96 protein-coding genes and 2 tRNA genes (2 of these 98 only partly in view) are annotated in these 115,343 nt (G+C 63.4%); 42 read left to right on the forward strand and 56 right to left on the reverse strand.

The genetic code is table 11. The annotated features are described in order from the left end of the window. The 5 genes in view from PTT45_RS05230 to PTT45_RS05250 are tightly spaced (at most 5 nt apart) and all read right to left on the reverse strand, a layout consistent with a single transcriptional unit that may run on beyond the window. On the reverse strand, positions 1-48 hold the beginning of the coding sequence (locus tag PTT45_RS05230; protein ID WP_273811905.1) for a secretin N-terminal domain-containing protein. 1,557 nt of this gene lie to the left of the window's left edge; only the first 48 of its 1,605 coding nucleotides appear in the window; the start codon lies at positions 46-48; the stop codon falls past the left edge of the window. A gap of 5 nt (positions 49-53) precedes the next feature. Further along, positions 54-365 (reverse strand): Type II secretory pathway component, encoded by a 312-nt coding sequence (locus PTT45_RS05235; RefSeq protein WP_273811906.1) that lies wholly within the window; start codon positions 363-365, stop codon positions 54-56. Continuing rightward, positions 358-1,035 (reverse strand): type II secretion system protein GspM, encoded by a 678-nt coding sequence (gene gspM / locus PTT45_RS05240; protein ID WP_273811907.1) that lies wholly within the window; start codon positions 1,033-1,035, stop codon positions 358-360. Before gspM ends, PTT45_RS05235 begins: the two co-directional genes overlap by 8 nt. Beyond that, positions 1,028-1,639 (reverse strand): PilN domain-containing protein, encoded by a 612-nt coding sequence (locus PTT45_RS05245; protein WP_273811908.1) that lies wholly within the window; start codon positions 1,637-1,639, stop codon positions 1,028-1,030. Before PTT45_RS05245 ends, gspM begins: the two co-directional genes overlap by 8 nt. Further along, complete coding sequence (locus PTT45_RS05250; protein ID WP_273811909.1) at positions 1,639-2,514, reverse strand: MSHA biogenesis protein MshI; 876 nt, start codon at positions 2,512-2,514, stop codon at positions 1,639-1,641. The genes PTT45_RS05245 and PTT45_RS05250 overlap by 1 nt, the downstream gene beginning before the upstream one ends. Positions 2,515-2,658: 144 nt before the next feature. On the opposite strand from PTT45_RS05250, the gene trmL reads away from it, so the two are divergent. Beyond that, positions 2,659-3,120, forward strand: coding sequence for a tRNA (uridine(34)/cytosine(34)/5-carboxymethylaminomethyluridine(34)-2'-O)-methyltransferase TrmL (gene trmL, locus PTT45_RS05255; protein WP_273811910.1), 462 nt, complete (start codon positions 2,659-2,661; stop codon positions 3,118-3,120). 44 nt (positions 3,121-3,164) lie between these two features. On the opposite strand, the gene secB is transcribed toward trmL, so the two are convergent. The 3 genes from secB to PTT45_RS05270 are packed head-to-tail and all read right to left on the reverse strand — an operon-like array spanning position 3,165 to position 4,342. Beyond that, a complete protein-coding gene (secB, locus tag PTT45_RS05260) occupies positions 3,165-3,638 on the reverse strand; it encodes a protein-export chaperone SecB (RefSeq protein ID WP_043308077.1) in 474 nt (157 codons plus the stop codon). Positions 3,639-3,672: 34 nt separating this feature from the next. Then, positions 3,673-3,927: a glutaredoxin 3 gene (grxC, locus tag PTT45_RS05265; protein WP_273811911.1), complete on the reverse strand. Its 255-nt coding sequence runs from the start codon at positions 3,925-3,927 to the stop codon at positions 3,673-3,675. Position 3,928: 1 nt separating this feature from the next. Further along, positions 3,929-4,342: a rhodanese-like domain-containing protein gene (locus PTT45_RS05270; RefSeq protein ID WP_273811912.1), complete on the reverse strand. Its 414-nt coding sequence runs from the start codon at positions 4,340-4,342 to the stop codon at positions 3,929-3,931. 141 nt (positions 4,343-4,483) lie between these two features. Between PTT45_RS05270 and gpmI the strand changes: the two genes are divergently transcribed. From gpmI to PTT45_RS05285, 3 genes are all read left to right on the forward strand, one after another. Beyond that, entirely contained in the window at positions 4,484-6,019 is a 1,536-nt protein-coding gene (gpmI, locus tag PTT45_RS05275) for a 2,3-bisphosphoglycerate-independent phosphoglycerate mutase (protein ID WP_273811913.1), read from the forward strand. 107 nt (positions 6,020-6,126) lie between these two features. Next, on the forward strand, positions 6,127-7,374 hold the full coding sequence (locus tag PTT45_RS05280; protein ID WP_273811915.1) for a murein hydrolase activator EnvC family protein: 1,248 nt from the start codon (positions 6,127-6,129) through the stop codon (positions 7,372-7,374). Between the two features lie 29 nt (positions 7,375-7,403). After that, entirely contained in the window at positions 7,404-8,720 is a 1,317-nt protein-coding gene (locus PTT45_RS05285) for a S41 family peptidase (RefSeq protein WP_273811917.1), read from the forward strand. A gap of 58 nt (positions 8,721-8,778) precedes the next feature. On the opposite strand, the gene PTT45_RS05290 is transcribed toward PTT45_RS05285, so the two are convergent. Together PTT45_RS05290 and PTT45_RS05295 are read right to left on the reverse strand one after the other, a co-directional pair. Next, positions 8,779-9,537, reverse strand: coding sequence for a substrate-binding periplasmic protein (locus tag PTT45_RS05290; protein WP_273812266.1), 759 nt, complete (start codon positions 9,535-9,537; stop codon positions 8,779-8,781). Between the two features lie 141 nt (positions 9,538-9,678). Continuing rightward, complete coding sequence (locus PTT45_RS05295) at positions 9,679-10,434, reverse strand: substrate-binding periplasmic protein (protein ID WP_273811918.1); 756 nt, start codon at positions 10,432-10,434, stop codon at positions 9,679-9,681. A gap of 384 nt (positions 10,435-10,818) precedes the next feature. Here PTT45_RS05295 and PTT45_RS05300 point away from each other — a divergent pair, with 384 nt between their 5' ends. The 3 genes from PTT45_RS05300 to PTT45_RS05310 are packed head-to-tail and all read left to right on the forward strand — an operon-like array spanning position 10,819 to position 15,188. Beyond that, on the forward strand, positions 10,819-12,540 hold the full coding sequence (locus PTT45_RS05300; protein ID WP_273811919.1) for a type I secretion system permease/ATPase: 1,722 nt from the start codon (positions 10,819-10,821) through the stop codon (positions 12,538-12,540). Between the two features lie 3 nt (positions 12,541-12,543). After that, the gene (locus tag PTT45_RS05305; protein ID WP_273811920.1) at positions 12,544-13,863 is read left to right on the forward strand and encodes an HlyD family type I secretion periplasmic adaptor subunit; all 1,320 of its coding nucleotides are present in this window, start codon (positions 12,544-12,546) and stop codon (positions 13,861-13,863) included. Positions 13,864-13,865: 2 nt separating this feature from the next. Continuing rightward, the gene (locus PTT45_RS05310; RefSeq protein ID WP_273811922.1) at positions 13,866-15,188 is read left to right on the forward strand and encodes a TolC family outer membrane protein; all 1,323 of its coding nucleotides are present in this window, start codon (positions 13,866-13,868) and stop codon (positions 15,186-15,188) included. 12 nt (positions 15,189-15,200) lie between these two features. On the opposite strand, the gene PTT45_RS05315 is transcribed toward PTT45_RS05310, so the two are convergent. From PTT45_RS05315 to hisB, 8 genes are all read right to left on the reverse strand, one after another. After that, positions 15,201-16,034, reverse strand: coding sequence for a hypothetical protein (locus PTT45_RS05315; protein WP_273811923.1), 834 nt, complete (start codon positions 16,032-16,034; stop codon positions 15,201-15,203). Continuing rightward, positions 16,031-17,863: an O-linked N-acetylglucosamine transferase, SPINDLY family protein gene (locus PTT45_RS05320; RefSeq protein ID WP_273811925.1), complete on the reverse strand. Its 1,833-nt coding sequence runs from the start codon at positions 17,861-17,863 to the stop codon at positions 16,031-16,033. The genes PTT45_RS05315 and PTT45_RS05320 overlap by 4 nt, the downstream gene beginning before the upstream one ends. 87 nt (positions 17,864-17,950) lie before the next feature. After that, a complete protein-coding gene (locus PTT45_RS05325; protein ID WP_273811926.1) occupies positions 17,951-34,159 on the reverse strand; it encodes a beta strand repeat-containing protein in 16,209 nt (5,402 codons plus the stop codon). Positions 34,160-34,522: 363 nt separating this feature from the next. Beyond that, on the reverse strand, positions 34,523-35,281 hold the full coding sequence (hisF, locus tag PTT45_RS05330; protein ID WP_273811927.1) for an imidazole glycerol phosphate synthase subunit HisF: 759 nt from the start codon (positions 35,279-35,281) through the stop codon (positions 34,523-34,525). A 10-nt stretch (positions 35,282-35,291) separates the two neighbouring features. Next, complete coding sequence (gene hisA, locus PTT45_RS05335) at positions 35,292-36,029, reverse strand: 1-(5-phosphoribosyl)-5-[(5-phosphoribosylamino)methylideneamino]imidazole-4-carboxamide isomerase (RefSeq protein WP_273811929.1); 738 nt, start codon at positions 36,027-36,029, stop codon at positions 35,292-35,294. A gap of 37 nt (positions 36,030-36,066) precedes the next feature. Continuing rightward, positions 36,067-36,324: a DUF2164 domain-containing protein gene (locus PTT45_RS05340; RefSeq protein WP_273811931.1), complete on the reverse strand. Its 258-nt coding sequence runs from the start codon at positions 36,322-36,324 to the stop codon at positions 36,067-36,069. Further along, entirely contained in the window at positions 36,325-36,963 is a 639-nt protein-coding gene (hisH, locus tag PTT45_RS05345) for an imidazole glycerol phosphate synthase subunit HisH (RefSeq protein WP_273811932.1), read from the reverse strand. Then, entirely contained in the window at positions 36,963-37,556 is a 594-nt protein-coding gene (hisB, locus tag PTT45_RS05350; protein ID WP_273811933.1) for an imidazoleglycerol-phosphate dehydratase HisB, read from the reverse strand. Before hisB ends, hisH begins: the two co-directional genes overlap by 1 nt. A gap of 148 nt (positions 37,557-37,704) precedes the next feature. Between hisB and PTT45_RS05355 the strand changes: the two genes are divergently transcribed. After that, positions 37,705-38,103, forward strand: coding sequence for an acetyl-CoA sensor PanZ family protein (locus tag PTT45_RS05355; RefSeq protein ID WP_273811934.1), 399 nt, complete (start codon positions 37,705-37,707; stop codon positions 38,101-38,103). A 3-nt stretch (positions 38,104-38,106) separates the two neighbouring features. Here the strand turns inward: PTT45_RS05355 and PTT45_RS05360 are convergent, their stop codons facing one another. Continuing rightward, the gene (locus PTT45_RS05360) at positions 38,107-39,324 is read right to left on the reverse strand and encodes a sterol desaturase family protein (protein WP_273811935.1); all 1,218 of its coding nucleotides are present in this window, start codon (positions 39,322-39,324) and stop codon (positions 38,107-38,109) included. Positions 39,325-39,598: 274 nt separating this feature from the next. Here PTT45_RS05360 and PTT45_RS05365 point away from each other — a divergent pair, with 274 nt between their 5' ends. The 6 genes from PTT45_RS05365 (at position 39,599) to PTT45_RS05390 (ending at position 46,148) form a co-directional block, all read left to right on the forward strand. Continuing rightward, positions 39,599-41,821, forward strand: a complete 2,223-nt coding sequence (locus tag PTT45_RS05365) for an AsmA family protein (RefSeq protein WP_273811938.1) — start codon at positions 39,599-39,601, stop codon at positions 41,819-41,821. Further along, positions 41,818-42,885, forward strand: a complete 1,068-nt coding sequence (gene mutY, locus PTT45_RS05370; protein WP_273811939.1) for an A/G-specific adenine glycosylase — start codon at positions 41,818-41,820, stop codon at positions 42,883-42,885. Before PTT45_RS05365 ends, mutY begins: the two co-directional genes overlap by 4 nt. Beyond that, positions 42,882-43,154, forward strand: coding sequence for an oxidative damage protection protein (locus tag PTT45_RS05375; protein WP_192399957.1), 273 nt, complete (start codon positions 42,882-42,884; stop codon positions 43,152-43,154). The genes mutY and PTT45_RS05375 overlap by 4 nt, the downstream gene beginning before the upstream one ends. A 123-nt stretch (positions 43,155-43,277) precedes the next feature. Continuing rightward, positions 43,278-43,353, forward strand: a tRNA-Phe gene (locus tag PTT45_RS05380). An 80-nt stretch (positions 43,354-43,433) separates the two neighbouring features. Continuing rightward, a complete protein-coding gene (locus tag PTT45_RS05385) occupies positions 43,434-44,084 on the forward strand; it encodes a DedA family protein (protein ID WP_273811941.1) in 651 nt (216 codons plus the stop codon). Positions 44,085-44,198: 114 nt separating this feature from the next. Beyond that, entirely contained in the window at positions 44,199-46,148 is a 1,950-nt protein-coding gene (locus PTT45_RS05390) for an HD domain-containing phosphohydrolase (protein ID WP_273811943.1), read from the forward strand. A gap of 32 nt (positions 46,149-46,180) precedes the next feature. Here PTT45_RS05390 and PTT45_RS05395 read toward each other — a convergent pair whose 3' ends face one another. The 3 genes from PTT45_RS05395 to PTT45_RS05405 are packed head-to-tail and all read right to left on the reverse strand — an operon-like array spanning position 46,181 to position 49,434. Continuing rightward, complete coding sequence (locus PTT45_RS05395; protein ID WP_273811944.1) at positions 46,181-47,080, reverse strand: M48 family metalloprotease; 900 nt, start codon at positions 47,078-47,080, stop codon at positions 46,181-46,183. 15 nt (positions 47,081-47,095) lie between these two features. Beyond that, on the reverse strand, positions 47,096-47,596 hold the full coding sequence (locus PTT45_RS05400; RefSeq protein ID WP_273811945.1) for an SH3 domain-containing protein: 501 nt from the start codon (positions 47,594-47,596) through the stop codon (positions 47,096-47,098). After that, complete coding sequence (locus PTT45_RS05405; protein WP_273811946.1) at positions 47,593-49,434, reverse strand: CHASE2 domain-containing protein; 1,842 nt, start codon at positions 49,432-49,434, stop codon at positions 47,593-47,595. Before PTT45_RS05405 ends, PTT45_RS05400 begins: the two co-directional genes overlap by 4 nt. Positions 49,435-49,883: 449 nt before the next feature. On the opposite strand from PTT45_RS05405, the gene PTT45_RS05410 reads away from it, so the two are divergent. The 6 genes from PTT45_RS05410 (at position 49,884) to PTT45_RS05435 (ending at position 54,566) form a co-directional block, all read left to right on the forward strand. Continuing rightward, positions 49,884-50,657, forward strand: a complete 774-nt coding sequence (locus PTT45_RS05410) for an ABC transporter ATP-binding protein (RefSeq protein WP_273811948.1) — start codon at positions 49,884-49,886, stop codon at positions 50,655-50,657. A gap of 11 nt (positions 50,658-50,668) precedes the next feature. Further along, complete coding sequence (locus PTT45_RS05415) at positions 50,669-51,421, forward strand: ABC transporter substrate-binding protein (protein WP_273811950.1); 753 nt, start codon at positions 50,669-50,671, stop codon at positions 51,419-51,421. A 55-nt stretch (positions 51,422-51,476) separates the two neighbouring features. Next, positions 51,477-52,169: an ABC transporter permease gene (locus PTT45_RS05420; RefSeq protein WP_273811951.1), complete on the forward strand. Its 693-nt coding sequence runs from the start codon at positions 51,477-51,479 to the stop codon at positions 52,167-52,169. Next, complete coding sequence (locus PTT45_RS05425) at positions 52,169-52,858, forward strand: ABC transporter permease (protein WP_273811952.1); 690 nt, start codon at positions 52,169-52,171, stop codon at positions 52,856-52,858. Before PTT45_RS05420 ends, PTT45_RS05425 begins: the two co-directional genes overlap by 1 nt. A gap of 71 nt (positions 52,859-52,929) precedes the next feature. Next, positions 52,930-54,135, forward strand: coding sequence for a methyltransferase (locus tag PTT45_RS05430; protein ID WP_273811954.1), 1,206 nt, complete (start codon positions 52,930-52,932; stop codon positions 54,133-54,135). A 355-nt stretch (positions 54,136-54,490) separates the two neighbouring features. Further along, positions 54,491-54,566, forward strand: a tRNA-Thr gene (locus PTT45_RS05435). 62 nt (positions 54,567-54,628) lie between these two features. Here PTT45_RS05435 and PTT45_RS05440 read toward each other — a convergent pair. The 19 genes from PTT45_RS05440 to wecB form a co-directional block, all read right to left on the reverse strand. Beyond that, positions 54,629-55,822: a glycosyltransferase family 4 protein gene (locus tag PTT45_RS05440; RefSeq protein ID WP_273811955.1), complete on the reverse strand. Its 1,194-nt coding sequence runs from the start codon at positions 55,820-55,822 to the stop codon at positions 54,629-54,631. Positions 55,823-55,871: 49 nt separating this feature from the next. Further along, positions 55,872-58,418, reverse strand: coding sequence for an acyltransferase family protein (locus tag PTT45_RS05445; RefSeq protein WP_273811956.1), 2,547 nt, complete (start codon positions 58,416-58,418; stop codon positions 55,872-55,874). Positions 58,419-58,424: 6 nt separating this feature from the next. Beyond that, positions 58,425-59,642, reverse strand: a complete 1,218-nt coding sequence (locus PTT45_RS05450) for a glycosyltransferase family 4 protein (protein ID WP_273811957.1) — start codon at positions 59,640-59,642, stop codon at positions 58,425-58,427. An 86-nt stretch (positions 59,643-59,728) separates the two neighbouring features. Continuing rightward, the gene (locus tag PTT45_RS05455) at positions 59,729-61,558 is read right to left on the reverse strand and encodes a hypothetical protein (RefSeq protein WP_273811958.1); all 1,830 of its coding nucleotides are present in this window, start codon (positions 61,556-61,558) and stop codon (positions 59,729-59,731) included. Next, entirely contained in the window at positions 61,555-62,184 is a 630-nt protein-coding gene (gene cysC, locus PTT45_RS05460) for an adenylyl-sulfate kinase (protein WP_273811959.1), read from the reverse strand. The genes PTT45_RS05455 and cysC overlap by 4 nt, the downstream gene beginning before the upstream one ends. A gap of 426 nt (positions 62,185-62,610) precedes the next feature. Continuing rightward, positions 62,611-63,750 carry a hypothetical protein gene (locus PTT45_RS05465; protein WP_273811960.1) on the reverse strand — a complete coding sequence of 380 codons (1,140 nt, stop codon included), beginning with the start codon at positions 63,748-63,750 and terminating at the stop codon, positions 62,611-62,613. Further along, positions 63,743-65,017: a hypothetical protein gene (locus tag PTT45_RS05470; RefSeq protein WP_273811961.1), complete on the reverse strand. Its 1,275-nt coding sequence runs from the start codon at positions 65,015-65,017 to the stop codon at positions 63,743-63,745. Before PTT45_RS05470 ends, PTT45_RS05465 begins: the two co-directional genes overlap by 8 nt. Next, entirely contained in the window at positions 65,014-66,597 is a 1,584-nt protein-coding gene (locus tag PTT45_RS05475) for a hypothetical protein (RefSeq protein ID WP_273811962.1), read from the reverse strand. The genes PTT45_RS05470 and PTT45_RS05475 overlap by 4 nt, the downstream gene beginning before the upstream one ends. 106 nt (positions 66,598-66,703) lie before the next feature. Continuing rightward, positions 66,704-67,750: a pseudaminic acid synthase gene (gene pseI, locus PTT45_RS05480; protein ID WP_273811963.1), complete on the reverse strand. Its 1,047-nt coding sequence runs from the start codon at positions 67,748-67,750 to the stop codon at positions 66,704-66,706. Between the two features lie 209 nt (positions 67,751-67,959). Then, on the reverse strand, positions 67,960-68,913 hold the full coding sequence (locus PTT45_RS05485; RefSeq protein WP_273811964.1) for a hypothetical protein: 954 nt from the start codon (positions 68,911-68,913) through the stop codon (positions 67,960-67,962). A gap of 53 nt (positions 68,914-68,966) precedes the next feature. Further along, entirely contained in the window at positions 68,967-69,506 is a 540-nt protein-coding gene (pseH, locus tag PTT45_RS05490; RefSeq protein ID WP_273811966.1) for a UDP-4-amino-4,6-dideoxy-N-acetyl-beta-L-altrosamine N-acetyltransferase, read from the reverse strand. Next, on the reverse strand, positions 69,503-70,588 hold the full coding sequence (gene pseG / locus PTT45_RS05495; RefSeq protein WP_273811968.1) for a UDP-2,4-diacetamido-2,4,6-trideoxy-beta-L-altropyranose hydrolase: 1,086 nt from the start codon (positions 70,586-70,588) through the stop codon (positions 69,503-69,505). The genes pseH and pseG overlap by 4 nt, the downstream gene beginning before the upstream one ends. A 4-nt stretch (positions 70,589-70,592) precedes the next feature. Next, positions 70,593-71,393, reverse strand: a complete 801-nt coding sequence (locus PTT45_RS05500; RefSeq protein WP_273811969.1) for an SDR family NAD(P)-dependent oxidoreductase — start codon at positions 71,391-71,393, stop codon at positions 70,593-70,595. A 2-nt stretch (positions 71,394-71,395) separates the two neighbouring features. Next, a complete protein-coding gene (locus PTT45_RS05505) occupies positions 71,396-73,009 on the reverse strand; it encodes an aldo/keto reductase (protein ID WP_273811971.1) in 1,614 nt (537 codons plus the stop codon). Positions 73,010-73,014: 5 nt separating this feature from the next. Continuing rightward, positions 73,015-74,172, reverse strand: coding sequence for a UDP-4-amino-4,6-dideoxy-N-acetyl-beta-L-altrosamine transaminase (gene pseC, locus PTT45_RS05510; protein ID WP_273811972.1), 1,158 nt, complete (start codon positions 74,170-74,172; stop codon positions 73,015-73,017). 3 nt (positions 74,173-74,175) lie between these two features. Further along, positions 74,176-75,174, reverse strand: coding sequence for a UDP-N-acetylglucosamine 4,6-dehydratase (inverting) (gene pseB / locus PTT45_RS05515; protein ID WP_273811973.1), 999 nt, complete (start codon positions 75,172-75,174; stop codon positions 74,176-74,178). 20 nt (positions 75,175-75,194) lie between these two features. Next, positions 75,195-76,499, reverse strand: coding sequence for a nucleotide sugar dehydrogenase (locus PTT45_RS05520; RefSeq protein ID WP_273811974.1), 1,305 nt, complete (start codon positions 76,497-76,499; stop codon positions 75,195-75,197). Positions 76,500-76,534: 35 nt separating this feature from the next. Then, positions 76,535-77,812 carry a UDP-N-acetyl-D-mannosamine dehydrogenase gene (wecC, locus tag PTT45_RS05525; protein WP_273811976.1) on the reverse strand — a complete coding sequence of 426 codons (1,278 nt, stop codon included), beginning with the start codon at positions 77,810-77,812 and terminating at the stop codon, positions 76,535-76,537. After that, the gene (wecB, locus tag PTT45_RS05530; RefSeq protein ID WP_273811978.1) at positions 77,812-78,948 is read right to left on the reverse strand and encodes a non-hydrolyzing UDP-N-acetylglucosamine 2-epimerase; all 1,137 of its coding nucleotides are present in this window, start codon (positions 78,946-78,948) and stop codon (positions 77,812-77,814) included. Before wecB ends, wecC begins: the two co-directional genes overlap by 1 nt. A gap of 384 nt (positions 78,949-79,332) precedes the next feature. Here wecB and rfbB point away from each other — a divergent pair, with 384 nt between their 5' ends. From rfbB to PTT45_RS05585, 11 genes are all read left to right on the forward strand, one after another. Further along, entirely contained in the window at positions 79,333-80,397 is a 1,065-nt protein-coding gene (gene rfbB / locus PTT45_RS05535) for a dTDP-glucose 4,6-dehydratase (protein WP_273811980.1), read from the forward strand. Further along, entirely contained in the window at positions 80,394-81,266 is an 873-nt protein-coding gene (gene rfbA / locus PTT45_RS05540) for a glucose-1-phosphate thymidylyltransferase RfbA (protein WP_273811982.1), read from the forward strand. Before rfbB ends, rfbA begins: the two co-directional genes overlap by 4 nt. Then, positions 81,263-81,808, forward strand: a complete 546-nt coding sequence (rfbC, locus tag PTT45_RS05545; protein ID WP_273811983.1) for a dTDP-4-dehydrorhamnose 3,5-epimerase — start codon at positions 81,263-81,265, stop codon at positions 81,806-81,808. Before rfbA ends, rfbC begins: the two co-directional genes overlap by 4 nt. After that, entirely contained in the window at positions 81,805-82,671 is an 867-nt protein-coding gene (gene rfbD / locus PTT45_RS05550) for a dTDP-4-dehydrorhamnose reductase (RefSeq protein ID WP_273811985.1), read from the forward strand. Before rfbC ends, rfbD begins: the two co-directional genes overlap by 4 nt. A gap of 43 nt (positions 82,672-82,714) precedes the next feature. Beyond that, positions 82,715-84,523: a sensor histidine kinase gene (locus PTT45_RS05555; protein ID WP_273811986.1), complete on the forward strand. Its 1,809-nt coding sequence runs from the start codon at positions 82,715-82,717 to the stop codon at positions 84,521-84,523. Beyond that, positions 84,520-85,884 (forward strand): sigma-54-dependent transcriptional regulator, encoded by a 1,365-nt coding sequence (locus PTT45_RS05560; RefSeq protein WP_273811988.1) that lies wholly within the window; start codon positions 84,520-84,522, stop codon positions 85,882-85,884. Before PTT45_RS05555 ends, PTT45_RS05560 begins: the two co-directional genes overlap by 4 nt. 715 nt (positions 85,885-86,599) lie before the next feature. Continuing rightward, complete coding sequence (arcD, locus tag PTT45_RS05565; RefSeq protein WP_443218151.1) at positions 86,600-88,027, forward strand: arginine-ornithine antiporter; 1,428 nt, start codon at positions 86,600-86,602, stop codon at positions 88,025-88,027. A 15-nt stretch (positions 88,028-88,042) separates the two neighbouring features. Beyond that, the gene (gene arcA, locus PTT45_RS05570; RefSeq protein WP_273811990.1) at positions 88,043-89,293 is read left to right on the forward strand and encodes an arginine deiminase; all 1,251 of its coding nucleotides are present in this window, start codon (positions 88,043-88,045) and stop codon (positions 89,291-89,293) included. Between the two features lie 63 nt (positions 89,294-89,356). Next, positions 89,357-90,367, forward strand: a complete 1,011-nt coding sequence (locus PTT45_RS05575; RefSeq protein ID WP_273811991.1) for an ornithine carbamoyltransferase — start codon at positions 89,357-89,359, stop codon at positions 90,365-90,367. A 54-nt stretch (positions 90,368-90,421) separates the two neighbouring features. After that, positions 90,422-91,348, forward strand: coding sequence for a carbamate kinase (arcC, locus tag PTT45_RS05580; protein ID WP_273811993.1), 927 nt, complete (start codon positions 90,422-90,424; stop codon positions 91,346-91,348). Between the two features lie 255 nt (positions 91,349-91,603). Then, positions 91,604-93,487 carry a beta-ketoacyl synthase gene (locus tag PTT45_RS05585; protein WP_273811994.1) on the forward strand — a complete coding sequence of 628 codons (1,884 nt, stop codon included), beginning with the start codon at positions 91,604-91,606 and terminating at the stop codon, positions 93,485-93,487. A 10-nt stretch (positions 93,488-93,497) separates the two neighbouring features. On the opposite strand, the gene PTT45_RS05590 is transcribed toward PTT45_RS05585, so the two are convergent. From PTT45_RS05590 to nudE, 3 genes are read right to left on the reverse strand one after another with little or no spacing between them, the layout of a single operon-like run. Beyond that, positions 93,498-93,947, reverse strand: coding sequence for a YiiD C-terminal domain-containing protein (locus PTT45_RS05590; protein ID WP_273811995.1), 450 nt, complete (start codon positions 93,945-93,947; stop codon positions 93,498-93,500). A gap of 12 nt (positions 93,948-93,959) precedes the next feature. Continuing rightward, positions 93,960-94,781 carry a 3'(2'),5'-bisphosphate nucleotidase CysQ gene (gene cysQ / locus PTT45_RS05595; RefSeq protein ID WP_273811996.1) on the reverse strand — a complete coding sequence of 274 codons (822 nt, stop codon included), beginning with the start codon at positions 94,779-94,781 and terminating at the stop codon, positions 93,960-93,962. Further along, a complete protein-coding gene (gene nudE, locus PTT45_RS05600) occupies positions 94,778-95,344 on the reverse strand; it encodes an ADP compounds hydrolase NudE (protein ID WP_273811997.1) in 567 nt (188 codons plus the stop codon). The genes cysQ and nudE overlap by 4 nt, the downstream gene beginning before the upstream one ends. 92 nt (positions 95,345-95,436) lie before the next feature. Between nudE and yrfG the strand changes: the two genes are divergently transcribed. Together yrfG and PTT45_RS05610 are read left to right on the forward strand one after the other, a co-directional pair. Further along, positions 95,437-96,111 (forward strand): GMP/IMP nucleotidase, encoded by a 675-nt coding sequence (gene yrfG, locus PTT45_RS05605; RefSeq protein ID WP_273811998.1) that lies wholly within the window; start codon positions 95,437-95,439, stop codon positions 96,109-96,111. Between the two features lie 148 nt (positions 96,112-96,259). Beyond that, a complete protein-coding gene (locus PTT45_RS05610; protein WP_273811999.1) occupies positions 96,260-96,706 on the forward strand; it encodes a hypothetical protein in 447 nt (148 codons plus the stop codon). Positions 96,707-96,772: 66 nt separating this feature from the next. Here the strand turns inward: PTT45_RS05610 and PTT45_RS05615 are convergent, their stop codons facing one another. The 5 genes from PTT45_RS05615 to PTT45_RS05635 form a co-directional block, all read right to left on the reverse strand. Further along, positions 96,773-98,119, reverse strand: coding sequence for a DUF1329 domain-containing protein (locus PTT45_RS05615; RefSeq protein ID WP_273812000.1), 1,347 nt, complete (start codon positions 98,117-98,119; stop codon positions 96,773-96,775). Between the two features lie 155 nt (positions 98,120-98,274). Continuing rightward, a complete protein-coding gene (trmB, locus tag PTT45_RS05620; protein WP_273812267.1) occupies positions 98,275-98,946 on the reverse strand; it encodes a tRNA (guanosine(46)-N7)-methyltransferase TrmB in 672 nt (223 codons plus the stop codon). 57 nt (positions 98,947-99,003) lie between these two features. Next, positions 99,004-99,795 (reverse strand): thiazole synthase, encoded by a 792-nt coding sequence (locus PTT45_RS05625; protein ID WP_273812001.1) that lies wholly within the window; start codon positions 99,793-99,795, stop codon positions 99,004-99,006. Positions 99,796-99,812: 17 nt separating this feature from the next. Next, positions 99,813-100,013 (reverse strand): sulfur carrier protein ThiS, encoded by a 201-nt coding sequence (gene thiS / locus PTT45_RS05630; RefSeq protein ID WP_273812002.1) that lies wholly within the window; start codon positions 100,011-100,013, stop codon positions 99,813-99,815. An 80-nt stretch (positions 100,014-100,093) separates the two neighbouring features. Beyond that, entirely contained in the window at positions 100,094-100,471 is a 378-nt protein-coding gene (locus PTT45_RS05635) for a DUF423 domain-containing protein (protein ID WP_273812004.1), read from the reverse strand. A 65-nt stretch (positions 100,472-100,536) separates the two neighbouring features. On the opposite strand from PTT45_RS05635, the gene mtgA reads away from it, so the two are divergent. Next, positions 100,537-101,274 carry a monofunctional biosynthetic peptidoglycan transglycosylase gene (mtgA, locus tag PTT45_RS05640; RefSeq protein WP_273812005.1) on the forward strand — a complete coding sequence of 246 codons (738 nt, stop codon included), beginning with the start codon at positions 100,537-100,539 and terminating at the stop codon, positions 101,272-101,274. On the opposite strand, the gene PTT45_RS05645 is transcribed toward mtgA, so the two are convergent. The 6 genes from PTT45_RS05645 to ftsY all read right to left on the reverse strand — a co-directional run bounded on the left by PTT45_RS05645 (position 101,216) and on the right by ftsY (position 106,698). Next, positions 101,216-101,902 carry a lysoplasmalogenase gene (locus PTT45_RS05645; RefSeq protein ID WP_273812006.1) on the reverse strand — a complete coding sequence of 229 codons (687 nt, stop codon included), beginning with the start codon at positions 101,900-101,902 and terminating at the stop codon, positions 101,216-101,218. The two genes, mtgA and PTT45_RS05645, sit on opposite strands and share 59 nt — an antisense overlap. Positions 101,903-101,990: 88 nt before the next feature. Continuing rightward, positions 101,991-102,581: a hypothetical protein gene (locus PTT45_RS05650; RefSeq protein ID WP_273812007.1), complete on the reverse strand. Its 591-nt coding sequence runs from the start codon at positions 102,579-102,581 to the stop codon at positions 101,991-101,993. A 59-nt stretch (positions 102,582-102,640) separates the two neighbouring features. Continuing rightward, positions 102,641-103,495 (reverse strand): RNA polymerase sigma factor RpoH, encoded by an 855-nt coding sequence (rpoH, locus tag PTT45_RS05655; RefSeq protein WP_043308027.1) that lies wholly within the window; start codon positions 103,493-103,495, stop codon positions 102,641-102,643. Positions 103,496-103,610: 115 nt separating this feature from the next. Further along, positions 103,611-104,621 (reverse strand): permease-like cell division protein FtsX, encoded by a 1,011-nt coding sequence (ftsX, locus tag PTT45_RS05660; RefSeq protein ID WP_273812010.1) that lies wholly within the window; start codon positions 104,619-104,621, stop codon positions 103,611-103,613. After that, positions 104,621-105,289 carry a cell division ATP-binding protein FtsE gene (gene ftsE, locus PTT45_RS05665; RefSeq protein ID WP_273812011.1) on the reverse strand — a complete coding sequence of 223 codons (669 nt, stop codon included), beginning with the start codon at positions 105,287-105,289 and terminating at the stop codon, positions 104,621-104,623. The genes ftsX and ftsE overlap by 1 nt, the downstream gene beginning before the upstream one ends. Next, positions 105,286-106,698, reverse strand: coding sequence for a signal recognition particle-docking protein FtsY (gene ftsY, locus PTT45_RS05670; protein ID WP_273812013.1), 1,413 nt, complete (start codon positions 106,696-106,698; stop codon positions 105,286-105,288). The genes ftsE and ftsY overlap by 4 nt, the downstream gene beginning before the upstream one ends. A 127-nt stretch (positions 106,699-106,825) precedes the next feature. Here ftsY and PTT45_RS05675 point away from each other — a divergent pair, with 127 nt between their 5' ends. From PTT45_RS05675 to PTT45_RS05700, 6 genes are all read left to right on the forward strand, one after another. Further along, the gene (locus PTT45_RS05675; RefSeq protein WP_273812014.1) at positions 106,826-108,190 is read left to right on the forward strand and encodes a M16 family metallopeptidase; all 1,365 of its coding nucleotides are present in this window, start codon (positions 106,826-106,828) and stop codon (positions 108,188-108,190) included. Then, entirely contained in the window at positions 108,187-109,665 is a 1,479-nt protein-coding gene (locus PTT45_RS05680) for a M16 family metallopeptidase (protein WP_273812015.1), read from the forward strand. Before PTT45_RS05675 ends, PTT45_RS05680 begins: the two co-directional genes overlap by 4 nt. Next, complete coding sequence (gene rsmD / locus PTT45_RS05685) at positions 109,665-110,258, forward strand: 16S rRNA (guanine(966)-N(2))-methyltransferase RsmD (RefSeq protein WP_273812016.1); 594 nt, start codon at positions 109,665-109,667, stop codon at positions 110,256-110,258. Before PTT45_RS05680 ends, rsmD begins: the two co-directional genes overlap by 1 nt. A 7-nt stretch (positions 110,259-110,265) precedes the next feature. Continuing rightward, a complete protein-coding gene (locus tag PTT45_RS05690; RefSeq protein WP_273812017.1) occupies positions 110,266-110,478 on the forward strand; it encodes a hypothetical protein in 213 nt (70 codons plus the stop codon). Between the two features lie 223 nt (positions 110,479-110,701). Continuing rightward, complete coding sequence (locus PTT45_RS05695) at positions 110,702-111,865, forward strand: nucleotide sugar dehydrogenase (protein WP_273812018.1); 1,164 nt, start codon at positions 110,702-110,704, stop codon at positions 111,863-111,865. Between the two features lie 62 nt (positions 111,866-111,927). After that, positions 111,928-112,914, forward strand: coding sequence for a hydrolase (locus PTT45_RS05700; protein ID WP_273812019.1), 987 nt, complete (start codon positions 111,928-111,930; stop codon positions 112,912-112,914). Here PTT45_RS05700 and PTT45_RS05705 read toward each other — a convergent pair. Further along, the gene (locus tag PTT45_RS05705; protein WP_273812020.1) at positions 112,911-113,573 is read right to left on the reverse strand and encodes a TetR/AcrR family transcriptional regulator; all 663 of its coding nucleotides are present in this window, start codon (positions 113,571-113,573) and stop codon (positions 112,911-112,913) included. The genes PTT45_RS05700 and PTT45_RS05705 overlap by 4 nt on opposite strands. 140 nt (positions 113,574-113,713) lie before the next feature. On the opposite strand from PTT45_RS05705, the gene PTT45_RS05710 reads away from it, so the two are divergent. Both PTT45_RS05710 and PTT45_RS05715 read left to right on the forward strand, forming a co-directional pair. After that, positions 113,714-115,144, forward strand: coding sequence for a coniferyl aldehyde dehydrogenase (locus tag PTT45_RS05710; RefSeq protein ID WP_273812021.1), 1,431 nt, complete (start codon positions 113,714-113,716; stop codon positions 115,142-115,144). A 9-nt stretch (positions 115,145-115,153) separates the two neighbouring features. After that, a protein-coding gene (locus PTT45_RS05715) for a twin-arginine translocation pathway signal protein (protein ID WP_273812023.1) crosses the window boundary here: on the forward strand, positions 115,154-115,343 show its start. It continues 356 nt past the right edge of the window; only the first 190 of its 546 coding nucleotides appear in the window; the start codon lies at positions 115,154-115,156; the stop codon falls past the right edge of the window.

The raw sequence follows: 115,343 nt of genomic DNA on the forward strand, positions 1-115,343 counted from the left end.
GCAGGTCACGCCCAGCAGCAGACAGCGTTTCGACAGGTTCTGAGTCATGGGCATCATCGGCTCGGCTTCATAACGGGTTCAGCCAGGCGCAGCAGCTCTCGCTGGCCCTGACGCTCGATCAATACGGATTGCGGGTGGATGGCCAGCACACGCAGGCCGGCGTATTCCTCGCCGACGCGCAGGGTCTGGCCATCGATCACCGCACGGCTGCCATGAGCTCCACGCAGTATGGCCTGCAGCGCTAGGGCAGCAGGAGCATGGTCTGCCGTGGCCGGACGCAGGTTGGCCGGCGGCTGCGTCGGATCGACAGCCGCCTGGGCCAGGCCACAGCCCAGCAGCAGGCCAAGGAGCAAGGTTCTAGACACCGACCCATCCTGCCTTGCGGCTCAAGGTGAAGAGTTTCAGGCTGATCTTGGCGCGACTCGGACCGGCCTCGCCGACCTCGTAGTCGAGGCTGTCCCAGTTCAGTTTCCAGCCACTGAGTTGCACCGCGGCCAGGTACTGCAGCAGGTCGAAGTAACCGCCTTCCAGCTCCAGCACCAGGCCGTGGCGATATAGAGTCACATCGGTCGGCACTTGGGCCTCGACGGCCGGGACGGCAGCCGGCTTGCTCTCCTGCGGCAGTTGCACCGGCTCGCTGAAGCTCTGCATGCCCATCAGGCTCAGGCCCTGCTGGGCCTTGAGCAGGCTCTCCAGCACAGCCTTCATCTTCTCCGGGGTAACCAGCTCGGCAGTACCGGTGTCGACCTGGCGGATCAGATCCTCACGGGTAGCGGAGGCCACGAGCAGGGCACTGCGATAAGGGATATTGGGATCGGCCTTCAGCTTGGCATCGAGCTCTGCGAGGCCGTTAGCGGCTTCGAGGGCACGCCCTTCGGCCAGCTTGGCAGCGGCCTCGCGACTAGCGACGGCGGTGCTCAGCGGATCACCGATCAGCAGCAGATAGCACACGCCCAGCAGGGCCAGGCCCACGCAGTAGGTCAGCCACTGCTCACGGGCGGCCATGCCCTGCCAGCGCTGCAGCCACTTATTCATCGGCCTTCTTCTCCTGATCGGCGGGACGCGAGGACAGGTCGAAATCCAGCAATTGATCCTCGCCGCGCTTGACATCCAGGCGGGCGAACTCACGTCCCTTGAATACCGGGCTGGCGCCCAGCGCATCGAGATACGCCGGCAACAGCTCCTGATTCTGACTGCGCCCCTGCAGGCGCAGTTGCGTGCCACCGTCGCTCAGATGGATGCCGTTCAGCCAGAGGCCACCTTGAGGATGCTGATCGGCCAGGGCCTGCAACGGGGCGGTGAAACCGGCGCGATGCTGCTGGGCAAGGGTCTGCAGGTAGGTCATGAGCCGCTGCAGCTCGCGATTGCGCGCCTCCTGGGTGGCCAGTTCGGCAGGGAGTTGCTCGTCCAGATGAGGCTCGATGAAGCTGGCCCGAGCAGCAGCCAGACTGTTCTCCTGCTGCTGCGCCTTGGATTCAGCCTCGACCTGCAACTGTCCGGCGGACCGCCACTGCCAACCCTGCCAGGCGGCATGGAGCAGACAGAGCAGACCCAGCAGGACCAGGCCGAGCAGCATCTGCGCCTTCTCCGGCCCATCCCGACGCTGGCGCTCGACCTGGTAAAGGTTGATGTTCTGCATCAGGAAACCTCCTGACGCAGGGCGCCACCGACGGCAGCCATGCAGTAGGCCTGCTCGACGCTGTCGATCTCGGCACTGGCCTGGCCGGGGAACAGCTCGCGCAGGTCGAGCCCCTGCAGCTTGACCGCCAGCCCGGTGGAGAGCGCCTGCAACGCCGCCGCGCCATCACGCTTGGTCGGCAACAGCAGCAGGCGGTTGATATAGCCCTTGCCCAACTGGCTCTCGAAATAGTCGAGCGAGCGCTGGATCTCAAGGGTCACGGCGCCGTAGTCGTCGCCGGCACGATCCAGCCCCTGCTCGATGCGGCGCACCATGTACAGGTCGGCACCGCTCTGCACGCAGATCACGCCCTCGCTGGAGCGCAGCCGCAGCAGGGCGACGTTCATGTTCTCGGCACCGGCCAGCAGGCCAAGGTTACGGAAGGCCAGCGCAGTGATATCGATGCTGTGCAGGTGCAGCCCGGCCTGTTCGACCAGATCGCCCAGCGCCTGCATGCGCGCCTTGGCCAGCACCGCGCAATAGGCCATGCGCGAACGGCCACGGTAGGCGTCCTCGGGCAGGCGGAAGGCATCCACCACCATCTGCTCCAGCGGCTCGGCGATCTGGTCCTTGACCCGCCAGCGCATGGCGTCGCGCAGCTCCTCGGCGGCCACATCGGGCGCATCGAGCAGAAGCATCTGATAGGTAGCGGGGTGTAAAACCAGATTGACCGGCATCCCGGTCAGGCCACGCTCGACGACCACGGCCTTGAGCGCAGCGGGTTGCTCGGCCGGAACGGCCTTGCGGAACAGGCAGTCAAGCAGACGCGGCGCTTCGCCGGGCACGCGCTGTACACGCGCCAGGGCAATGCCTTCGGGCCCGGTCTCGATGCCCAACAACCCGTCCGCTGTCGTTCTTTTTTTCGCGAACCACACCAACGGCGAAATCCCCCCTGCTCCTTGCTCCGCTCACCCTTGTTCAGGCGAGTCGCGCCAAGTGCATTGTAGAATGGCGACTACAGACCTACCTGAGCCTGATCAATGTTCCATGTCGTCCTGTTCCAGCCGGAGATTCCTCCGAACACCGGCAACATCATCCGCCTCTGCGCCAATACCGGCTGCCATCTGCATCTGATCGAGCCGCTCGGCTTCGACTTGGACGACAAGCGTCTACGCCGGGCCGGACTGGACTATCACGAATACGCGACATTGAAACGCCACTATTCCTTGGAGGACTGTATCACGTCCATTCGCCCCGACAGAATATTGGCATTCACCACCAAGGCTAGTCATAGCTACGCGCATATGGAATTCCGTGCCGGCGATATGTTGCTTTTCGGACCGGAGAGTCGCGGTCTGCCGACCGAGGTTCTGGCGCAATTCCCCGACGAAAACCGCCTGCGCATGCCGATGCGCCCGGAGTGCCGCAGCCTCAATCTGTCCAACGCAGTGGCCGTGGTGGTCTACGAGGGCTGGCGCCAGCTCGGCTTCGCCGGCTCCTGAAACGAAAAAAGCCGCCCGAGGGCGGCTTTTTCTTGGCGACGCAATCAGGCCTGAGCGGCGGCCTGCTGGCGTTGCAGCTCCTGGGCGTACAGAGCGTCGAAGTTCACCGGCGACAGCATCAGGGCCGGGAAGGAACCACGGATTACCAGGCTGTCCAGCGCTTCACGGGCATACGGGAACAGGATGTTCGGGCAGAAAGCGCCGAGGGTGTGGCTCATCGAGGCGGCGTCCAGGCCCTTGATCAGGAAGATACCGGCCTGCTGCACTTCGGCGATGAAGGCGATTTCTTCGCCGGTCTTCACGGTCACGGACAGGGTCAGCACCACCTCTTGGAAGTCGCCATCCAGCTGCTTCTGCTTGGTGTTCAGATCCAGCGCCACGCTCGGCGCCCACTCCTGGCGGAAGATTTCCGGGCTCTTCGGCGCTTCGAAGGACAGGTCCTTCACGTAGATGCGCTGCAGGGAGAATTGTGGGCCTTCTTGCTCGGCGGCTGCGCCGTTGTTCGCTTGTTCAGTCATGACGGTTCTTCTTGTTTCGGGTTTCTGAAAGGATTCAGGCCTGCAGCAGCGCGTCGAGCTTGCCCGCGCGCTCCAGGGCGTAGAGGTCGTCGCAACCACCGACATGGGTGGCGCCAATCCAGATCTGCGGCACCGAGGTGCGGCCCGCCTTGCGGGTCATCTCGGCGCGCACATCAGGCTTGCCGTCCACGCTGACCTCGCGAAAGGCTACGCCCTTGCTGGCCAGCAACTGCTTGGCGCGAATGCAGTAAGGGCACCAGGCGCTGGAATAGACGACCACCTCGGACATGTCACTTGACCACAGGCAGGTTGTCACCACGCCAGCTGGCGATACCGCCGCCCAGCTTGGCCGCGGTGTAGCCGGCCTTCTTCAGGTCGCGAGCGACGGTGCCAGCATGCTGGCCCATAGCGTCGACCACGATGACGGTCTTGGCCTTGTACTTTTCCAGTTCGACCATGCGGCCGACCAGTTTGTCGAAGGGAATGTTGATCGCGTCGACGATATGGCCGGCGGAGAAGTCCTTCTGATTGCGGATATCCAGCACAACGCCCTGGTCGCTGTTGACCAGCGCGGTCAGCTCGCGGCTGGACAGGCTCTGGCCGCCCTTGCGCAGCTCGGTGACGATGAGCAGCACCAGCAGGAAGGCGAAGCATCCACTCAATGCATAGTGGTTAGTGGCAAATTCAATCAGGTGGGCCAACATCGCGGGGTTCCATAGCCTTAAAATGGCGGCCAGTATACACAGCCCCACAGGTCGGCCAAGCCCCGCCCGGCGGTGACGCCGCAGGCGTTACACCGCTAAAATGCGCGACCTTTTTTGATCACCTCGAACAAGCGAGCCGCCATGAGCGCCATGCCCAAACCTCTGGTCCTGATCATCCTCGATGGCTTCGGCCACAGCGATAATCCCGAGTACAACGCCATCCACGCCGCCAGCACGCCGGTCTACGACCGCCTGCGTGCCACCTTCCCGCATGGCCTGATCTCCGGCAGCGGCATGGATGTGGGCCTGCCGGACGGGCAGATGGGCAACTCCGAGGTCGGCCACATGAACCTCGGCGCCGGCCGAGTGGTGTACCAGGACTTCACCCGGGTGACCAAGGCGATCCGCGACGGCGAGTTCTTCGAGAACACCGAGATCAATGCCACAGTGGACAAGGCGGTCGGCGCCGGCAAGGCCGTACACATCCTCGGCCTGCTCTCCGATGGCGGCGTGCACAGCCACCAGGACCACCTCGTGGCCATGGCCGAACTGGCCGCCCAGCGCGGCGCCGAGAAGATCTACCTGCATGCCTTCCTCGACGGCCGCGACACCCCGCCGAAGAGCGCCCAGCCGTCCATCGAGCTGCTCGACGCCACCTTCGCCAAGCTCGGCAAGGGCCGCATCGCCAGCCTCACCGGCCGCTACTTCGCCATGGACCGCGACAACCGCTGGGACCGCGTCGAGCAGGCCTACCACCTGATCGTCGAAGGCCAGGGGCAATTCAATGCCGCCAGCGCCGTGGAAGGCCTGGCCGCCGCCTACGAGCGCGGTGAGAGCGACGAATTCGTCAAGGCCACCACCATCGGTGAGCCGGTGAAAGTCGAAGACGGCGACGCCATCGTCTTCATGAACTTCCGCGCCGACCGCGCCCGCGAACTGACCCGCACCTTCGTCGAGGCCGACTTCAAGGAGTTCGAGCGCAAGCGCGTACCGCAACTGGCCGGCTTCGTCATGCTCACCCAGTACGCAGCGAGCATCCCGGCGCCCAGCGCCTACAAGCCGGAACCGCTGACCAACGTGCTCGGCGAGTACCTGGCCAACAATGGCAAGACCCAGCTGCGCATCGCCGAGACCGAGAAGTACGCCCACGTCACCTTCTTCTTCTCCGGCGGCCGTGAAGAGCCCTTCGCCGGCGAAGAGCGTATCCTGATCCCGTCGCCCAACGTCGCCACCTACGACCTCAAGCCGGAAATGAGCGCGCCGGAAGTCACCGACAAGATCGTCGACGCCATCGAGAATCAGCGCTTCGACGTGATCATCGTCAACTACGCCAACGGCGACATGGTCGGTCACACCGGCGTGTTCGCCGCCGCCGTCGCCGCCGTCGAGACCCTGGACACCTGCGTCGGCCGCATCGTCACCGCGCTGGACAAGGTCGGCGGCGAAGCCCTGATCACCGCCGACCACGGCAACGTCGAGCAGATGGAAGACGAGTGCACCGGCCAGGCGCACACCGCGCACACCTGCGAGCCGGTGCCCTTCATCTATGTCGGCAAGCGCCCGGCGACCATCCGCGCCGGCGGCGTGCTGGCCGACGTGGCACCGACCCTGCTGACCCTGATGGGCATGCCGGTGCCGACGGAGATGACCGGCAAGACCATCGTCCAGCTGCAATAACGCGGAGCAATCCGCGAAACGCTCGCCGGCTGCCGCCTGCGGGCGTTTTTTTTGCCCGGCGCCACGGGCATACTAGGCCCGTCCCTCCCCCTGGTGCCGATTCCCTCATGCTCCGCGCCCTCGCCCTCGCCGCCCTCCTGCCCTGCCTGATCGCCCCGGCCTTTGCCGACGACAAGGCGCAAACCCAGAAGCAGCTGGAAGCCGCCCGCACCGACGTGGCCGAGCTGAAGAAGCTGCTGGAGAAGCTGCAGCAGGAGAAATCCGGCGTGCAGAAGGAGCTGCAGCGCACCGAGAAGGAAATGGGCGGCCTGGAGAAGCAGGTCAAAGGCCTCGAGGGCGAGCTGCAAAAGAGCGAGGAAGAGCTCAAGCGCCTCGACCAGGAGAAAAAAAAACTCCAGCAATCGCGCCTTGAGCAGCAGCGACTGATCGCCATCCAGGCCCGCGCCGCCTACCAGAGCGGCCAGCAGGAGCCGCTGCGCCTGCTGCTCAACCAGCAGCAGCCGGAACAGTTCGCGCGCACCCTCACCTACTACGACTACCTCGGCAAGGCCCGCCTGGAACAGCTCTCGGCCTTCAACGAGACCCTGCGCCAGCTGGCCAACGTGGAAACCGACATCGCCACCCAGCAGAACCAGCTGCTGGAGCAGAAGAGTGCCCTCGACAGCCGCCGCAGCGAGCTGGCCGCCGCACGCAAGGAGCGCCAGGCCGCGCTGGCCAAGCTGAACAAGGAGTACGGCGCCGGCGATCGCAAGCTCAAGGCACGCGAGCAGGAACAGATCGAGCTGACCCGCGTTCTCAAGACCATCGAGGAAACCCTGGCCCGCCAGGCGCGCGAGGCCGAGGAGGCACGCCGCTTGGCTGCCCTGGAGGCCGAACAGGCGCGCAATCCCAACAGTCGTCCGCTACCGCTCGGCCCCGCCGTGTCCAGCGATGGCGCCAGCTTCGGCGGCCCCTTCGCCAAGGCCAAGGGCAAACTGCCCTGGCCGGTCAACGGTCGCCTGCTGGCGCGCTTCGGTTCCACCCGCGATGGCGATTCCCGGGCCAAATGGGACGGCGTCATGATTGGCGCCTCCGCCGGCAGCCAAGTGCATGCTGTACATGGCGGGCGCGTGGTGTTCGCCGACTGGTTGCGCGGCGCCGGCCTTCTGGTCATCCTCGACCACGGTAACGGCTACCTGAGCCTGTACGGCCACAATCAGAGCCTGTTGAAGGACGCCGGTGACATCGTCAAAGCCGGGGAAGCCATCGCCACGGTAGGCACCAGCGGCGGCCAGGACACTCCGGCGCTGTATTTCGCCATCCGTCAGCAGGGTCGCCCGAGCGACCCGGCGCAATGGTGCCGCGCACAGGGATGACCGCGCGCCTCATCACATTGGGAGTTCACATGCAGCAATTCCGTCGCCTCACCCCCATCGCCCTGGCCCTCGGCCTGCTGCTCGGCAGCCCCACGCTGCTGGCCGCCGAAGCCACGGAGGCCGAAGCCCCCGCCGCCGCGGTCAACGGCAAGGCGCCGCTGCCGCTGGACGAGCTGCGCACCTTCGCCGAGGTGATGGACCGCATCAAGGCCGCCTACGTCGAGCCGGTGGACGACAAGACCCTGCTGGAGAACGCCATCAAGGGCATGCTCAGCAACCTCGACCCGCACTCCGCCTACCTGGAGCCGGAGGCCTTCGCCGAGCTGCAGGAAAGCACCAGCGGCGAGTTCGGTGGCCTCGGTATCGAGGTCGGCACCGAGGACGGCTTCGTCAAGGTGGTCTCGCCGATCGACGACACCCCCGCCTCCAAGGCCGGCATCCAGCCGGGCGACCTGATCGTCAAGATCGATGGCCAGCCGACCAAGGGCCTGTCGCTGATGGAAGCGGTGGACAAGATGCGCGGCAAGGCTGGCAGCAAGATCAACCTGACCCTGGTGCGCGAGGGCGGCAAGCCGTTCGACGTCGAGCTGACCCGCGCGGTGATCAAGGTCAAGAGCGTGAAGAGCCAACTGCTGGAAGACGGCTACGGCCTGATCCGCATCAGCCAATTCCAGGTCAACACCGGCGAGGAAGTCGGCAAGGCCCTGGCCAAGCTGCGCAAGGACAACGGCAAGAAGCTCAGCGGCCTGGTGCTGGACCTGCGCAACAACCCCGGCGGCGTGCTGCAGGCCGCGGTGGAGGTCGCCGACCACTTCCTCAAGAAGGGCCTGATCGTCTACACCGAGGGCCGCATCGCCAACTCCGAGCTGCGCTTCAACGCCGACCCGGCCGACGCCAGCGAAGGCGTACCGCTGGTGGTGCTGATCAATGGCGGCAGCGCCTCGGCCTCGGAGATCGTCGCCGGTGCCCTGCAGGACCACAAGCGTGGTGTGCTGATGGGCACCGACAGCTTCGGCAAGGGCTCGGTGCAGACCGTGCTGCCGCTGAACAACGACCGCGCCCTGAAGCTCACCACCGCGCTGTACTTCACCCCCAATGGCCGCTCCATCCAGGCCCAGGGCATCGTGCCGGACATCGAAGTGGCGCGCGCCAAGCTAACTCGCGAGGAAGGCGGCGAGCTGATCAAGGAAGCCGACCTGGCCGGCCACCTGGGCAACGGCAATGGCGGAGCGGACAAGCCGAGTGGCAGCAAGAAGCAGCAGACGGCGCGCCCACAGGACGACGACTACCAGCTGAGCCAGGCGCTGAACCTGCTCAAGGGCCTGAACGTCACCCGCAGCAACTGAGCGATTGCTGCAACGAAAAAGCCCGGGCATGCCCGGGCTTTTTCATGACCGCCAGAAGTTAGTCGACGTACTTCTGGAAGATCTTGTCCACTTCGCCAGCGGAGCGCAGCTCGTCCAGGGCCTTCTGCAGGCGCTCGACCACTTCGTCCGGGGTCTCAGGGTTCAGGGCCAGGAACAGCTGGGCGCTGTCGAAGCGCAGCACGGTCTTCAGGCCGGAGATACCTTCCTGCTTGGCCAGGTAGCGGCCGGCAGGGTCGCCGGTGGCCCACAGGTCGATCTCGCCGCTCTGCAGCTTGTGGGCATTCTCCTGGTCGCGCAGCGAGCTGATCGGCTGCAGGCCCTGCTTGATCAGGTGCTCCTCGATGGCGTCGCCACTGTAGGCGCCGACGCGATAGGACTTGGCCTGTTCCAGGCTGATCAGGTTGATGGTGCTGTCGGCCTTGGCCAGCATCACCCAGTCATCCGGACCGATGGGGCCGACCCACTTGAACAGCTTCTCGCGCTCCGGCAGCTTGGCCATCACGAACGCGCCGTTGTTCGGCGTTTCCAGGGCCATCTTGTAGACCCGGGCCCAGGGGAAGCGCAGGGTCATGCTGTAGGGGATGCCGGCCTTCTTGAAGGTCTCGCGCACCACGTCCACGGCGATACCGGCGAGGTTTTCCTCGCGGGCGAAGTTCTTGCCGTTGGTTGCCATGTTGTAGGGCGGGAAGTTCTCGGTCTGCAGCACCACCTTGTAGTCGGCCGGCAGTTCAGCACGGGCCAGAGTGGAGAACAGCAGTCCGGCGCCCAGCAGCACCATGGTCAGTCGCTTCAACAACATATCCATATCCTTGATTGTCGGAGGAGCCCACGCCACGGCCATAGCGACCCGCGGGGCGGCTGAAGGGTAGCAGAAGCGCAACGGGAAACGCAGTACCGGCGGTAAGCCGCCGGCACCGGGCGGCCCGCCGCCACTGGCTTACAGGTAGTTGTTGGTGATCTCGTCGACGAAGCCTTCGCCGCGCAGTTCATCCAGGGCTTTCTGCAGGCGCTCGACCACCTCGTCCGGGGTCTCCTTGTTCAACGCCAGGTAGAGCTCCGCACTGTTGAAGCGCAGCACCACCTGCAGGCCGCTGGCGCCTTCCTGCTTGGCGATGTAGCGGCCGACCGGGTCGGTGGTGGCCCACAGGTCGATCTGGCCGCTCATCAGCTTGGCCACGTTCTCCTGGTCGCGCAGCGAGTTGTCCGGCTTCATGCCCTTGGACTCCAGGTGCTGGCTGACGGCGTCGTTCTTGTAGGCACCGATCTTGTACTTGCCCGCCTCGGCCAAGCTGCCGACCTTGATGGTGCTGCCGGGCGCGGCGAGCAGTACCCACTCGCTCTTGGCCAGCGGGCCGACCCACTTGAACAGCGGCTTGCGCTCCTCGGTGTAGGTGGTGGAGAACAGGCCGTAGTTGGGCTTGTCCAGGGTCAGGCGATAGATGCGATCCCAGGGGAAGCGCAGGCTCAGGTTGTAGCCTATCCCGGCGCGCTTGAAGACCTCACGCACCAGATCGGCGCTGATGCCGTCGATATTGTCGTCGCGGGCGAAGTTCTTCTCGTCGATGGCCATGTTGAATGGCGGGAAGTTCTCCGTCAGCAGGATCACCTTGTAGTCTTCGGAAACCTCGGCGCGCGCGCCACCGGCCAGAAGCAGCAGGCCGAACAGCAGACCTTTGTGCAGATACTTCAACATTGCAGTACAGCTCCAGAATTGTGGTTGTTTGGGCGACTTCAGCTGCAAATGGACGCCACGAGAGCTTGCTCGCGGGGCAGTCGACCGGAGCAGTGGCATGCCAGGCATGGTGCCACGCGCTCGGCCAGCTGCATTGAACTGCGTCACGTCGGCGCTCTCGCGGTGGAGAGCCTGAGACGAAAGGGTCAGCAAGAAACGAACCAAGGCGCGTGCGGTAGCCCGAAGACAGGATGCTTTTGCACTGGCAGGCAGGATGGCGGCGAAGACAGCGTGCTTCGCCCGAGTAGGCGGTGAGAAACCCGCCGATGAAGGAGCCTCCAGCATGCCCAATCTCGGCCGATAATGGCATCATGCCGCGAACTGCCGAATTTACGCCCCTGCCTTATGCGCCTACGCCTCGACCCAAGCCGTGACATCGACGCCGCCCTGCTGCGCTACCGCAGCCTGTTCTGGGTGATTGCGCTGTTCAGCGGCGTGATCAACCTGCTCACCGTGGTACCCGCGATCTACATGATGCAGGTGTTCGACCGGGTGATGGCCAGCCGCAACGAGATGACCCTGCTGCTGCTCACCCTGCTGGCCCTGGGGCTGTTCCTGCTCAGCTCGCTGGTGGAGTGGATACGCGGCCAGGTGATGATCAAGATGAGCGTCGGTATCGACCTCGACCTCGGCGAGCGCCTGTTCGGCGTGGCCTTCCAGAAGAGTCTGAAGGAGCACAACGCCAACCCCGCGCAGGTGCTCAGCGATCTCAACGTGCTGCGCCAGTTCCTCACCGGCTCGGCCCTGATCGCCCTGCTCGACCTGCCGTGGATGCCGATCTTCCTCATCGTCACCGGCCTGCTGCACCCCTGGTTGGGGCTGTTCACCCTGCTCGGCGCATTGATCCTGTTCGGCCTGGCGATCTGGAACGAGCACGCCACACGCAAGGGTCTGGATGAGGCCAACCAGATTTCCGTGCAGTCCTCCAAGTACGTCAACAGCACCCTGCAGAACGCCGAAGTGATCCAGGCCATGGGCATGCTTGGAAACCTGCAGAAGCGCTGGGCCGGCATGCAGCAGCGCCTGATCGGCGCGCAGAGCGGAGCCAGCGACCAGGCCGCACGCATCTCCACCATCACCCGCCTGGTACGTACCGCCTGGCAGTCGCTGGCCATGGGCGTGGCCATGCTGCTGATCCTCGAGGGCCAGATCACCGGCGGAGTCATGATGGCCGCCGGCTTCCTGATCAGCAAAGCCATGCTGCCGGCCGAGCAGGCCATCAGTTCCTGGAAGCAGCTGGACAGCGCCAAGGCCAGCTACCGGCGCCTGACCCAGCTGCTCGAGGAGTTCCCACGCAAGGTCGAACGCATGAGCCTGCCGGCACCGACCGGCGCCATCCGCATCGAACGCCTGGTGGTCAATCCGCCGGGCAGCAAGCGCCCCGCCGTCAATGGCATCGACCTGGCTCTGGGCAAGGGCGAAGTGCTCGCGGTGATCGGCCCGAGCGCTTCCGGCAAGTCGTCCCTGGCTCGCGCCATGGTTGGCGTCTGGCCGGCCGGCTATGGCTCGGTACGCCTCGATGGCGCCGAGGTTGGCCAGTGGGCCAGCGAAGACCTGGGCCCGCACATCGGCTACCTGCCACAGGATATCGAGCTGTTCGACGGCACAGTGGCGGAGAACATCGCCCGCTTCGGCGATACCGACTCGGCCAAGGTGATCGAGGCCGCTACGCTGGCCGGCATCCACCAGATGATCCTGCGCTTCCCACAGGGCTACGACACGCCGCTGGGCCCGGGTGGCCTCGGCCTGTCCGGCGGGCAGAAGCAGCGCATCGGCCTGGCCCGCGCGCTGTATGGCAAGCCGGCGCTGATCGTGCTGGACGAACCCAACTCCAACCTCGACGACGCCGGCGAGAGCGCCCTGGTCGCCGCCATCGACGCCCTGCGAAAGCATGGCTCCACCGTGGTACTGGTGACCCATCGCCCCAACGTGCTGGCCGTGGTCGACAAGCTGCTGGTCCTGCAGGACGGCACGCAGAAGATGTTCGGCCCGCGCGACCAGGTGCTCAAGGCCCTGCTGCCGGCCAACGCGCCCTCCGGCACCAATCCCAGCGCCCAGACGAGCTGATCCATGACCGTTCCGCAGAAGCTTCCCGCCGACATCCGCGATGCCAACCGCACCGCCCGCCTCGGCCTGTGGATCATTGCCATCGGCCTCGGCGGGTTCGTCCTCTGGGCCGCCCTCGCCCCGCTAGCCCAGGGTGTGGCCGGCCAGGGCACGGTGGTGGTGGCCGGCGAGCGCAAGACCGTACAGGCCCTGGCGGGTGGCGCAGTGGATGACATCCTGGTGCGCGAAGGCGATCGGGTACAGGCAGGGCAGTTGCTGGTGCAGCTCAATACGGTACAGGCCCAGTCACAGCTGGAGGTCGCCCTCGGCCAGTGGTTCAGCGCCCACGCCAGCGAGGCGCGGCTGAGTGCCGAGCGCCACGGGCTGGAGGCGATTGCCTGGCCCGACGACCTGCTGGCCCGCGCCGACGACCCGCGCGCCAAGCGCAACATGGAGTTGCAGGGCACGTTGTTCGAAACCCGCCGCGCCGAGCTGACCAGCCGCCAGCAGATCCTCGCCAACCAGGCCGCCTCGCTGCAGGAGCAGCTGCACGCCTACGAGCAGATCAAGAATCACCTGGACACCCAGCTGAGCTACCAGCGCCAGGAGCTCGAGGGCCTGCGCCAGCTGGCCGCCGAAGGCTATGTGCCGCGCAACCGCCTGTTCGAGGCCGAGCGCAACTCCTCCCAGCTCAGCGCCCAACTCACCTCTGGCGTCGCTGATATCGGCAAGACGCGGCAGAGCATCGCCGAGAGCAAGCTGCAGGCCCTGCAGCTGCAGCAGAGTTTCCGCATCGAGGCGGAATCGCAGCTGGCCAGCGTAGCGGCCGAGGCGTCCAGCCTGGGCGAGCGGATCAAGGCCCTGGAGTTCGAGGTGAACAACGCCGCCATCCGCGCGCCGGTGGCTGGCCAGGTGATCGGCCTGTCGGTGCACACCGAAGGCGGGGTGATTCCCGCCGCACAACCGCTGATGGACATCGTGCCGCTGAGTTCGGCGTGGATCGTCAAAGCCAAGTTCGAGCCGCTGGTGGCGGACCGCCTGAAGACCGGCCTGCCGGTCAACCTGCGCTTCTCCTCGCTGAACAGCGCCACCCTGCCGGTGGTCGAGGGCCAGGTGCTGACCGTGTCCGGCGACCAGTTGCTGGATGAGCAGACCGGCCTGCCCTACTTCTCCGTCGAGGTGGAAGTCGGCGCCGAATCCGTGGCCCGGCTGCTCGCCCACGGCCTGGAGGTCAAACCCGGGATGCAGGCCGAGGTGATGGTGCAGACCGGCGAACGCACCTTCCTCAACTACCTGCTCAGCCCGCTGGAAAAACGCATCCGCGGCGCCCTCAAGGAAGAATGAGCATGCGCCTGGCCATCGCCCTGTGCACCCTGCTGAGCCTGCCGGCCCTGGCCCAGGAGGCGCCGCCTCTGTCGCTGCTGGATGCGTACGACAACGCGCTGTACAACGACCCTACGTTCCAGGTGGCGACCTTCGACTTCGAAGCCAGCCAGCAGGAAGAGGCCATCGGCCTGGCGCCCCTGCTGCCGCAGCTCAATACCAGCGGGCGCTATGGCAGCACCCGCCAGCTCAGCGGCCGCGACCTCGACGGCAGCAACGACGATCCACGCTACACCAGCAGCGGCCTGACCCTGAGTGCCCGGCAGATCCTCTACGACCGCGCCAGGGCCGCCTACTACACCCAAGCCAAGGCCCGCGGCCGGCTGGGCGAGTCGATCTACGATGATGCCTTCCAGGAGCTGTTCCCACGGGTCGTCGAGGTGTACTTCGAGGTGGCGCGCCAGGAGAACGAGCTGAGCCTGAGCCAGCAGCAGAAGATCGCCATCGAGGGCCTGGTCAAGCAGACCCGGCGCCTGTTCGAGGTCGGCGATGGCACCATCACCGATACCGAAGAAGCCCAGGCTCGCCTGGACCTGGTCAAGGCCCAGGAGATCGAGGCCCAGGCCCGGCTGCAGGCTGCCCTGCATGCCCTCGGCGGGCGCACCGGAACACCGGTCGCCGGTATCGCCGAGATGCGCGACGCCCTACCCGCGGCGGCGCCGCTGCGCCCCGAGGAAGACCTGGCGTTCTGGCAGCAACAGGCCCGCACGGCGGCGCCGCGGCTCGACGCACGCCGTGACTCGGTGGCGGTCGCCGAGGCCGAGCTGCGTGCGCAGAAGGCCGGGCACTACCCGAGGCTCTCGCTGGTCGGCGAGCTCAATCATTCCGATCGCGACGACCTTGCCGATGACTACCGACGCCAGTCCAGCTCCTATGTCGGGCTGTCACTGGACGTGCCGCTGTATGCCGGCGGCGGCATCAATGCGGCCTCGCGCAAGTCGCAACACGCGCTGTCCAGCGCCCAGGCGCAGTTCGACGACGAGGCACGCCAGCTGTCCGAGGATATCGAGCGCAACTACCTTGGTGTGGTCAGCGGCTACGCCAAGTGCAAGGCCCTGCAAACTGCAGTGCACTCCAACCAGCGCGCCCTGGAGTCCGCAGAGAAGGGTTACCAGGCCGGTGTGCGCTCGACCGTGGACATCCTCAACGCCCAGCAGACCCTGTTCATGGCCCGCCGCGACCTGCTCAACAGCAAGCTGCTGATGCTGCAGAGCCTGGTCACCCTGCACGCGCGCAGCGGCCTGATGCACCGTGGCGTGCTGCAGCAGGTAGAGGCGCTGTTCTAGTCGGGCGCGGGCTCAGACGCCCGGTACGTAGCTGCGTTCGCCGCTCTTCACCAGCAGGTTGAGCTGCCCGGTGTGGCGGCTCAGCCAGTCCCCACCGGCACTCGGCAGGCGGCGCAGCTGACGCAGCAGGTAGTAGCTGCCCAGACGTTCGGCGCAGAACGCCCAGACCCGTGCCTGCACGTCCGGCCGCTGGGTCGGATGCAGCTCCACGCAGCGCCGCACCACCGCCTCGACGGCGGAGATGTGCGGCAGCCAGAAGTCCGCCGGCAGCACGCCCAGCTCGATACCACCGGGGAAGAAGATCTTCTCGTCGAAGAAGGGAATCACTTCCTGGCGATCCAGCACGCCGAGCTCCACTGCCACCGCGGTGAAGCGCAGCAGGTCTTCGATGTGGTGCACGTCCTTGTACTGGTACAGGTAGCCGTGATTGACCCCGTTGAGGGTGAACTGGCCAGGTTTGCCGATCAGGTAGTCGGAAGCCTGCGGCAGCATCTGCTCGCTGAGCACCTGGCGATCGATCTGCTCGGTCGAGAGCACGTCCATCACCTGGTAGTTGTCGGCCTGCACGCCGATGCGCTCGCGGGTCATGAACTTGCGGTACTGGCAGATGCCCACGTGCGTCACGCCGGGCCGTTGCAGCAGCAGGTTCTTCAGGGCGAAGGCGCCGGCGATCGAGCCGAGCACCGGATGATGCGGCTCCCACTCCGGCGCCAGATCACGCAGGTTGATTCGTCCCGGCCCCTGGGCCTCGCCCATGTAGATGGGCGTGACGTAGTCCGGATAGTCCACTTCCAGCGGTACGTGGGTCAGGCAGGCGTAGAGCACCGACGATGGGCTGCCACTCACGACCGGGCTCCCTTGGCGCCCAACAGCGCCTCCTCGAAGCTGCGCACGAAGCGCGGCATGTCGAACAGCAGGGAGCTTTCACGCCCCTGCTGCAGGCGCTGGCGCAGGCCACGCAGCTGCTCCGGATCGCTTGCCAGTTCGATGGCGCGACGCTCGTAGTCGGCCAGGTTTTCGGTGATCAGCTCCGGCAGCTCAAGGGCGGTGAGCAGGCTGCCGGCCATGCGCGAGGCGAAGGTGCGCCCGGAGCGGGTCAGCACCGGCAGGCCCATCCACAGCGCGTCGTTGGCCGTGGTGCCGCCGTTGAACGGGTAGGCATCAAGGAACAGGTCGGCCGTGGTGTAGCGCGCCAGGTACAGCTCTGGCGCCACCCGCGGGGCGAACACCAGGCGCTCGGCACTCACGCCATGACGCTCGGCGCAGGCGATCAGGTTGGCCTGCGACCACTGGTTGTCGGCCAATAGCCAGAACAGGCTGTCCGGTACGGCGGCGAGGATGCGCATCCAGCAGGAGAACATTTCCTCGTTGAACTTGTAGTTGTTGTTGAAGCAGCAGAACACGAAGCGGTCATCCGGCAGGCCGCATTCGGCGCGGCTCGGCAGTGGCGCCACCGGGCGCTGGCGGTCGCTGCACTGGAACACCGGCAGGTACAGCGGCTTCTCGCTGTAGAAGGGCTTCTCGTCTTCCGGGATCAGGTAGCGGTCGGCAATCACGTGATCGACGCAAGGCAGACCGGTCGGCCCGGGGAAGCCCAGATAAGTGAGCTGCAGCGGCGCTGGGCGGAAGGCCAGGATGTTCGGTCGCGCCCCCGAGGTCAGACCCTGCAGGTCGACCAGGATGTCGATCTCGTGCTGGCGAATCAGCTGGGCCGCGTTGGCATCGTCCAGGCCGCCAATGGGAATGAAGTGATCCATGGCAGCCTTCACCCGCGCGCGCAGGGCCGAGCCGTCCTCGCGGCTCCAGCAGAAGCCATAGACCTCGAAGCGCTCGCGGTCGAGCAGCTCGAACAGCTCCACCGTCAGCAGCGATACCGCGTGCAGGCAGAAGTCGGAGGACAGGAAGGCGATCCGCGTGCGCGTGTGGGCATAGCCACCGGCCTGCGCCAGCTGCGGCACGCGCTGGTCGACACGTTCGGCGACGAAGTGCATGGCGGTCGCCAGCTGCAGGCCCGGATCGTCGCTGGCCGAGAGCATTGCCAGTGGCGAAGTGGCCTTGAGCAGGTCGCCACGGGAAAGGCCTGGCAACGGAGTCAGCACCGGCCACTCGCACTGCTTCTGCCGCAGGTGCACCCAGTGCTGGATCACCTTGGGCTGCTCGGGGTCGGCCTGCAGGCTGGCCAGCAGCTTCCCCTCGGCCGAGTGCAGCTGGCGGACCTCCTCCATCAGCCGGCCCATGGCATTGAGCACCATGACGTACAGCTCATGATTGAGTTCAGGCCCCACCAGCGGATGGTCGAGCATCGACTGCCAGATGGTCAGGGCATTTTCCGGGCGCCCCTGGCGCTCGATTACCGCGCCGAGGTTGAACCAGGCCTGGGTGAAGTCCGGCTTGCGCTGGATGGCCGCACGATAGGCCTGTTCGGCCGCAGGCAGCTGCTCCAGCTGTGACAGGGTCACGCCCAGGTTGAACTGCACGATGTAGTCGGCGCTGGAGCTGCAGTGGCCCAGCCAGGTCTGGTACAGCCGCACCACGTCGGCGGGGCGCCGGGCCTGGCCGAGGCGCTCGGCCACGGCGATCAGCTGCATGGGTTCGAGGGCCGCTTGCTCGGCAAACTGCAGGGCAGTCAGCAGGGCAACGTCCAGGTTGGGGCTTTCAAGCGGATTGGCGGACATGCAGACGCCTTATCGAGGATCGGATTGCACAACGACCTCCCCCGGCGGCGCCTAGGCACCGCCGGGGGAAGCTGCTCCAGCCACTACTCAGGAGTAGAAGCTGGTGTGCACGTTGCTGGCTACCAGCAGCTGGATATCGCCGTCGTTGTACACGTCGTAGCTGGTGCCGTCGACCTCGACGCTGCCCGCAGCCTGCCACTGATCCGCCGAACCGGCGATCTGCACGCTGTCATTGGCATCGCCGCTGACGACCAGTTGCACCGGCTGCGAAGCGCCCAGGCCAGCGGTATCCACCAGGCCAACCTGGCCGAAGTGGCTGACGCTTTCCGCATCCAGCTTCAGCGTGCTGGCGTGGCCGGCGTCGGCGCCCAGGTCGATGCGGCTCAGGCTGTGCAGGCTGATCGACTGGTAGTCGAGCTGGGTCAGGTCGATGGCCTGGCCGGCCTCGCCACTGCGGAACCAGGCATCGACGATGCTGTGCACCTCACCGTCGGTGGTCTGGTAGCTGCCGTGCAGGCCGATCCAGTTACCGTTGTTCAGCTCGCTGGTCTGCTGCGCTTCGAGGTTGATGCTGGCGATACCCAGGCTGGACAGGCTGTACAGCTCGCCGCCCTGGCTCACGCCATCCTTGTTGGCATCCATCCACACGCGCAGCGAGGAGAAGGCCTCGTCGTTAGCGTCGATGCGGCCATCGTGGTTGCTGTCGAGCTCGGCCAGCGCGGCGAAGCCGTCGCGGGCCTTGCTGCCATCAGCCAGCGTGGTCGCGGTACCGAACAGCTCGCTACCGTCGTTGATGGTGCCATCGCCATTGCGATCCAGCGCCAGCAGACCATCGCCCTCGCTGACCCAGCCGGTGACATCCAGATCGCCATCGCCATCGATGTCGAAGTGGGTGTTGGCGGCCCAGTGCAGGGTCTGCACACCGTCACCGTTCAGATCGAGGATCAGCGGCGAAGTGGTCAGCACGGCCAGTTGGTCGGTGCTCATGGCCGCCAGCTGCGACGCGGTGAAGGCGTCGGCCTGGGACATGCTCAGCGCCTGCAGCTGGTCGGTAGTCAGCGCGGCGATATCCGCCACGTCGATGGCCACCAGCTGCGCGGTGTTGAGGTGGGCGAAGTCAGAGGCCTGGATAGCACCGATCTGCGCCGAGGTCAGCGCCACTACATCGGCGGTTTCCAGGGCGGCGATCTGGTCGCTGGTCATGGCCACGATCTGATCGGTAGTCAGCGCCTTGATCTGCGAAGTGGTCAGGGCCTGGATCTGCGCGGTAGTCAGCGCCGGGATCTGATCGGTGGTCAGGGACGCCAGGTCGGAGTTCTGCATGGCCTGGATCTGCGCGGTGGTCAGCGCCGCCAGGTCCGCAGTCTCCAGTGCGGCCACCTGAGCGGTGGTCAGACCGTAGACCTGCGAAGCCGTCAGTGCCTGCACCTGTGCGGTGGTCAGCGCCTGGATCTGCGCGGTGGTCATCGAGGCCAGGTCGGAGATCTGCATAGCCTGGATCTGCGCAGTGGTCAGCGCCGTCACCTGAGCCAGAGTCAGGGACTCGACCTGGGCAGTGGTCAGCGAAACGATCTGCGAGGTGGTCAATGCCTGCACCTGGCCGACGGTCAGGGCCGCGATCTGCGCGGAGCTCAGCGCCGCCAGGTCGGTACCCTGGATGGCCTGGATCTGCGCAGTGCTCAGGGAAGCCAGATCACCGATTTCCATGGCCGCGAACTGATCGCTGGTCAGCGCCACGATCTGCGCGGTGGTGAGTGCTTGCACCTGGGCAACCGTCAGTGCGACGACCTGCGCGGTGGTCAGCACCGCCACGTCGGCACCCTGCATGGCCGCCACCTGCTCGGTGGTCAGCGCCTGCAGCTGAGCGGTAGTCAGCGCCTGCACCTGTTCGGTGGTCAGCTTGACGACCTGGTCGGTGGTCAGCGCACCGACCTGGGCGACGGTCAGTTCGACCAGCTGAGTGGTGCTGAGCAGGGCCAGGTCGGTCGCGTCCAACGCACGAATCTGGTCGGTGCTCAGGGCCGCCAGATCGACGGTCTCCATTGCCTCGACCTGGGCACTGGTGAGGCCCTTGATCTGCGCGGTGGTCAGCGCCTGGAACTGGTCGCTGGTGAGGTTGCGGATCTGCGCCGTGGTCAGCGCCGCGATATCGCGGGTTTCCATGGCCTGCAGCTGGTCGGTGGTCAGCGCCTGGATCTGCGCACTGGTCAACGCAGCAGCTTGCGCGGTGGTCAGGCCGACGATGGCCGCCGTGGACAGCGCGGCCAGGTCACCTACTTCCATCTGCACCAGCTGCGCGGTGCTCAGCGCCGCCACTTGTGCGGAACCGAGCGCAGCCGCCTGGGCATTGGTCAGCGCCACCACCTGGGCGGTGGTAAGCGCAGCCACGTCGGCAGTCTCCAGCGCGGCGATCTGCGCGGTGGTCAGCTCGGCGAAGTCGGCGACTTCCAGCGCGGCCACCTGGGCAGTGGTCAGCGCCACGACCTGTGCGGTGGTCAGCGCGGCGACCTGATCGCTGCCGAGGGCAACAACCTGTGCGGTGGTCAGCGCGGCCACATCGGAAGTCTTGATGGAGACCAGCTGAGCGGTAGTCAGTGCCGCGATCTGTGCGGTGGTGAACGCGGCCGCCTGCTCGGCACTCAGGCCCTGCAGGGTCGCCGTGGTGATCGCCACCAGGTCGGCAGTCTCGATACGGGTCAGCTGCGCGGTGGTCAGGGCCGCCAGTTGCGCCGAGGTCAGCGCCTCGGCCTGGGCGGTGGTCAGAGCCACGATCTGCGCAGAGGTCAGCACGGCCACATCGCGGGTCTGCATCGCGACGATCTGCGCCGTGCTGAGCAGGGCGAAGTCGGCGGCATCCAGAGCCGGAATCTGGTCGGTGGTCAGCGCCACGATCTGCGCAGTAGTCAGCGCCTGCACCTGATCGCTGGTCAGCGCCGCAATCTGCGCGGTGCTGAGTACTGCCAGGTCACGGGTTTCCATGGCGCGAATCTGCGCGGTGGTCAGCGCCGCCAGGTCCGCGGTTTCCAGAGCCTGGAACTGAGCGGTGGTCAACGCCACGACCTGAGCGGTGGTCAGCGCGGCGACCTGCTCGGTGGTCAGGGCGACGATCTGTGCGGTGGTCAGGCCGCTGATATCGGCCGTCTCGATAGCGCGGATCTGCACGGTGTTGAGCAACGCCAGGTCGGCCGTCTCCAGCTGCGACAGCTGGGTCTTGGTCATGGCCTGGATCTGTTCGGCGGTCAGCACCTTCACCTGATCGCTGGTCAGGGCAACCAGCTGGGCACTGGTCAGCGCGGCGACGTCCTGCGCTTCCATGCCAGCCACCTGGGCAGTGGTCAGAGCCTGGATGTCGGCAGTCTCCAGCGCAGCGACCTGGGCCTGGGTCAGCGCCTGAATCTGGTCGTTGCTCAGCGCCCGCACCTGGGCGGTAGTAAGGGCGACGATCTGCGCAGTGGTCAGCGACGACATCTGGTTCAGCTGCAGGCCCGCCAGCTGGGTGCTGCTCAGCAGCGCCAGGTCAGCGGTTTCCAGGGCACGCACCTGCGCGGTTGTCAGCGCGCCGATCTGGTCTTGAGTCAGCGCCTGGACCTGAGCCGAGGTCAGTTGCGGGATCACCGTGGTGGACATGGCCGCCAGGTCCTGCGGTTCCAAGGCCGCGATCTGTGCGGTGGTCAGGTTGATCACTTGGGTCGCGGTCAGCGCGGCGACCTGGGCACTGGACAGCAGCTGGATCTGGTCTGCGGTCAGCGCGGCGATGTCCGCGGTTTCCATGAGCACGATCTGGTCGGTGGTCAGAGCTGCCAGTTGCTCGAACACCAGGGCCTGCACCTGCGCGGTGGTCAGCGCCACCAACTGGGCAGCACTCAGCGCCTTGACGCTGGCAGTGCTCAGTGCGGCGACCTGCGAGGCCGACAGGCTGGCGAACTGGGCAGTGCTCAGCGCCACGGTCTGCAGCGTGGTCAGGGCCGCCACCTGTTCCTCGGTCAGGGCCGCGATATCCGCGGTGGCCAGAGCCTCGATCTGGGTGGTGGTGAGCTTGCTGATCTGCGCCGCCGAGAAGCCATTGGCGAACTGCGCCGGGGTCAGCGCGACGATCTGCGCGGTGGTCAGCGCCTGGATCTGCGCGCTGCTCAGGGCATCGAGCTGATTGACCGTCAGAGCAGCCACGTCCTCGGTGCTCAGGGCCTTGATCTGGGCGGTGCCCAGGGCGGCAACCTGAGTATTGGTCAGCGCCATGACCTGGGTACTGGTCAGGGCGGTGATCTGCTCGTTGGTCAGGGCGTGCAGGTCCTCGGTCTCGATGGCGCTTACCTGATCCGCCGTCAGGGCGGCGAGGTCTGCGGTTTCCATCGCGCGAATCTGCGCGGTGCTCAGTGCCTTGATCTGCTCACCGCTCAACGCGGCGACCTGGGCCGTGGTCAGACCCTGGATCTGTGCACCACTGAGGGCCGCGATCTGCTCTGTGCTCAGGCCGGCGATACGACCTGCGCTGAGAGCGGCCAGATCGGCCACCTCGAGTGCACGGATCTGCGCAGTGCTCAGCGCATCGATCTGGCTGTCGGTCAGTGCGGCCGCCTGGGCGGTCGTCAGGGCCACCAGTTGGGAGTTGCTCAGTACCGCAACATCCTGGCTTTCCAGCGCGGCGATCTGGGCGGTCTTCATCCCGGCGATCTGTGCAGTGGTCAGCGCCTGGATCTGCGCGGTGGTCAGCGCCTGCACCTGGACACTGGTCATCGCAGCGATGTCCTCGGTCTCCATGATGCGGATCTGCCGGGTGGTCAGCGCCTCGATCTGAGCGGTGGTCAGAGCCGGCACGTTGTCGGTGGTGAGCGAGTTGATGAACTCGATCTCGGCAGCGGTCAGGGCATCCGGATCCAGAGCAGCCAGTTGTTCCTCGTTCAGCGCAGCCAGTTGCGCGCTGCTCAGCGCGGCAGCCTGGGTGGTAGTGAGTTCGGCCAGTTGCTCCGGCGTCATGGCGGCCAGGTCAGCAATTTCCAGCGCCGCGATCTGCGCACTGGTCAGCGCAGCTACTTGTGCCAGCGTCAGGTTCGCAGCCTGGGCGGTGGTCAGACCGACGATAGCTGCCGTGGACAGGGCGGCGAAATCGACGGCCTGCAGGGCTGCAATCTGGTCGACACTGAGCGCGGCGATCTGCGCACCGGTCAGCGCAGCTGCCTGGGCGGTGGTCAGGGCAACCAGCTGCACGTCACTGAAGGCGGCGAGATCGGCCGTCTGCAGCGCCGCCACCTGGGCAGTGGTCAGGGCAGCAACCTGGGCCAGGGACAATTGCTCGACCTGGGCGGTGGTCAGCGCCACGATCTGAGCGGTGCTCAGCGCAGCGACCTGAGCCGTGGTCAGCGCTACCACCTGATCGGCACTGAGTACCGCGATATCGGCGGTTTCCAGTGCACGCACCTGGGCGGTGGTCAGTGCAGCCAGGTCGGCCACCTCGAGGGCGGCTACCTGAGCGGTAGTCAGGGCAACGATCTGAGCAGTGCTCAGGGCGGCGCTCTGCGTCGGGGTCAGCGCGATCACCTGCTCGGTGCTCAGCGCCGCGATATCGGCGGTTTCCAGCGCTCGGACCTGGGCAGTGGTCAGCGCAGCGACCTGCTCACCCGTGAGGGCTCGTACCTGGTCAGTGCTCAACGCCACGATCTGGGCGGTGCTCATGACCGCCAGATCACCGCTCTGCAGTGCCGCCACCTGGACGGTGGTCAGCGCGGCAACCTGAGCGGTGGAGAGCGCAGCGGTCTGGGCAGAAGTCAGCGCCGCGATCTGTGCCGGACTGAGGGCGACGACGTCGGCAGTCTCCATCGCGCGAATCTGCACGGTACTCAGGGCGGCCAGGTCTGCGGTTTCCAGTGCCGCGACCTGGGCAGTGCTCAGGCCGACAATCTGGGCGGTGCTCAGGGCAGCCACCTGGGCGGTGGTCAGCGCCACCACCTGGGAGGTGCTCAGGGCCTGGATCTGCGCAGTCGACAGCGCAGCCACCTGGCCGGCACCGAGTGCGGCGATCTGATCGGCCCCCAGGGCACGCACCTGGGCAGTGCTCAGGGCCTGCAGCTGGGCGTTGCTCAGCGATGCCAGGTCATTGGTTTCCACGGCGGCCACCTGGGCGGTGGTCAAGGCCACCACCTGGGCAGTCGTCAGCTTGGCCAGTTGGGCACCACTGAGCGCGGCGATCTGCTCGACCGTCAGCGCGGCCAGATCGGCCGTTTCCATGGCGACCAGTTGTGCAGTGGTCAGTGCCGCCACATCGGCAACTTCCAGAGCCGAGACCTGAGCAGTGGTCAGCGCGACGATCTGCGCGGTGCTCAGAGCCTGGATCTGCGCGGTGGTCAGCGCGGCCAGCTGATCGCTGGTCAGAACCGCCACATCGGCATTCTCCAGCGCACGCACCTGAGCGGTACTCAGCGCGGCGATCTGCGCCTGGCTGAGCGCACGCACCTGATCGGTCGTCAGCGCGACTACCTGGGCGGTACTCAGGGCACGAACATCGGCAGTTTCGAGCGCCTCGATCTGTGCAGTGGTCAGCTTGGACAGCTGAGCAGTACTCAGCGAGGCCACCTGGGCGCTGGTCAGCGCCACGATCTGGTCGGCGGTCAGCGCGGCCAGATCGGCCGTTTCCATCACGGCGATCTGCGCGGTGGTCAGGGCGGCGATCTGCGCATCGCTCAGCGCGCCAATCTGGGCCACGGTCAGGCTCGGGATAACCAGAGTGCTTATCGCAGCCAGATCAGCCAGTTCGAGGGCGGATATCTGGTCGGCAGTCAACGCAGCCAGTTGCGCGCCGGTCAGGGCGGCAGCCTGGGCAGTGCTCAGCGCGACGATCTGCGCCGCGGTCAGCGCCGCCACATCGTCGGTCTGCAGCGCCTGGATCTGCGCGGTGGTCAGCGCAGCGATCTGCGCAGTGGTCAGGGACTCAACCTGGGCAGTGGTCAGCGCGACCAGTTGCGCAGAAGTCAGCGCCTGGACCTGGGCAACGGTCAGCTTGTTCACCTGCGTACCACTGAGTGCCGCCAGATCGGCGGTCTCGATGGCCTTGACCTGAGCTGGCGTCAGCGCTTGCAGTTGAACACTGGTCAGGGCAGCCAGCTGAGCCGAGCTCATGGCCACGATCTGCGCGGTACCCAGTGCCGCCAGGTCGACGGCCTCCAGAGCACTCACTTGGCTCGGCGCCAGGGCGGCGACCTGAGCAGTGGTCAGGGCGGCGGCCTGGGCGGTGGTCAGCGCCACCAGTTGGCTGCTGCTAAGGGCAACCAGATCGGCCGCATCGATGGCGCGGATCTGGGCGGTGGTCAGAACATGCAGATCGGCAGTACTCAGGGCAGCCAGCTGGTCGCTGGTCAGTGCCTGGATCTGCGCCGTGGTCAGCGCCACCGCCTGAGCGGTGGTCAGCACGGCAATCTGCGCCGCCTGCAGGGCAGCAATGTCCGCGGTTTCCATCTTGGAAATCTGGCTCGGGCTCAGGGCCACCACATCGGCGGTCTCGAGCGCAGCCACCTGCGCGGTGGTCAGCGCCTGCAGCTGGGCACTGGTCAGAGCAGCGACCTGGGCGGTGGTCAGCGCCTCGATCTGATCGGTACGCAGCGCAGCCAGGTCGGCGGTTTCCATCGCGACCAGCTGTGCAGTGGTCAGCGCCTGCAGGTCAACCAGCTCAAGCGCCTGAACCTGGGCAGTGGTCAGGGCCACAATCTGCGCCGTAGTCAGAGCCACTGCCTGAGCGGTGGTCAGCGCGGCCAGTTGCTCGGCACTCAGTACCGCCACGTCGGCGGTCTCGATGGCACGCACCTGGGCAGTAGTCAGCGCGGCAATCTGCGCCACGCCAAGGGCCTGGATCTGGACGGACGTGAGCGCCACGATCTGATCGGTGCTCAGGGCACGCAGATCGGTGGTCTCCATCGCCGCGATCTGGCCAGCGGTGAGCTTGCTGATCTGGGCAGTGGTCAGTGCAGCGAACTGAGCAGTGGTCATGGCTGCGATCTGAACATCGGTCAGAGCCGCCAGGTCGGCGGTTTCCAGAGCACGGATCTGCACGGTGCTCAGGGCACGCAGGTCGACCGTTTCCAGAGCCGCCACTTGAGCGGTGGTCAGCGCCACGATTTGCGCAGTAGTCAGTGCAACGACCTGGGCGGTCGTCAGATTGGCCACCTGCTCGGCGGTCAGCGACGCCAGGTCGGCGGTTTCCATCGCACGAATCTGCGCGGTGGTCAGGGCCGGTACCTGTTCCAGGGTCAGCGCCTGCACCTGGGCGGTAGTCAGGGCCACGATCTGCGCGGTGGTCAGGTTGGCCAAGTCGGCAGTCTGCCAGGCAGCGATTTGCGCGGTCGGCAGGTTGGCGATCTGCGCAGTGGTCAGCGCGGTCGGCTGCGAGCCGGCCAGGGCGAACACCTGCTCCTGACTGAGAGCGGCCAGGTCGGCAGTTTCCAGCGCGGCGATCTGGGTACTGGTCAGCTGGGTGATCTGCGTAGTGGTCAGGGCCTGGATCTGCGCGGTGGTCAGGGCAACGATCTGTGCAGTAGTCAGGGCACGCAGATCACTGCTTTCGAGGGCGGCAACCTGGGTCTGGGTCAGGCTGGCGACCTGGGCAGTGCTCAATGCCACCACCTGGGCGGTGGTCAGCGCCTGCACCTGAGCGGTAGTCAGCGCCGCCAGATCAACGGTCTCCAGAGCACGAATCTGGCTGGTGGACAGAGACTGCACCTGACTATTGGTCAGGGCAGCAACCTGCTGACTGGTCAGCGCGACGATCTGCGCAGAACTCAGGGCGGACAGCTGAGCGGTGCTCAGGGCCGCGATCTGGGCAGTAGTCAGCGCCGCCAGATCCTCGGTCTGCATGGCCTGCAGCTGTGCGTTGCTGAGGCCAGCCAGATCGGCGACCTCAATGGCAGCGACTTGCGCGGTGGTCAGGGCAATTACCTGGGCATTGCTCAGCGCAGCGACCTGATCCTGAGACAGGGCAGCGATCTGACCGGTCGTCAGGGCAGCCAGGTCATCGGTAGCCAAGGCACGTACCTGGGCGGTAGTCAGACCAGATAGCTGGTCGGCGCTCAGGGCACGTACCTGATCGGTAGTCAGCGCCACGATCTGCGCGGTGGTCAGCGCCTCCAGCTGCACGGTCGACAGCGCCGCGATGCGATCGGTTGCCAGGGCCGCAAGGTCGGCGGTTTCCAGCGCACGAACCTGGGTAGCACTCAGGGCCGAGATCTGGTCGATAGTCAGCGCTGCCGCCTGCGCGGTGGTCAGCGCCACCAGTTGGGCGGCGCTCAGGCCGGCGATATCGCCAGCTTCCAGGGCTGCTACCTGGGCGGTGGTCAGGGCAGCGATCTGCGCGGTCTTCAGCGCAGCGATCTGCGCCGTGGTCAGCGCTTGCAGCTGTTCGGTGCTGAGGGCAACCAGGTCCTCGGTCTCGATGGCCGCAACCTGAGCGCCGCTCAGCGCTTCGAGTTGCTCGGCAGAAAGTGCCTGTACCTGAACACTGGTCAACGCGGCAATTTGTGCAGAGCTGAAGGCAGCGATCTGCGCGGTATCGAGGCTGGCAATCTGAACACTGGTCAGAGCGGCCACATCTTCGGTTTCCAGCGCGCGCACCTGTGCCGTGCTCAGTGCCTCCAGTTGACCCTGGGTCAGTGCAGCCACCTGGACACTGGTCAGCGCGGCAATACGGGTGTTACTCAGAGCAGCTACGTCTACGGCATCCAGCGCCACGATCTGCGCCGTGCTCAGTGCAGCCACCTGGCTCACACTCAGGGCCGCCACCTGGCTGGAGGACAAGGCGGCAACCTGGGCAGTGCTCAGGCCAGCCAGACTGGCCGAGCCCAGAGCCCCTATCTGGGCAACGGTGAGGGATACAACCTGATCGATGGTAAGGGCAGAGAGCTGAGCCGAGGACAGCGCGGACACGCTGATGGTGGTCAGCCTGGACAGATCGGCAGTCTCCATCGCAGCCAGTTGCTCGGTACTCAGCGCCGCCACCTGAGCGGAAGTGAGGCCGCGCACCTGGGTCTGGGTCAGGGCAACTATCTGTTCGGTCGTCAACGAGGCCAGATCGGAGGCATCCAGAGCGGCGATCTGATCGGAGGTCAGAGCTGCAATCTGCGCGGTGCTCAGCGCAGCCATTTGCACAGAACTGAAACCGGAGATGGTCGATGGAGCCAGTGCAGCCAGGTCAGACGGCTCGAACGCCGCAACCTGCTCGGTACTGAGTGCAGCCATCTGCGCACTAGTCAGGGCCGGGACCTGGTTCTCGGTCAGCGCGGCAATCTGTTCGGTGGTGAATGCCTGCACCTGGGCAACGCTCAGGCCAGCGATAGCGGAACTGCTCAGCGCAGCAAGATCCTGCGCTTCAAGTGCGCGGATCTGGTCCGTGGTCAGTGCAGCCAGTTGCGCGGAGCGCAGAGCAATGACTTGATCTTCGGTCAGGGCAGCGATCTGGGCGGTCCCCAGAGCGCGGATATCGGCAGTTTCGAGAGCGCCCAACTGCTCGGAAGCCAGGTTGGCTACCTGTTCGACGGTCAATGCGCCGATCTGAGCCGAGGTGAGCGCCACGATCTGCACCGTGCTGAGCAACGACAGATCCTCAGCATCCAGAGCCACGATCTGGTCAGTGCTCAGATTGACCAATTGGGATGTGCTCAGGGCCGTCACCTGCGCCCCGGTCAACGCCTGGACCTGATCAGCGCTCAGGGCCTGAATCTGCGCAGTGGTGAAGTTACGAATGACGGCAGTGGATAGCTGCTGCAGATCGGAAGTTTCGATGGCGGCGATCTGCACGCTGCTCAGTGCTGCGAGTTGGCCGGAGCTGAATGCGGCCATCTGCTCATTGGTCAGGGCAACAATTTGCGCGGTACCCAAGGCAGCAACATCCTGGCTATCCAGGGCCACCACCTGAGCAGTACTGAGCGCAGCCACCTGGTCGGTGGTCAGCGCAGCTACTTGGTCACTACCCAGAGCCTTGATGCTCGCTGTGGACAGAACGATCAGATCATCGATCTCCAGCGCAGCTACTTGGTCGCTGGTCAGAGCGGCGATCTGGGCCGTGGACAGGGCGGTTACCTGGGCCGTGGTAAGCACCTGGATCTGCTCGGCACTGAGCGCGCGCAGATCAGTGGTTTCCAGTGCCCGAACCTGTGCAGTAGTCAAAGCTTCGATCTGCTCGGTACCGAGAGAGGCCACTTGATCGGAACCAAGCGCAGCAACCTGGGCAGTGCTCAGCGCACGCAGTTGAGCACTGCTCAAGGCCAGCAACTGCTCCTGGCTCAGCACGGCGACATCCACCGTATCCAGGGCGGCGACCTGAGCGGTCGACAGAGCCGCGACCTGATCGCTGCTCAGGGCACTCACCTGAGCCGAGCTCAGAGCCTTGATGGCCGCAGAACTGAGCCGCGCCAGATCGGCAGTCTCGATAGCCGCTACCTGTTCAGCACTGAGCAGGCCGATCTGCAGAGTACTCAGGGCGGCCAATTGAGCACTGGTCATGGCGACAATCTGCTCGGAGGTCAGCCCCTGTACCTGAGCGTTCCGCAGGGCGGCGATGCTAGCGGTGGTCAGTACCACCAGATCGGCTGTTTCCATGGCGGCCAGCTGATCGACGGTGAGCGCACGGATCTGTGCAGTGGTAAGCGAAGCAGCCTGAGCGGTAGTCAGTGCAGCCATCTGCTCTTCGCCAAGAGCACGCAGCTGATCGGTGGTCAGCGCCTTGAAGGCAGCCAGCCCCATGCCAGCAATATCCTCGGCATCCAGAGCTGCGACCTGACCGGTAGTCAACGCTACGACCTGGGCGGTGCTGAGTGCCGCGACCTGAGCACTGCTCAGCGCAGCGATCTGGTCTTCGCTCAGCGCGCGCAGGTCCGCCGTTTCCAGAGCTGCCACCTGTGCAGTTCCGAGAGCGGCCAGTTGCTCGGTAGTAAGCTCAACCACCTGGCTAGAAGTCAGGGCCTTGATCTGCAAAGCGGAAAGTCGAGCCAGATCCTCTGTCGCCAGGGCAGCAATCTGCTCTGGCGTCATGCTTGCCACTTGCGCAGTGGTCAGCGCCACCACCTGGGCGGTGGTCAACGCGCCTATTTGCGCGCTGTCCAGCATGGCCAGGTCGTTGGTCTGCAACGCAGCGATCTGGATCGGAGTCAGTGCCGCTATCTGAGCAGTTGTCAGTGCCGCTACCTGAGCCTGTGTCAGGCTGACGATGGCAGCACTATTGAGGGCCGCCAGGTCTTGGGTTTCCAGCGCAACAATCTGGCTGGTGAGCAGCTTGGATATCTGCGCGGTGGTCAACGCTGCTATCTGGCTGGAGCTCAAGCTGGCGACTTGCGCCGTGCCGAGCTGACGCAGGTCAGCAGTTTCAATAGCGCGGACCTGAGCAGTGGTCATTGCAGCCAATTGAGTACTGCTCAGGGCGGCAAAGTGGGCAGTGGTGAGCGCGGCAACATCAGCGGTCTGCAGCGCACGAATCTGAGCAGAGTCGAGTACCGCTATCTGAGCGGTAGTCATCGCCTTGAAGTCTTCGCTGCCCAAGGCAACGATCTGTGCCGTATTGAGCGCATCGACCTGATCACTGGTCAGGGCAGCGACCTGCTTGCTGGTCAGCGCGACCACTTGAGCCGTGCTGAGCGCAGCAACCTGAGCAGTGCTCAATGCAGCGACCTGTGCGGTGCTCAGGGCAACTACGTCGGCGGTTTCCATCGCAGCGATCTGGGCCGATCCCAGAGCGGCGAATTGCGCCGAGCTCAATGCCTGCATCTGAGTGGTACTCAGAGCCTTGATTTGCGCCGCGGTAAGCGACTGGATCTGCGAGGTGGTCAAGCCGGCAACCTGCGCCGGACTAAGAACGGAGATCTGGGCTGCACTCAGCTTGCTGATCACCGCGTCATTGAGGGCCGCCAAATCGGCAACCTCCAGCGCGCGAACCTGAGCCGTGGTCAGCACAGCCACCTGGGCAGAATCCAGAGCAGCGGCTTGAGTGGTTCTCAGTGCGACGATCTGCGCAGTGGTAAGCGCCAGAATGTCAGCAGTCTCAATGGCGTCTATCTGGGTAGTGGTAAGCGCAGCCACCTGAGCATTGGTCAGCTTGGAAATCTGGGCAGTGCTGAGCCCCTTGATCACGCTGACCGACAGCGCCTGCAGGTCTGTCGTTTCGAAGGCGCGAATCTGCGCAGTGGACATGGCGGCCACCTGCGTAGAGGTCAGCGCCGCCGCATGCGCAGTAGTCCAGGCCGCAATCTGTGCCGTGGTAAGAGACTTGATGTTGGCAGTCGTCAACGCACCGATCTCTCGGGCAACCAACTGCTCGGCACTCAGCGGAGCACTGAGGGCATCGATTTGCGCGGTGGTCATCGCCACCAGTTGCGGAATGGTCAGCGCATCGACCTGCGGCGCAGTAAGCGCAGCCATCTGCGCAGTGGTCATTGCACGGATATCGCCCGTTTCGATTGCCTTGATCTGAGCAATCGTCAGGTCATCAACCTGTGTCGCGTCCAGGCTAGCAATCTGGCTGCTGCTCATACCGGCAATGGCAGAGGTGGAAAGCGCGGCCAAATCACTGGCCTCGAGCGCGTTGAGCTGTGCGGTCTTGAGTGCAGCGACCTGGGCCGACGTCAGAGAGGCCGCCTGAGCGACCGTCAACGCCTCGATCTGGTCGGTGGTCAGCGCCGCGATCTGCCCGCTGGTCAGACCACGTACTGCCAGCGTCGTAAGAGCAGCGAAATCGGCGACCTCCAGAGCGGCCAGCTTGGCCGTCGGCAGGGCAGCAAGCTGCGCAGACGTCAGTGCTGCAGCCTGTGTCGGACTCAAGGCCACGAGCTGCGCAGTCCCCAGAGCGGCAAGATCCGCCGGCTCAAGTCCAGCAACCTGCGCAGTAGTCAATGCCGCAACCTGATCACTGGTCAGGGCCGCAGCCTGAGCGGTGGTCAGTGCCTTGACCGCCGCGATCGACAGGCTCGGAATGTCACCGACTTCGATCGCCTGGATCTGCGCGGTACTCAGCACAGCAATCTGGGCCGCGGTCACCGCGCCAATTTGTGCGGCGCTGAGCAGGGTGATGTCTGCTGCACTGAGAGCCTTGAAGTCACCGGCCTCCATGGCAGCGACCTGCGCCGTGGTCAATGCCTGCAGCTGGGCATCGGTCAGGGCAACCACCTGCGCACTGGTCAGGCCGATAATCGCCGCAGTCGAAAGCTTGGCAAGATCAGCAACCTCCAACGAGGAGATCTGATCGGTCGTCATGGCCCCCACTTGGGCACCAGTCAGCGCAGCTGCTTGCGCCGTCGTCAGCGCCAGCAGCTGATCGCTGGTAAGGGCACGCACCTGAGCGGTGGTCAAACCGGCAATGGTCGCCGGAGGAAGCGCAATCAGATCGGTATCATCGATCGCCTGAATCTGCGCAGTGGTGAGCACGCCAATCTGCGCCGCGGTCAGCGCACCAATTTGCGCCGAACTAAGGGCAGCAATACTTGCTGTACTCAGCGCAGCCACATCAACAGGATCCATGGCGCGAATCTGCGCGGAAGTCAGCGCCGCAACCTGAGGAGCAGTCAGCGCCTGCACCTGAGCAGTGGTCAGCCCCTTGATGGCCGCGGTATTGATCGCGACAAAATCAACGACCTCTATGGCAGCGATACTAGCCGTGCTCAGCGCAGTGACCTGGGCAGCAGTCAGCGCGGCAGCTTGAGCAGGAGTCAGTGCTTCAATCTGATCGGTGCTCAGCGCACGCACCTGTGTCGTCGTCATTGCCGCGACGGTAGACGGGGCGAGGCCAACGATATCTGCGTCAAGAGCGGCAATCTGGGCCGTCGAGAGCACCAGCACCTGGGCCGCGGTCAATGCACCTACCTGAGCAGAGTCCAAAGCACCGATCTGGCTGACGGTCAACGCCTTCACATCGGCAGAGTCCAGTGCCGCGACCTGAGCGGTAGTCAACGCAGCGACCTGATCACTGGTCAGGGCAACAATCTGGGCGGTGCTGAAGCCGGCGATGCTGGTCGGAGCCAGTGCCGCGATGTCGACCTCTTCCAAAGCACGCACTTGCGCAGTGGTGAGCGCAGCCAACTGCGCAGCCTTCAGCGCCTTGACCTGGGCAGTGGTCAGAGCCTCAATCTGGTCGGTGGTCAGCTTGGCCACTTGAGCGGTGGTCAGCATGGCAATTGCCGCAGTCCCTACCGCCGCAAGATCACCAGCATCAATGGCAATGATCTGCTCGGTGGTCAGGGCTGGCATCTGCGCCGATGTCAGAGCACCGATCTGATTGCTCTCCATGGCGGTGATCTGCGCTGCCGACAATGCCCGTACATCGGCCGTTTCCAACCTGGCAATCTGAGCGGTAGTCAGCGCCTGAATCTGATCGGTAGTAAGAGCAACAACCTGAGCCGTAGTGAGGCCGATGATGGCCGCGGTAGACAGCACAGCCAGATCAGCCTCGTCCATGGCCCGCACTTGGGCCGTGGTCAGAGCTCCCAACTGGGCAGCCGAGAGCTTGCTGACCTGCAGCGTGGTCAGAGCCTCCACCTGCGCAGTCGTCAGACCGGCCATCTGGTTAGTTTTCAGAGCAGCCACGACAGCAGTACTGAGATAGGCAATGTCAGCCGCGTCCAGAGCAGCCAGCTTGGCCGGCGTTAGCGAGCCGACCTGGATGGAATTCAATGCTGCAACCTGGTGCGACTCCAGCGCAGCAAGCTGGGCATTGGTCATTGCGCCGACATCAGTATCCAGCGCAGCAATTTGTAGCGTGCTGAGCGCGCCTACCTGCCCAACGGTCAGCGCGGCAACCTGGGCTGAAGTCAGGGCCTTGATGGATGCAGCGCTCAGAGCTGCAAGGTCTTCGGTATCAAGCGCTGCGATCTGCGCGGTCCGCAGGGCAGCCAGTTGAACAGTGCTGAGGCTGAGCACCTGAGTGCTGGAAAGCGCCTCGATCTGAGCGGTACCGATAGCAGCGAGGTCAGCAGTCTCCATCTTCTGCAGTTGGGCAGTGGTCAACGCGGCGGCCTGGGTGGCATTCAACGCCGCGGCCTGAGCAGTAGTCAGGGCCACAATCTGTGCAGTAGTCAGCGCTGCGGTTTGCGCAGCATCCAGTGCGGGAATCTGGTCAGAGGTGAGAACGGCGAAGTCTGCCGTCTCCATGGCGCGCAATTGGGCGGTGCTAAGCGCCTCAATGCTTTCGGTAGTCAACGCTCGGATCTGTGCAGTGGTGAAAGCCACCATCTGCGCCGTACTCATGCCGGCAATATCTTCGGTGGTCAGCGCCGCAATTTCGGCAGTAGTCATTGCGGCCACCTGGGCGGTGGTCTTGCCGGTGAAGATGCTGCTCATTGTTTTTGTACCTGCACAGAGAGAAGAGCCGCCTCAGCCGTGCCACCCAGGCATGCCGTCGCGGAGATAGAGAAACCCGTTTGTAGATTGACGGCAGAATCCCTCAAACCTTGAGGGATAGAGAAAGAACCTTTCGGAATTGAAAATAAGCCATGTCAGATTCTTGACAACACTTTTCCGCCACCATGCCTAGAATGCTGGCAGAAAGCCATTCTGACTATAGCCGTTCAGCAGAAGGAGTGCCTAACGAAGAGATGAGGATTCGCGCACCAGAAAATGGCCGAATCACCCTAGAAGCCTCTCATCAGAGAGTCGAACACGGGGCGCATTGCACGCCCCGGCTACCTATATAAAGGATAAGGCTCAGCGCACCACGATGCCGCGACTGGCCAGGTAGGCCTTGGCCTCCGGCACGCTGTACTCGCCGAAGTGGAAGATGCTGGCAGCCAGCACCGCATCGGCCTTGCCTTCGAGGATGCCGGCGGCGAGGTGCTCCAGGTTGCCGACGCCGCCGGAGGCGATCACCGGAATGCTCAGACTCTCGCTGATGGCGCGAGTGACGCCGAGGTCGTAGCCGCTCTTCACGCCGTCCTGGTCCATGCTGGTCAGCAGGATTTCGCCAGCACCGAGGTCTTCCATCTTCTTCGCCCAGGCCACGGCATCCAGGCCGGTCGGCTTGCGCCCGCCGTGGGTGAAGATTTCCCAGCGGCCCGGGGCGACCTTCTTGGCATCGATGGCAACGACGATGCACTGCGAGCCGAATCGATCGGCGGCTTCGCCGACGAACTCAGGATTGAACACCGCGGCGGTGTTGATCGAGACCTTGTCGGCGCCGGCATTGAGCAGGTTGCGAATGTCCTGCACGGTGCGCACGCCACCACCGACGGTGAGCGGGATGAACACCTGGCTGGCCATGCGCTCCACCGTGTGCAGGGTGGTATCGCGACCGTCGACGCTGGCGGTGATGTCGAGGAAGGTGATCTCGTCGGCGCCCTGCTCGTCGTAACGGCGGGCGATTTCCACCGGATCACCGGCGTCGCGGATGTTCTCGAACTTGACGCCCTTGACCACGCGGCCGTTGTCCACGTCCAAACACGGGATGATGCGTTTCGCCAGCGCCATGTCGGAGTCCTCAGCCTTTATAGGAGTCGCAGAAGGCCTGAGCCTCGGCGACGTCCAGGGTGCCTTCGTAGATTGCGCGGCCGGTGATTGCGCCGATGATGCCGGGCGAACGGGCCAGCAGCAGCTTCTCGATATCGCCGAGATTGTGGATGCCGCCGGAGGCGATCACCGGGATCTTGCTGGCGGCGGCCAGGGCCGCGGTGGCCTCGACGTTGCAGCCCTGCATCATGCCGTCTTTGGCGATGTCGGTATAAACGATGGCGGACACGCCGTCAGCCTCGAAGCGCTTGGCCAGGTCGGTGGCCTGCACGCTGGAAACCTCGGCCCAGCCGTCGGTGGCGACGAAGCCATCTTTAGCGTCCAGACCGACGATGACCTTGCCCGGGAAGGCCTTGCACGCCTCGGTGACGAACTCCGGCTCTTTAACGGCCTTGGTGCCGATGATCACGTAGCTGACGCCGGCGCGCACGTAGTGCTCGATGGTCTCCAGGGTACGGATACCGCCACCGATCTGGATCGGCAGGGTCGGGTAGCGCTTGGCGATGGCGGTGACTACTTCGCCGTTGACCGGCTGGCCTTCGAAGGCGCCGTTCAGGTCAACCAGGTGCAGACGACGGCAGCCGCCCTCGACCCACTTGGCGGCCATGCTCACCGGGTCATCGGAGAACACGGTGGAGTCTTCCATGCGGCCCTGGCGCAGACGTACGCAGGCGCCGTCCTTGAGATCGATAGCGGGGATAATCAGCATCGCGTGAACCTGCTCAAATCGTGAATTCGTGGATGGGTCAGCTCTTCTCGAGCGCCCACAAATCGCTTTCCAGGCTGGCGAAACGCTCGGCCAGCAGGGTCTGCGTATCGGCAATCGCCTTGTTGTAGTAGTGCGGGGCGATCTCGCGGCCGATCAGGTCGAGCACTTCCTGCACCTCGAACGAGCCCAGCTCGAGCTCGAAGCGGTCTTCCAGGAAGCTCTTCAGCACCTGCAGAGCGGCCTGTTGCTGACCGCCCTCCAGCTCCAGCAGCGCGACCTTCTTGCCCCGGCTCATTTACCGGCGGCCATCCCAGCCGACGAAGTTCTGCAGCAGCTGCAGGCCATGGGTATGGCTCTTCTCCGGGTGGAACTGCACGGCGAAGCGCGAACCCTCGGCCAGCGCCGCGGCGAAATCCTTGCCGTAGTGCCCGCCGCCGACCACCTGGGCCGGGTTGCCAGATTCGATGTAGTAGCTGTGCACGAAGTAGAAGCGGCCGTTGTCCGGAATCTCGTGCCACAGCGGGTGGTCGACCACCTGCGCCACTTCGTTCCAGCCCATGTGCGGCACCTTCAGGTGCTCGCCGTCTTCATGCAGATCCTTGCCGAAGAAGCGCACCTGGCCGGGGAACAGGCCGATGCAATCGACACCGCCGTTCTCCTCGCTGCGCTCCAGCAGGGCCTGCATGCCGACGCAGATACCGAGGAACGGGCGATCCTGGCTGACTTCGCGCACCAGGGCGTCGAAGCCCAGGCGCTTGATCTCGGCCATGCAGTCGCGGATCGCGCCGACGCCGGGGAACACCACGCGGTCGGCCTCGCGGATCACATTGGCGTCACTGGTGACGATCACTCGCCCGGCGCCAACGTGCTCCAGAGCCTTGGCCACCGAGTGCAGGTTGCCCATGCCATAGTCGATGACGGCAACCGTCTGCATCAGAGCACGCCCTTAGTCGACGGCATCTGCCCGGCCATGCGCGGGTCCAGCTCGACGGCCATGCGCAGGGCGCGGCCGAAGGCCTTGAACACGGTCTCGATCTGGTGGTGGGTGTTAGTACCACGCAGGTTGTCGATGTGCAGGCTGACCAGGGCATGGTTGACGAAGCCCTGGAAGAACTCCTGGAACAGATCCACGTCGAAGCCGCCAACTACCGCGCGGGTGAACGGCACATGCATCTGCAGGCCTGGGCGACCGGAGAAGTCGATCACCACGCGCGACAGCGCCTCGTCCAGCGGGACGTAGGAGTGGCCGTAGCGGGTCATGCCCTTCTTGTCGCCGACGGCCTTGGCAAAGGCCTGGCCGAGGGTGATGCCGACGTCTTCCACGGTGTGGTGGTCGTCGATGTGCAGGTCGCCCTTGCAGTAGATATCCAGGTCGATCAGGCCATGACGGGCGATCTGGTCGAGCATGTGCTCAAGGAACGGCACGCCAATATCGAACTTGGCCTTGCCAGTACCATCCAGGTTGATCGAGACCTTGATCTGGGTCTCCAGGGTGTTGCGCTCGACGGACGCCGTACGTTCGGCCATCTCTCCAGCTCCACGGCTGCTCACGGAAAAGGCCGCCATTATAGGCGTGGCGGGGCTTGGGCGGCTACCGGCGGCGGTCGGGGTCTTGGCTATCGGTGCAATCGACCTGGCCTTACACTGCGCAGCCTGCTCTTGCGAGGAAGTCGTCATGCCCGTTCTGGTCGAAATCGTCAGCCGCCCGTCCACCCAGGACCACACCGACCTGGGCAAGGTCTACGCCGACGCGCCGGACTGGCTGCTTGAGCCCTACGCCAGCGTCGACGCCCTGCTCGCCGACGGCATCGGCAGCGGCAAGCTGATCGCCGGGCGCTTCAACGACCGCCTACTCGGCGCCGCCCTGCTGCAGCGCGGCGAGACGCACTGGCGCCTGTCGCACCTGTGCGTGCGCAAGCTCACCCGCAAGCGCGGCGTGGCCCGGCGCATTCTCGACGAGGCCAGGCGCCTGGCGACCGAGGCCGGCAAACCGCTGCACCTCGCCGCACCCAAGGATCACCTGGAGAGCCAGGCCCTGGCCGCGCGCACCGGCCTGCCGCTGGACCACCTGTAAGCCCTAGGACGCCTGCGCCATCTGCGGCCGCGCCGCCAGCCAAACCAGCCACAGCAGGCTGGCCAGGCAGATTCCGGCCAGGCCGAGTCCCAACGCCAGCTGCTGCGGCGCCAGCCACAACACCCAGGCCAGTGCCGCGCCCGCCATCAGCACCTGACGCCCCGCCTCCACCTTCCACAAGGTGCGCTTGCCCTCGAACAGTAGGCCCAGGCCAACGCAGCCGGCCAGCACCAGCGGCACCAGCAGCAACGCGTGCCACAGCTCGGCGCGCTTGACCGCCGCCAGGTAGCTCAGGGCCATGGCGTTGATCGCCACGAACTGGACGAAGGCGTACCACTTCAGGCCCGCCGGATAGGCGCAGTCGAACTTGTCCGCACCCATCTTCGGCCAGGGCCGCTCGGCCACATCCGCCGGGCGCCAGCCGGTGGGCATCCACCACAGGCGCAGCTTGTCCCACCAGGAGCGGGTCGCCACGGCGTCGGCCCACAGCAGGCGCCACCAGGAGAACTGCAGGCGGATCGGGTCGAAGGTGCGCACCGGGGTGGTCACGCCGTAGCGCACCGGCTCGTCCTCATCGGCATAGGTGCCGAACAGGCGATCCCAGACGATGAACACGCCGCCGTGGTTCTTGTCGATGTAGCGATCGTTCTGCCCGTGATGCACGCGGTGGTTGGTCGGCGTGACCATGAACCACTCCAGCACGCCCAGGCGGCCGATGTGCTGCGAATGAATCCAGAACTGGTAGACCAGCTGTGCGCCGAGCAGGATCAGGAACAGCGGCAACGGCAGGCCGAGCAGCGCCAACGGCAGGTAGAAGGGCCAGTCGAAGCCGGTCTGGAAGGCGCCCTTGCGCAGCGCGGTGGACAGGTTGAAGTCCTCGCTGGAGTGGTGCGGCTGGTGCGCGCCCCACAGCAGGTTGTAGCGGTGCAGGCTGCGATGCGCCCAGTAGAAGCAGAAGTCCACGGCGATGAAGCCGAGCAGCCAGGTCCAGGGCGAGGTCGGATCGAGCGTCCACAGCCGCGCATGCTCGTACAGCCAGGCGTAGGGAATGACCAGCAGCAGGCGCAGCGGCCCCTCCAGCAGCACACGCAGCACGGCGGTGTTGATGCTGGTGGTGGCGTCGGCCAGGCGATAGGTGTGGCGACCGCTCCAGCGCTCATAGGCGAGCTCCAGCAGCATCAGCAGGATGTACAGCGGCACGGCCATCACGACTACGTTCATCGGCACCTCATGGGCGAATCGTTCTTCTTGTGCTGCCAGCCTAACCCCGGATCGACGCAGGCGGATGGGCTTGCGCCGCCATTCCCCCTTTCCGCAGGCGCCACCCGCCACGCCAGGGGAACCGCGCGCGACCTCAGCCATCCAAAGCCTGCCGACCACGGCACCGACCGGGCGCCTGCCAGCCCGGAGATCGCGGCGCGGGTCGCCGCCTCGCTGCGAGGCGGCGTTATACTCCCGCCCCTATATATAAGAACTCCCCCACAAGGACTGGTCCATGAAAGCCTTTGGCAAAATCCTGGGTCTGGTAGTGCTTGGCCTGCTGCTGATCATCGTCGCGCTCGGCTTCGCCCTGACCCATCTGTTCGACCCCAACGACTACAAGGACGAGATCCAGCAACTGGCCCGCGACAAGGCCAACCTCGAGCTGAAACTCAACGGCGATATCGGCTGGAGCCTGTTCCCCTGGCTCGGCCTGGAGCTGACCGACGCCACCCTGGCCAGCGCCGACACCCCGGAAAAACCCTTCGCCAACCTGCGTCTGCTCGGCCTGTCGGTACGCGTGCTACCGCTGCTGTACAAAGAAGTGCAGATGAGCGACATCCGCGTCGACGGCCTCGACCTGACCCTGCAGCGCGACGACAAGGGCCGCGGCAACTGGGAAGGCGTCGGCCAGCCGGCCAAGCCTGCGCCGAGCGAACCGGCGCCAGCAGCACCGGGCGAGCCGAGCGAAACCACCGCGCAGACCACTGACGAGAGCGGCAAGCCGGTCAAGCTGGACATCGACAGCCTGACCATCAGCAACTCGCGCGTGGACTACCACGACGCCAAGAGCGGCAAGCAATTCAGTGCCGAGGGCATCGAGCTGTCCACTGGCGCCATCCGCGAAGGCGCCGACATCCCGGTCAAACTGCTGGCCTTCCTCGGCACCAACCAGCCGGTGCTGCGTGCCAAGACCGAGCTGCAGGGCCTGCTGCGCTTCGACCGCGCCCTCAAGCGCTACCAGCTGCAGGACATCAAGCTGGCCGGCGAGGCCTCTGGTGAGCCGCTCAACGGCAAGACTCTGACCTTCGCCAGCCAGGGCCAGTTGCTGCTCGACCAATCCGCCCAGGTGGCCGAGTGGACCGGCATCAAGCTCTCCGCCAACCAGCTGCGCGCCCTCGGCGAGCTGAAACTGCGCAACCTGGACAAGACCGCCCAGCTGGAAGGCAACCTGTCGCTGGCCCAGTTCAACCTGCGCGAATTCCTCGACGGCCTCGGCGTCGCCCTGCCCGCCATGAGCGACAAGGGCACGCTGAGCAGCCTCGAACTCTCCACCCGCCTGGCCGGCACGCCGAACAGCGTGCAGTTCAATGACCTGTCGCTGAAGCTCGACGACAGCACCTTCAGCGGCAGCCTGGCGGTCAACGACTTCGCCAAGCAGGCCCTGCGCGCGCAGCTCAAGGGCGACAAGCTCGACCTCGACCGCTACCTACCGCCGCAGAACAAGGATGCCGATGCCGGCGCGGCGCGCAAGAACGAGGTCAAGGATGCCGTGGCCGCCGCCGGCAAGAGCGGCACCTCGCAACTGCCCAGCGCGCCGACCCAGCAGGCCTGGAGCAGCACGCCATTGCTGCCGCTGGAGACCCTGCGCAAGCTCGACATCGAGGCCGCCATCAGCCTCGGCCAGCTGACCCTGAGCAAGCTGCCGGTCGAGGACGCACGCATCGGTCTGACCGCCAAGGGCGGCGTGATCGACCTCAAGGAACTGCGCGGCGACCTGTACGGCGGCGAATTCGCTGTGCGTTCGCAGCTCGATGCCCGCCAGGCCATCCCGCTGCTGACCGCCAACAAGCAGCTCAAGCGCATCCCGGTGGAGAAGCTGATCGAGGCCCGCGGCGAGAAGGCGCCGGTACGCGGCCAACTGGACCTGAGCGCCGACGTGCGCACCCAGGGCAACAGCGAGAAGGCCTGGATCGACGCCCTCAACGGCACCGCCAGCTTCAGCCTGAGCGACGGCGTGCTGGTCGACGCCAACCTCGAACAGCAGCTGTGCCAGGGCATCGCCACCCTCAACCGCAAGTCGCTGTCCGGCGAGCCACGCGGCAAGGACACCCCCTTCGAGGAGCTGCACGGCAACCTGAAATTCACCAACGGTGTGGCCAGCAACCCCGACCTCAAGGCGCGCATCCCCGGCCTGACCGTCAACGGCGACGGCGACCTCGATCTGCGCGTGCTGGGCATGGACTACCGCGTCGGCATCGTCATCGAGGGCGACAAGGGCGCGATGCCGGACCCGGCCTGCCAGGTCAACGAGCGCTATGTCGGCCTGGAATGGCCACTGCGCTGCCGCGGCCCGCTGGAACTGGGCGCCAAGGCCTGCCGCCTGGACAAGGACGGTCTCGGCAAGATCGCCGCCAAACTGGCCGGCGACAAGCTCAACCAGAAGCTGGAAGAGAAGCTCGGCGACAAGGTCAGCCCGGAACTCAAGGACGCACTGAAGGGCCTGTTCAACCGATGAGCCCCGAGCAGTTCAATGGCGCCGTGCTGGCCTGGTATGACATACACGGCCGCAAGGACCTGCCCTGGCAACAGGGCATCACCCCCTACCGGGTGTGGGTCTCCGAGATCATGTTGCAGCAGACCCAGGTCAGCACCGTGCTCGGCTACTTCGACCGCTTCATGGAGGCCCTACCCACGGTAGAGGCGTTGGCCGCGGCACCGGAAGACGAAGTGCTGCACCTGTGGACCGGCCTCGGCTACTACACCCGTGCGCGCAACCTGCACAAGGCGGCGAAGACGGTGGTGGAGCAGCATGGCGGCGAGTTCCCGCGCTCGGTCGAGCAGCTCGCCGAACTACCCGGCATCGGCCGCTCCACCGCTGGCGCCATCGCCAGCCTGAGCATGAACCTCCGCGCGCCGATTCTCGACGGCAACGTCAAACGCGTGCTGGCCCGCTACAAGGCCCAGCACGGTTACCCGGGCGAGCCCAAGGTGGCCGACCAGCTGTGGCAGCTGGCCGAACAGCTGACCCCGCATGAGCGGGTCAACAACTACACCCAGGCGATGATGGACCTGGGCGCCACCCTGTGCACCCGCAGCAAGCCGAGCTGCCTGCTGTGCCCGGTGCGTAATGGCTGCCGTGCGCACCTGCTCGGCCGCGAGACCGACTTCCCGGAATCCAAGCCGCGCAAGGCCCTGCCGCAGAAGCGCACGCTGATGCCGCTGCTGGCCAACCACGAAGGCGCCATCCTGCTCTACCGCCGCCCCTCCAGCGGCCTGTGGGGCGGCCTGTGGAGCCTGCCGGAGCTGGACGACCTGGCCGGCCTCGCGCCACTGGCCAGCCAGCACTCGCTGCGCCTCGGCGACCCGCGCGAACTGGCCGGGCTGACCCATACTTTCAGCCACTTCCAGCTGGCCATCGAGCCCTGGCTGGTGCCCGCCGAGCAGGCCAGCCCCGCCGTGGCCGAGGGCGACTGGCTCTGGTATAACCTCGCCAGCCCGCCGCGCCTGGGCCTGGCCGCCCCGGTGAAGAAGCTCCTCAAGCGAGCCGCGGAAGCACTGAATGCAGGAGAAATCTCATGAGCCGTACCATCCATTGCCGCAAGTTCAACGAAGACCTGCCCGGCCTCGATCGCCCGCCCTACCCTGGCGCCAAGGGTGAGGACATCTACAACAACGTGTCGAAGAAAGCTTGGGACGAGTGGCAGGCGCACCAGACCATGCTGATCAACGAGCGTCGGCTGAACATGATGAACGCCGAGGACCGCAAGTTCCTCCAGGCCGAGATGGACAAGTTCCTCTCCGGCGAGGACTACGCCAAAGCCGACGGCTACGTGCCACCGAGCGCCTGATGCGGATGCGGGCCGGAAACGGCCCGCGCCACCCCGAAAACTCGTAACCGCCCGTCTGCACTGAAATTTTTTTCATTTCCTCGCTTGACACTACCCGTTCAAATCCGTTTAATGCGCCCCGTTGCCCAGATAGCTCAGTTGGTAGAGCAGGGGATTGAAAATCCCCGTGTCGGCGGTTCGACTCCGTCTCTGGGCACCAAAATATAGAAACCCCTGATTCCGCAAGGTCTCAGGGGTTTTTGCTATCTACGGTGTAGGAAGGCACCCGCAGGAGCCCAAATGGAATTCATCCAGCTTGTCATCGACTTCATCCTGCACATCGACCGCCACCTGGCGGAGCTGACCGCCGCCTACGGGCCGTGGATCTACGGCATCCTGTTCCTGATCATCTTCTGCGAGACCGGCCTGGTAGTGACGCCCTTCCTGCCCGGCGACTCGCTGCTGTTCGTCGCCGGCGCCATCGCCACCCAGGACGCGATGAACGTGCACATCATGGTCGCGCTGCTGATCATCGCCGCCATCCTCGGCGACGCAGTCAACTACAGCATCGGCCGTTTCTTCGGCGCCAAGCTGTTCGCCAACCCGGACTCGAAGATCTTCCGCCGCCGCTACCTAGAAGTGACCGAGGCCTTCTACGAGAAGCACGGCGGCAAAACCATCATCCTCGCCCGCTTCGTGCCCATCGTGCGCACCTTCGCTCCCTTCGTCGCCGGCATGGGCCACATGCCTTACCGCCGCTTCGCCACCTACAACGTGATCGGCGCAGTCATCTGGGTCACCCTGTTCAGCTACGCCGGCTACTTCTTCGGCAACCTGCCGGTGGTGCAGAGCAACCTGCACTACCTGATCGTGGCGATCATCTTTGTCTCGATCCTGCCGGGCGTGATCGAAATCCTCCGCCACCGCAGGGCTGCAGCCCGCGCCGAGTGAGGCGCACGGCGCGACGAACGCCCCTCCGCTGATCTGGCCGCCCCCAGCGACCGGTGCAATACTCTGGCGAGCGCTCCTCGCCCAGAGTCGGCGCGCCGCCGAGGGTAATCAGTGATGACAGCCAGCTTTACGGTGGGGCACAGCCCACTCTTCGCCGAGACCAGCCTGCACACCCGTCTCACCCGCGCCGGCATCGAGCTGCGCGGCGTGGAGCGCGCCAGTGACATCGAGCCGGGCAGCCTGGAAGTGCTGCTGCTCGACAACAGCCTGCTGCGTGCCAGCGAGCTGGGCGAATGGCAGACCCGTGGCGCCAGCCTGGTAGCCTTCGATGCACCGCCCGGCGTCCTGCCCCTGCCCGAGGCGGCCAGCGAGGACGAGTTGCTCGCCCTGCTCGGCTTCGCCGCCGAACAGTTCCACCTGAAGCAGAAGACCGATCAGCTGGCCACCGCCCTGCAGAACAAGGACGGCGACCTGCAGAAGCTGGTCGATGTCGGCCTGGCGCTGTCCGCCGAGAAGGACCTGGAGCGCCTGCTGAGCAAAATCCTCACCGAGGGCCGGCGCCTGTCCAACAGCGACGCCGCCTCGCTGTTCCTGGTCGACAAGAAGGGCGAGCTGCCGCAGCTGCTGTTCAAGCTGACGCAGAACAGCTCGATGCCGACGCGTTTCCAGGAGCAGCGCATGCCGCTGACCAAGGCCTCGATCGCCGGCTACGTGGCGCTGACCAGCACCGAGCTGAACATCGCCGACGCCTACGCCATCCCGCCCGACGCGCCCTATCGCTTCAACCGCTCGTTCGATATGCAGGTCGGCTACCGCACCATGTCGCTGCTGGCCATTCCCATGCTCAACCACCGCCACGAGGTGGTCGGCGTGCTGGAGTTCATCAACTGCCAGAATGCTGCGGGCGAGGCGATCGCCTTCGCCGAAGTGGTGGCCGCCTCGCTGCGCGCGCTGGCCAGCCAGGCCGCGGTGGCCATCGAGAACCGCCAGTTGCTGGACGACATCAGCCAGCTGTTCGACGGTTTCGTGCAGGCCTCGGTGTTCGCCATCGAGCAGCGCGACCCGACCTCCGCCGGCCATTCGTTCCGCGTCGCCGACCTGTGCATCGCCCTCGCCCGCCAGCTGCCTCTGGCGCCCCACGCGCACCTGCGCAACCAGGCGCTCGGCGACGAGGGCATGCGCGAGCTGCGCTACGCCGCCCTGCTGCATGACTTCGGCAAGGTCGGCGTGCGCGAGCACGTGCTGACCAAGGCCAAGAAGCTGCCCGATCCGGTGGTCGACAACCTGCGCTACCGCGTGGCGCTGGCCAAGGAGAGCCTGCAGAACCAGACCCTGCGCCGCATGCTGCAGGCCTACCGGCAGTACGGCACGCTGGACGAGCAGCTGCGCCTGCAATGGGAGGCCGAGCTGGCGGTCGAGTGCGAGCGCCTCGATCAGTACCTACGCGACATCCTCAAGGCCAACGAGCCGAGCGTGCTGACCGAGGGCGACTTCCACCACCTGCAGGACATCCAGGGCCACGTAGTGAAGAGCCACGACGACAGCTTGATCGGCCTGCTCTCGGACAGCGAGTTCGGCGCCCTGGCCATCCGCCGCGGCAGCCTGACCCAGGACGAGCGCGCGGAGATCGAGCGTCACGTGGTGCACACCCGCGAATTTCTCAGCCTGATTCCCTGGACCCCGGCGCTGCAGGGCATCCCGGAAATCGCCGCCGCGCACCACGAGAAGCTCGATGGCAGCGGCTACCCCAAGGGCCTGGCTGGCGAGCAGATTCCCTGCGGTTCACGGATCATGACCATCTGCGACATCTACGACGCGCTGACCGCCTCGGACCGTCCCTACAAGCCGGCGGTGCCGGTGGACAAGGCCCTGGACATCCTGCAGTCGGAAGTGAAGAGCGGCCTGCTGGATGGCGACCTGGTGCAGGTGTTCATCGACTCGCGCTGCTACCTCAACCCAGCCCAGGGTGTGGCGCTGCCGGCAGCGCCGACACCGCCCGCTGGCGCACCCGTGTATGCGCACCACGTCTGCGACTACGAGCCCTGCGACAAGCACCAGCACTGATGAAAAGGGCGGCTCATGGCCGCCCTTCTCTCTCACTTGGCCGATAACGCCTTCTGGTAGCGCTGCTCCAGAGTCTGCTGGCTGCCGCCGGCAGCGGCCTTGTCCAGGTACTGGTAGGTGGGCTCCAAGCGGGTCAGGCGATCATTGATGTTCGGGTGCACCTTGAGGAAGGTCACCAGGGTGGCATCGTCCTGCTTCATGGTGCCCAGGTCCTGCAGCACGTTGGCCAGCCCGTATGGGTCGTAGCCGGCGCGTGCGGCGATAACCGCGCCCATCTGGTCGGCCTCGTACTCGTCACCACGGTCCAAGCCGCGGGTATAGAGGTTGGTCACCAGTTGGTCGAATTTCTGCGTGGCCGCCGGATCGCTGCTACTGACACTCCCGGAGTTGGCCTGGCTGGCCTGCAGGGCGAAGCGCGAGACGCTGGCAAGCAGGCCGGCGCCGGCCTTCTGCTTGATCGCATCGAGATGGTGCTTCTGCACCACGTGCGCCACCTCGTGGGCCAGCACGCCGGCCAACTCGGCCTCGCTGTTCATCTGCGCCAGCATGCCGCTGGTGACGAACACATAGCCGCCAGGTGCGGCATAGGCGCCGACCACGCGACTGTCGAGCACGCCGAAGCGCCAGGGCAGATCGGGCCGCTCGCTGTTCAGGGCGACCCAGCGGCCGACCTCGTTGACGTAGGACTGCACGGCCGCGTTATCCAGCAGCGGCGCCTGCTTGAGCAGCAGCTCGGCGGTGCTGGCGCCAATCACCAGCTCCTCGTCCTGGGTCTTCTCGCCCATGTCGCTGAGGCTGCGCCCGGCGCTGGCCAGCGGGGTGAGGTCGACGCCCTGGATCTGCACACCCTCGAGGGCCTGCAGGTTCTCGCAGGCGGGCAGCGCGGCGCAGATGGCGACGAGCAGTGCGCTACGGCAGAAGATCTTGTGCATGGCTCGGTCTCCGGCTCAGTGAGGGTAGGCAATGGACTGGCTACGCAGTGCGCCCTGCTGGGCGAACGCGCGCGCAGCGCCCGGCGTCACCGCATAGCGATCCAGATGCTGCAGCGCCAGGCTGCCGGAGCCGCCGCCACCGCCCACCTGGTCGTCACTGATGCCGCGCACGCCGGTGGCCACGCCACTGGCCGGCTCCACCGCGGTGCTGCCCTCGAGCAGCGAGCCGATATTGCCGCCGCTGGCTGCGGCGGACTTGTCGAAACGTATTGCCAGCATGGCCACCCAGCCCTGCTGGCCGGCGCCGGTCTGCACCTGGTACCAGCCGCCCTGGCGCTTGAGCACGCTCAGGCGCGTCTGCGCCGGCAGCTGCTGCAGCGCAGCGGCGCCTGCAGAGGCCGACTCGCGCAGGGCGGTAGCCTCGACGGTGATGCCGCTGCGCACTTCGGCCAGCGCCACGGCGCTGCCCAGCCAGCCTGCCAGGATCAGCAGGGCAGCGGTAAGAGTACTTCTCATAGCGTCTTTCTCCTGGGTTCGAAGAGGGTCACCGGCTCGACACGGCCTTTCACCTGGAAATCGCCGTGGGGTATGAAGTCGAAGGCATCGCCACAGGCCTGCATGGTCGCGGCCGATACCAGCAGGCGCGCACGTCCCTTGGTCAGGCCCTCGATGCGGCTGGCCAGGTTCACCGTGTCGCCAATCGCAGTGTAGTCATAGCGCTGGCTGGTCCCGACCATGCCGACCACCGCCGGTCCGGTGTGCAGGCCGATGCCGATGTCGAAGTCGGGGTGGTCGAAATCGCGCTGGTAGCGCTCGACGTTGTCGATCATCTCCAGCGCTGCGTTGACTGCATCCACCGCCTGGTTGGGGTTGTCCTGCGGCGCGCCCCAGAAGGCCATGATCGCGTCGCCGATGAACTTGTCGAGGGTCGCGCGGTGGCGGAACAGCACATCGACCTGGCCGGCGAAGTAGTTCTCCAGGATCTGCATGATCTCCTGGGCGCTGTGCCGCTCGGACATGGTGGTGAAGTTGCGGATATCGGAGAACAGCACGGTGAGCTGACACTCGCGGCTGGCCAGCAGCGCCTGCGGGTCTTCGCGCGCGACCAGTTGTGCCACCACCTGCGGATCGAGGAAGCGGCTGAACATGCTGATGGTATTGGACAGCTGCTGCCGACGCCGGCGGTAGAACACCGCCAGGGCCAGGGCCAGCAGCAGCCACAGCGCCAGCAGACTGGGCAGCACCGTGACCAGCACGCCCTGCAATATCAATAAGTAGGAGCCGAGCAGCAGTGCCAGGCTCGCGCCGAGGGTCAGCAGGCTGGCGGCGAGCAGGCGCTCGCGCAGCAACAGCAGCTGCAGGCCGAGCAGCAGGGCGACGCCCAGCAGCGCCATGGACCAGGCCGGGGCTGCCTGCAACTGCTGGCCGTTGAACAGGTTGTCGATGCCGGTGGCGAGGATGAACACCGCCGGGTAGAGATCGTCCAGCGGCGTACGGCGCAGGTCGTAGAGGCCGGCGGCGGTGGTGCCGATCACCACGATCTTGCCGGCGAAGTAGTCGGCGGGCAGCTGGCCTGACTCGCCACGCGCCTGGGCCAGGGCAGCGGCGAAAGGAATGCGCGGATAGGGCACGCGCTCGGCGCTGCGCCAGTCGAGCATGAAGCTGTCCGTGGGCGGCAGAACCACACCGCGATCCTCGGCCACCCGCGCCGGCAGCGAGGGCATGCGCCAGTCGCCGAAGCGCCGATAGATGTCGTAGCGCCGGCCAACGCCGTCGGCATCCTGGGTGAAGTTGATGGTGCCGGTCTTCCAGTGCGCGGCGGCAACCGCACGCGGCAGCAGCAATACGCCACGCTGCTGCGCATCGCTGCCCGGCAGCAGGCCCGTGGTCGGCGGGTAGCTGGTCATCAGCGGCGCCTTGGCCGGGTCGCTGGCCAGCTGCTGCAGCGCGGCCAGGTAGACCCTGCCGCTGCCGGCCAGTACTTCGCCGAAGTAGGCGTCGGCATCCGGGTGAAAGCGATCGGCCTCGCTGAACAGCACGTCGAACACTACCACCTCGGCCTTCTGCGCCAGCAGGTGCTCGAGCAGCTCGGCGTGTACCGAGCGCGGCCACGGCCACTTGCCGGCCTCGCCGACCAGGGCCTGCAGGCTGGTGTCGTCAATGTCGACGACCACGATGCGCGGGTCGGGCGCCTGTAGCGCGGCGCGCTGGCGGATCAGCCAGTCGCCGTGTGCATTGCTCCAGCGCTGCACGGGCGTCCACAGGTGCAGCAGCGGCACCAGCAGCAGAACCAGCGCGCAGACCAGCCACAGGCTGACGTGAAAGGCCCTGGACGACTGCGGTGCCTGCGACATGGCGCACTCCCTGGAGATGGGTCGAGCTCGACCCGATCCTCTGGGGAGCCTGTGGACTCTAGCAAGAAGCCTCTCGCCCTGGCCATTGGCCAGCGTGCCCTGCACTTCACCTGGCCGGGACGCTCCAGTACACTGCGCGCCGCTCCGAGCGGGCCCCATGCCCCGGCCGGAACCGTCGAAGCCCGATCCCCACACGCATCGGGCTTTTGGTCTCCACCATCCCTGGCGGAGCCCCTTCGGGCCGTCCGCGAGCGACGTCAAAAATTGCTCCTGGCAATTTTTTTGTTTGAGCGCGACACACAACTGTCACGATGCGACAACCGGCCGCAACCGCACTGCACGTGGCCGGAACCCTGCTTGGCGCTGCTGCTGGCGCTATGCTAGGTTCAGCCGCACGCTAGGAAGGCGGTCAGCAGCCGGAGCGCATCCGCATAACAAGAGGACCCCCCATGGCCGAGGCAACGCCCGCGCTGGAAATCCGCAACCTGCACAAACGCTACGGCGAGCTCGAAGTGCTCAAGGGCATCTCGCTGACCGCACGCGACGGCGACGTGATCTCCATCCTCGGCTCCTCCGGCTCCGGCAAGTCGACTTTCCTGCGCTGCATCAACCTGCTGGAGAACCCGCACCAGGGCCAGATCCTGGTGGCCGGCGAGGAACTCAAGCTGAAGGCCGCGAAGAACGGCGACCTGATCGCCGCCGACAACAAGCAGATCAATCGCCTGCGCAGCGAGATCGGCTTCGTCTTCCAGAATTTCAACCTGTGGCCGCACATGACCATCCTCGACAACATCATCGAGGCTCCCCGTCGCGTGCTGGGCCAGAGTCGCGCAGAAGCCACCGAGGTGGCCGAGGCGCTGCTGGCCAAGGTCGGCATCGCCGACAAGCGCCATGCTTATCCGAATCAGCTTTCCGGCGGCCAGCAACAGCGCGCCGCGATCGCTCGTACCCTGGCCATGCAGCCCAAGGTGATCCTGTTCGACGAGCCGACTTCGGCCCTCGACCCGGAAATGGTACAGGAAGTGCTTAACGTGATCCGCGCGCTGGCCGACGAAGGCCGCACCATGCTGCTGGTCACCCATGAGATGAACTTCGCTCGCCAGGTGTCCAGTGAAGTGGTCTTCCTCCATCAGGGTCTGGTGGAGGAACAGGGATCGCCCGAGCAGGTGTTCAACAACCCGCAGTCGGCTCGCTGTAAACAATTCATGTCCAGCAATCACTAGGAGCAACACGCATGCAGAACTATAAGAAGATCCTGCTGGCCGCCGTCGCCACTCTGGCTTTCGGTACCCAGGCCATGGCCGCTGACAAACTGAAGATCGGCACCGAAGGCGCCTACCCTCCCTTCAACCTGATCGACGCCAGCGGCAAGGTAGGCGGCTTCGACGTGGAGATCGCCCAGGCCCTGTGCGCCAAGATGGGCGCCGAGTGCGAAGTGGTCACCTCCGACTGGGACGGCATCATCCCGGCCCTGAACGCCAAGAAGTTCGACTTCCTGGCCGCCTCCATGTCGATCACCGAAGAGCGCAAGGTCGCCGTTGATTTCACCGACGCCTACTACACCAACAAGCTGCAGTTCATCGCGCCGAAGAGCTCCGACTTCAAGGCCGACAAAGCCAGCCTGAAGGGCAAGGTCATCGGTGCCCAGCGCGCCACCATCGCCGGCACCTGGCTGGAAGACAACCTGTCCGACACCGTCGAGATCAAGCTGTACGACACCCAGGAAAACGCCTACCTCGACCTGTCCTCGGGCCGCCTCGATGGCGTGCTGGCCGACAAGTTCGTCAACTGGGAATGGCTGAAGAGCGATGCCGGCAAGGACTTCGAGTTCAAGGGCGAGCCGGTTTTCGACAACGACAAGATCGCCATCGCCGTGCGCAAGGGCGACCCGCTGCGTGAGAAGCTGAATACCGCGCTGAAGGCCATCGTCGAAGACGGCACCTACAAGCAGATCAACGACAAGTACTTCCCGTTCAGCATCTACTGATGCGTCCGACCGCCGCCGCCTTCGGGCGGCGGCCGTCATTCTGCAGTAGCCTCCCATGATCCTCGACTTGCACGGCTTCGGCCCCGCCCTCGCCGCCGGCACGCTGGTGACTATCCAGCTGGCCCTGTCCGCCCTGGCCTTCGGCCTGGTGCTCGGGCTGCTCGGCGCCTTGGCCAAGACTTCCTCGCACAAGCCCCTGCAGTGGCTTGGCGGCACCTACTCGACCATAGTGCGCGGCGTACCCGAGCTGCTCTGGGTCCTGCTCATCTATTTCGGCACCGTCAGCGGCCTGGCCGCCCTCGGTGAATTCCTCGGCGTCGGCAGCCTCGAACTGAACCCCTTCGCCGCCGGCACCATCGCCCTCGGCCTGTGCTTCGGCGCCTACGCCACCGAGGTGTTCCGTGGCGCCATCCTGGCAATCCCCAAGGGCCACCGCGAGGCCGGCATGGCCCTCGGCATGTCCAAGGGCCGCATCCTGTGGAAGCTGATCCTGCCGCAGATGTGGCGCATCGCCCTGCCCGGCCTGGGTAACCTGTTCATGATCCTGATGAAGGACACCGCGCTGGTCTCGGTCATCGGCCTCGAAGAGATCATGCGCCGCTCGCAGATCGCCGTGACCGCGAGCAAGGAGCCCTTCACCTTCTATATGGTCGCCGCCTTCATCTACCTGGGCCTGACCGTCATCGCCATGATCGGCATGCACTTCCTCGAGAAGCGCGCCAGCCGCGGCTTCGTCCGGAGCGCCTGATGAACTGGGAAGTAATCTACAAGTACCTGCCCAGGCTCCTCGAAGGCGCCTGGCTGACCGTCGAGCTGGTCGCCATCGCCGTCATGGCCGGCCTGATCCTCGCCCTGCCCATGGGTATCGCCCGCGCCTCCAAGCACTGGTACGTACGCGCCCTGCCCTACGGCTACATCTTCTTCTTCCGCGGCACGCCGCTGCTGGTGCAGCTGTTCCTGGTCTACTACGGCCTGGCGCAGTTCGATGCAGTGCGCCAGGGTCCGCTGTGGCCCTACCTGCGTGATCCGTACTGGTGCACGGTGATCACCATGACCATGCACACCGCGGCCTATATCGCCGAGATCCTGCGTGGCGCCATCCAGGCCGTGCCGCCCGGCGAGGTCGAGGCAGCGCGTGCGCTGGGCATGTCGCGCGCGCAATCGATGCTCTACATCATCCTGCCGCGTGCCGCGCGCATCGGCCTGCCGGCCTACAGCAACGAAGTGATCCTGATGCTCAAGGCCAGCGCCCTGGCCAGCACCGTGACCCTGCTGGAACTGACCGGCATGTCGCGCACGATCATCGCCCGCACCTACCTGCCGGTGGAGATCTTCTTCGCCGCCGGCGTGTTCTATCTGGTCATCGCCTACGTGATGGTGCGTGCCTTCAAGCTGCTGGAGCGCAAGCTGCGCGTCGACGCCTGCCAGGGCCGCTGATTCTCCGTAGTCCCTCTCCCGCAACGGGAGAGGGATAGAATGCGCGACATCTCCGCACATCATCGCCACCCATGATCCTCACCGGCCCCGCCCTGCGCGAACGCTTCCAGGCCCTGGACGACTTCATCGTCGCCCACCAGCACCTGTGGCGCCCCAAGCCCTTCACCTTCCTCACCCAACCCTGGGCCGCCGAGCATCCTGAGCTGGCCGCCTGGCTGCGCGAGCGCAGTCTGGAGCAGGCCGAAGCCGCGCATAACCATCCCGAGCTGCTGGCGGCCCCGGCGCCATTCCCCACCATTGCCCAGCGCGCCGCCGCACTCGCGGCACTGGGCGAGCATCCGCCGCGCTCGCTGGGCGCCCTGCCACGGCGCATGGATGTCGATGTTCCGGGACGCAAGTGGCAACAGATCGAGGCCTTCGCCGAACGTCTGCAGTTCCAGCAGCAGCCCAGCCACTGGCTGGACTGGTGCTCGGGCAAAGGCCACCTCGGCCGGCTGCTGGCCCAGGGCGGCCAGCAGCTGACCTGCCTGGAATATGATCCGGCACTGGTGGAAGCCGGGCTGCGCCTCAGCGAGCGCCTGCACCTCCAGGCAAACCATCTGCAACAGGACGTGCTGGCCGCGGATGCCGGCGAACGACTGCACGCCGAACACAGCCCGGTAGCCCTGCATGCCTGTGGCGACCTGCACGTGCGCCTGCTGCAACTGGCGAGCGCGGTGGGCTGCACGCAACTGGCGGTAGCGCCCTGTTGCTACAACCGCATTGCCGAGCAGCACTACCAGGCGCTGTCGACAGCAGCACGGACATCCACCCTGCGTCTGTCCAAGGACGACCTGAGCCTGCCGCTGGCCGAGACGGTCACCGCCGGCCAGCGCCAGCGCCGCCAGCGCAACCAATCCATGGCCCGGCGCCTGGCCTTCGACCTGCTCCAACGCCAGCAGCGCGGCGTCGACGAGTACCTGCCGACGCCCTCGTTGCCAGTCAGCTGGCTGACCAAAGACTTCGCCACCTACTGCCACGACCTGGCCGCACTCAAGGGCCTAGAACTACAAGGTGTGAACGACTGGCCCGCCCTTGAGGCAGCCGGCTGGCAGCGCCTGGCCCAGGTGCGCAACCTGGAACTGGTGCGCGGTCTGTTCCGCCGGCCACTGGAACTATGGCTACTGCTCGACCGCGCATTGTTCCTCGAAGAGCACGGCTACCGGGTACGCCTGGGCACCTTCTGCCCCTACCAACTGACCCCGCGCAACTTCCTGCTCCTCGCCGAGCGAGACTGAGCGTTCATCCACAGAAGCTGTGGATAACTCTGTGCGCAGTTTCTGCAGAACTCCCTGCAAAGCCTGCTGTGCCTGAGCCTCAGGCGCTTGCATCTTTTTTGATCAAAGATAAAAAATCCATAAAAAACATATCGTTATGCGAAACACGGGCACAGCGCACAAAATCCGTGCAGCACGCCACACACCCAGCTCTTCTTTGTGCATAAACATATCGCTGCTGATATCCGGCCCAGCCCCCAGCACGCCTGCGCAATCGAAAACACTCCCCTGCTGGGACCATTCCCCACGGTCGCGCAATCGGAATGCTCTGCTTGGTTTACAGAGACGAAGCAATGGCTATAATGGCGGCCCCTTCGCCGGTATAGCTCAGCTGGTAGAGCAACTGACTTGTAATCAGTAGGTCCCGGGTTCGATTCCTGGTGCCGGCACCAAATAAAAAAGGCTCACCTCGGTGAGCCTTTTTTATTTCCTGTCCATCTCAGGCGCGCTTGCGCTAATCCTGCATACAAGCCAGAACATCCTCTGCCATGTCGTGCATGATTGTTCGTCGAGAAAACGTCCGAACAAAGTCTTTCCGCGGGGTCGGGGCCAGAGACAGTTGCTCTAAAGCCCTCACGCCACCCTCGACATCACATGGCGCAAAGACTGCGGCATTGCCTACCTCGCAAGCAATGAACTCCGCAGCGTATCCAGCTACTCCCGCCCAGACAGGTTTTCCCGTAGCCGCATACTCGAAAAGCTTCGACGGTAGGACGCGTTTGAAGGCAGGGAAATCATTGAGGTGCAGGAACAGCACATCGGCTTCCCGATATAGCTCCAGCAGCTGTTTCCGCGCCACCGGAACGAGTAGCTCGACATTGTCCAGGGTTTCACCAACTTGCAGGGCGTCGCGTAACGCGTCGAGGCGCCCTCCTGCACCCACGACGCGAAAATGCACCCGTCCCCGCAGACGCCGAGCCAGCTCAGGCAAGATCAGGTGCATACCCTGTCCATCACCGAGATTCCCGGCGTACAGCACCTGTAGCAGCTCCCCATCGGGACGCGAGACCAATACCTCGGCAGAGTCCGCAAAGGTCTCGAATGCCTCGTCCACACCATTGGAAAATACAGCGAAGTCCCGCGTCGGGTAGCGCGGCCGGAAATACCCGAGAAAGCCCTGCGAAACCAGATTGACTCGCTGCGCGCGCCCCACCGCCCAACGCTCAAGCGCACCAAACACCCAACCGAGGGGCATGGCTAACAGGGAAGGGAACAGCACCATGAGGTTCTCGACGAAGATATCTCGGAGATCCAGATAGAGCCGGGCATTTTTTCGGTAGGCAACCCAAGCCCCCAGGACAGCTGTCATCAGGCGCGAAGAGGTGGCTACCACCAAGTCATATTCGTTGTCGGCAGTCAGACGCTGCACCTTTCGCACATACCGCCAGAAAGATACTCCCTGCCCGATGAACCCCCTGCGCATTTGGGGCAAGTGGATGCGGCGCACATACAGCCCGGAAGACTCTTCGACGGAGACGGCTTCGAGGCAGTGCTCCGCGTAGCGATTGGGCTGCGTCGTCAGCACTTCGATCTGCACATCCTCACCAGCCTTCTGACGCAGCGCCTGCACCAGGGCTGCAGCGCGGAATGACCCTGCCGACAGATCAGGCGGATAGAAGAAGGTCAGCAGCAGTATTCGTTTAGGCATCAGGTCTCAGCCCACCCGCGCATCGAAAGCACCACTTAGGCATAGCCCATCAGTCCTTAGTGGGCGCAATGGCCCAAGCGATATGGTGGATAACAACGGCTCCCTGCGCGGTTGCATCGTAACGTCCCAGCACCTTCCCCACCGATGGGTAAATAGACACCTCTAATGCATCTGTCCCCCCCGGCAACGTGTACTGGGCCTGCAATTTCCACTCGCCAGCAGCGACACTCACATCAGCCTCGAAGGTACCACTCTCCCCACGCTTGGCCAGTTGAGCAGATGTACAGTCCAACATTACGTCGTATTGGCTCTCGCGCTCGCCCTGCCGGGCTTTCAGGCGCAACAGCGGCAGCGCGTCCGAGCAGGAAGTCAGCGTCAGCTGCATGCGGATCGGAGCACCTTGCTGCAGCTGCAGCAGCTCATCCTCGGCGAAGCTATAGCGCGAGACCGAGAAAGCCTCAGTGCTGAGATCGGCCAGATATATACCCTCGGCACGCTTCTCGCGCCGAGTATTGCCACGCCATTTCTCCCCTAGCATCAGTGAGCTCCAGCTCTTCACCGGAACGTTGAAGGTTGCCTTACCACGCTCAAGCAATGCCTCGTCCAAGGGACGCGCCCCCGTCGCAAGTATGCCGCCACCGAGGCGGGCAAAGAAATCAGGCACGCCTTGCTCTCGCACAACCTGCAGACCGAGCGCCCAGGAGCCTTCCATACTCAGATGGCTAGCGTCGAAATAAACCAGACGCCCATCGAGATAGGCGCTGCACCGCCCCTCTGGGCATAACTGCCCACGAGGATCGAAGAAGTGTACGTTGTCCCGCGCCGCTGCCAGCGCCGACAACCGAGCATTAATTGGTAATACACCGGGGCGCTCAGCACTACTCTCGTTGCACGTGAGCACCGGCAGCTTAAATGCCTTCTGCAAACACTTGCGATTAACCGCCAGGAAGTTCGGTACATTGGCCAGGATGATCACCTGCTTGCCCTGCCCAACCAACTCATCAACTGTAGCTTCGAGATCCTCGAAGAAACTGTCACTCCTGCGCGCATGAACGGCCCAGGCCGCCCCCAGAATCACAGTGGAGTAGCCGCCTAGGTGCTGGCGAACCACATCAATGGAGGCCAAGCAATGTTCCAGCCGCTCCGGCTTCTGAGTGGAAGCTGCTCCCTGCAGCAGAGGCGGGCAGCTACTGTGCGCCGCATTGCGGAAGGCAAAGCCACTTGCCTCGGCAAAGGCTCCCAGCATGCCGACATAGTGGGCCGCGTTGGAGTCGCCCCATAGCAGCACGGAGGGTGCCCGCTCGGCATTGACGATGCAGGCCTTACTCTGCAGCTCTGCCTCACTCAGCCGGGGACGCTGACATACATACGGATAGGAATAGGCAGCCGGCGCGGGGCTCAAACGCTTGATATCCGCCTGATACTGCGCATCAAAACCGTATAGGCCGAAACCATCGCTCCATAGGATAGCGCCGCAGAGCAGCAACAAAGCTGCAGCGTTGATCGCGACGAGCCGCCACATCACTTTGGAGAAACTCCAGCGCAGTCGCCGGCAAGGCTTCTCAACCCAACGGTAGCTCACGACCGACAGCAACAGCATCAGGCCAAACAACAGTATTCCAGCCAACGGCTCAACGCCGCCGTAGACATAGCGATAGAAGGCCAGCACCGGCCAGTGCCACAAATACAGGGAGTAGGAAATCAGCCCTACCAGCACCAGCGGGCGCAGGGCCAGCAACCGGCTCACACCCATGCCTCTGCCACTACCGGCCCAGATCAGTAGAGCTGCACCCAGGGTAGACGGCAGAGCGTTGACCCCAGGAAACCCGATGTTCTCGGTGATCCATCCCATGCTGACAGTGATCAGCCCGGCTCCCGCCAAACCGAGCAACAACCTGGCCCAGTTGTCCATTACCGCATGCCCACGGCTCAGCCAGATAGCCAGCAAGGCACCCACCATCAGCTCGCCGGCTCGGGCCGGCAGCATGTAGTAGGCAAACATAGGTTCCTTGGGGATCAGCACCTCCGCCAGCACGAAGGACGCGAACATCAGCAGCAGCGTAGCCGAGAGTAGCCAGCGCCGAGTAAACCGCGTCAGCAGCGCAAGCAGGATGACCGGCCAGAACAGGTAGAACTGCTCCTCTACCCCCAGCGACCAGAGATGCAGCAACGGCTGCAGGTTGCTGTCATCGGCGAAGTAGCTGACATCAAGAAAATAGGTGAAATAGACGTTGGCAGCAGAAAATATCGCCGCCAGGGACGAATAGCTCAACGCGCTAAGATCTTCGGGTAGCAGTACAAAATGCCCAACCAGCAGGGTGGCCAACAGCACCACAAACAGCACCGGCAGGATGCGCAGCGCACGCCGCCGGTAGAACTCGCCCCAAGAGAAACCCTGGGCCGAGCCAGCATCCTTGATGATGTTGCCGGTGATCAGGAAACCCGAGATAACGAAGAAGACATCGACTCCGGCAAAGCCTCCGGGTATGAGGTTGGCATCGATATGGAACAACACCACAGCCAGCACCGCGATAGCACGCAGGCCATCGATATCCGGGCGATAGTTGGCTTTGGTGTCGTGAGCGAGGGCCGTCATGGTCGCTTAGCTGGCAAAAGGTCTCGATTGGCCGAGAATCCGGCGATACAACTCAACCAGCTGGCTCTCCTGCACCTCCCAGCTCAAGGTGGGCGCCGCCGCACGGGCGCAACCCGCATGATGTGCGCGCAGCTGGGCGTCGCCGACCATGCGGCGCAGCGCACCAGCCAGTGCCTCGCTGTTGCCCTCCGGCACCAGCAGGCCGAGGTCATGCTGGCGCACGATGCGACGAATCTCCGGTAGGTCCGATGCAATTACTGGCAGGCCAGCCTGCACGTACTCGAACAGCTTGTTGGAGTCAGTGGTGTAGTGGTTCAGGCAGGTGTTCTCGATTGGCTGCACGCCGATATCGGCCGAGGCGGTATAGGACGGCAGCTCGGCCAACGCGACGGTCGGAATAAAACGTACCCGCTCCTCGATCTGCAGCTCTTGTGCAATTTTCCGCAGGCTGGCATCCAGACGCCCACCGCCGACAAAGACGAAGTAAGCGTCCGGAACCTGTCCTGCAATTCGTGCCAACCGCTCCAGGCCACGTCCCTGCTGCACTCCGCCCTGGTAGAGCACGATAGGCCAGGGCTCATTCAGATCGAGCTCCTGACGGATACGATTGGAAACCTGGGGCGACTGCTCTCGAGGGCGGTTCTGGAGCACCAACGGGCGCGCAATGCCGTAGGCCCTGGCAAAGAACTTGGCGCGCGCCTCGGTCGTCGTAATGGTCCCATCGGCGCGCGGCATCAGGTGCTTCTCGACGATGGCAACCAGCTTGCGAAAACTGGTATAGCCCTCACGGCTGGTGCTGATCTCATGAGCGTCATAGACCAGTCGCGCGCCCGAAAGCCGGGCTGCCAGCCAGGCTGTAGGCAAGGTATTCACATCATGCGCGTGCACCACGTCGGCGCGTAGGCGCACCATGTGGCAAAGCAGTGCCAAGTGGGTCCAGGCGCGCGCAGCGATGCGCAGCAACTGCATGGCAGGCCCCATGCGCCCAAGGCGACCGTTAGCAACCGATACCGTAGGAGCACCCGGGGACGTAGTACGACGCAGGCGCCAGAATGGGCTGCGGGCCACACGCACCACCTCAACGCCAGTGGAAACCACCTCACGCGCCTGAGTAATACCTGGCGCATGCAACGCATGCACAATGACGCGATGTCCTGCAGCAGTCAGGCTTTCCGCCTCCTTGAGAACACGAGCATCATTGCGAAACTCGTTCCAGACGATCATTGCAACACGTGCCAAACATCCCCCTAGGCCATGGCCCGATAGCCATGGTCGAAATTCACAAAATTCTGCTAGCGAAAACCGTTCCGTTAGCGATCCAAAGCGTCAAGGGTGTCAAGAAGCTCCCCGAGCAAGGCGAACGCCTCAAGGTAGGCCCAGCGAGCGCAGCGCTCTTCGAAAGCAAAGGCCAGAGCCGCTAGCCGCACCTGCAATGGAGACAAGCTCCGAAGCTCCTCGCTGCTCTCACAGGCTTGCGCAAAGACCTGATCCAACCGCGCCAGCCCAAGTTCGAGAGGCCATCCGCTGCCGATTGGTTCGAGGGCCCAACTCTCCCACCTGAGCGCCTTCTGGGTGCCCCCCAGTACATATGTGTTGTCGAGCGTGATGTCCGGATGATAGAGGCGCAGGGGAAGCTCTCCGAGCGCACTCTGCAGGCGTAATGGCACGGCCGCGAAAGTATTCACAGACTGCCGGATATCGGCATCCAGCCAGCGCGAAAAGGCCACGCAACGCGCCCACAATGCCGGATTACAGCGCTCGACCAGGCTGCCCGGCTGGCATGTGGCAAGAAGCGCCTCCGGAACCTGCCAGGTGCAAGATTCGATAAATATCTGCTCCCTGCATGCGTAAACCGCTTGAATATTCTCTGGCGGACTTACTTGCTCCGCCCAATCGTACAGATGTGCCGCGAAGCCATCGTGCTCAATAACCGTCCGCAGCCTTACCGCAGCTTCACCCGGATACAGAGCCAGCAAGGCCGCAGCGCGGTTCACCCGTCTCGCTTCCTGGCGGTTGAATAGCTTGAACAGAAAGTATTCTGCGCTCTGCCCTGCTCCAGTGCATGCCAAGTGCAGCGTCAGCTCACCTTTGCGTCCCGCATCCAACTGTTCGATGTGCGTCTCACAGGCACTCATGCCCGCCGCACTCAGCGCGTCCCTCACCCAGTTCGCACAGTGCTCAGGGGCGGCAATGCCCCAGAAGTCAGGCTGCCCTGGCTCGCTCCGACGAAGAAGCGCCTCACCTCCCCCACCATCAAGAAGCCCTACCGGCTCGGCAGCAAGTTCGTCAGCCCGCTCAAGCGGATCACGAAAGGATTCGTCCCCATCTTCCTCTTCATCGAATGCTCCTATCTGCTGCCCACCGAGCACCAGTAGGACCCGCTCACGTTGACTGTAGAGGCGCGCGATATTCTTTAGCGCCATCGCCAGACGGCTGAACATCTGCCGGCACAGCAACAGGATCAGAATACCCATCAGCAGCCCTTTGGCTTCGCCATAGAGAAAACCCATGACCAAAAAGCCGAACACCAGCAAAAAGCCACAGGCAGACAGCACATCGATCAAACGAGGGAACTGCACAACAGCCTTATCGAGCAGAGTCGGCAGCCATGTAAACACCAACGCAGAGAGCAAAGCGCATGTAGCGAAATAACCCAGTACCACAGCCAGCAACTGGCCGTTGCTCCAGCCCAGAAAGATCAATACGCCGAGAGCAAATGCCGAGCCGCCAGCTATCGTGATAATCCCTCGATAACAGCTCAGGGCAATCTTCTGCTGCTTCGCAAACGCCTCACCCTCTTGGCGCTGCACGATAAGCCGGTCGCTCCCCACTCGAGCGAAGGTCGCCCCAATGAAGTCCATCAGCAGATGCATCATGTACAAGAGCACTGCGGCTACTGACAGCAGCAAGATCAGCCGCTCTCGCTCGATACCCGCCAGGAATCGAGGAAAGTAGCCCGGCACTCCATGTGAGCCAAGCAGGATCATTACCTTCAGCGGCAATAGAAAAGCCACGATCTGAAAGACCTGCGAAGACAGCGAAACCAGAATCGAAACCAGCACTTGCAGGGGGGCTACTCGTACCAAGCGGCCAACAAAGCTCGACAGCCAAGCCAGAACGGCAGAGTAGTTAGCAATCAAGACGACCACCGCTCGGGGAAAACCTTGCTCAACAACTGCGCCACAAGCGCGTCGACGCCATGGGCTGCAGTATCCAGCCTCACCTCCGGGCTTTCAGGTTCTTCATAAGGGCTGTCGATACCTGTGAAATCGGCGATCTTGCCGCTGCGCGCCATGCGGTACAGGCCCTTCGGGTCGCGCGCCTCACATACCGCCAACGATGTCTGTAGGTGAACCTCAAAGAACTGCCCAGGCTCAAACAGCTCGCGGGCCCGAGCTCGATCTTCGCGAAAGGGAGAAATGAACGCAGCAATCACTACCAGGCCGGCATCAACCATAAGCCTGGCTGTCTCCGCCACCCGGCGAATGTTCTCATGGCGATCAGTGGCACTCATTCCTAGGTCCTTGCACAGACCATGGCGCACATTGTCGCCATCCAGCAGCATGGTATGCAGCCCCGCACGCTGCAGCTTCACCTCCAGCGCATTGGCGAGAGTTGATTTGCCTGAGCCTGACAAGCCGGTAAACCAAATACACACAGGTTGCTGCCCCAGGGTCTGCGCCCTCACAGCAGGCGCAACACTGGTGTGACTCCAGACCACAAACGATGCTCTGTCGTTGTCTCTCTCGTACGGGGTATCAGCCATGCTAAGACCTAAGAAAAAATCGCTACTTAAATTTGTATATACAAAAGAGAGCTAAGAACCAAGACCCGCCGGCACAGCGTGCCTATAGGCAAATATCTTAACAAAGCTTACGAACCGCTTACAAAATACCGAAGCACCCGGAAGAGATTTAATATTTAACCACAGAGCATAATTCAACATAAAATCAAAACATCACGACCCGAAAACCAATAAGCAACCGCAATAAACAGAGACGCAGACAGCCAGAAACTGAAAAATCAGCCAGACCGCCCCTAATTAAATAATTCGTTACAGCCAACACCCCTCCGCATAGCCGCACACAAAAATTTGCGACCTTCACAAAGACACTTCGCGCATAAAGTATCTTTCGCTCCAATAGCCCTACAAATATCAGCAACGGAGAACATCATTACCTGAAAACAATCTCTATCTAATTTCACAAAGCAATCGCGCTGCATCTTCAGCGCCATTACGCCCTTGATAACATGACTTAACATGCTCACCAAGAAAGGAATCTATCGCTAGATCTAACTGCCTGTCATTGACATCGGTTAGCACCTTATAAGGCCCAAAGTTAGTCGCCATCTCAACACGACGCAACTGGTCATCCGCCCCTGTCGACATATTGGGGACGAATAGACTCGGCAACCCAAGCATGACTGCCTCACAGACCGAGTTATAGCCTCCGGCCAGAATGGAGAAATCGAATGCCGAGAAGTAACGGCTGTTCGGATAGTCCACTATCACGCTATCAGCGTTCAGATTAGGCTCAGGCTTCAGCGCTATAGGAGACTGCCCCAAGACAACCTCGACGCCCCGGCGCTGAAGGTGCTTGATCACGGCATTTTGCATGTCCGCAATGCCGTTAATATTACCAGCGCCTAGCTGTACATAGGCACAGGGGCGGTCTTGGGAAAGGCGCAACATCCTGCGCGCGGTTGACCTCTCCAGCAGGTCCTCCTTATCCAGCAGTGCGATAGGGGCCACTCGACGAACCTTAGTATCAGCTTCCTCATTGAAAGACCTCAACTCAGAGAGCTCACCTGGCGCAATAATGTTGTCGAAAAGCTCGATATAGCCCTGAAGCTTCTCCTGATCGACTCCCACCTTATACAAGCCACGTTTGATCCAAACATAACGGATGCTGGTATACAAACGCATGATCCGCTGCAGCCCCAGATAGGGTGCCGTACCATCAAAAACCAGCATGCCGGGCCGATGAAGCTCCAGAACAGCCTCAATGCTCTTAAAGAACAATTGGTTCCACGCAGCCGGACTTTCATCAAGAAGTGCTGCCGGGGTTACATGGTGGCAAACGAAGCCTGCACGATGCACCAAGGTAACGCCTATGCTTGTGGTGAGAAAGACGATCTTGGCGTCCGGCTTCTGCTGCTGGAGACGGCGAGCGACCGCTAAACTGCGGGTCAGATGCCCTAGCCCCGCACCATTGATGGGAAGAAAAAGATAAGTATTAGAGCATCCGGTGTATTTAAGTGAACGCCAAGATGGCACCCGCAACCAAACCGACTTTATTAAGCCTCGTGCGAAATCTCCAACATTAATCACGAAGCACAGCCCCTATTGTTCTTTGGGCCTCAAGCAACACCGCGCGCCACTCCTCATCAACAGCTGGCGAATAAATTTTAAATTTCGGCAGCCAGTCTGTGCCGTAAAAACCATCATTCCAGAAGCTAGCACGCAGGTCATCAAGAATCAGCTCGCGGGTAATGCCACCCCTTACAAACCCATAGTAATCCGGCGTCACACTATCAAGAGCGAAACACTGATAGACCCTCACTCCCGCCTCTAACAACTCAATCGCCACCGAGGAATTAGGAACCACCGCTATATGCTCATATTCCGGAACAGCATCCAAAACTTCTACATCAACCACCGCGCGTATTGCTTCTACAGGAACACGAGGGTGGCGTTTAACTGAAACAGTAATAACCTTAGGATTACCCCTTAATGCCTCAACGCATGCGTGAACCTGAACCTCATCAAATACTGAGCTCAGATAAACTACAACGTGAACATTAACAGGAGCGGGCTTGGATAGCCGCCCAATACCCGACAGCTCAAAAACCCTAGGAACAACAAACACACGGCCTCTTACAGGAGAAATCGCCTCATAAGTTCTATGCGAGCGCACATTCCTCAATATAGAATAATCGAAATCCAAAGCAGGAAACTTTTCGGTCACTTCAGCATGCTGAACATAGAGCGTTTGAACACCTATAATCTGCATGACCATGCTGAATGCGACCGGAAAATCCGTATGATCGTTAGCGACCACCGCTAACTTATTAGTAGCATTAACACGACCAACCGAACTCAAGTATATCCATCCAAACAGCCGCGCATAAGAAACCAAGTACTTATACGACGTAGGGCAGATCTTAATCCGCAAGACATACAGAAGAGAAAGAACAAATATCAATGCAAAAACAAATCGCGTCTTTAAACTGTGTCTTGAGCGAATCTGCTCAACAAAGGAAATATTGCTCTCCCGGGAATATCTAAAATTCACTCCCGGAGAAGAGAAGGTCTCTGCAAAATACTGAAATTCTCGTTCATTATTCCTTGACGCCCCACAGAAAAGCACTTGAGCCGCAGGAATATCAAATCTCCGCACCGCGCCCGACAGAAGATGGCGCATTAAATTCTTCACTACAGCCCCAATGCTGCGAAAGCCTTTAGCGAAGAAATATTTCTCCGTAACTTTCTCAGTAATATAAATCTCGGGGACCTGCCCATAATTTATAATCTTGAAATTTCTCTCCAATCCCTTGTAGAAGAAAAATATGAATCTTATCGCTGCTATGACTTTCAAGACTCAACCTCAGAACCCGATACACACGAGACCAAATACTGCCCGACATCCAATGCCACAGCACCTTTCTTTGCCGCCTCGGCTATGAATGTTTTACCAATAAAGCCAGCAGAAACCAGGAATACAACTCCAGGACGGGCAAGGGCTATTATCTCTTGCTCATACCGGCGATATACAAAAGGTAAAATATCCTCTTGCGAGCTAGCAAACCCTTCGCCACGAAGCAGTCGATGAGTTGGAATATCTATAAATGAGAACTTAGCGCAAGAAAAATATCTTGCTAGCCTGGTCGAACACAACCCCGAGACAACAACCACTTTATCGGCCTGCTCACAAATTCTGCCCAAGAATTCCGCATTAAAAATAAAGAGATTGCTTTGATCCTCAACGACTAGGCGCGAACGGAGTAATGGCGCCCCCCCTTTCATCACCGCCAGAATTCGACACATGACGGAGTTCATGGGATAGGCATCAGCCTTTATTAAATTAAAATCCCTAATCAGCCTGCTAACCGTCGGCACACCAAGGATAGAAGCGACTTCAATGCTATCTCGGAATCGCAAGACCAGTTCGGCCCTCAACGCGTTATCAAGAGCGCTCCCCCACCAATGCAACTCTTGGCGGAGCAACCCTTCCTCCGTCACAAACTCCCCATCACAGCCAAAGCCATAACATTCGCCATCGCCAAGCCTGATATATGCACAGGCCTCTCGCGATCGAATTTTATCTAAAATATAGGAACGGATCTCTTCCTGCCTACTTGGAGCATAACGCGCATCAATATAATTTCTCGCACTAGGCAGACAATCAAAAGTCGGCTTAAAAGTATCCGAATAATAGCGAGATATATAAAATGGAAGCGCGCAAAATGTACGCTCAAGCTCAAGAAAACCGCCCTGGCCGCTCAATTGACGCTCGTACATACCAAGCTTCACAAGTGCAGCAGCAGACAATTCAGTGGAGAACATATCTCGCCACTTCAAAAACAAATCTTCTCGTGAGTCCTGGGCAATTCTAGCCAACACCTTCAACTTCAAATGCTCAGAGATATCTCTACCCCTGATACCTGCGGACTCTAAAACCCAGAGAAGCTCAGCAGCACTATATCGCCGCACAACAAGCCCGACCAGCAGGCCTTTAAGCTTACGCAGTTGCTGCTCAGGCCCAGCATACACACATATACCATTGATCGCGCCTGATACATCCTCCCTCGTCAAGCTCCTAAAGTCTTGAGCAAGGCAAGATCTAATGAAAAGATAAGAGCGCATTTCCTCGCACACAACACTATTGCATTCTCTAAGTAATAGCTGCCCAACCACACTAGCACTGTCAATTTCTCGATCAAAGAATCTATAACAATATACCGGCACATGATCTTTCTGGCCCAGCCATACATTCACTTCCTTCACCGGATCAGCGCTAGAAAGAAGCTTTCTCTTCCGATGTCTACTCAACAGCAACAGGCAGGCCTTAATAATCGCGCGTTTCGAAAGGTGATAAAGCCGTCGCCCCTGCCCATACCATTGTTTAGCAAGCGAATAAAGGTAGCCTTCCCTGCTGGAGCCTAATCGATGTTTCACACGCCAATTCCTACTCTCGTCAAAGCCTCGAAAGCTCCACTGATAAGGTGGGCAAGCACCCTATGCTCACTTTACCATCGCTATGCCATTTGACCTTTCAATTCACTCATTTTCCGAGAGACTCCCAAGTGACCGGAGTTCCACGAAAAATGTCTCTGATAACTTTTACACCTACCACTTGATCAAAATATTTCGGTTCCAAACCCAACCCCGGCCTGATACGTCGAATATCTCTCTCGGTTATCACATCACCAGCCTTGAGATCCCGAACAAAATAGATAGATCGGCGGAACTGCTTGTTACCGCTCTCCGCCTGCTGCCGCTCAAAACCGGGTTTACCCAATGCAGACCAAGCATCCTGGGTATCCTGACAAAGGCGTTGCAACTCGTGAGGCTCTAGGGAAAACTCACTGTCCGGCCCCTTGTCTTCCCGGCTGATGGTGAAGTGCTTTTCGATAACGCAGGCTCCCAGCGCAACCGCAGCCACCGACACGGTAGTGCCTAGCGTGTGGTCAGACAGGCCAGGAATGGTGCCGAAGCGCTCAGCCAATACCGGCATCTGCATGAGGTTGGCCTGGTCGACCGGGGCCGGATAGCTACTGATGCAGTGCAGCAGCACTAACTGCTGGCAACCCCCTTCTCGCGCAGTGGCTACAGCCTCTGCAATCTCCTCTTCGGAGCACATACCCGTGGACATGATCATTGGCTTACCCGTGCGTGCCACATACCGAATCAGTGGCAGGTCGGTCGCCTCGAAAGAAGCGATCTTGTAAGCGGGAGCCCCCAGTTCCTCCAGCAGGTCAACGGCACTCTCATCGAATGGGGTGGAGAAGAGGGTGATGCCCAAGTGCTTGGCATAATCGAATATCTGTTTATGCCATTCAAAAGGTGTTTCCGCCCACTTGTACAGGTCATACAGCTTGTAGCCGTCCCACAACCCACCGCGGATCATGAAATCTTCACGATCGCAATCGATGGTCATAGTGTCTGCGGTATAGGTCTGCATCTTGATGGCATGAGCGCCACTCTCGTATGCGGACTTGATTGTCTCGAGTGCTCGTTCCAGAGAGCCATTATGGTTTGCAGACAGTTCCGCAATCACATAGGGAGGAAAGCCTTTGCCGATCTTTCTGCCGTTGATTTCACAGATCATGATACATACCAATAATGATTAAATAAGGCCAAGAAATAGATCAAAATAAATTTTGAAAAACCACCACAGCTAACTCGCCAGCTAATGAGCCTCGAACCATGAGTGCACCCATGCACCCGGCTCTATCGCCACTGCCTCTATAAATCCAGCCTAAACATAGCTCCTAGAAAATATAAAGGATACAAAGCACTGCAATCCACACACAAAGATTACAACCAGTAACCTTTTAAAGCATCAAAATCCACCCCCGAAGATGAAACAAACTTAGAGAAATATCGACTACAAAGCTCATTGTTGCCATCTGCATTAGCTTTCTTTATTAGCGCCCTTGTGAAGCCATCAAAAAATGATGCCTTACCAAGCTTAGAGCTGTTGAACTCAGCAAAAATCAGCTTCTTCATTGCCCTTAGATTTTTTTCACTTATATGAGGCAAAATCTCTCTAGAAATATCTACCCCACGGGCAGAAAGCCCACTATTGGCACTCTCTATCAGGACAAGCTCTTCCATGTCTATTTCTTTCCCCATAAGAGAAATAAAAAACGACTTTAAAAATAGCTTAGCTCCAAGAATATTAATGGACTCGAACGGGACTACTCCGAAGTCCTCGCCAAAATCTGAGTAAAACGCATCGGCTATTTCGCACCAAGAAATCTTATGTATATCGACTCTCTCGACAAACTCTTGGAAAGACAAAGTTCTGCCTTCCTTGATTTGCTGCAAATAACAAGACTCTATAAAGCTATCTTGCTTTCTAACAACTAAAGCCACGCGGCAATTTTGATTCCTGAAAATAGCCTTAAGCGACTCAGAGACCGCATCTACATGGGTGTATATCCCTTGATAGCGATCAAGTGCTGAATGCCCCAGAACACCTTCCCACGAGATAAGAATATTTTCACAGGGAGAAAGGTCAATGATTTCGTCCATGCACTTCCTTGTCCTTTCTATACCTTCAAAGAACTTACGCTCACTCAATTCTTTTTCGGTATTAGCAATTGCTCTGAAATGCGAAATGAAAGGAGTATCCGCTATATCCTCTACCAGCAAACAATCAACATTGTACTTTTCTCTGAAAAGCGCTCTGTTCTCCCTCATATTTTGTTGTATCAGTGTGGAGGCAGACTTATGAGCGCCGACATGGACATATACTTTCTTTTTCATGATTGCATTACAGAAGAATTCATTTTATTCTCGGGATAAACGCCTATGTACGCTTATATAGCACAATCTTGCGCAGCACTTTTAGAAGCTTGCCATTCCCGCTGCAATAGACCGAAACAGTATACCGACTGATAGCTAGCGCCATCTCCGTGCTGCTCACGAAGGCAACCTTCCTCCATGAAGCCCAGCTTGCGATGCAGCGCCAGCGACCGAGGATTGCCCTGCAGCACCTGCGCAGATATCTTGTGCAATCCCAAATGGGTGAATCCATGGTTCAAAGCCAAGGCAAGCATGTGCTTGCCAGTGCCCTTGGGAGCATCCGGAGCTGCGTGAAACCCCCACTCGGCAATGCCGCCCGAGGCTGATTCGCTGAAGTTGATGAACCCCTGCAACACGCCACCCTGCTCAAATACCAGCAGATGTTTGCGCGGATTCGTAGACGCAGCTGCAAACCATGTCACGTGCTCACCCCAGGAAATTTCTCCGGAGTTGAACATGTAGCGACGCACCTCAGGATGGTTGCGCCATGAGAGAACGGGCTGGAGATCCCTTTCCGCCATTATCCGCAGAAGCCCTTCAGTATCTCTGCTCATGCTGACTCCAACATGTATGAAGCGACTCGACCCGCACCTTCGCCATCACAAACGGCGGCAGCAGCAAGATTGAATGCCCCTAGGGCCGCTGAAACCTCGGCGAGTGCCGAGGCAAGCCTCTGCGAAATATCCACCGCACTACCAAGCCAGCGAGCAGCCTTGGCGTCATGTAGGGCCTGCGCGCCGCGCAACTGATTGTCTGCCAGAGTCACCAGCAACGTGGGCAGCCCCATGCAGCAACGTTCCCACGACGAGCCACCTGCGGCACCGATGGCTAAGTCACTATTGGCCATCAGCTGCGACATGTCTCGGACGTTGACCATCACCTCGCCGGCAAAGGGGAGCTCCTGCAGCAATTCCTTCACCTGCTCGGTCCACGGAGCGGTCGCCCCCATGATCACAGTAACGCGGCAGTCGTTCGCTAGGCCGCAATCGCGAAGCGTCCTGAGAACCTGAGTCGTGGCATTCGGTAGATCTACACCGCCCATGCTGACGAGTATCTGTCGGACGCTGGAAAGTTGGCCACGGCGCCGCAGGCTGTAGTCGCGCAGCTGAGCGAACTCTGGACGTAACAGGGCGTACTGCGGCCCCGCCAAAACCACGCTGTCATCTGGAACCAATCCTCGGTACGCCTGGGTTGTACGACCAAGATTCTGGTCGAGAAGCAGGTCGCTCAGATGCGAGCGGTCAGCAAGGTCATCAATCACCAGCAGCTTGCCGCAATGCACCCGCTGAACACCCTCCCATTGGGCATCCAACGCGTAGTGATCCACCACCAGCCAGTCGGGGCAAAGCTGCTGTAGAAGCGAGGCACAATCTCTGGCGTCTTGCTCCTGGGTAACTCCCAGCCATCGGGCGTGAGTCAATACTCCGTCAACAGGTGCTTGCGCCGACACTGCGAGCGGATGCACGGAGTAGCCGCGCTCGCTTATCAGTGTCAGTAGATGGCCCGGATGCGCCCTGCAGATAAAGTGACATTCTGCGCCGCTCCGCCTCAAAGCATCGGCCAACGTCAGACAGCGCATGACATGGCCACTTCCAATTTGCAGCGAAGCGTCTGCGCGAAATGCCACCACTTTCATGAAGTCACCAGGAAGTCCAGCCGCCATCGACAACCAAGTTAGCCCCATTGACGAAGGAGGAAGCTGACGATGCCAGAAACAATACAGGGCCTTTTATTTCCAGAGCTTGCCCAATACGCCCTAGTGGTACCTTCTGAGCAAGAGCCTGAATAAATAGAGGACTCCCTGATTGAACTGCTTCAGAAGGAAATGGCCCCGGGGAGATACTGTTGACACGAATACTCTCACGACCGAACTCGCAAGCTGCATAGCGTGACCACTGAATCAGACCAGCTTTTGCTGCCCCATAGAAAGGAGGATTCACTACCTGCGGGTTGTCGTAAATTCTTTGATCCGGACTTACCAGCGCATACATCGAGGCGATATTGATAACGCTGGCATCCCCCGACTGCCGCACCGCCTTACGCAAAGCGGGCAGTGCCTGCTGCAATAAATTATGCGCAGCAAGCAAAGTGACCTCATAGCTTTTGCCATAGGATGCAGCATCGGAAACCTCTACGCTGCCAGCCCCCCCCATGTAGGCATTATTCACCAAAATATTTAGAGCTTCGCCTCTGTGAGCCTCGAAGAAACCTCTGATGCTGTCTAAGCTGCATACATCGAAAACTGCGGGCTCGGCATGTAGCCCAGCATCCCTGAGCTGGCGCACGAGTCCATTACTACGCTCCTCGGATCGAGAGTTCACCAGCACCTTCGCACCTGCCTCAGCAAGGGCGAATGCCATAGCAGTGCCTAGGTAACCAGTGGCCCCAGTTATCAGCGCAACCTTACCGGCAAGAGAGAAAACCTCAGTTCCGTGCTGCATCCTCACTTTCTCCAGAGAGCTGGATTCAAACTTTTTTCTGTAAGCATCGGGCGGCCTGCTTCAACTTCTTCGAGCTGTGCATCGGTGAGCCCCTGCTCACAAAAGATATTGATGTTCGCAGACATCTGCTCGACCGTCTCAACACCAACGACGACCCCATCCACCCAACGCTGCGAAGAGAGATAGCCTACGCACAGATCAAGAACGCTTCGCCGCCCACAATACTGCACCATATCCTTCAGCCACTTCATAACACTTGGGGCGTCCTCCACGTTTGCCGTGGCCCATACGCAAGGATCAGTACTAAGCAGAACACCCTGAAGAAATGCGCTTCGAACATGGAGAACCAACTTTCTCGATGCTTTAGCTTCCAATATGCGGGGAATACAAGAGGCCCATCGCCAATCGAGTATGTTCAGCGGCATTTGTATATACGCTACATCTTCGCAGGCCAGCGCAGATATCAATTCAACCGGAGATTGCACGGACACGCCCAGTTCACCGATGCGCCCCCTGCTTCGGTGGCCTTGAAGACTGCTCCAGACTGCGCCATCCCAGTCATGCAAATGGCTGGATCTGTGCAGCATCAGCACATCAAGCCTAGGAGAGTTCAAATTGACACAAGACTCGTAGACACTCGCATCCACAAAGGCACTAACAATACCGGGGCCAGCATCTTCAGGGCAGTTCGCAAGAGGCGATAATTTAGTAATAACCTTGGTTCGCCCCTGCCATCCCCCTTGCAGTGACCGACCAATGACTATCTCGCTATCTCCATATGCCCGCGCCGTGTCCAGATAGGAAACGCCATTGACGATAGCCATCTTCACTATCTCACGACTCAACTCAAGTGCAGGTTTTCCTGCAACGTTCGTAATACCGTAGCTAATCCCGAGTTGAGCAGTACCAAGCACGAGTTTGGTCGCAGCCTTATCAGTAACAGGCTGATATCGACCACTCGAGAGACGCTCAAGTAACTCGAATGACGACACAGAAACAGGGTCGTCGACACCTGCAAAAACCTCTTGCACTACAAGGTAATCATCCAAACAGTCCACGGTACAGCGAAGATGCCCTTTGCCAATAGATCGATACTTGTCAAAAGCCACCGAACCGCACTTGCGGATGACATAGGGGGTAACGTGTTCATGATCATAGGGATCATGAGAGTTATTGTTGGCCTCGCGTAGCAAGCCAAGGTAGGTCACTTCTGCACTCATGCCATACGGCAGTCCGGACGGAACACCGTTGCAGCACATATAGCTCAGACCGCTAGTGAGAAACGCCTCTTCCACCTCATCAAGGAGCCGTCCATCGGGGAAAACATTGTCGGCTGTCAGGCGAAAAACAATGGTTTGATCACTGTATCCAGACAGGGCATCCACCACACGACTGAGTGTGTTTTGCAAGCTACCGCGATGGCAAACAAGCCCATGTGCCGCAAGTAATGCAGCCAAACCATCATCACTGGAGTCATCCGAAGTAGCGACTACCACCTCCCGCCCTGTATTAGCAGCACGCCGAGCGGCCAATACAGCAAGCGGTATTCCATTGATCGGCAACATAACCTTTGCAGGAAGGCGTGACGAGGTAGTGCGCGCCTGTAGAACAGCCACACCTCTCAACGTAGCACCCCACCCAAAACCTTCACGACATAATCCTGCTGCTCCTCGCTCATGGTCTGGAACATAGGCAGGCTGATGGCCTCGGTGTAGTAACGTTCAGACTCAGGGAAATCGCCAGCCTGGAAACCCATGCGCTGGTAGTGCGGCTGGGTATGCACAGGAATGTAATGAAGATTCACACCAATGCCCTGCTCACGCAGCGCAGCGAAGACCTGAGCATGAGTTGTGTGCAGCTTGTCCAGCTGCAAGCGCACTACATAGAGGTGCAGGCCGGAGTATGAATCCGGATGCTGCCAGGGCGTGACCACAGGCAGATCAGCAAGCAAGGTGTCGTAACGTTCGGCCAGCTGATGGCGGCGTGCAACGTACTGATCAAGCCGCTCCATCTGGCTTACGCCCAGAGCAGCCTGTAGCTCGGTCATGCGGTAGTTGAAGCCCAATCCGATCTGCTGGTAATACCAGGGACCATCGGCCTCGTGAGTCATCTGCTGCGGGTCACGGGTAATTCCATGGCTGCGCAACAGGGCCATGCTTTCGGCCAGTGCGGCATCGTTGGTCAGGGCCATACCACCTTCCGCCGTGGTGATAATCTTCACCGGGTGGAAACTGAATACAGTTATGTCGCTGTAACGGCAGTTGCCGATGAACTCACCCTGATACTTACCGCCGATGGCGTGGGACGCATCTTCGATGACCTTGAAGCCATAGCGCTGAGCCAGTGCGGCAATGGCCTGCATATCGCAAGGCTGCCCGCAGAGGTGAACAACCACGACAACTTTCGGCAGTTTGCCTTCGCGCTCAGCTACCTCGAGCTTGGCGGCAAGCGCCGTCGGGCTCAGGTTGTAGGTGCGCGGGTCGATGTCGACAAAGTCCACCTGGGCGCCGCAGTAAAGCGCGCAGTTGGCGGACGCCACGAAGGTTACCGGGCTGGTCCACAGCCAATCCCCCTGCCCCAACCCCAGCGCCAAGCAGGCAATATGCAGGGCTGAGGTGGCACTGTTGACCGCCAGGGCATGCCTGGCGCCCACATGCCCAGCCACGGACTGCTCGAAACGCGGCACCATCGGCCCCTGCGTAAGGAAGTCCGAGCGCAGCACTTCGATCACCGCATCGATATCAGCCTGAGTGATGTCTTGCCGGCCGTAGGGGATCATGGCTCAGATGCTCCCGATCTTTTCGCGATTCACGTCAATCCAGGCCTGCAGATCCGCATCGCTCATCCACTCCGAGTTGTTATCACTCGCGTAGACGAAGCCTTCAGGCACTCTAGTGCCGTCCTTGATGCGCTTCTCACAGGTAGCCCAGTTGTTGATGGTGGGCAGAATCTTGAAATGCTCGGGATACTCGTAGGTGTAGTAGGCATCCTCGGCACTGATCATCTGCTCATGCAGCTTCTCGCCGGGGCGAATACCGATGATTTCCTGGCGCGCATCGGGGGAGACAACCCTCGCCAGATCGGTCACCTTCATCGACGGGATCTTCTTGACGTAGATCTCACCGCCTTCCATGTCCTCGAAGGCATGCCAGACCAACTCGACGCCCTCTTCGAGAGAAATCATGAAGCGAGTCATACGCGCGTCGGTGATGGGCAGAACGCCCTGATCCTTGATCGACATGAAGAACGGAATAACCGAGCCACGCGAACCCATGACATTGCCGTAGCGCACCACAGCAAAGCGGGTGTCATGCCCACCAGAGTAGGAGTTGCCGGCGACGAACAGCTTGTCGGAGGCCAGCTTGGTGGCGCCATACAGGTTGATCGGGCTGCTGGCCTTATCGGTGGAGAGTGCAACGACACGCTTGACCCCTTTATCGATACACGCATCGATCAGGTTCATAGCGCCGTTGATATTGGTCTTGACGCACTCGAAAGGGTTGTATTCGGCCGTCGGCACGATCTTGGTGGCTGCGGCATGCACGACATAGTCGACACCATCCAGCGCACGGTATAGGCGGTCCTTGTCACGCACATCGCCGATGAAGAAGCGCACACGGGAATCGCCCTGAAACTTCTTGGCCATATCCCACTGTTTCATCTCATCGCGCGAGAAGATGATGATTTTCTTGGGGTTGTACTTCGCCAGCGTCATCGGCACGAAAGTATTGCCGAATGATCCCGTACCACCGGTGACTAGAATTGTTTTATTGGTAAGCATTTGTTGGTTCTCCGGCACACTCAGGCCTTGACGATGTTGTCAGCAGGGCTGAGGTACCTGCCACGGGAGTCGACAATAAGATTGGCGCAGCGACTAATCATGTCGAAATCGAATTTGTCATGATCGGTAGCAACGAGAATGCAGTCGTAACCACGGATGACTTCCTCGCTAAGCGTCACACTGGACAGGTCGAAATGGTGCTCACGCATTTTCGGGAATACCGGAACGTGAGGATCGCTGTAATGCACTTCAGCCCCCAGATCTCGCAGCTTCTCCATCATGAACACCGACGGAGACTCACGCATATCGTCGACGTTCTTCTTGTAGGCAATGCCTAGCACCAGAACCCGGCTGCCATTGACAGACTTTTTGCGTTCATTCAGCGCGCTAGTGACCTTGGCAATCACGTAGTCAGGCATTGCCGAGTTGACCTCTCCCGCGAGCTCGATGAAGCGAGTGTGCAGCCCATACTCACGAGCCTTCCAAGTCAAATAGAAGGGGTCGATCGGGATGCAGTGTCCACCGAGCCCAGGCCCCGGGTAGTAGGGCACGAAGCCAAAGGGCTTGGTGGCCGCAGCGCGGATCACTTCATGGATATCGATGCCCATTTTGTCAGCTACGATCTTCATCTCGTTGACCAGGCCGATATTCACGGCGCGGTGGATGTTTTCCAGCAGCTTGGTCATTTCCGCAGCACGCGTGCTGGAAACCGGAACGACGCGATCAATCACCTGGCCATAGAGCGCCATACCGACCTCCTGGCAGGCCGGAGTATGGCCACCACAAACCTTGGGAATGGTGCGCGTCGTGAAGTTGGGATTGCCCGGATCTTCACGCTCGGGCGAATACACCAGGAAAATGTCGGCACCAACCTTGAAACCACGGGATTGAATACGCGGCAACAACTCTTCATCCGTGGTTCCCGGATAGGTAGTGCTCTCCAGCGAAACGACCTGGCCCGCACGAAGATGAGGTACGAGGGAGTCGGTCGTGTCCAACACGAAGCTCAGGTCCGGCTCGCGATATTTGTTGAGGGGAGTCGGGACGCAAAGGATCAACGCGTCGACATCGGCCGCTCGAGAGAAATCGGTCGTAGCCTCAAAACCCTGAGATACGGCATTGGTGATTGAGGACGCAGAAATATGCTCGATATAGCTTTCACCGCGCGCGATGCACTCGATCTTGGTTTGATCAATATCAAAACCTACAACCTTGTACCCCACCTCGGCATAGCGCAGAACCAACGGCAATCCAACATAGCCAAGGCCAACGATACCAATGCAAGCCGTACGCTCATTCAAGCGCCCCAGAAGCTGCTGCTTCATCTAAAACTCCTGACGAAACCGAAAAATAGAAAGAATTAACCGTTAACCGAAAGCGCGGCAGCCCCTCGGGTATCCAGGGCGCGCTGGTTGGCTTGCAACTCAATCGCATGCTCACTAAAAATTTTGTGGTCGACGAGGAAGACCAGTACATCCGCCTTCGCTGCCGACGCAAAGTCAACAAGCTCGACTCCTGCCTGTTCCAGCGCAGACGGCCTTGTCTCGATGTGCGGCTCAACAGCCACCACCTGACTCGGATAACGAGCCGCCAGTGCCAGGGTGATGGCTAATGCCGGGCTTTCCCGCAAATCATCGATGTTGGCTTTGAAGGCCAAGCCGAAGCAGGCAATCGTCACCTGGCCAAGCGGCTTGGCTGCGCAATCTGAGACCTCCTGGACAAGATGATCAATTCGATCACTGACCCAATGGGGCTTACTGTCATTGACCTGCCGAGCAGTGCGGATCAGCCGGGATTCTTTCGGAGCCTGGCTAACTATGAACCAAGGATCGACGGCAATGCAGTGCCCTCCGACCCCTGGGCCCGGCTGTAGGATGTCGACACGTGGGTGGCGATTGGCCAGACGAATAAGCTCCCAGACATTGACACCCAACTTGTCGCAGATGATCGATAGCTCATTCGCGAAGGCGATGTTGACGTCTCGAAAACTATTCTCGGTCAACTTGCACAGCTCGGCCGTCCGCACATCGGTAACGACGCACTCGCCTTCAACAAACGTCTTGTAGAGCTGAACGGCTTGTCGGGCACACTCTGCTGTCATACCCCCGATAACACGATCGTTCTGCACGAGTTCTCGTAAAACATGCCCCGGCAACACACGCTCGGGGCAATGAGCAATGCGCACGTCTGACTGCTCGCCCACCTGCTGTGGAAAACTGAGATCAGGGCGGGCCGCAGCAAGCCATGCAGCCATTTTCTCGGTGGTTCCGACCGGAGAAGTGGACTCCAAGATGATCAGATCACCCTTCTTCAGAACAGGAGCAATAGAGCGGCACGCCGACTCCACGTATGAGAGGTCGGGTTGGTGCTCATCGGCAAAAGGAGTAGGCACTGCCAGAAGAAACGCATCGGCAGGTTCGGGAATCGTTGTAGCGCGAAGGAAGCCTCCGCTGACAGCCGCATGAACCAGCATATCGAGGTCCGGCTCAACGATATGAATCTCGCCTCGCTGGATGGTTTCCACCGCATGCGGATTGATGTCGACACCGATGACGTTGATCTTTCGCGACGCGAAAACAGCAGCAGTTGGCAGGCCAATATAGCCAAGGCCAATCACGGATATGGTTTCAAACTTCATTATTTACTTGCGTCCCACCGGGACAACTCTTCCAGAATTCGTTGACAGGCTCGACCATCACCATAGGGATTATGCGCTCGAGCCATGATTTGGTAGGTATCTGGATCAACCAACAGCTGATTAATGGCAGCGCAGATACTTTCTGTGCTCGTGCCGACCAGACGAACGGTACCAGCCTCAACAGCTTCGGGCCGCTCGGTATTTTCCCGCATGACCAGTACAGGCTTACCCAGAGCAGGGGCCTCCTCCTGAATACCGCCTGAGTCGGTCAGGATCAGATGGGCCCGATTCATGAGGTAGACAAAAGGTAGATAGTCCAGCGGTTCAATCAGATGTACGTTGTGAATACCACTCAACATGCGCTCGACCGGCCCACTCACCTGCGGGTTGAGGTGTACGGGATACACCAGATCAACATCAGGATGACGCGCAGCCGTCCGGCGAATGGCAGCACATATGTGCTCGAAACCTTGGCCAAAGTTTTCGCGGCGATGCCCGGTTATCAACAGTAAGCGGGCATCGTCTCTCAGAAAACCGAAAATATTAGCCTGCTCCTGGCGCAATGACTCGTCAGCTTGAAGTCGCCCTGCAACCCACTGCAGCGCGTCGATGACCGTATTGCCCGTGACATGGATACGCTCGGGTAACACGCTCTCCCGCAGCAAATTGTCCTGAGCCACAACGGTGGGAGCAAAGTGAATAGTGGCCAATGAGCCGACCAGCTTCCTGTTCGCTTCTTCCGGCCAAGGCGCATAGAGATTGCCGGTACGAAGACCAGCCTCGACATGCGCAATAGGAACCTGCCGATAGTAAGCGGCCAAGCTGGCGGCAAGAGCAGTGGAGGTATCGCCATGCACCAGAACGATATCCGGCTTGAACTCGTCAAGCACAGGCCTGAGACCCGACATCACTGAGGTGGTGATGTCGGTCAGATCCTGCCCCGGCCGCATGACCTGCAAATCGTAGTCAGGGCTTATAGTAAAAAGCCTCAACACCTGATCCAGCATCTGGCGATGCTGGCCAGTTACGCATATGCGCGACTCAAAACGAGCATCAGCCTCCAAGGCTAAAACCAGAGGGGCCATTTTGATGGCCTCTGGGCGTGTACCGAATATACAAAGCGTTCTTAGCGACATCAGGGTCGAATTATCCGTTTCATGAGCCGCGCATGGCAGTCAACCATGCGCTCGCGAGGCCCAACCTAAGCTGAACAGAGGGACATACCCAAGGCTAAGCAGATGACAAGAAAGGAGCAGCACAGCACATGGGATCAACTCACTAGAGCCGAAGACCTCATTCCACACTGGCAATCTGCCATTTTACGCCATCGATATGGCGTCACAAAACCACCAAACGTCGCATCACCCTGCGCCGTGCAGGAGCAGAGTTGATCAAGTCTGACAACCAAGCCAGAAATATGCCACTTATCCGGTATTGTTGAGGCTCACCCCAACGTGCCAGTCATTGCCATTTACCACCACAACAGACACCCTTCGCATACAAAAGCAGTGGAATCTCAAATGCGCATCCTGATTACTGGTGGTGCGGGCTTCATAGGCTCCGCACTGGTTCGACACACGCTCCTGAATACGGATCACCATGTCCTGAACCTCGATAAGCTGACCTACGCCGGCAACCTGGAGTCACTTTCTCCAGTAGAGCACCTGCCTCGTTACAAGTTTTTGCAGGCCGACATCGCCGACAGCACAGCCGTCAGCCTCGCTCTTGCCGAGTTCCAGCCAGATGCCATCATGCATCTGGCCGCCGAGTCGCACGTAGATCGCTCCATCGACGGCCCGGCCGCCTTTATCCAGACCAACATCGTCGGCACCTACGCCCTGCTGGAAGCGACCCGCGCCTACTGGATGGCTCTGCCGGAGGAGCGCAAGCAGAGCTTCCGCTTCCACCACATTTCCACCGACGAGGTTTATGGCGACCTGCATGGCGTCGATGACCTGTTCACCGAGACCACTCCCTACGCCCCCAGCTCGCCCTACTCGGCGAGCAAGGCTGCGTCCGATCACCTGGTCCGCGCCTGGCATCGCACCTATGGCCTGCCGGTGCTGCTCACCAACTGCTCGAACAACTATGGGCCCTATCACTTCCCGGAAAAACTGATCCCACTGGTGATACTCAATGCCCTCGAGGGCAAACCCCTGCCAGTCTATGGCGACGGCTCCCAGGTGCGCGATTGGCTTTTCGTCGAAGACCATGCCCGCGCGCTGCTCAAGGTGGTCACCGAAGGCCAGGTCGGCGAAACCTACAACATCGGTGGCCACAACGAGCAGAAGAACATCGATGTAGTGCGCGCCATCTGCGGCCTGCTGGAAGAGCTGGCGCCAAACAAACCCAGTGGCCTGGCCCGCTACGAGGACCTGATCACCTTCGTCAAGGATCGACCAGGCCACGATCAGCGCTATGCCATCGACGCCAGCAAGATCGAGCACGAGCTCGGCTGGACCCCCGAAGAAACCTTTGCCAGTGGCCTGCGCAAGACCGTGCAGTGGTACCTGGACAACCTCGAATGGTGCCGCCACGTACAGGACGGCAGCTATCAACGTGAGCGACTGGGAGCCAGCGCATGAAAGGAATCATCCTGGCCGGCGGATCCGGCACTCGCCTGCACCCGATCACCCTGGGTGTATCCAAGCAGTTGCTGCCAATCTACGACAAACCGATGATCTACTACCCGATCTCGGTGCTGATGCTGGCCGGAATCCGCGACATCCTGATCATCTCCACCCCGCATGACCTGCCGCAGTTCGAGAAGATGCTCGGCGATGGCAGCCAGTTCGGCGTGCGCTTCCAATATGCCGAGCAGCCCTCTCCGGACGGCCTGGCCCAGGCTTTCCTGATCGGCGAGCAGTTCATCGGCACGGATTCGGTGTGCCTGATCCTCGGCGACAACATCTTCCACGGCCAGCACTTCAGCGAGATGCTCCTGCGTGCAGCCGCCGAGCCCAGCGGAGCTTCCGTGTTCGGCTATTGGGTACGCGACCCTGAGCGCTTTGGCGTGGTCGAGTTCGATGCCCAGGGCAAGGCGATCTCCATCGAGGAGAAACCCAAGCAGCCGAAGTCCAGCTATGCCGTGACCGGCCTGTACTTCTACGACAACGATGTGATCGAGATCGCCAAGGCAGTCAAACCATCACTGCGCGGCGAACTGGAGATCACCGACGTCAACAACGCCTACCTGCAACGCGGTGACCTGCGCGTGGAGCGCTTCGGCCGTGGCTTCGCCTGGCTCGACACCGGCACTCACGACAGCCTGCTGGACGCCTCGCAGTATGTGCAGACCATTGAGCATCGCCAGGGCCTGAAAGTCGCCTGCCTGGAGGAAATCGCCTTCCAGCATGGCTGGATCGACCGCGAGCAGCTGCTGGTACAGGCCAAGGCCTTCGGCAAGACCGGCTATGGCCAGTACCTCTACCAGCTGGCCGGAGAGCACGCATGAATGTGATCCGCACCGAGCTGCCGGAAGTACTGATCCTCGAACCCAAAGTCTTCGGCGACGAGCGCGGCTTCTTCTACGAGAGCTTCAATGCGCGTGCCTTCGCCGAGGCCACCGGCCTGCAGCGCGAGTTCGTCCAGGACAACCACTCGCGCTCGCAGCGCGGTGTGCTGCGTGGCCTGCACTACCAGATCGAGCAGGCCCAAGGGAAACTGGTGCGGGTCAGCCACGGCGAAGTGCTGGACGTGGCCGTGGACATCCGCCGCAGCTCGCCGAACTTCGGCAAGTCGGTCACGGTGCGCCTGTCGGCCGAGAACAAGCGCCAGCTGTGGGTACCAGAAGGCTTCGCCCATGGCTTCGTGGTGCTCAGCGAGTACGCCGAGTTCCTCTACAAGACCACCGACTACTACGCGCCGGCCTTCGAGCGCAGCATCCGCTGGGACGATCCCGAGCTGGCCATCGACTGGCAGTTCGACGGCGTTCCGCAGTTGTCGGCCAAGGACCAGGCAGGCGTTGCCCTGCGCGATGCCGAGCTGTTCCCATGAGAGTGCTGATCACCGGTCGTCACGGCCAGGTTTCCCGTGAACTGCAACTGAGCCTGGCCCAGCACGAGCTGCTGGTGCTCGGCCACGACCAGCTCGATCTAGCCGATAGCGCCGAGATCCGCCGCCAGGTTCGCGAGCTGCGACCGGATCTACTGATCAATGCCGCCGCTCATACCGCCGTGGATCAGGCCGAAAGCGAGGCCGAGCTGGCCTTCGCGATCAACGCCACTGCACCCGGCGTGCTGGCGGAGGAAGCGGCCTCGCTTAACGTACCGCTGATTCACTACTCCACCGACTACGTTTTCGACGGCTCCAAGCCTGCCCCCTATCACGAGAGCGACACCACCGCGCCGCTGGGCGTCTACGGCCAGAGCAAGCTTGCGGGTGAAGAAGCCATTCGTGCGATCGGCGGCCAGCACCTGATCCTGCGTACCAGCTGGGTCTATTCGTTGCATGGCAAGAACTTCCTGCTGACCATGCAGCGCCTGCTGCAGGAGCGCGAGGAACTGCGCGTGGTCGCCGACCAGATCGGCGCACCGACCTGGGCCGGCAGCATCGCCCAGGCGACTGCGCAGCTCGTGCAGCACTGGCAGGACGGGCGGCCTGGAAACTGGGGCACCTACCACCTCACCGGGCTGGGCGAGACCTCCTGGTTCGGCTTTGCTGAGGCCATCGCCGCGCAACTGCGTGCCCAGGGCAAACCCAGTGCACGCCTGCTGCCCATCGCCTCCAGCGAATACCCGACACCCGCGAAGCGGCCGCTCAACTCGCGCCTGGACTGCTCACGCCTGCAACAAGAGTGGGACATTCGCCTGGTCGACTGGCACGATGCGCTCCTCACGTGCCTGAGCAGCCCACGCTAGAAAGCAGCAGTGCATAATGCGCCCATTATCCAGGCGCACCGCAATGATCCTGCCGACCACTCCCCATCGCCCCCGCTGGCGCAGCCTGGCTCTGCTGGCGCTGCTCCTCGCCCCGCTGCTGTGGCCGCTGCAGTTCTTTGCCGAGCGTTACTACCGGGGCGAGCTGCTCGAGCAGAATCGCCAGACGCTCGACCTCTACAGCGAGAACCTGCTCGGCACCCTGCGCCGCTATGAGGTGTTGCCCAGCATCCTCGCCGACCTGCCGCCACTGCGCGCCCTGCTCGCCTCCCCGCAGGACGGCGCCCGCCAGGAGCAGGCCAACCGCCTGCTGGCGCGGGTGCGCAGCGAGACCGGCGCCGACGTGATTTATTTGATGAGCCCGCAGGGCATGACCCTCACCTCGTCGAACTGGGACCAGTCCGACAGCTTCGTCGGTCGCGACTTCTCCTATCGCCCCTACTTTCGCGAGGCGCTGGGCGGCAAGCAGGGGCGCTTCTTCGGCCTCGGCACCACCTCACGCAAGCGCGGCTACTTCTTCTCCAACCCGGTGCGCGAGGGCGATCGGGTGATCGGCATTCTGGTGGTCAAGGTCGACCTGGATGTCTCCGAGGCCCTGTGGGGCAATACGCCGGAACAGCTGATGGTCACCGACAGCAATGGCGTGGTGATCGTCTCCTCACGCAGTGACTGGCGCTTCCGCGCCACCCGCGAACTGGACAAGGCCGAGCGCGCCGCCATCGTCGCCAACCAGCCGTACCCGACCCCCTCACCCTCGCCCCTGCGGCTGGACGATGGCGTCTGGCTGACCCAAAGCCGTGAGCTGCAGGAGACCGGGCTGACCGCGAGCATCCTCGCTCCGCGCCAGCTGGTCGATCGTCAGGTACGCACCACGCTCGCCGTCGGCGGCGCGGCGCTGCTGGCCCTGCTGCTGCTGCTGGGCCTGATGCTGCAGCGCCGGCGCCACTATATAGAGCGTATTGCGCTAGACGCGCAGGCCCGGCGCGAGCTGGAGGTGCGCGTGCAGGAGCGCACGCGCGACCTGGAGACACTGAACAACCGCCTCAAGGATGAAGTCCTGGAACGCGAGCAGGCCCAGCAGAAGCTGCTGCGCACCCAGGACGAACTGGTCCAGGCCGGCAAGCTGAGCGCCCTGGGTACGATGAGCGCCAGCATCAGCCACGAGCTCAACCAGCCGCTGGCCGCCATTCGCAGCTACGCCGACAACGCCGGCGTGCTGCTCGATCACCAGCGCACCGACGATGCCCGCGGCAACCTCAAGCAAATCAGCGAACTGACCGGGCGCATGGCCTCGATCATCGCCCACCTGCGCGCATTCGCCCGGCGCGACCGCCACGCGCCGGAGAGCGTGGCCCTGCAGCCGGCCCTGGAAGACGCCCTGGCCCTGCTCGCCAAGCGCCGCAGGGCGCTGGACGTCGAGCTGATCCGCGACCTGCCGGACGCTACCCTGTGGGTACAGGCGGGCGAGACGCGTCTGCGCCAGGTACTGGGCAACCTGCTGGCCAACGCCCTCGATGCCCTCGCCGAGAAGGCACCGCCACGACGCCTCTGGTTGAGTACCGAAATGACCGAGCAGGGCGTCAACCTGCTGTTGCGCGACAACGGCGCGGGCTTCTCCGAACAGGCCATGGCCCACGCACGCGAACCCTTCTTCACCACCAAGACCAGCACCCAGGGCCTCGGCCTCGGCCTGGCCATCTGCGAGACGCTGATGCGCGCCTTGGGCGGCGAGCTGCTGCTGGCCAACCATCCGGACGGCGGCGCGCTGATCACCCTGCAGCTGCGTAGCGTCGCACCCGGCGCCAACCTGCAACCGCCCGAGGAGTTTTCATGAGCGCCATAGACGCCCGCACCCAGGTCCTGCTGATCGACGACGACGCGCACCTGCGCCAGGCCCTGGCCCAGACCCTCGATCTGGCCGGCCTGCGTGTCGAGACCCTGGCCGATGCCCGCGGCGTGGCCGAGCGCATCGGGCCGGACTGGCCCGGCGTGGTGGTCAGCGACATTCGCATGCCCGGCATCGACGGTCTGCAACTGCTGGAGCAACTGCACCAGCAGGACGCCGAGCTGCCGGTACTGCTGATTACCGGCCACGGTGATGTGCCGCTGGCCGTGCAGGCCATGCGCGCCGGTGCCTATGACTTCCTCGAGAAGCCCTTCGCCAGCGAGGCCCTGCTCGACGGCGTGCGCCGCGCCCTGGAGCTGCGCCGCCTGGTGCTGGACAACCGTAGCCTGCGCCTGGCCCTGGCCGACCGCAGCGAGCTCGGCGCTCGCCTGATCGGCCAGTCCGCGCCCATGCTGCGCCTGCGCGAGCAGGTCGGCGCCCTGGCAGCAATCAACACCGACGTGCTGATCCTCGGCGAAACCGGTGCCGGCAAGGAGGTGGTGGCGCGCGCGCTGCACGACCTCTCGGCACGCAAGAAAGGCCCCTTCGTGGCGATCAACGCCGGTGCCCTGGCCGAGTCGGTGGTGGAAAGCGAGCTGTTCGGCCATGAGGCAGGTGCCTTCACCGGTGCGCAGAAACGCCGCATCGGCAAATTCGAGTTCGCCAACGGCGGCACCCTGTTCCTCGACGAGATCGAGAGCATGAGCCCGGACGTGCAGGTGAAGCTGTTGCGCCTGCTGCAGGAGCGCGTGGTCGAGCGCCTCGGCGGCAATCAACTGATCCCGCTGGATATCCGGGTGATCGCCGCGACCAAGGAAGATCTGCGTGTCGCCGCCGACCAGGGGCGCTTCCGCGCCGACCTTTATTACCGCCTGAACGTCGCGCCGCTGAGTATCCCGCCGCTGCGCGAGCGCGGTGCGGACATCCTCGTGCTGTTCCAGCACCACGCCGATGCGGCAACCCAGCGCCACGGCCTGCCGAGTCGCGAGCTGCAACCGGGCCAGCGGGCTCAGCTGCTCAGCCACACCTGGCCGGGCAACGTACGCGAGCTGCAGAACGCCGCCGAACGCTTCGCCATGGGCCTCGGCCTGGGCCTGGATGTGCCGGGCGCGGCAAGCATGGCCAGCGGCGGTGAGCAGAGCCTCGGCGAGAAGGTCGAGGCCTTCGAGAAGGCGCTGATCGCGGCGGAAATGGCCAAGGAGCACAGCTCCCTGCGCAGCCTGGCCGAAGCGCTCGGCCTGCCGCGTAAGACCCTGCACGACAAGCTGCGCAAGCATGGCCTGGACGGCGGGAGCGACGAGCAGGACTGAGCCCCGAGCTAGCTCAGCGGACTCATACCCCGATCCTGCAGGTCGACTGCGTCGCTCGGCTCACCATGCAACTGCCGGCGCAGATCGGTGAACAGCGGCTCTAGCTCTTCGCGCAAGGCGAACAGGGCAGGCTTCCGCCATGCCCTGGCGCCGCAGACTGCACCCCACATAACCACAGACGACGCTAACGCACTGGCGGAAATCGTCCGTCACCGCACGCCCGGCTACCTCACCGTAGAAGCGGAAGCCACATGGAGGTCGGACTCATCCCGGTACACCCGATCATCCGGGACAGAGGTGAATACCACCCCTGCCTGCAGGTGCTCCCAACATACTTCCAGACGGCCCGGATTGCGCAGTCCTCTCCTCCTCAATACCCCGCCAAATAAATAGATCAATTAGAAATATAAAAAACGCTGCATATCCGAAATAAGCGTTGGCAATTAGCCATTACGAATAACCGACTTACTTCTGCAACTTGCAAGCGATAAAACCTGTACTAGATTTCCTTTCACGCCTCGCTTGAAGCACGGCTCGCAGCCGCTCTATCTCGGCGTTATCCGCGATCAAACGGGGACCTCCCCGATTCCGCCAGCAATACAGGGACAGTAGTATCGAGCAATGGATAGCAAGCTATTGATCGACGTCAATATCCTCGCCAGCAATAGCGCGCCCAATTTGCTCATAACTTCTCTCCGCCACTTGGAGGTGTTTGATGTCTGATTCGGCGAACAAGCTAAAACTGGGCGCGCTGATCGCACTGGTAATCGGGTCGATGGTCGGCGGCGGCATATTTTCCCTGCCGCAGAACATCGCCAACAGCGCCGGCGCCGGCGCCACACTGATCGGCTGGCTGATCACCGGCGTGGGGATGTTGACCCTGGCCTTCGTGTTCCAGACCCTGGCCAATCGCAAGCCTGAGCTCGACGGCGGGGTGTACGCCTACGCCAAGGCCGGCTTCGGCGACTACATGGGCTTTTCCTCGGCCTGGGGCTACTGGATCAGCGCCTGGATCGGCAACGTCAGCTACATGGTGTTGCTGTTCTCCACCCTCGGCTATTTCTTCCCGGTGTTCGGTGAAGGCAACACCCTGCCGGCCGTGATCTGTGCATCGGTGCTGCTCTGGCTGCTGCACTTCCTGGTCCTGCGGGGCATCAAGGAGGCAGCCTTCATCAACACCATCACCACCATCGCCAAGATGGTGCCGCTGGCGCTGTTCATCGTGATCGCCGCCATCGCCTTCAAGCTCGACGTGTTCACCAGCGACTTCTGGGGTGCCGGCAACGTCAAGCTGGGCAGCGTGATGGACCAGGTGCGCAACATGATGCTGGTCACCGTCTGGGTATTCATCGGCATCGAGGGCGCCAGCATCTTCTCCGCCCGCGCCGAGAAACGCAGTGACGTCGGCAAGGCCACCGTGATCGGCTTCATCGCCGTGCTCCTGCTGCTGGTCCTGGTCAACATCCTCAGCCAAGGCATCATGGCCCAGGCCGAACTGGCCGGGCTGAAGAACCCGTCGATGGCCGGCGTGCTCGAGCAGGTGGTCGGCCCCTGGGGCGCCCAGCTGATCTCCATCGGCCTGCTGGTCTCCCTGGCCGGGGCCCTGCTGTCCTGGACCTTGCTGTGCGCGGAGATCATCTTCTCCTCGGCCAAAGACCACACCATGCCGGAGTTCCTGCGCAAGGAAAACGCCAACCATGTGCCAGCCAATGCCCTGTGGCTGACCAACGGGTTGATCCAGCTGTTCCTCATCATCACCCTGTTCAACAGCTCCACCTACCTGAGCCTGCTGTACCTGGCCACCTCGATGATCCTGGTGCCGTACTTCTGGTCCAGCGCCTACGCCCTGCTGCTGGGCTGGCGTGGTGAGACCTACGAGGGCGCTGCCGGCGAACGCAACAAGGACATCTTCATCGCCCTGGTCTCCACCCTCTATGCGGTCTGGCTGATCTATGCCGCCGGCATTCAGTACCTGCTGCTCTCCGCCCTGCTCTACGCACCTGGCGTGATCCTCTTCGCCAAGGCCAAGCGCGAGCTGGGACAACCCGTGTTCACCAGCGTCGAGAAGATCATCTTCCTCGTCGTTCTGATCGGTGCCGCCATCGCCGCCTATGGCCTGTATGACGGCTTCCTGAGTCTGTAAGAGAAGGAGTTCGATATGTCCAAGAAACCTCTAGGCGTCCATTCCGAGGCCGGCAAACTGCACAAAGTCATGGTGTGCTCGCCGGGCCTCGCCCACCTGCGCCTCACCCCCAACAATTGCGATGAGTTGCTGTTCGACGACGTGATCTGGGTCTCCCAGGCCAAGCGCGACCACTTCGACTTCATGACCAAGATGCGCGAACGCGGCATCGAGGTCGTCGAGATGCACAACCTGCTCGAGGAGACGATCAAGAATCCGGAAGCGCTGAAGTGGATCCTCGATCGCAAGATCACCCCCAACAGCGTCGGCCTTGGCTTGCAGGGCGAAGTGCGCTCCTTTATCGAAGGGCTGGAGTCGCGCCGCATCGCCGAATTCCTCATCGGCGGCGTGGCCGGCTCCGACCTGGCCAAGCACAAGAACTCGGAAGTTTCGAAGATGTTCAACGCCTACCTGGGCGAGTCCAGCTTCATCTTCCCGCCGCTGCCCAATACCCAGTTCACCCGCGACACCACCTGCTGGATCTACGGCGGCGTCACCCTCAACCCCATGTACTGGCCGGCCCGCCGCCAGGAAACCCTGCTGGCCAGCGCCATCTACAAGTTCCACCCGGACTTCATCAACGAGGAATTCGAGGTCTGGTACGGTGATCCGGACAAGGATCACGGCGCCGCGACCCTGGAGGGCGGTGACGTGATGCCGATTGGCAACGGCACCGTGCTGATCGGCATGGGCGAGCGTTCCTCGCATCAGGCCATCGGCCAAGTAGCCCAGGCACTGTTCGCCAAGGGTGCGGCCGAGCGGGTGGTGGTCGCCGGCCTCGGCAAGTCACGCGCCGCGATGCACCTGGACACCGTGTTCAGCTTCTGCGACCGCGACCTGGTCACCGTCTTCCCGGAAGTGGCCTACCAGATCGTGCCCTTCGTGCTGCGTCCGGACGAGAGCAAGCCGGGTGGTATCGACGTGCGCCGCGAGGACAAGTCGTTCCTCGACGTGGTCGCCGAATCTCTCAACCTGAAAAAACTGCGTGTGGTGGAAACCGGCGGCGACAGCTTCGAAGCCGAACGCGAGCAGTGGGACGACGGCAACAACGTGGTCTGCCTGGAGCCTGGCGTGGTCGTCGGCTATGACCGCAACACCTACACCAACACCCTGCTGCGCAAGGCCGGCGTCGAGGTAGTGACCATCAGCGCCAGCGAACTGGGCCGCGGCCGTGGCGGCGGCCACTGCATGACCTGCCCGATCATCCGCGACCCGATCGACTACTGATAAAGCCACCCCGGCGGCCACCCGCCGCCGGGCGCGGTTTCCATACCCACAAGGAGAAGAACCATGGCTTTCAACATGCACAACCGCAACCTGCTCAGCCTGATGCACCACAGCACTCGCGAGCTGCGTTATCTCCTCGACCTGTCGCGCGACCTCAAGCGCGCCAAGTACACCGGCACCGAACAGCCGCACCTGCTGCGCAAGAACATCGCGCTGATCTTCGAGAAGACCTCCACCCGCACCCGCTGCGCCTTCGAGGTCGCAGCCTATGACCAGGGCGCCAACGTCACCTACATCGACCCGGGCTCCTCGCAGATCGGCCACAAGGAATCGATGAAGGACACCGCCCGTGTGCTCGGCCGCATGTACGACGCCATTGAGTACCGCGGCTTCAAGCAGGAGATCGTCGAGGACCTGGCCCAATACGCCGGCGTACCGGTGTTCAACGGCCTGACCGATGAATACCACCCGACCCAGATGCTCGCCGACGTGCTGACCATGCGCGAACACAGCGACAAGCCGCTGCACGAGATCAGCTACGCCTACCTGGGTGACGCCCGCAACAACATGGGCAACTCGCTGCTACTGATCGGCGCCAAGCTCGGCATGGACGTACGCATCGCCGCACCCAAGGCCCTGTGGCCGACCGATGAACACGTTGCCGCTTGCAAGAAATTCGCCGAGGAAAGCGGCGCGCGCATCACTCTCACCGAAGATGCCAAGGCCGCGGTCAAGGGCGTCGACTTTGTCCACACCGACGTCTGGGTGTCCATGGGCGAGCCGGTGGAAGCCTGGGGCGAGCGCATCAAGGAGCTGATGCCCTATCAGGTCAACGCCGAGCTGATGAAGGCAGTCGGTAACCCGCGCGTGAAGTTCATGCACTGCCTGCCGGCCTTCCACAACAGCGAGACCAAGGTCGGCAAGCAGATCGCCGAGCAGTACCCGCACCTGAAGAACGGCATCGAAGTGACCGACGACGTGTTCGAGTCGCCCTGGTGCATCGCCTTCGAGCAGGCGGAGAACCGCATGCACACCATCAAGGCGATCCTGGTCTCGACCCTGGCCGATGTCTAACCGCCGCTGCGGGCCGGGCACGCCCCGGCTCGCACTCGCTCAAGGAGAATCACCATGCGACTAGTCATCGCCCTGGGCGGCAATGCCCTGCTGCGGCGTGGCGAAGCCATGACCGCGGAAAACCAACGTATCAACGTACGCATAGCCTGCGAGCAGATCGCCAAGGTGGCGCCCGGAAACGAGCTGGTGATCGCCCACGGCAACGGCCCGCAGGTTGGCCTGCTGGCCCTGCAGGGCAACGCCTACGACCCGGCCAACCCCTACCCGCTGGACGTCCTCGGTGCCGAGACTGAAGGCATGATCGGCTACATGATCGAACAGGAGCTGGGCAACCTGCTGCCGTTCGAAGTGCCCTTCGCCACCATCCTCACCCAGGTCGAAGTGGACAGCGCCGACCCGGCCTTCCAGAAGCCGACCAAGCCGATCGGCCCGGTCTATCCCAAGGACGAGGCCGAGCGCCTGGCCAAGGAGAAAGGCTGGAGCATCGCTCCGGATGGCGACAAGTTCCGCCGCGTGGTGGCCAGCCCACGGCCGCAGCGCATCTTCGAGATCCGCCCGGTGAAGTGGCTGCTGGAAAAAGGCTCGGTGGTGATCTGCGCCGGCGGTGGCGGCATCCCGACCATGTACGACAACGGCAAGCTGCATGGCGTCGAAGCCGTGATCGACAAGGACCTGTGCTCCGCCCTGCTGGCCGAGCAGCTGGACAGCGACCTGCTGGTGATCGCCACCGACGTCGATGCCACCTATATCGACTGGGGCAAGCCGACGCAGAAGGCCATCGCCGAGGCCCATCCGGATGAGCTGGAGCGCCTGGGCTTCGCCGCCGGCTCCATGGGACCCAAGGTCCAAGCTGCCTGCGAATTTGCCCGCAACACCGGCAAGGTCGCGGTCATCGGCTCGTTGGCCGATATCGAAGCCATCGTCCAGGGCAAGGCCGGTACCCGCGTCAGCACCAGTGCGAGCACCACACAGTACCGCTGATCCCCGTCAGCCCAAGCGGCAGGCCTGCCTGCCGCTGCTTTCTCTCCTCGCACCAGCACCCTCTCCTCGATCTGTCCCGCGCCTGACCATATCGCCAGCAACGTGACTTGGCAGTCAGCCCCTGCGTCAACCCGATATCCCGATTCGTTTGAGTCGCCACCCGGCATATGCCGTCTGGCCGGGAGCGCCGTTGTCGCCTCGTCGCTGCGTGCCCTCCCGGTTTTGCGTGAAGATCGTTTGTAGGAGTTCCGAGTGATGTCTCGACTACCCGTCATTGTTGGCTTCGGCGGATACAACGCCGCGGGCAGAAGTTCCTTCCACCACGGTTTCCGCCGCATGGTCCAGGAGTCGCTGGATGCCGCCACCCGCCAGGAAACCCTGGCCGGTCTGGCCGTGATGATGAAGCTGGTGCAAGTGGTCGATGGCCAGTTCCACAGCCTCGCCGGCCAGCCACTGAGCCCGGCCGAGATCGAGGCGCAGCATGGTGCGGAAATCCTCGCCGGCACCCTGGTACGCCGCATCGAGAAGAACCACCTGGACGTGGACACCACCCACTGGCAGAAGAACATCGCCGTCAGCGCCGCCCAGTTCACCACCCTGCGCAAGCACCTGCCCGAACCGCTGCCGGCCAGCTGGCAGGTGGAGGAGCTGGACGAGCAGCAGGTGCGCGTCACCCTGCAGGAGAGCAGCGAGTTCAAGGTCGACAGCTATCGCGCCCTGCCGGTGAAGTCCGCCGGCCAGTTGCCCACCGGCTTCGAGCCGGGCGAGCTGTATCACTCGCACTTCCACCCGCGCGGCCTGCAACTGACCGTGGTGGGCGCCACCGACGCGCTGCGCTCCACCGGTCTGCCCTGGAGCGACATCCTGGCCAAGGTGCAGCCGGACCAGGTCGCCGTGTTCGCCGGCAGCGCCATGAGCCAGATGGACGATAACGGCTTCGGCGGTATGCTGCAGTCGCGCCTGCGCGGCGGTCGCGTCACCGCCAAGCAGTGCCCGCTGGGCCTCAACAGCATGCCGGCGGACTTCATCAACGCCTATGTGCTGGGCAGCGTCGGCACCACCGGCAGCGTCACCGGCGCCTGCGCCACCTTCCTCTATAACCTGCAGAAGGGCGTCGAGCAGATCGCCAATGGCCAGGCGCGCGTGGTGCTGGTTGGCAACAGCGAAGCCCCGGTCACGCCGGAGTTCATCGACGGGTACGGCGCCATGGGCGCCCTCGCCACCGAGGACGGCCTGCGCAAGATCGAGGGTCGCGACGACGTGGACTTCCGCCGCGCCAGCCGCCCGTTTGGCGACAATTGCGGCTTCACCCTGGCCGAGTCGGCGCAGTTCATCGTGCTGATGGACGACGAGTTGGCCCTGGAGCTGGGAGCCGATATCCATGGCGCCGTGCCGGATGTGTTCATCAACGCCGACGGCTTCAAGAAATCCATCTCCGCTCCCGGCCCCGGCAACTACCTGACCCTGGCCAAGGCCGTGGCCAGCGCCACCCAGCTGGTCGGCCTCGACGCCGTACGCAACCACAGCTTCGTGCATGCCCATGGCTCCAGCACCCCGGCCAACCGAGTCACCGAATCCGAACTGCTGGACCGCGTCGCCGCGGCCTTCGGCATCGAACAATGGCCGGTGACGGCGGTGAAAGCCTTCGTCGGCCACTCGCTGGCGCCAGCCAGCGGTGACCAGCTGATCGCCGCCCTCGGTACCTTCCAGCATGGCCTGCTGCCGGGGTTGAAGACCATCGACCGGGTAGCCGACGACGTGCACCGCCAGCACATCAGCCTGGAGGTGCGCGACCGCCAGGTAGACGGCATGCAAGTGTGCTTCCTCAACTCCAAGGGCTTCGGCGGCAACAACGCCACCGGCGTGCTGCTCGCCCCGCAGGTGGTCGAGCGCATGCTGCGCAAGCGTCATGGTGAAGCGGCCTTCGCCGCCTGGCAGAGCCGGCGCGAAGCGACCCGCGTTGCCGCCGAGGCCTACGACAAGCAGGCCCTGCGCGGACAGTTCGAGATCATCTACAACTTCGGCCACGACCTGATCGACGACAAGCAGCTGCAGTTCAGCGCCGAAGGCATCCAGGTGCCGGGCTTCGCCCAGCCGCTGCTGTACAAGAAGGATGAGCGCTACAGCGACATGCTGTAGCAGGCGTGGCTCAGCGGTGCAGCACGTACTGCCCGCTGAAGCGCACCGCCTCGACGTCGCCGACGAGGATGCGGCTGTGCAGTTTCAGGCGCGCCAGGCCGCGACGCCGATACAGGGCGAGGAACTTGTCCCACTCGGCCGCGGCGGGCGCCGCGCACACCGCGACCGCATCGCTCAGCACCGGCTGCGGATAATCGATCTGGCCCTGCTGGATGACGATGTGCCCGTCCGTCACGCCCGCCTCGCGCAGGCTCAGATGCAGCCAACCCCAGCCGGCCAGCACCGCGCCGCAGTACAGGCTGCCGCCGAACATGCTGCTCTTGTGGTTGAGGTTGGCCGCCAGCGGCAGGCTCAGGCGCAATTCGCCGCCCTGCCAACCCTGCACGCCCAGGCCCAGGGCCTGAGTCAGCGGGATGTCCTGGTGCAGCAGCTGCTCCAGGTAGGCGCGGTCATCGCTCATGTTGCGAGGGACTCAGTCCAGAGCGCGAGCCAGCTGGATCAGCTCGGCGCGCCACTCGGCAGCCTGCGGCAGGCCGAGGAAGGACGGATTGAGGTAGCTCTCGCGGGCCTCGTAGGTCAGTACCTCGCCCTGCAGGTCGAGCACTTCACCACCGGCACCTTCCAGCACGCCCTGCGCCGCGGCGGTATCCCACTGCGAGGTGGGCGCCAGACGCGGGTAGCAATCGGCATTGCCCTCGGCCAGCAGGCAGAACTTCAGCGAGCTGCCGATGTTGGCCAGCTGCAGGTCGCCGAAGCGCTCGGCCAGGCCGGCCAGCAGGCGCTCCTGCGCCGGGCTGGAGTGGCGCTTGCTGGCCACCAGGATGAAGGCCTCGGCCGGCGCCAGGCGCACGGCGATGGCCTCGGGCTCGCCGCCTGGCTCCTGACGCCAGGCGCCCAGGCCGGCGCCACCGAAGTAGCAGCGACCATTGGCCGGGATGCCGACCACACCGAACACCACGCGGCCACGCTCGATCAGCGCGACGTTGACGGTGAACTCCTCACTGCCGGAGATAAACTCCTTGGTGCCGTCCAGCGGGTCGACCAGCCACCAGCGCTGCCACTCGGCACGCTCGGCGAAGGCAATGCCGGCGTCCTCTTCGGACAGCACCGGAATGTCCGGTGCCAGCTCGCGCAGGCCGGCGGCGAGAATCTCGTGGGCGGCCAGGTCGGCGGCGGTGACCGGCGAGGCGTCGGCCTTCTCGATCACGGCCACATCGTTGCGCCAATGCGGCAGGGTGGCCTGACCGGCGCGTTGCACCAGGGCGATCACCGCCGGCAGGTAGGGATGACTCACGGCTTGAACTCTCCACGTTGGGTCAGCAGGTCGCGGACCAGGTACAGGGCGGCCAGGGCGCGGCCCTCGGTGAACTGGGGATGCTGGGCCAGGGCGCTGAGTTCGCGCAGGCTGACCTTGTCGACGCGCAGCGGCTCGGGCTCGTCGCCCGGCAGGCTTTCTTCGTAGAGGTCGCGGGCCAGCACCACCTGGATCTTCTGGCTCATGTAGCCGGGAGACAGGCTCAGCTCGGCGATCAGCTCCAGGCGCTCGGCGCCGAAGCCGGCTTCTTCCTTGAGTTCGCGGTTGGCGGCCACCAGCACATCCTCGCCGGGCTCGATCAGGCCCTTGGCCAGCGACAGCTGGTAGTCGTCGGTGCCGGCGCAATATTCCTCGACCAGCACCGCGTGCTCGGCGTCGAGCATCGCCACCACCATCACCGCACCGTAGCCCGAGCCCTTGCCCACCAGCCGCTCGTAGGTACGCTCGACGCCATTGGCGAAGCGCAGCTGCAGCTCTTCGACGCGGAACAGGCGGCTGCTGGCGACTATCTCGCGGGCCAGCACCTGGGGTTTCTCACGCATCATTCGCTCCTTGATTCGAACGGGTATCATACCCCGCTGCGCCGGAACATCCGCGCGGCTTCTTCGCTCTTCGTCTGTTTCCGGACTTTGCCATGCATCAGCTGCCCTGGGCCGATATCGATACCGTCCTGCTCGACATGGACGGCACTCTGCTCGACCTGCACTTCGACAACCACTTCTGGCTGCACCACCTGCCGCAGCGCTATGCCGAACTGCACGGCGTGAGCCGCGAGGCCGCCGAGGCCGAGCTGCTGCCGCTGTTCCGCGAGCATGCCGGCACCCTGCCCTGGTACTGCACGGACTTCTGGAGCCGCGAGCTGAACCTCTCGGTGCGCGACCTCAAGCGCGAAGTGGCCCACCTGATCGCCCTGCGCCCGGACGCCGATACCTTCCTCCAGGCCCTGCGCGCCGCCGGCAAGCGCGTGGTGCTGATCACCAACGCCCACCGCGACTCGCTATCGCTGAAGCTGGAGAAGGTCGAACTGGCCCCCTACTTCGACCGCCTAATCAGCTCCCACGACTATGGCTTCCCCAAGGAAGACCAGCAGTTCTGGTTCGCCCTGCAGCAGGACTTCCCGTTCGAACCGGCGCGCAGCCTGTTCATCGACGACAGCCTGCCAATCCTGCGCAGCGCTGGGCGGTATGGCGTCGCCCACCTGCTCGCGGTGCGCCAGCCGGACAGCCGCGGCCAGGCCAAGGACACCGAGGAGTTCGCTGCGGTCGAGGACTACCGCCAGCTCAGCGCCCAGCTCGCCCTCCCCGCCTGATCCGGACAGCCCCGACCTGCCCCGGTTCGCCGACTGCGCCAGTTTTTGCACAAGCCGTGATCGCCCTCGCAGCCCGGACAAGTGGCACTTGTCCAGCGAGGCGGCGCTGGCAGCATGTGCGCCATCCACCAACGAAGGTCCGTAGTTAATGAAGTATTCCTCTGTGCTCCTGCTCTCTCTCGGCCTGGCCAGCGCCAGTGCCCTGGCCGGCAACACCTCGGCCGGCGTCGGCGGCGCCCTGGGTGGCGCGCTGGGTAGCGTGGTCGGCGAGCAGATCGGCGGCAGCACTGGCGCCGCCATCGGTGCCGGTGTCGGCGGCGCGGCCGGTAGCGCGGTCGGTGCCGACAAGCGCAATCGCACCGAGGCGGCCATCGGTGGCGGCATCGGCGCAGCCGGTGGTCAGGTGATCGGCAACAAGGTCGGCGGCAGCACAGGCGGTGTGGTCGGTGCGGCGGTCGGCGGCGGTGCCGGCGGCGCGCTGGGCAACTACTACGGCAATGACCAGGACGACGATGATCACGATCGCGGCGAGCATCGCGGGCACAAGAAGCACTACAAGAAGAAGCACAAGCACCGCCACCACGATCATGACTGATCGCTGAAAACGACAAGGCCCGCAGGATGCGGGCCTTGTGTTTTGCGGCGTCTGAAAGCTATCCGATCAGATACCTTCGCGGCGCAGGGCGGCAGCAGTGAAGTCGCCCTTGTTCAGCTTCACGCCAAAGTCGTACATCGCCTCGTTGTTGTCCAGGCCGTCGACGAAGTAGCGCTGACCCTTGAAGTCGTAGATCGTCTCCAGGGTGCTGACGAATACCGGCACCTCGTAGTAGCTGATCGGGTGAGCTTCCTGCAGGCCGACCAGCTCGCCGTTCTTGTCGTACAGGTCGACGGAGAGGATCTGCCAGCTGTCCTCGTCGATGTAGAAGCGACGCGAGGCATAGGGATGGCTGAAGCCCTTGCGCAGCTTGGCGTCGACTACCCATACGCGGTGCAGCTCGTGGCGCAGCAGCTCGGGATTGACGTGCTTCTTCTGCAGGATCTTCTCGTAGGCAATGCCCTTCTGGTGCACGGCGTAGCTGTTGTACGGCACCAGCATTTCCTGCTTGCCCACCAGCGTCCACTCGTAGCGGTCCGGTGCGCCGTTGTAGGCGTCGACCACGTCGGCGGTGGCCATGCCGTTGGTGTCCGGCTGCATGGCGTCATAGGCCAGCATCGGCAGGCGGCGCACGCGACGCTCGCCACGGCTGAAGCGCCAGGCCTTGCGGATCGCCAGGACCTGGTCGAGGGTCTCCTGCACCACCAGCGAGGAACCGGCCAGCTTGCTCGGCGCGGTCACCACGTACTTGTAGAAGAACAGGGTGTTGTCCAGATCGGCCGGGGTCACGCCTTCACGCCCGTAGATGAACATGATGTCGCGCTCGCGCTTGACCAGCACGTAGTCGCCGCCCTTGAGCACGGCGGCGTGGTTGGTGGTCATGCGGGTCTGTTCGCCACGGTAGCGGGTGATGTGGTTCCAGATCGCTTCCAGACCGCTCTGCGGGATCGGGAACGGAATGCCGGCCGCGGTACCCTCGATGCCGTTACCGCCGGCGATCAGGCTGGCGTTGGTGGCGTTGTAACGAGTGGCATCGTAGATGCGCTGCGGCGAGGCGGCGCTACGGCGAGTGGGCAGCACGCGCAGGTAGTAGTCCGGGCTTTCCGCCAGCAGCTTCTGGTAGCCGGGGGTCAACAGGGCCTTGTACTGGGCCATGTTGTTCTTGTCGACGCGATACAGCTCAGCATCGGCAGCGAAGGGATCCGGATGGTGCATGCCGGGCTGATAATTGGCCGGCGGCGTGGCTACGCCACCCTCCCACGAAGGGATGGTGCCGGCGGCATTGCCAGCGCGCTCGCCGCCCAGCGGCGTCAGGTCCTGCCCGAGGCGCGCGGCCTGGGTCGCGTCGACGCGGGCGTGTGCCGGCAGACTGACGGCAGCCGCCAGTGACAGTACAGCAAGAGTTCTCAGCACAGCATTCTCCTCGCGGCGCACTCCGACGCCGCTACTTCTTATTCGTACGACCAGACACAGGTCGCGCTTGCGGATTAGCGTTGGGTGAGGCTTCGGCCATCCTGGCGCCGGGTGGGCCCGGTCATCGGCCCCGCATCCGGCAGGGCTCTGAATACTTACTCGTCGCGCTGGAACTTGAGGTCCCACACGCCGTGACCGAGGCGCTCGCCGCGCTTCTCGAACTTGGTCACCGGTCGTTCGCTGGGGCGTTCCACGTAACCTGCGGCGCCCGCCACATTATGGTAGCCCGGCGCCAGCGACATTACCTCCAACATATGCTCCGCGTATGGCTGCCAATCGGTGGCCATGTGCAGAACACCGCCGACCTTGAGCTTGCTGCGCACCAGTTCGGCGAAGCTCGCCTGGACGATACGGCGCTTGTGGTGACGCGCCTTGTGCCACGGATCGGGGAAGAACAGCAGGACGCGGTCGAGGCTGGCATCGGCCACGCAGTCGCGCAGCACTTCCAGGGCGTCGCAGCTGTACACACGGATGTTCGACAGGTTCTGCGTGAGCATGCCGTTGAGCAGGGCGCCGACGCCCGGCTTGTGCACTTCCACGCCGATGAAGTCCTGCTCCGGCGCGGCAGCGGCCATCTCCAGGGTGGCGTGGCCCATGCCGAAGCCGATCTCGAAGGTACGCGGCGCGCTGCGGCCGAACACCTGGTCGAAATCACGCAGGCCGTCTTCCAGCTGCAGGCCGAACTGCGGCCAGCCCTGGTCCAGGCCGCGCTGCTGGCCTTCGGTCATGCGCCCGGAGCGCATGACGAAACTCTTGATGGCGCGCATATGACGCTGGGCAGCGCCTTCGTCTGCCGGCTCGATGACTTCAGTCATGGGATTCTCTTACTTGATCAGGCCATCCAGCGGCGACGAGGCGCTGGCATAGAGTTTCTTCGGCATGCGCCCGGCGAGGTAGGCCATGCGCCCGGCGATGATGGCGTGCTTCATCGCTGCACCCATCAGGATCGGGTCCTGGGCGTGGGCGATGGCGCTGTTCATCAGCACCGCCTCGCAGCCCAGCTCCATGGCGATGGTGGCGTCGGACGCGGTACCCACGCCGGCGTCGACCAGCACCGGCACGGTCGCCTCTTCGAGGATGATGCGCAGGTTGTAGGGGTTGCAGATGCCCAGGCCAGTGCCGATCAGGCCGGCCAGCGGCATCACCGCGATGCAGCCCATGGCCGCCAGCTCGCGGGCGATGATCGGGTCATCGCTGGTGTAGACCATCACGTCGAAGCCTTCCTTGACCAGCACTTCGGCGGCCTTGAGGGTCTCGATCACGTTGGGGAACAGGGTCTTCTGGTCGGCCAGCACTTCCAGCTTGACCAGCTTGTGGCCGTCGAGCAGCTCGCGGGCCAGGCGGCAGGTGCGCACCGCTTCGGTGGCGTCATAGCAACCGGCGGTGTTGGGCAGGATGGTGTACTTGTCCGGCGAGATCACGTCGAGCAGGTTCGGCTCGCCCGGGTTCTGCCCGATGTTGGTCCGGCGCACCGCCACGGTGACGATCTCGGCGCCGCTGGCCTCGATGGCCAGGCGGGTTTCCTCGAGGTCCTTGTACTTGCCGGTACCCACCAGCAGGCGCGACTCGTAGGTGCGGCCGGCCAGGGTGAAGGGCTTGTCGATGATGGCGCTCATGGCAGTTCCTCGGGCGACTAGCCGCCGCCGATGGCGTGAACGACTTCCAGCTGGTCGCCGTCGCGCAGGATGGTGGAGCCGTGCTGACTGCGCGGCACGATGTCCAGATTGAGCTCGACCGCCACCCGCTTGCCGGCGGCATCGAGACGCACGAGCAGGTCGGCGACCGTGGCGCCGTCGGGCAACTCGAAGGATTCGCCGTTCAACTGGATGAGCATGGCTGGTCGGTCAGATTCTGAAAAGGGTCGGCATTCTAGCCCGATCGGCGACAGCCACCAAGGCGAGCGCACACCATCCGTCAGGCACGCCCGCCGCGCCAGGCCGCCAGGCCCAGGCACAGCCAGCCAGCGAGGAAGCACACACCGCCCAGCGGGGTGATCATGCCGAGCTTGCCCAGGCCGCTCAGGGTCAGCAGATAGAGGCTGCCGGAGAACAGCACGATGCCGACCGCGAACAGGCTGCCGGCGGCCTTGAGCAGACGCCCGGGCAGGCGCTCGGCGAGCAGCGCTACACCGAACAGGGCCAGGGCGTGGATCAGCTGGTAATGCACACCGGTCTGGAACACCGCCAGGTACTCCGCGCTGAGCTGGCCCTTGAGGCCGTGGGCGGCGAAGGCGCCGAGGGCCACGCCGGAGAAGCCGGCCACAGCCGCCAGCAGCAGAAAGACTCGTAACATGATCGGTTCCCAGACAGGTTGAATGCGGCCGCTATAATGGCCGCTCCCTCCCATCGGGCCAAGCCATGCTGCGCAACCTGTTCCGACGCCTGATCAAGCTGCTGCTGTGGTTCGCCGCCGGCTCCGCCCTACTGGTGCTGGCGCTGCGCTGGATCGACCCGCCCGGCACGGCGCTGATGGCCGAGCGCAAGGTGCAGTCCTGGGTCGATGGCGAGTCGATCGACCTGCAGCGGACCTGGCGCCCATGGAAGGAGCTGCCGGACAGCCTGAAGATCGCGGTGATCGCCGCCGAGGACCAGAAGTTCGCCGAGCACTGGGGCTTCGATGTCACGGCCATCCGCCAGGCCCTGGAGCACAACGCCGAGGGTGGCAGCCTGCGCGGCGCCAGCACCATCAGCCAGCAGGTAGCCAAGAACCTGTTCCTCTGGTCCGGCCGCAGCTGGCCACGCAAGGCGCTGGAGGCCTGGTTCACCGGACTGATCGAGCTGCTCTGGCCCAAGCAGCGCATCCTCGAGGTCTACCTCAACAGCGTGGAATGGGGCGATGGCGTATTCGGCGCCGAGGCCGCCGCACGCCACCACTTCAAGGTCGGCGCGCCCTACCTGTCGCGCACCCAGGCCAGCCTGCTCGCCGCCGTGCTGCCCAACCCGCGCGCCTGGAGTGCCAGCCGCCCCGGCCCGCACGTGCAGCGCCGCGCCGCCTGGATCCGCCAGCAGAGCTACCAGCTCGGCGGCAGCCACTACCTCAGCCAGCTGTCCTGGCAACTCCCGCCATGGTGGCCGGAGTGGGCGCCGCGTTCCTGAGGCGCAGCAGGCCCCAGGCGATCAACGCCTGACCGCTGAAGTAGCAGGTGACGATCACCAGCACCGCATACGGGAAGGGCTGCACGAACTTGTTCACGCCGATCAGCGAGTCGGCCACCACGAACAGCATGGCGCCCAGCCACAGCGGCCCCGGCCGCGATTCCAGGCGGCCGGCCAGGATCGCCATGGCCAGCAGGCAGCTCAGGTAGATCGCCACCGGAATCTTCAGCGCCCCCGCCGCCGGCAGCATCCAGGCCGCCATCACCAGCGAATAAAGTACGACCGGCAGGCTGCGCCAGAGCAGCCAGGGCCGCCCACGACCGAGCAGGGCGAAGGCCACCACGAAGGCCAGCTGATTGACCAGGAAGGCCAGCAGCGCCTGGACGAACAGGCCGTCGCGGTTGCCGAAGTCGAGGAAGAAATCACCCGCCGCCGCGCCCACGTAGCCCAGCGCCAGCCAACGCCCCGCAGCGCCGGGAAAGGCACGCCAGGCCAGCGCGGCGAAGATCAGCATGGGCAGCGGCTTGAGCAGCCAGCCCAGCGGGTATGGCTTGAGCGGCAGCAGGAGCAGATAGATGACACCCAGCCCGATGGCGAGGGTGTAGAGGCGCAGCTGGCTGGCAGACATGGCGGACTCCCGTGGATGGAGAGCCGATCCTGCCTAAGGCCACGTCGCCCGACCAGTCGTCAGGCGCCAGCGGCCATGGCCGAACGCGTCAGTGCTGCAGCAGGCGCTTGGGCACGGCGCGCAACAACTGCACGCGCTCATCCTGGATATGCGCGGTCAGCCCCTGCTGCGGGTAGACCCAGGCCTCGCCTTCCTGCAGCTGCAGGCGTAGGCGCGGCTCACCCAGGCTGGCGCTCAGCGTTGTTGCCGACACCAGTTGCTGCGGCAGCAGATTGAGCCCCTCGATATTGCGCCCGGCCAGCTGCGCCAGCATTTCCGCCGACTGCGGCTGCTCGGGATCATTCGGACGCACCCCGCTGGCGTCGGCCAGGCTGGCGCGCTGCGCATCGCTGAGCGCCAGCTCGCCCTCCACTCGCCAGCCGTCCAGCTCGCCACGCAGCAGCAGGCGCGGGCCGTCCATGCGTGGCTGCAGCCACAGTTCGGCCGCGGACAGGCGCTGGCTCAGATCGCCGACACTGAGACGATCCTCGAGCAGCGGCCGCAGTACCTCGATATCCCACTGCTGCAGCCAGGGCGCCGGCGCGACCTTGTCCTCGCGCGGGGTCAGCAGCCAGTAGCCGAGCAGACAGCTGGCCAGGGCCACGATGGTGAACAGCAGGGCAGGCGGACGACGACTCACGAATAAACTCCGGGCAGAAAAAAGCCGCACCTGGGTGCGGCTTCTCGGGGTGGTGCGACTTACGCCTGAATCGAGCCTTTCAGCTTGTTCATGGCGTTCTTCTCCAGCTGGCGGATACGCTCGGCGGAGACGTTGTACTTGGCGGCCAGGTCGTGCAGGGTCGCCTTCTCCTCGGCCAGCCAGCGCTGATAGAGGATGTCGCGGCTACGCTCGTCCAGGCCTTCCAGCGCCTCGTGCAGGCTGGCATTGGCGCTGTCGCTCCAGTCGGCCTCTTCCAGCTGGCGAGCCGGATCGTAGCGATGGTCTTCCAGATAGTGGGCCGGCGACTGGTAGGCGGTATCGTCGTCGGCATCGGCTGCCGGGTCGAAGGCCATGTCGTGCCCCGTCAGGCGGCTCTCCATCTCGCGCACTTCGCGCGGTTCCACACCCAGGCTGTCGGCCACGGCGTGCACTTCATCGTTGCTCAGCCAGGCCAGACGCTTCTTCTGGCTGCGCAGGTTGAAGAACAGCTTGCGCTGCGCCTTGGTGGTGGCGACCTTGACGATGCGCCAGTTGCGCAGGATGAACTCGTGAATCTCGGCCTTGATCCAGTGCACGGCGAAGGACACCAGGCGCACACCCATTTCCGGGTTGAAGCGCTTGACCGCCTTCATCAGGCCGACGTTGCCTTCTTGAATCAGGTCAGCCTGGGCCAGGCCATAGCCGGCATAGCTGCGGGCGATGTGCACGACGAAACGCAGGTGAGCCAGCACCATCTGGCGCGCGGCTTCCAGGTCTTGCTCGTAGTAGAGACTCTCGGCCAGCTCGCGCTCCTGCTCGACGGACAGCAACGGAATGCTGTTCACCGCATGCACATAGGCCTCCAGGTTGGCGCCTGGGACTAGGGCATGGACAGGTTGCAGGGAAGTGGTCATCAAAAACCTCCGGTATTACGGGATCGGCGCAGTCTAGCACCGTCGATCCTGAGACGGGCAAGCTGGACGAAAGTTCCCGTACAGCTAGCCGGGGATCAAGACAAAAACAAAACTGTTACTTTGGTGCGAGCTCGCTCAGATGGCGGGCTACCGCAAGCCAGGCGCCAATATAACCGAGGAAAACCGCGCCCAACAGCAGTGACAGACCATCGGCGGCCGGCACGCCGACCAGGGCGAAGTCGCTGCCGTACAGGCCGGCCAGGCGCACCACTGCATCGTTCAGCCAGTCCAGGCCGAAGGCCAGCAGGCCCCAGGACAGCAGGCCGGCGCCCAGGCCATACAGCGCGCCCATATAGAGGAAGGGCCGGCGCACGTAGCCGTCGGTACCGCCGACCAACTTGATCACCTCGATCTCGTTGCGCCGGTTCTCGATGTGCAGACGAATGGTGTTGCCGATCACCAGCAGCAGCGCCATCACCAGCAGCAGGGTCAGGCCGAAGACGAAGCGATCGCCCAGGCCGAGGATGGCGCCGAGGCGCTCCACCCACTGCAGGTCGAGCTGCGCCTGGTCGACGCCGGACATCTCCGACAGGCGCTGGCGCAGGGCCTCAAGGCGCGCCTTGTCGATTTCCTTGGGCGTGACCACCACCACTGCGGGCAGCGGGTTGTCCGGCAGGTCGCGCAGCGCCTGGCCGAGGCCGGACTGCTGCTCGAACGCCGCCAGGCCGGCCTCGCGACCGATGAACTCGGCCTCGGCCACATCGTCCATGCCGGCGACTGCGTCGCGCAGCTGCAGGCCGGCGTCGTCGCCAGCCTCCACCTTCAGGTACAGGGAAATCTGTGCGGCCTTCTGCCAGGAGCCGCCGAGGCGCTCGACGTTGTCCAGCAGCAGGGCCAGGCCCATGGGCAGCGACAGCGCCACGGCCATTACCAGGCAGGTGAAGAAGCTGCCAATCGGCTGACCAACGAGGCGGCCGAGGCTGTCGACCAGGCTGGCGCGGTGGCTCTCGACCCAGGCGGCGAACAGGGTGGAGAAGTCCGGGCCCTGCTTGATCGGCTTGTCGGCCTTGCTCTGTACGGCGCCGACACGCTCGGCGGCCTTGATATTGCGTTGGTTGTCGCTCATCAGCTGGCCTCCCCGTCGCCGATCAGTCGGCCGCGTTGCAGGGTAAGCATGCGGTGGCGCATGCGCGCGATCAGGGCCAGGTCGTGACTGGCGATCAGCACCGTGGTACCGAGGCGATTGATGTCCTCGAACACACCCATGATCTCCGCAGCCAGGCGCGGGTCGAGGTTACCGGTGGGCTCGTCCGCCAGCAGCAGGGCTGGGCGATGGACCACAGCGCGGGCAATGCCGACGCGCTGCTGCTGACCGGTGGAGAGGTCCGCCGGGAACTGCTCGGCCTTGTCGGACAGCGATACGCGCTCCAGCGCCGCGCCGACGCGCTTGGCGATGTCCGGCTTGGACAGGCCGAGGATCTGCAGCGGCAGGGCGACGTTGTCGAACACGCTGCGGTCGAACAGCAGCTGGTGGTTCTGGAACACCACGCCGATCTGCCGACGCAGGAAGGGAATCTGCGCGGTGGTGATCTGCGACAGGTCCTGGCCAGCCAGCAGCAGCTTGCCGGTGGTCGGCCGCTCCATCGCCAGCAGCAGGCGCAGCAGGGTGGACTTGCCGGCGCCGGAGTGGCCGGTGACGAAGAGGAACTCGCCGCGGCGCACGCCAAAGCTCAGTTCGTGCAACCCGACATGGCCGTTGGAATACCGCTTGCCGACCTGCTCGAATCGAATCATCCCTGTTCCTTCTCAGCAAAGAGTGCCTGGACGAAGTCCGTGGCGACGAAGGTGCGCAGATCGTCGATGCCCTCGCCGACCCCGATATAGCGGATCGGCAGGCCAAACTGCTTAGCCAGGGCGAAGATCACCCCGCCCTTGGCGGTGCCGTCCAGCTTGGTCAGCGCCAGGCCAGTAAGGGCCACGGCCTGGTTGAACTGCTTGGTCTGGTTGATCGCGTTCTGCCCGGTGCCGGCGTCCAGCACCAGCAGCACTTCGTGGGGAGCGGTCTCGTCCAGCTTGCCAATGACCCGACGGACCTTCTTCAGTTCCTCCATCAGGTTGTCCTTGGTGTGCAGACGGCCGGCGGTGTCGGCGATCAGCACATCGACGCCACGGGCCTTGGCGGCCTGCACCGCGTCGAAGATCACCGAGGCGGAGTCGGCGCCGGTGTGCTGGGCGATTACCGCGATGTTGTTGCGCTCGCCCCACACCTGCAGCTGTTCGACGGCAGCGGCACGGAAGGTGTCGCCGGCGGCGAGCATGACCTTCTTGCCCTCACCCTGCAGCTTCTTGGCCAGCTTGCCGATGGTGGTGGTCTTGCCGACGCCGTTCACGCCGACCACCAGGATCACGTAGGGCTGCTTCTCGGCGGTGATCACCAGCGGCTGCTCGACCGGCTTGAGCAGGCCACCCAGCTCTTCCTGCAGCGCCTTGTACAGCGCCTCGCTGTCGGCCAGCTCCTTGCGCGCCACACGCTTGGTCAGGCTGCCGATGATCACGCCGGTCGCCTCGACGCCAACGTCGGCGGTCAGCAGGCGGGTCTCCAGCTCTTCGAGTAGGTCGTCGTCGATGGCCTTCTTGCCGAGGAACAGGCTGGCCATGCCCTCGCCCAGGCTGGCGCTGGTCTTCGACAGGCTCTGCTTGAGGCGGGCGAACCAGCCGCCCTGGTTGTCGCCAGGCTTGCTCTGCTCGACCTGGACGGGAGCGGCCTCGACTACCAGCTGCGGCTGCGGCTCGGGCTGGATCTCGACCTGCACCGGCTGCTCGTGCACCGGGTGGCTGACCTCGTCGCCAGCGTTGATGCGGAAACGCGAGAAGGCCGGCTTCGGCTCTTCCGCCGGCGGCTGGGCTTCGGCCACGGGCTCGACAGCAGGCTGCTCCACGACAGGCGGCGCGGCGGTGACTTCGGCAACCGGCGCTTGCTCGACGCTCGGCTCCGCGACTACCGGGGGACTGACAGGCTCGACGGCAGGCGCCGGGCTGACGGGCGCCTCGGCCTCGAGCGGAGCTACCGGGGCAGTCGGCTCGGGCTGGGCTGGCTCGGGAGTCGCCTGGGTCTCTTGCGGCTTCTTGCGCAGCCAGCCGAACAGGGATTTCTTCTCGCCGGGTTGCTCCGGCGATGGCTTGTCGTCTTGGGAACCAAACATGGGTCGCTTGATCTCAGGGGAGCCGCACGGATCGCCGCGCCGCCCCGGAAAAGGATGCGGTATCCTAGCACCTCTTCGCCCGCCGGCGGTACGACCGCCCGGGCCGTCCGACAGGTCAAGAGCCCCTATGACACGACTCGCCCGCCGCTGCGCCGGCCTGCTCCTCGCAACCCTCCTCGCACCCCTGCCGGCCCTGGCCGCAGAACCGCAACCGACCCACGAATTCCAGCTGGACAACGGCCTCAAGGTCATCGTCCGCGAGGATCACCGCGCCCCCGTGGTGGTCTCCCAGCTCTGGTACAAGGTCGGCTCCAGCTATGAGACGCCCGGCCAGACCGGCCTGTCCCATGCCCTCGAGCACATGATGTTCAAGGGCAGCCGCAAGCTCGGCCCCGGCGAGGCCTCGCGCATCCTGCGCGACCTCGGCGCCGAGGAGAACGCCTTCACCAGCGACGACTACACCGCCTACTACCAGGTGCTGTCGCGCGACCGCCTGGCAGTGGCCTTCGAGCTGGAGGCCGACCGCCTGGCCAGCCTCAAGCTGCCGGCCGACGAGTTCGCCCGCGAGATCGAGGTGATCAAGGAGGAGCGCCGCCTGCGCACCGACGACAAGCCCACCTCGCTGGCCTACGAGCGCTTCAAGGCCATGGCCTACCCGGCCAGCGGCTACCACACCCCGACCATTGGCTGGATGGCCGACCTCGAGCGCATGACCGTCGAGGAGCTGCGCCACTGGTACCAGGCCTGGTACGCACCGAACAACGCCACCCTGGTGGTGGTCGGTGACGTCACCAAGGACGAGGTGCAGAGCCTGGCCCAGCACTACTTCGGCGCCATCCCGCGCCGCGAGGTGCCGCCGGCGAAGATCCCGCGTGAGCTGGCCGAGCCCGGCGAGCGGCGCATCAAGCTGCATGTACAGACCCAGCTACCGAGCCTGCTGATGGGCTTCAACGTGCCCGGCATCGCCACCAGCGCCGATGCGCGCCAGGTGCACGCCCTGCGCCTGATCGCCGCGCTGCTCGACGGCGGCTACAGCGCCCGCCTGCCGTCGCGCCTGGAGCGTGGCGAGGAGCTGGTCTCCGGCGCTTCGGCCAGCTACGACGCCTTCGACCGTGGCGACAGCCTGTTCCTGCTGACGGCGATGCCCAACGTGCAGAAGGGCAAAACCCTGGAGCAGGTCGAAGCCGGCCTGTGGCGCCAGCTCGACGACCTCAAGCAGACCCCACCCGGCGCCGAGGAACTGGCCCGCGTGCGCGCCCAGGTGATCGCCGGCCTGGTCTACGAGCGCGACTCGATCACCAGCCAGGCCACCACCATCGGCTCGCTGGAGACCGTCGGCCTGTCCTGGCAGCTGATGGACCAGGACCTCGCCGCACTGGAGGCCGTGACCCCGGCCGATATCCAGAAGGCCGCGCAGACCTTCTTCACCCGCTCGCGCCTGTCGGTTGCCCACATCCTGCCCGAGAACACTGCTGAAGGAGTCCAGCCATGAGCGAGCGCAACGGCCTGCGTTACGGCCTGCTCGGCCTCGGCCTGATCCTGCTGGTCGGCCTGCTGACATTCATCGCCACGCGCACCGCGCAGGCGCCAACCGACACCCCCGCGCCCTCGACCCAGCTGGAATCGCTGGCCACCCTCGAGGGCAAGGCGCCGAGCAAGCGCACCCTGGACATCCAGCAGTGGCAGACCGTCGAAGGCGCCCGCGTGCTGTTCGTCGAGGCGCGCCAGCTACCGATGTTCGACCTGCGCCTGACCTTCGCCGCCGGCAGCAGCCGCGACGAGGGCGTGGCCGGCCTGGCCACCCTGACCAACGCCATGCTCAACGAGGGCGTGGCCGGCAAGGATGTCACCGCCATCGCCGAGGGCTTCGAGAGCCTCGGCGCCGACTTCGGCAACGGTGCTTACCGCGATATGGCGGTGGCCAGCCTGCGCAGCCTGAGCGCCGCCGAGCAGCGCGTGCCGGCACTCAAGCTGTTCGAGCAGGTAGTCGGCCAGCCGACCTTCCCCGAGGACTCGCTGGCGCGGATCAAGAACCAGCTGCTGGCCGGCTTCGAATACCAGAAGCAGAACCCCGGCAAGCTGGCCGGCCTGCAGTTGTTCGAACGCCTGTACGGCCAGCATCCCTACGCGCATCCGAGCGAGGGCAATGAGCAGTCGATCCCGGCCATCGGCACCGACCAGCTGCGCGCCTTCCATGCCAAGGCCTATGCCGCCGGCAACGCGGTGATCGCCCTGGTCGGCGACCTCAGCCGTGCCGAAGCCGAGGCCATGGCCGCTGAGGTCTCCGCCGCCCTGCCCAAGGGCCCGGCGCTGCCGCCCATCGCCCAGCCCGAGGAGCCCAAGGCCGGCCCCAGCCACATCGAGTTCCCCTCCAAGCAGACCCACCTGATGCTGGCCCAGCTCGGCATCGACCGCCGCGAGCCGGACTACGCCGCGCTGACCCTGGGCAACCAGATTCTCGGCGGCGGCGGCTTCGGCACCCGCCTGATGGAAGAGGTGCGCGAGAAACGCGGCCTGACCTACGGCATCTACTCCGGCTTCAGCGCCATGCAGGCCCGCGGGCCGTTCATGATCAACCTGCAGACCCGCGCCGAGCAGAGCGAGGGCACCCTCAAGCTGGTGCAGGACATCCTTCGTGACTACCTGGCCAACGGCCCGACGCAGAAGGAACTGGACGACGCCAAGCGCGAGATGGTCGGCAGCTTCCCGCTGAGCACCGCGAGCAATGCCGACATCGTCGGCCAGCTCGGCGCCATGGGCTTCTACGACCTGCCGCTGAGCTATCTCGACGACTTCATGAGCGAGGTCCAGGGCCTGAGCGTCGAGCAGGTCAAGGCCGCCATGGCCAAGCACCTGGACCTGAACAAGCTGGTCATCGTCACCGCCGGCCCCACGGTCGAGCAGAAGCCGCTGCCGCCACCCACCGACAAACCAGCCGAGCAACCCGCCGGCCCGCCGGAGCACTGATGCGCAAGTCCCCAGGTAAGAAGCCCACCGAACACAATGGCAGCGGCCAGCTGCGCATCATCGGTGGCGAGTGGCGCAGCCGCCAGTTCAGCTTCCCGATGGCCCACGGCCTGCGCCCGACGCCCAACCGCGTGCGCGAAACTCTGTTCAACTGGCTGGCGCCCTATGTCGAGGGCGCTCACGTACTGGACTGCTTCACCGGCAGCGGCGCGCTGTTCCTCGAAGCCCTGTCGCGCGGCGCCAGCAGCGCCCTGGCGCTGGACAGCAACAGCAGCGCCATCGCCAGCCTGCGGCAGATCCTCACCACGCTGAAATGCAGCAACGGCCAGTTGCTGCAGACCAACGCCCTGCAGCATCTGGAAAACCAGCCGGCCACCCCCTATGACCTGGTGTTCCTCGACCCACCCTTCGGCCAGGACCTGCTGGCCCCGGCCTGCCTGCTGCTGGAAGAAAAAGGCTGGCTGGCCAAGGACGCCTGGATCTACACCGAAAGCGAAACCGCACCCTCGACCCTGGCCATGCCCGGCAACTGGCGCCTGCACCGCGAACAGAAGGCCGGCCAGGTCTACTACTCGCTGTGGCAGCGCTGCTGAAGCTGCCTTGAAGAGCTTCATCTACGACAACCTGCCGTATGTGCTGCTGTCCGCAATCGCGCTGGCGCTGCTGTTCACCGACCGAGAGATCGGCTTCGGCCTGAACCGCAACATCCGCGAGGACAGCGGCATCGTGATCGGCCTGGCCGAGCAGCGCGTCCTGGCTCTGCTGGTGCTCCTGTTTACGGCGTGGAAGATCTTGATGCGCCCCCGGCGCTAAAGCCTCTCTCGCTGGCATATCCCGCGCTTGCGCACGTGAACGCTGCGAACCTCGGCGGTTGCGGCGTCCATAAACTGCAATCTGCGATCTTCATCATCCACTCGTAGGTATGCACTGAGTCACGCCTCTGCGAAGCCAGCGCCCTCACCCAGGCCGCTTCGCAACGCATGGCTCCAGTGCGCGTGCCGGCCCTGTGGCCGACAGCCAATCGAGGTCATGACGCATGAAGATCGCCGTTGCCGGGCTGGGTTACGTGGGGCTGTCGAATGCCGTGCTGCTCGCCCAGCAGCACGAGGTGGTCGCGCTGGACATCGACGCCAGCCGGGTCGAGCAGCTCAATCGCCGGCAGGCGCCGGTGGCCGACCCCGAGGCCGAGGAGTACCTGGCGAGCAAGACGCTCAACCTGCGCGCTACCTTGGACAGTCGTGACGCCTTCGAGGGCGCGGACTATGTGCTGATCGCCACGCCCTCCGACTACGACCCGCAGACCCATCACTTCAACACCCAGGCCATCGAGAGCGTGATCATCGAGGCGATGGCAATCAATCCGCGCGCGGTGCTGGTGATCAAGTCGACAGTGCCGGTCGGCTACACCGAGAAGACCCGCCAGCGCCTGAACTGCGAGCAGCTGATCTTCTCCCCCGAGTTCCTGCGCGAGGGCCGCGCCCTGTACGACACCCTGCACCCGAGCCGCATCGTGGTCGGCGAGCGCTCGCCGCGCGCGCAGGTGTTCGCCGAGCTGCTCAAGGAGTGCGCCGTCGAGCCCAACGTGCCGATCCTGCTCACCGGCTCCACCGAGGCGGAGGCGATCAAGCTGTTCGCCAATGCCTACCTGGCCATGCGCGTGTCCTACTTCAACGAGCTCGACACCTACGCCGCCAGCCACGGCCTGGACAGCCGGCAGATCATCGAGGGCGTCGGCCTCGATGCGCGCATTGGCAGCCACTACAACAACCCCTCGTTCGGCTACGGCGGCTACTGCCTGCCCAAGGACACCCAGCAGCTGCTGGCCAACTACCGAGACGTGCCGCAGAACCTGATCCACGCCATCGTCGCCTCGAACACCACGCGCAAGGACTTCATCGCCGCCGAGATCCTCAAGCGCCAGCCGCGCGTGGTCGGCGTCTATCGGCTGATCATGAAGAGCGGTTCGGACAACTTCCGCGCCTCCAGCATCCTGTGCATCATGCGCCGCCTCGCCGCCGCCGGCGTGGAGCTGGTGGTCTACGAACCAGGCCTGCCGGAGGACTACACCGACGCCCGGGTGCTGGGCGATCTGGCGCAGTTCAAGGCCATGGCCGACGTGATCCTCAGCAACCGGATGCACGCCGACCTCGCCGATGTGGCGAACAAGGTCTACAGCCGCGACCTGTTCGGCCGCGACTGAAGGCTTCTCGTCGCTGCAACGGCGCCTTAAGCTGGAGGCGTTTTCCGCTCCGAGCAGTACCGATGTCCGCACCGACCTTCTCCCCCGCCTGGTGGCTGCCCAGCCCGCACCTGCAGACCCTGTTCGGCTCGCTGTGCCGCACCCCGCCCCAGCTGCCGCGCCAGCGCGAACGCCTGTGGCTGGAGGATGGTGACTTCCTCGACCTCGACTGGCACGGCCCGCACGAAGCCACGGCGCCGCTGGTGCTGGTGCTGCACGGCCTGACCGGCTCCTCCAGCTCGCACTATGTGCTCGGCCTGCAGCAGCAGCTGGCGAGCCAGGGCTGGGCCAGCGTGGCGCTGAACTGGCGCGGCTGCTCGGGCGAGCCCAACCTGCTGCCGCGCGGCTACCACTCCGGGGTCAGCGAGGACGTGGTCAGCGTGGTGCGCCACCTGCAGGCGCAGCGGCCGCTGGCACCGCTGTATGCGGTGGGCTATTCGCTGGGCGGCAACGTGCTGCTCAAGTACCTCGGCGAGTCGGGCGGCGAATCCGGTCTGCAGGGCGCGGTGGCGGTGTCGGTGCCGTTCCGCCTGGACCACTGCGCCGAGCGCATCGACCGTGGCTTCTCCAAGGTCTACCAGGCGCACTTCATGCGCGAGCTGGTCGCCTATGTGCGCGACAAGCAGCAACGCTTCACCGACGAAGGTCACCACGAGCGCCTGGCGGCGCTGCAGCAGCTCGGCCCGCTGGAGGGCATGCGCACCTTCTGGGACTTCGACGGCCGCTTCACCGCGCCGCTGCACGGCTACGCCGACGCCGATGACTACTACCGCCGCGCCTCCAGCCGCTACTACCTGGAGCGCATCACCACGCCGACCCTGATCATCCAGTCCAGCGACGATCCCTTCGTCTTCCCGCACAGCGTGCCGCTGAGCCAGGAGCTGTCGGCCAGCACCCAACTGGAGCTGCATAGCCGTGGCGGGCATGTCGGCTTCGTCGGGGGCTCGCCGCGGCGGCCGGAGTTCTACCTGGAGCGGCGCATTCCGCAGTGGCTGGAGACGGCGCGCTAGCCGATCACCGCATCCATCGGCACATGCAGGCGCTGCAACAGCGCCTGCACCGCGTCCCGCGCAGCCTCGGTGGCATAGCCGCCTTCCAGTGCCAGGATCTGGTACACGCCGCGGCGCATCAGCTCCTCGCTGAGGTCCCCCGGACTGCTGCGCACGGTACAGAGGAAGCGTACCCAGGAGGTGAGGATGATCCAGCTGTTGAGCACCAGCGCCTCGATCTGCTGATCGTTCATAGCCAGGATGTCGGCGGCGACGAAGCCGCGGTAGATCTCGGTGGCGCCCTGCAGGCAGCGGTGGGCGAAGGCGCGGTAGCGCTCGGCCAGCTCGGCGTCGATCTCCAGCAAATGTTCCAGGTCGCGGTGCAGGAAGCGGTAGTGCCACATGGCCGCCAGCAGCGCCTCCAGATAGAAGGACTTGTCCGCCACCGTCAGCGCGCGGCCCTCGGGCACGCGCAGGAAGGTGTCGACCCGGCTTTCGTACTCGGCGAACAGCTCGGCGACGATCGCCTGCTTGTTGCGGAAGTGGTAGTACAGGTTGCCCGGCGACATGCCCAGGTGCGCGGCGATGTGGTTGGTGGTGACGCTGCGCTCGCCCTGGGCGTTGAACAGCTCCAGGCTGGCTTCGACGATGCGGTCGCGGGTCTTGTTCTTCGGGGCCATGGTTCGGCTCGGTGCGAAAAGTGACAAAAGTACAGGGAAGCATGCGGGCTGACGACCGGCGCAGCCCTCGATTGACAGTTTAGAGCATTTACTCTAAAAATCACTCAACCTAATCCGCCGCTCCCAACGAGGACGCCACCATGGTCGCCGACGTAGCCTATCTCCAACAAAACCAACAACAGATAGACGCCCTTGAGCCGCTGCTGGCCGCTCAGCGCGCCGCCTACCGTGCCCAGCCGATGCCGTCCGCAGAGCAGCGCCGCGCCTGGCTCAAGGCCTTGCGCGGGCTGATCCTGGGCGAGAAGCAGGCGCTGATCGACGCGGTCTCCCGCGACTTCAGCAACCGCGCGGCGAGCGAGACCCTGCTGGCCGAGATCATGCCCAGCCTGCACGGCATCGACTACGCCAGCAAACGCCTGGGCAAGTGGATGAAGCCGTCGCGCCGCCATGTCGGCATGGCCTTCCAGCCCGCCTCGGCGCGCGTGGTCTACCAGCCGCTGGGCGTGGTCGGCGTGATCGTGCCGTGGAACTACCCGCTGTACCTGGCCTTCGGCCCGCTGATCGGCGCCCTGGCCGCCGGCAACCGGGTGATGATCAAGATGAGCGAATCGACCCCGGCCACCTCGCAGCTGGTCAAGGACCTGCTGGCCAAGGTCTTCCCCGAAGACCAGGTCGCCGTGGTGCTGGGTGAGGCCGAGGTCGGCCAGGCCTTCTCCAAGCTGCCGTTCGACCACCTGCTGTTCACCGGTGCCACCAGCATCGGCAAGCACGTGATGCGCGCCGCCGCCGAGAACCTGGTGCCGGTGACCCTGGAGCTGGGCGGCAAGTCGCCGGCCATCGTCTCCGCCGACGTGCCGCTGGAAGACGCCGCCGAGCGCATCGCCTTCGGCAAGACCATGAACGCAGGGCAGACCTGCGTGGCACCGGACTACGTGCTGGTACCGCAGGAGCGCGTCGAGGGCTTCGTCGCCGCCTACCGCACCGCCGTGCAGCGCTTCTATCCCAAGCTGGAAGGCAATGCCGACTACACCGCGATCATCAACGAGCGCCAGCTGAACCGCCTCAAGGGCTACATCAGCGACGCCGAAAGCAAGGGCGCGCAGATCGTGCCGATGTTCCCGGCCGACCAGGGCCGGCGCATGGCCCACAGCCTGGTGCTGAACGTGTCGGACGAGATGAAGCTGATGCAGGAGGAGATCTTCGGCCCGCTGCTGCCGGTGGTGCCGTACCAGCGCCTGGACGACGCCTTCGCCTACATCGCCGACCGCCCGCGCCCGCTGGCGCTGTACTACTTCGGCTACGACAAGGCCGAGCAGCAGCGCGTGCTGACCGAGACCCACTCCGGCGGCGCCTGCCTCAACGACACCCTGCTGCACGTGGCGCAGGACGACATGCCGTTCGGCGGCATCGGTCCTTCCGGCATGGGCCACTACCACGGCCATGAAGGCTTCCTGACCTTCAGCAAGGCCAAGGGCGTGCTGATCAAGCAACGCTTCAACGCCGCTCGCCTCATCTACCCGCCCTACGGCACGTCGATCCAGAAGCTGATCCAGAAGCTGTTCATCCGCTAAGGGGCCCAGATGAGCGAAATCACCAACGCCACGCCGCAGCTCTCGCGCCGCGGCCTGCTCAAGGTCGGCCTGCTCGGCGGTGCATTCCTGGCCACCGCCGGGGTCACCGCCAGCCTCAGCGGCTGCTCGGCCGCCGGCCCGGCGGCCGGCTTCAACGTCCTGCGCAGCAGCGACCTGCCCAGCCTGCGCGCCATCATCC

The sequence above is a fragment of the Pseudomonas sp. Gutcm_11s genome (assembly GCF_028649395.1).
Classification (GTDB): domain Bacteria; phylum Pseudomonadota; class Gammaproteobacteria; order Pseudomonadales; family Pseudomonadaceae; genus Aquipseudomonas.

Coding starts and splice junctions, on each gene's coding strand:
- PTT45_RS05375 (WP_192399957.1), top strand. CDS start 42,882: ATGAGCCGTACCATCCATTGCCGCAAGTTCAACGAAGACCTGCCCGGC.
- cysC (WP_273811959.1), bottom strand. CDS start 62,184: ATGGCTGATACCCCGTACGAGAGAGACAACGACAGAGCATCGTTTGTG.
- PTT45_RS05385 (WP_273811941.1), top strand. CDS start 43,434: ATGGAATTCATCCAGCTTGTCATCGACTTCATCCTGCACATCGACCGC.
- PTT45_RS05635 (WP_273812004.1), bottom strand. CDS start 100,471: ATGTTACGAGTCTTTCTGCTGCTGGCGGCTGTGGCCGGCTTCTCCGGC.
- PTT45_RS05340 (WP_273811931.1), bottom strand. CDS start 36,324: ATGAGCCGGGGCAAGAAGGTCGCGCTGCTGGAGCTGGAGGGCGGTCAG.
- PTT45_RS05395 (WP_273811944.1), bottom strand. CDS start 47,080: ATGCACAAGATCTTCTGCCGTAGCGCACTGCTCGTCGCCATCTGCGCC.
- secB (WP_043308077.1), bottom strand. CDS start 3,638: ATGACTGAACAAGCGAACAACGGCGCAGCCGCCGAGCAAGAAGGCCCA.
- arcD (WP_443218151.1), top strand. CDS start 86,600: ATGTCTGATTCGGCGAACAAGCTAAAACTGGGCGCGCTGATCGCACTG.
- PTT45_RS05280 (WP_273811915.1), top strand. CDS start 6,127: ATGCTCCGCGCCCTCGCCCTCGCCGCCCTCCTGCCCTGCCTGATCGCC.
- PTT45_RS05680 (WP_273812015.1), top strand. CDS start 108,187: ATGAGCGAGCGCAACGGCCTGCGTTACGGCCTGCTCGGCCTCGGCCTG.
- PTT45_RS05450 (WP_273811957.1), bottom strand. CDS start 59,642: ATGATCGTCTGGAACGAGTTTCGCAATGATGCTCGTGTTCTCAAGGAG.
- hisB (WP_273811933.1), bottom strand. CDS start 37,556: ATGGCCGAACGTACGGCGTCCGTCGAGCGCAACACCCTGGAGACCCAG.
- PTT45_RS05245 (WP_273811908.1), bottom strand. CDS start 1,639: ATGCAGAACATCAACCTTTACCAGGTCGAGCGCCAGCGTCGGGATGGG.
- rfbA (WP_273811982.1), top strand. CDS start 80,394: ATGAAAGGAATCATCCTGGCCGGCGGATCCGGCACTCGCCTGCACCCG.
- hisH (WP_273811932.1), bottom strand. CDS start 36,963: ATGCAGACGGTTGCCGTCATCGACTATGGCATGGGCAACCTGCACTCG.
- gpmI (WP_273811913.1), top strand. CDS start 4,484: ATGAGCGCCATGCCCAAACCTCTGGTCCTGATCATCCTCGATGGCTTC.
- pseG (WP_273811968.1), bottom strand. CDS start 70,588: ATGAAAGTGGTGGCATTTCGCGCAGACGCTTCGCTGCAAATTGGAAGT.
- PTT45_RS05445 (WP_273811956.1), bottom strand. CDS start 58,418: ATGACGGCCCTCGCTCACGACACCAAAGCCAACTATCGCCCGGATATC.
- PTT45_RS05270 (WP_273811912.1), bottom strand. CDS start 4,342: ATGTTGGCCCACCTGATTGAATTTGCCACTAACCACTATGCATTGAGT.
- PTT45_RS05295 (WP_273811918.1), bottom strand. CDS start 10,434: ATGTTGAAGTATCTGCACAAAGGTCTGCTGTTCGGCCTGCTGCTTCTG.
- PTT45_RS05440 (WP_273811955.1), bottom strand. CDS start 55,822: ATGCCTAAACGAATACTGCTGCTGACCTTCTTCTATCCGCCTGATCTG.
- PTT45_RS05705 (WP_273812020.1), bottom strand. CDS start 113,573: ATGGCCCCGAAGAACAAGACCCGCGACCGCATCGTCGAAGCCAGCCTG.
- PTT45_RS05325 (WP_273811926.1), bottom strand. CDS start 34,159: ATGAGCAGCATCTTCACCGGCAAGACCACCGCCCAGGTGGCCGCAATG.
- PTT45_RS05355 (WP_273811934.1), top strand. CDS start 37,705: ATGCCCGTTCTGGTCGAAATCGTCAGCCGCCCGTCCACCCAGGACCAC.
- arcC (WP_273811993.1), top strand. CDS start 90,422: ATGCGACTAGTCATCGCCCTGGGCGGCAATGCCCTGCTGCGGCGTGGC.
- pseC (WP_273811972.1), bottom strand. CDS start 74,172: ATGATCCCCTACGGCCGGCAAGACATCACTCAGGCTGATATCGATGCG.
- PTT45_RS05560 (WP_273811988.1), top strand. CDS start 84,520: ATGAGCGCCATAGACGCCCGCACCCAGGTCCTGCTGATCGACGACGAC.
- rfbC (WP_273811983.1), top strand. CDS start 81,263: ATGAATGTGATCCGCACCGAGCTGCCGGAAGTACTGATCCTCGAACCC.
- PTT45_RS05285 (WP_273811917.1), top strand. CDS start 7,404: ATGCAGCAATTCCGTCGCCTCACCCCCATCGCCCTGGCCCTCGGCCTG.
- PTT45_RS05485 (WP_273811964.1), bottom strand. CDS start 68,913: ATGAAAAAGAAAGTATATGTCCATGTCGGCGCTCATAAGTCTGCCTCC.
- PTT45_RS05420 (WP_273811951.1), top strand. CDS start 51,477: ATGATCCTCGACTTGCACGGCTTCGGCCCCGCCCTCGCCGCCGGCACG.
- ftsE (WP_273812011.1), bottom strand. CDS start 105,289: ATGATTCGATTCGAGCAGGTCGGCAAGCGGTATTCCAACGGCCATGTC.
- PTT45_RS05365 (WP_273811938.1), top strand. CDS start 39,599: ATGAAAGCCTTTGGCAAAATCCTGGGTCTGGTAGTGCTTGGCCTGCTG.
- rfbD (WP_273811985.1), top strand. CDS start 81,805: ATGAGAGTGCTGATCACCGGTCGTCACGGCCAGGTTTCCCGTGAACTG.
- PTT45_RS05645 (WP_273812006.1), bottom strand. CDS start 101,902: ATGTCTGCCAGCCAGCTGCGCCTCTACACCCTCGCCATCGGGCTGGGT.
- PTT45_RS05425 (WP_273811952.1), top strand. CDS start 52,169: ATGAACTGGGAAGTAATCTACAAGTACCTGCCCAGGCTCCTCGAAGGC.
- PTT45_RS05300 (WP_273811919.1), top strand. CDS start 10,819: ATGCGCCTACGCCTCGACCCAAGCCGTGACATCGACGCCGCCCTGCTG.
- wecC (WP_273811976.1), bottom strand. CDS start 77,812: ATGAAGTTTGAAACCATATCCGTGATTGGCCTTGGCTATATTGGCCTG.
- rfbB (WP_273811980.1), top strand. CDS start 79,333: ATGCGCATCCTGATTACTGGTGGTGCGGGCTTCATAGGCTCCGCACTG.
- PTT45_RS05410 (WP_273811948.1), top strand. CDS start 49,884: ATGGCCGAGGCAACGCCCGCGCTGGAAATCCGCAACCTGCACAAACGC.
- rsmD (WP_273812016.1), top strand. CDS start 109,665: ATGCGCAAGTCCCCAGGTAAGAAGCCCACCGAACACAATGGCAGCGGC.
- PTT45_RS05400 (WP_273811945.1), bottom strand. CDS start 47,596: ATGAGAAGTACTCTTACCGCTGCCCTGCTGATCCTGGCAGGCTGGCTG.
- PTT45_RS05500 (WP_273811969.1), bottom strand. CDS start 71,393: ATGCAGCACGGAACTGAGGTTTTCTCTCTTGCCGGTAAGGTTGCGCTG.
- PTT45_RS05555 (WP_273811986.1), top strand. CDS start 82,715: ATGATCCTGCCGACCACTCCCCATCGCCCCCGCTGGCGCAGCCTGGCT.
- pseB (WP_273811973.1), bottom strand. CDS start 75,174: ATGCTTACCAATAAAACAATTCTAGTCACCGGTGGTACGGGATCATTC.
- PTT45_RS05305 (WP_273811920.1), top strand. CDS start 12,544: ATGACCGTTCCGCAGAAGCTTCCCGCCGACATCCGCGATGCCAACCGC.
- PTT45_RS05310 (WP_273811922.1), top strand. CDS start 13,866: ATGCGCCTGGCCATCGCCCTGTGCACCCTGCTGAGCCTGCCGGCCCTG.
- PTT45_RS05625 (WP_273812001.1), bottom strand. CDS start 99,795: ATGAGCGCCATCATCGACAAGCCCTTCACCCTGGCCGGCCGCACCTAC.
- PTT45_RS05675 (WP_273812014.1), top strand. CDS start 106,826: ATGACACGACTCGCCCGCCGCTGCGCCGGCCTGCTCCTCGCAACCCTC.
- trmL (WP_273811910.1), top strand. CDS start 2,659: ATGTTCCATGTCGTCCTGTTCCAGCCGGAGATTCCTCCGAACACCGGC.
- PTT45_RS05585 (WP_273811994.1), top strand. CDS start 91,604: ATGTCTCGACTACCCGTCATTGTTGGCTTCGGCGGATACAACGCCGCG.
- PTT45_RS05415 (WP_273811950.1), top strand. CDS start 50,669: ATGCAGAACTATAAGAAGATCCTGCTGGCCGCCGTCGCCACTCTGGCT.
- arcA (WP_273811990.1), top strand. CDS start 88,043: ATGTCCAAGAAACCTCTAGGCGTCCATTCCGAGGCCGGCAAACTGCAC.
- hisA (WP_273811929.1), bottom strand. CDS start 36,029: ATGCTGATTATCCCCGCTATCGATCTCAAGGACGGCGCCTGCGTACGT.
- grxC (WP_273811911.1), bottom strand. CDS start 3,927: ATGTCCGAGGTGGTCGTCTATTCCAGCGCCTGGTGCCCTTACTGCATT.
- thiS (WP_273812002.1), bottom strand. CDS start 100,013: ATGCTCATCCAGTTGAACGGCGAATCCTTCGAGTTGCCCGACGGCGCC.
- PTT45_RS05575 (WP_273811991.1), top strand. CDS start 89,357: ATGGCTTTCAACATGCACAACCGCAACCTGCTCAGCCTGATGCACCAC.
- mutY (WP_273811939.1), top strand. CDS start 41,818: ATGAGCCCCGAGCAGTTCAATGGCGCCGTGCTGGCCTGGTATGACATA.
- PTT45_RS05320 (WP_273811925.1), bottom strand. CDS start 17,863: ATGTCCGCCAATCCGCTTGAAAGCCCCAACCTGGACGTTGCCCTGCTG.
- PTT45_RS05610 (WP_273811999.1), top strand. CDS start 96,260: ATGAAGTATTCCTCTGTGCTCCTGCTCTCTCTCGGCCTGGCCAGCGCC.
- PTT45_RS05430 (WP_273811954.1), top strand. CDS start 52,930: ATGATCCTCACCGGCCCCGCCCTGCGCGAACGCTTCCAGGCCCTGGAC.
- wecB (WP_273811978.1), bottom strand. CDS start 78,948: ATGTCGCTAAGAACGCTTTGTATATTCGGTACACGCCCAGAGGCCATC.
- PTT45_RS05360 (WP_273811935.1), bottom strand. CDS start 39,324: ATGAACGTAGTCGTGATGGCCGTGCCGCTGTACATCCTGCTGATGCTG.
- mtgA (WP_273812005.1), top strand. CDS start 100,537: ATGCTGCGCAACCTGTTCCGACGCCTGATCAAGCTGCTGCTGTGGTTC.
- PTT45_RS05405 (WP_273811946.1), bottom strand. CDS start 49,434: ATGTCGCAGGCACCGCAGTCGTCCAGGGCCTTTCACGTCAGCCTGTGG.
- PTT45_RS05590 (WP_273811995.1), bottom strand. CDS start 93,947: ATGAGCGATGACCGCGCCTACCTGGAGCAGCTGCTGCACCAGGACATC.
- PTT45_RS05710 (WP_273812021.1), top strand. CDS start 113,714: ATGGTCGCCGACGTAGCCTATCTCCAACAAAACCAACAACAGATAGAC.
- pseI (WP_273811963.1), bottom strand. CDS start 67,750: ATGATCTGTGAAATCAACGGCAGAAAGATCGGCAAAGGCTTTCCTCCC.
- PTT45_RS05390 (WP_273811943.1), top strand. CDS start 44,199: ATGACAGCCAGCTTTACGGTGGGGCACAGCCCACTCTTCGCCGAGACC.
- gspM (WP_273811907.1), bottom strand. CDS start 1,035: ATGAATAAGTGGCTGCAGCGCTGGCAGGGCATGGCCGCCCGTGAGCAG.
- PTT45_RS05520 (WP_273811974.1), bottom strand. CDS start 76,499: ATGAAGCAGCAGCTTCTGGGGCGCTTGAATGAGCGTACGGCTTGCATT.
- pseH (WP_273811966.1), bottom strand. CDS start 69,506: ATGAGCAGAGATACTGAAGGGCTTCTGCGGATAATGGCGGAAAGGGAT.
- trmB (WP_273812267.1), bottom strand. CDS start 98,946: ATGCGCGCCATCAAGAGTTTCGTCATGCGCTCCGGGCGCATGACCGAA.
- ftsY (WP_273812013.1), bottom strand. CDS start 106,698: ATGTTTGGTTCCCAAGACGACAAGCCATCGCCGGAGCAACCCGGCGAG.
- rpoH (WP_043308027.1), bottom strand. CDS start 103,495: ATGACCACTTCCCTGCAACCTGTCCATGCCCTAGTCCCAGGCGCCAAC.
- PTT45_RS05700 (WP_273812019.1), top strand. CDS start 111,928: ATGTCCGCACCGACCTTCTCCCCCGCCTGGTGGCTGCCCAGCCCGCAC.
- nudE (WP_273811997.1), bottom strand. CDS start 95,344: ATGCGTGAGAAACCCCAGGTGCTGGCCCGCGAGATAGTCGCCAGCAGC.
- PTT45_RS05695 (WP_273812018.1), top strand. CDS start 110,702: ATGAAGATCGCCGTTGCCGGGCTGGGTTACGTGGGGCTGTCGAATGCC.
- hisF (WP_273811927.1), bottom strand. CDS start 35,281: ATGGCGCTGGCGAAACGCATCATCCCGTGTTTGGACGTGGACAACGGC.
- yrfG (WP_273811998.1), top strand. CDS start 95,437: ATGCATCAGCTGCCCTGGGCCGATATCGATACCGTCCTGCTCGACATG.
- ftsX (WP_273812010.1), bottom strand. CDS start 104,621: ATGAGCGACAACCAACGCAATATCAAGGCCGCCGAGCGTGTCGGCGCC.